Raw genomic sequence first — 113787 nt, forward strand, 5'->3', positions numbered from 1 at the left:
TCACGAGTACGCTCACCCACACCGGCGAACACGGAATAACCGCTGTGCTCGATGGCGATGTTACGGATCAGTTCCATCATGTTTACGGTTTTGCCTACACCGGCACCACCGAACAGACCGACTTTACCACCCTTGGCGAACGGGCAAACCAGGTCGATAACCTTGATGCCGGTTTCCAGCAGGTCGTTGCCGCCCGCTTGTTCAGCGAAGGTTGGCGCAGGACGGTGAATGCCCCAGCGCTCTTCGGTGTCGATCGGGCCAGCTTCGTCGATCGGGTTACCGAGGACGTCCATGATCCGGCCCAGGGTCGCTTTACCGACTGGTACGGAGATGGCTGCGCCAGAGTCGGTGACTTCCAGACCGCGCTTCAAGCCTTCGGTGGAACCCATCGCAATGGTACGAACCACGCCGTCGCCCAGCTGTTGCTGAACTTCGAGGGTGGTTTCAGCCGCGCTCACTACTTTCAGCGCGTTGTAGATGCTCGGTACGCTGTCGCGTGGAAATTCCACGTCGATAACGGCGCCGATGATTTGAACGATACGTCCGCTACTCATAGCTGGATCCTCTGAATATTTGAACCGTTAAACCGCGGCAGCGCCGCCGACGATTTCCGAGATCTCTTGGGTGATCGCAGCCTGACGCGCCTTGTTGTAGACCAGCTGCAAATCGCTGATCAAATCACCGGCGTTGTCGGTAGCGTTCTTCATCGCGATCATCCGCGCAGCTTGTTCAGCCGCGTTGTTCTCGACCACCGCCTGGTAGACCTGCGACTCCACGTAACGGACCATCAAGCCGTCAAGCAGCTCTTTGGCGTCCGGTTCGTACAGATAATCCCAGTGGTGCTTGAGTTCCTGATCCGGGGTTGCCACCAGCGGAATCAACTGCTCCACGGTAGGCGATTGCGTCATGGTGTTAACGAATTTGTTGGACACCACGGACAGGCGGTCAATACGGCCGTCCAGGTAGGCATCCAGCATCACCTTGACGCTGCCGATCAGGTCATTGATCGACGGCTCTTCACCCAGGTGGCTGATAGCTGCTACGACGTTACCGCCGAAGTTGCGGAAGAAAGCCGCACCCTTGCTACCAACAACACACAGATCAATCTCGACGCCGTTTTCGCGGTTTACCGCCATGTCCTTGACCAAAGCCTTGAACAGGTTGGTGTTCAAGCCACCACACAGACCACGGTCACTGCTCACCACGACATAACCGACGCGCTTTACTTCACGGTCGAGCATGAATGGGTGGCGATATTCCGGGTTGGCGTTGGCCAGATGGCCAATAACCTGGCGGATGCGCTCCGCATAAGGACGGCTAGCAGCCATGCGCATTTGTGCCTTGCGCATTTTACTGACCGCCACTTTTTCCATGGCGCTGGTAATCTTTTGCGTGCTTTTGATGCTCGCAATCTTACTGCGAATCTCTTTTGCGCCTGCCATGTAACACCTATCAGGTTAGCAAGCGGGAGCCTTGCGGCTCCCGCTGCGGCTTACCAGGTTTGGGTGGCCTTGAACTTCTCGATACCGGCTTTCATGCCAGCGTCGATTTCGTCATTGAAGTCACCCTTCACGTTGATCTTCGCCATCAAATCGGCGTGATCGCGGTTGAAGAAAGCAATCAGCGCTTGTTCAAAGCTGCCGACCTTGGCGATTTCGACGTCAGTCAGGAACCCACGCTCAGCGGCATACAGCGACAGCGCCATGTCAGCGATCGACATTGGTGCGTATTGCTTCTGCTTCATCAGCTCGGTAACGCGCTGACCATGCTCAAGTTGCTTACGGGTCGCTTCGTCCAGGTCAGAAGCGAACTGGGCGAATGCCGCCAGTTCACGGTACTGAGCCAGAGCGGTACGGATACCACCGGAGAGCTTCTTGATGATCTTGGTCTGAGCGGCACCACCCACACGGGATACCGAAACACCGGCGTTCACAGCAGGACGGATCCCGGAGTTGAACATGGCCGATTCCAGGAAGATCTGACCGTCGGTGATGGAAATCACGTTGGTCGGAACGAACGCGGAAACGTCGCCAGCCTGGGTTTCGATGATCGGCAGTGCGGTCAGGGAACCGGTTTTGCCGGTCACTGCGCCGTTGGTGAACTTCTCTACGTACTCTTCCGAAACGCGGGATGCGCGCTCCAGCAGACGGGAGTGGAGATAGAACACGTCGCCTGGGTAAGCTTCACGGCCTGGTGGACGGCGCAGCAGCAGGGAGATCTGGCGATAAGCCACTGCTTGCTTGGACAGATCGTCATAAACGATCAGCGCGTCTTCACCGCGGTCGCGGAAGAATTCACCCATGGTGCAACCGGAGTACGGTGCCAGGAATTGCAGTGCTGCAGATTCCGAAGCGCTCGCTGCCACGACGATGGTGTTAGCCAGTGCGCCGTTTTCTTCCAGCTTGCGAACCACGTTGGCGATGGTCGATTGCTTCTGACCGATCGCGACGTAGACGCAGAAAATGCCGCTGTCTTTCTGGTTGATGATCGCGTCGATCGCCAGAGCGGTTTTACCGATCTGACGGTCACCGATGATCAGCTCACGCTGGCCACGGCCGACAGGAATCATGGCATCGACAGCCTTGTAGCCAGTCTGTACAGGCTGGTCTACCGACTTACGCCAGATCACGCCTGGAGCAACTTTCTCGACCGCATCGGTCTCGGTGTTGTTCAGCGGACCTTTGCCGTCAACTGGGTTACCCAGTGCGTCGACTACGCGACCCAGCAGTTCCTTACCAACCGGAACTTCGAGGATACGGCCGGTGCACTTGGCGCTCATGCCTTCAGCCAGAGACTGGTAGGAGCCCAATACAACGGCACCTACGGAGTCTTGCTCCAGGTTGAGAGCCATACCGAAGACGCCGCCCGGAAACTCGATCATCTCGCCGTACATGACATCGGCCAGACCGTGAATCCGCACGATACCGTCAGATACGCTGACGACAGTGCCTTCGTTACGGGCTTGGGAGGTCACATCGAGCTTGTCGATGCGGCCCTTGATAATTTCACTTATTTCGGAAGGATTGAGTTGCTGCATTGCTCTGCTGCCCCTTCAAACTCAAGATTTCAATGCTTCGGCAAGGCTCGCGAGTTTGCCGCGAACCGAGCCATCGATAACCAGGTCGCCGGCGCGGATGACAATGCCCCCAATAAGGGATTTGTCTTCCTCGACTTGCAGGCGCACTTCCCGGTTGAGTCGTGCACTGAGAACCTTGGCGAGTTTGTCTTGCTGTTCTTGGTTCAATGCAAAAGCACTGGTCACTTCAACGTCTACCGACTTCTCTTGTTCAGCCTTGTACAGGTCGAACAGAGCGGATATCTCCGGCAAAAGCGGGAGACGGTCGTTTTCGGCAACGACGTGAATGAAGTTCTGTGCCTTGGCATCAAACTTGTCGCCGCACACGTCAATAAACGTGGCGGCCTTGTTTGCGCTCGTCAGTCGCGGGGCCTTGAGCACGCGCTGCATAGTGCCGTCTTGCGACACTGCTGCAGCCAGGCCGAGCATGGCTGACCAAGAGGCCAGTTGCTGGTGGGCCTGGGCGTGCTCGAAGGCTGCCTTAGCGTAAGGTCGGGCCAACGTGGTCAATTCTGCCATGATCGCCCTCGCTTAAATTTCAGCAGCCAGTTTGTTTACCAGCTCCGCGTGCGCGTTTTGATCGATTGTGGAACCCAGGATCTTCTCGGCGCCAGAGACTGCCAGGCTACCCAATTGGGCACGCAGCGCGTCTTTGACACTGTTCAGTTCCTGCTCGATCTCGGCCTGAGCCTGAACCTTCACACGGTCAGCGTCGATACGGGCTTTTTCAACAGCCTCTTCAACGATCTGGTTACCGCGTTTCTTGGCTTGCTCAATGATTTCGGCTGCCTGAGCTTTTGCTTCGCGCAGTTGCTGACCCGCTTTATCTTGGGCCAGCTCCAGGTCGCGAGCTGCTCGGGCGGCAGCGTCCAGTCCATCCGCGATCTTCTTCTGACGTTCGTGCAAAGCCGCGATGACCGGAGGCCACACGAACTTCATGCAAAACAGTACAAAAATGAAGAACGCAACGGACTGGCCAATCAGGGTTGCATTAATGTTCACGCCAACACCTCGCTCGTTCGTTGCACATCACACCAATTACTCGAAGGTTCGAGTAATTAGCCAGCGAGTTGACCAACGAATGGGTTCGCGAAAGTGAAGAACAGAGCGATACCAACACCGATCATGGTTACGGCGTCGAGCAGACCGGCAACGATGAACATTTTAACTTGCAGCATTGGAACCATTTCTGGCTGACGCGCTGCGCCTTCCAGGAACTTGCCGCCCAACAGGCCGAAACCAATTGCGGTACCCAGTGCGCCCAGGCCGATCAACAGTGCAACAGCGATAGCGGTTAGACCAACTACAGTTTCCATCTTTCCTCCCGACTTTTACGTCGTATGGTTTAGGTTTTTTAGATTTTAAAGCGGTAAAACAAATCGTTTCATAGCCCTGTTCGGGCCCCCACCCGTTTGACCGGATGGGACATCAGACTAGTCGAGACTGGTCTTAATGGTTCTCTTCGTGTGCCATCGACAGGTAGACGATGGTCAGCATCATGAAGATAAACGCCTGCAGGGTGATGATCAGGATGTGGAACACAGCCCACGCCCACTGCAGAACTACGCCCAGGCCGCTAAGCCAGAGCAGACCGCTGCCGAACATCACAGCAATCAGAATGAAGACCAGTTCGCCGGCGTACATGTTGCCGAACAGACGCAGTGCCAACGAGATTGGCTTGGCGATCAGTGTCACGAACTCCAGCAGGAAGTTCACCGGAATCAGCAGGGCTTGAACGAAGATGTTCTTGCTGCCGAACGGGTGCAGGGTCAGTTCGCCGATAAAGCCGCCGATGCCCTTGACCTTGATGCTGTAGAAAATGATCAACGCGAACACCGACAGGGCCATGCCCAGGGTAGCGTTCGGGTCAGTGGTGGATACGGCACGGAATGGAATGTGCGCATCACCAGTGATCAGGATGGCCAGCTGAGGAATCCAGTCGACCGGAATCAGGTCGACGGCGTTCATCAGGAAGACCCAGACGAAGATGGTCAGTGCCAACGGTGCAATCACCGGGCTACGGCCATGGAAGCTGTCTTTCACGCTGCCATCGACGAATTCGACCAATACTTCAACGAAGTTCTGCAAAGCACCAGGCTGACCGGAAGTCGCCTTCTTCGCCGCCATGCGGAAAAGAAGAACGAAGATCAGACCCAACGCGACCGACCAGCCGAGAGTATCGACGTGGAAAGCCCAGAAGCCCATTTCTTTGGCTTCTGCTGCGGTGTGGGCAAAACCCCACCCGCCAGTTGGGTGCTGACCGAAGGTCAGGTTCTGCAAGTGGTGCTGGATATAGCCCGAAGCGGTTGTTTCTGCCATGGTTGCCTCAAACGCCCTAAGGTCTCGAAAGTCTTGTTCTCATCAGCAGGGGCGCGAACCAGCTGACCAGTTGGGTCAACACGAAGACGCCGAATACAGCTAGCGGCGCCAATGGCTTCACACCTGCGAACGTCAATGCAAAGAGCACTGCCGTCAAAATCAGTTTGCCCGCCTCACCGGCATAAAAAGACCGGACGATGGCTTGGGCTGCTCGGGCGCCGGAAAACCGAAATGCCCTGTGAGCGAAATAAACATTGGGCAGCAAAGCTATCAGGCCTCCGCAGAGTCCTGAGTACCCGGCAACGACTCCGTGCCATTGCCAGAGCGCCAAAGCGGCGATCAGCAAAACGACAAACTGAGCCATTAACACCGGAAAAACTGCCAGGCGATGGAACGGCAAGCGGTTTGGCGTGCGGCTTTCCATCACAATTACTCCCCAATGGTCGGCTGCCAGAATTCAATAACTTGGCATAATTTGTGCCGACAAAATGCGCGCAGAGTATAGGGGCGGTTCTGCCCCTATTCAACCGTTAGGTAGTGATTTCCGACTGCACGCTACATGAGGAAATGTTTCAACGAATGTGCGCGAGCACACCTTGAAGCTCATCGAGGGAGTTGTAACCAATAACCAACTGCCCTTTCCCCTTCTTTCCGTGGCGGATCTGCACCGCAGAGCCTAGGCGTTCAGCCAGGCGCTGCTCGAGTCGGGCGATATCAGGGTCCTGTTTAACCGGTTCAGCAGGCTCCTGTTTGCCACTCAACCACTGGCGAACCAGTGCCTCGGTTTGGCGCACCGTCAGCCCTCGTGCGACAACATGTCGCGCCCCTTCAACCTGTTGATTCTCCGGTAAACCGAGCAAAGCACGCGCATGACCCATTTCCAGGTCGCCGTGCGACAGCATGGTTTTGATAACTTCCGGCAACGCGATCAAGCGTAGCAGGTTGGCCACGGTCACGCGGGATTTGCCCACGGCTTCGGCGACTTGTTGCTGAGTCAGCTGGAATTCCTGCTGCAAACGCTGCAAGGCCACGGCTTCTTCGATGGGATTGAGGTCTTCGCGCTGGATGTTCTCGATCAGCGCCATGGCGATCGCGGTTTCATCCGGCACATCGCGAACCATCGCCGGGATGGTTTCCTGGCCAGCCTGCTGGCTGGCGCGCCAGCGGCGTTCACCGGCGATGATTTCAAAGCGACCGCTGCCAATCGGACGCACCACGATCGGCTGCATCACGCCCTGGGCCTTGATCGACTGCGCCAGTTCTTCCAGCGCCTGAGGATCCATGTCCCGTCGCGGCTGGTACTTGCCGCGCTGGATCAGGTCCAGGGGCAGGTGCTGCAGCTCACGCTGATCGGCCTGGACCGCTTGTTCTTCCAGCGAGCTGACAGTCGGACCACTCAGCAGTGCATCCAGTCCACGTCCGAGACCTCGTTTCTTGACGGCCATGGGGATTCCTTAAGTTGCCTGAGCGGCGGCGGTGCGTGAGTTTTTGCGTTGACGACGAACAAGCTCGCCGGCCAACGCCAGATAGGCGATAGCGCCACGCGATGCTTTGTCGTAGGCCAGCGCCGGCATGCCATAGCTAGGTGCTTCGGCCAGACGGATGTTGCGCGGGATGACGGTGTCGTACAGCTGCTCGCCGAAGTGCTCCTTGAGCTGCGCCGATACATCGTTCATCAGGCTCAGGCGCGGGTCGTACATGGTCCGCAACAGGCCTTCGACTTTCAGATTCGGGTTGAGCAATTCAGCGATACGCTTGATGTTATCCACAAGGTCGCTCAAACCTTCGAGCGCGAAGTACTCGCACTGCATGGGGATAATTACCCCGTCAGCTGCAACCAACGCGTTCAGCGTCAGCATCGACAACGACGGCGGGCAGTCGATCAAAATGTAATCGTAGTTTTCACGGATCGGCGCCAACGCACTGCGCAGGCGACTTTCCTTCATCTGCATTTCCAGCAGAACCACTTCGGCTGCAGTCAGGTCACGGTTGGCCGGCAACAGCTGGTATCCGCCGTGCTCGGAGTAGTGCATGGCCTCAGCCAGGTCACACTCGCCGATCAGCAGGTCGTAGACCGAGTTTTCCAGCCCGTGTTTATCCACACCGCTACCCATGGTGGCGTTGCCCTGTGGATCGAGATCGATCAACAGCACCCGGCGCTTGGTAGCGACCAGGGATGCTGCGAGGTTGATGCAGGTGGTGGTTTTACCCACACCACCTTTCTGGTTCGCTATCGCGAATACCTTAGCCATTCTTGCTTGTGTTCCCAATCATGCCGTGCGGCGCAGTATCAGCAGATGGCGTTGGCCTTGGCAACCAGGTACGGCCAGGGCGTGTTCGCTATCGAGGTGGAAGTCTGCCGGCAATGCTACCAGCTCATCAGCCGGATGAACGCCCTTCATTGCCAGCCAGCGTGTATCGGCATCGCCCAAGTGGCGAGTCCAGTTGCTGAAGTTTTCCATGCTGCTGAACGCCCGGGAGATGATCCCGTTGAATGGCTGGGCAGGCTGGAAAGCTTCTACACGACTGTGGATAACTTGCAGGTTATCCAGTTTGAGTTCGAGTTTGACCTGGGTCAGGAAGCGGGTTTTCTTGCCGTTGCTGTCCAAACAGGTCACTTGCGACTCTGGAAACAGGATGGCCAACGGAATACCCGGCATGCCGCCGCCGCTGCCAACGTCCAGCCAGCGACCATTCTCGACAAACGACATCACGCTCAAACTATCGAGCAGATGACGGGAGACCATTTCGTCCGGATCGCGCACGGCAGTCAGGTTGTAAGCCTTGTTCCATTTGATCAACAGGGCCAGGTACCCCAGCAGCTGCGCATGCTGGGCTTCTGTCAGCGTGACACCGAGCTGGCGAGCGCCTGTGGATAACTCTTCGGCATGTTGCGAGGTGACCAACGAACTCAAGCGCTTTGCTCCAACTGACGGCCCGCGCCGCGTTTTTTCAAATGAATCATCAACAGCGAAATCGCTGCCGGCGTGACACCCGGGATACGTGACGCCTGGCCCAAAGTCTCTGGACGGGTCGCGCCGAGCTTGCTCTGGATCTCTTTTGAGAGACCGGAAATGTTTGTGTAATCGATATCCACAGGCAGTTTTGTATCTTCGCTGGCCCGCAGGCGAGCGATTTCATCCTGCTGGCGATCGATGTAGCCGGCGTACTTGGTCTTGATTTCGACCTGCTCGGCGACTTGTGGATCTTCCGCGCCGCCACCGGTCACGGCGATCAGACCAGCGTAGTCGATTTCCGGACGGCTCAGCAGGTTGAGCAAATTGTATTCGTGAGTCAGCGGCGTACCGAACTTCTCGGAAATCGCATCGCCCTGCTCAGTGCCCGGGCGGACCCAGGTACTTTTCAGGCGCTGTTCTTCAAGGTCGATGCTTTCGCGTTTCTTGCAGAAGGCCGCCCAACGCGCGTCATCCACCAGACCCAGCTCGCGACCTTTTTCGGTCAGACGCAGGTCGGCGTTGTCTTCACGCAGGATCAGGCGGTACTCGGCACGGGACGTAAACATCCGGTACGGCTCTTGAGTACCGAGAGTAATCAGGTCGTCGACCAACACCCCGATGTACGCCTCGTCGCGACGCGGGCACCAGGCATCTTTGCCCTGCGCACGCAGAGCCGCGTTGGCGCCAGCCAGCAAACCCTGGGCGCCGGCCTCTTCGTAACCAGTGGTGCCGTTGATTTGCCCGGCGAAAAACAGACCGCCGATGACTTTGGTTTCGAGGCTGTACTTCAGGTCACGCGGGTCGAAGTAGTCGTACTCGATGGCATAGCCAGGACGAACAATGTGCGCGTTTTCCATGCCGCGGATCGATTGCACGATCTGCAGTTGCACGTCGAACGGCAAGGAGGTGGATATCCCGTTCGGGTACAGCTCGTGCGTAGTCAAACCTTCCGGCTCGATGAAGACCTGGTGGCTTTCCTTGTCGGCAAAGCGGTGGATCTTGTCTTCGATCGACGGGCAATACCGCGGGCCGATGCCTTCGATCAGCCCTGCATCGGAATACATCGGAGAACGATCGAGGTTGGCGGCAATGATTTCGTGGGTGCGAGCGTTGGTGTGGGTAATCCAGCAGCTCACCTGTTTCGGATGTTGCTCTTTGGAACCCATGAACGACATCACCGGGATCGGTGTATCGCCTGCTTGCTCGGTCATCACCGAGAAATCCACAGAACGACCGTCGATTCGCGGTGGCGTACCGGTTTTCAGGCGACCGACTCGCAGCGGCAATTCACGCAGACGATGAGCCAGGGCGATCGATGGCGGATCGCCGGCACGGCCACCGGAGTAATTCTGCAAGCCGATGTGGATAAGTCCACCGAGGAAGGTGCCAGTGGTCAACACCACGGAATCGGCGAAGAAACGCAGACCCATCTGGGTGACAACACCGCGCACTTGTTCCTGCTCGACGATCAGGTCATCAGCAGCTTGTTGAAATATCCACAGGTTCGGCTGGTTTTCCAAAGCTTCGCGGACAGCGGCCTTGTACAGAACCCGGTCTGCCTGAGCGCGAGTCGCTCGTACGGCCGGACCTTTGCGGCTGTTCAACACGCGAAATTGAATACCTCCTTTGTCGGTAGCCATGGCCATCGCGCCGCCGAGGGCATCGATTTCTTTCACCAGATGGCTTTTACCGATCCCACCGATGGCGGGGTTGCAACTCATGGCACCGAGGGTTTCCACGTTATGCGTCAACAACAGGGTTTTTGCACCCATACGTGCTGAGGCCAGTGCTGCCTCGGTACCGGCATGACCGCCGCCGATGACGATCACTTCAAAACGGGAAGGGAAATCCACCACGCACCTCGTGCCTGCTTCAGTTAGGTAATCAGGAATAGTTTGAGCTCAGGTTTCTGGACCTGGTCGACAAGTATAGGGACTTCGCCCTTCCTAAAGAACCCTTTGCACAAAATTTAACCAGCTGTGGAGAAGTCGGGGTTATAGAAATTAAAAAGAGAGAAATTTATTAAATCTTTGTTTTTATGTTTATTTCTACTGAGCCACATTTCTGTGGATAGATCGCTACAAGCCTTTATATTCAATATGTACAGCGATTCAAAACCCTGTGGTCATGTACCAAGGAGGCCCTTGGATAACCGGTTTAAGCCTGTGGATGAAAGGGATTGTTATCCACAGGGGCGGTTATCTTCAGTTTTCACGCCCTGTTATCAACTGCCCTTAGTGGCACTTACTCACAGGGCTTAATCCACAGATAAATGCTGATCGAGCAAATTCCGGACACGGAAAATCCGCTCAAGCAGAAAGAATCTGCTCGGCACTGGAGGAAATTTAAGGCAAGGGAGGGAACAGACAGGCGCGAACGGCCTGTCTGTGAATATCGGAAGGACTATTTACCGATGCAGAAGCTGGAAAAAATACGTCCCAGCAGATCATCCGAGCTGAATGCGCCGGTGATCTCACCCAAAGAGTGCTGAGCCTGGCGCAAATCTTCCGCCAGCAGCTCACCAGCACCCGCCAGAGTCAACTGCGCACGGCCATGCTCAAGGGATGCGCTGGCGTGTCGCAACGCATCAAGGTGACGCCTGCGTGCACTGAAGCTGCTTTCCGAAGTCTGCTCGTAACCCATGCAGGCCTTGAGATGTTCGCGTAGCAATTCCAGCCCCATACCGCCAGATTTGGCACTAAGGCTGATGGTGACGTGGCCATCGTCACTGACTTCCAGGGCAATCGCTTCTCCCGTCAGGTCAGCCTTATTACGGATCAGCGTAACTTTTGCCGGATCCGGGCGGATTTCAAGGAACTCCGGCCATAACGCAAACGGATCAAGTGCCTCAGGAGCGGTCGCATCGACCACCAGCAACACCCGATCTGCTTCGCCGATGGCTTTCAACGCCCGCTCGACGCCGATTTTTTCCACCTGGTCATCGGTATCCCGCAGACCGGCGGTGTCGACCACGTGCAACGGCATGCCATCGATGTGGATATGTTCGCGAAGAATATCCCGGGTGGTGCCGGCAATCTCGGTCACGATCGCGGCTTCTCGACCGGCCAAGGCATTCAGCAGGCTGGACTTGCCGGCATTGGGTCGGCCGGCAATGACCACGGTCATCCCGTCGCGAAGCAAGGCACCTTGCCCGGCTTCACGAAGCACTGTGGATAATTCATCGCGCACTTTGTCGAGCATGGCCAGTACGTGGCCGTCGGCCAGGAAGTCGATTTCTTCCTCCGGGAAATCGATCGCAGCCTCGACGTAGATGCGCAGGCCGATTAACTGCTCGGTGAGGTTATGCACACGCAGGGAGAATGCGCCTTGCAACGAACGCAGTGCATTTCGCGCAGCCTGTGCAGAACTGGCCTCGATCAAGTCGGCGATGGCTTCCGCCTGGGCTAGGTCGAGCTTGTCGTTGAGGAAGGCGCGTTCACTGAATTCTCCTGGCCGAGCCAGACGACAGCCCAGTTCCAGACAACGTTTGAGCAGCATATCGAGAACAATCGGCCCGCCGTGCCCCTGCAGTTCAAGCACATCTTCGCCGGTGAAGGAGTTCGGTCCCGGAAAATACAACGCGATGCCTTCGTCCAGCACCTCTTCGTTTTCGTTGAGAAACGGACCGTAGTGGGCAAATCGAGGTTTCAATTCCCGACCGCTGATCGCCCTGGCAGCAATGCTCGCCAACGGCCCGGAAATACGGACGATGCCCACACCGCCGCGACCTTGAGCGGTGGCGACAGCTGCGATGGTTTCCCGAGGAACGCTCATAAACCAGTACCCAGACAAAAGTGACAGATAGCAAAACGCCCCACTAGGGGGCGTTTTGAGTGGTTATCCACAGTGTAAATCAGGCAGCTGCTTTGGTAGCTGCTTCAACTTTACGAGTGATGTACCACTGTTGGGCGATGGACAGGCAGTTGTTCACAACCCAGTACAGCACCAGACCAGCCGGGAACCACAGGAAGAAGAAGGTGAAGATGATTGGCATCAGCTTCATGACCTTCGCCTGCATCGGATCCGGAGGAGTCGGGTTCAACTGCTGCTGGATAAACATGGTTGCACCCATGATGATCGGCAGAATGAAGAACGGATCCTTGATCGACAGGTCAGTAATCCACAGCATGAACGGCGCTTGGCGCATTTCAACGCTTTCCAGCAGAACCCAGTACAGCGACAGGAAAACCGGCATCTGCACGAGGATTGGCAAGCAACCACCCAGCGGATTGATCTTCTCTTTCTTGTACAGCTCCATCATGGCTTGCGACATTTTCTGCCGATCATCGCCATGTTGCTCTTTCAGCGCAGCCAGTTTCGGTGCCACTGCACGCATGCGCGCCATGGATTTGTAGCTGGCAGCCGACAGCGGGAAGAAAATCCCCTTGATCAGCATGGTCAGGAAGATGATCGACCAGCCCCAGTTACCGATCAGCGCGTGGATGTGTTGCAGCAGCCAGAAGATAGGCTGGGCAATGAACCACAGAATGCCGTAATCGACGGTCAATTCCAGACCTGGGGACAACTCTTTCAGCACAGCCTGGCTTTTTGGACCGGCGTACAGAACAGCGCTGACTTCGGCTTTTGCACCTGGTGCAACGGTCACTGCCGGAGCGGTGTAGCCGATGATGTAGTTGCCTTTGCTGTCTTTACGGGTCTGGACGAGATTGTTTTCGCCCTTCGCCGGAATCCACGCGGTCACGAAGTAGTGTTGCAACCAGGCAACCCAACCGCCGTTAACGGTTTCTTTCAGCTGAGCCTTGTCCATGTCCTTCATCGACACTTTCTTGTACGGCTCGTTACTTGTCCACAGGGCGGCGCCCAGGTAAGTCGCGGTGCCGGTGGCAGTGCTGGAAGAAGGATCGGAGCTGGCGTCACGCTTCAGCTGGGCGAACATCGCACCCGACCAAGGCTTGGCGCTTTCGTTGTCGATCAGGTAGGAAACGGTTACGTCATACAAGCCACGTTTTACGGTGAAACGCTTGATGTAGTTGACGCCGTCCTTGCTGAACTTGAGGTCCACGACCATTTGGTCCTGACCGTCAGCCAGTTGGTAGATCTTCTTCTCGGAGGAGTAAACCGGGCGACCGGCTGGACTTGCGTCCGGACCGTCGGTGCCGATCAGACCGCTCTGGGCCAGATAAGTCCGCTCGTTGCCGTTATCGAACAACTGGAATGGAATTTCCGGATGGTCCTGGCGACGTGGATACAGCGGCAACGTCAGTTGGGCAACATCACCACCTTGTGGATCGATAGCCAGGTTGAGCACATCCGTTTTGATCTGGATGAGGTCTTTGCTTACAGCCACTGGTGTTTCAGTGGGTGCAGTTGCACTGGTATCACTTGGTGCGCGTGGAATGTCGTCACTGACAGAAGCATTATTGCCAGTCGCCGTGTCCGGTAGGCCCGGTGCGGTAGTACTGGAAGCAACATTCTGAGTCGGCAGGGCAGCCTGGCCATAGTCCTGGTTCCATTTAAGAACCATAACGTAGGACACGATTGCCAGGGCGACGATCAGGATCGTGCGTTTGATATCCATGATTACTCGGCCATCGAAGAAGAACGGGAGGTAGGGATAGGCGGAACCGGGTCATAACCACCGGGATTCCACGGATGACAGCGACCTAAACGACGAAAGGTCAGCCAGCCACCGCGCAGAAGGCCATGATTTTCTATGGCTTCATACGCGTAGCAGGAACAACTGGGGTAGAAACGACAGTGACTGGCCATCAGAGGACTAATGGCATAACGATAAAACTGGATCGGAACGAGTGCCAGTTTACGCATCGGGACTGTCTACCCCTACAGTTTCGGTTTTGACTGCTGGTACCGGCTTGCTACGTGCCAGACGCTTCCAGAGCTTGCCGAAATGCTGAATCAATTCGGGGTTTTCTACGTCACCCAAACCTTTGCGCGCGACGATAACGATGTCCCAACCGACCAGTGAATCCTGGTTCAGGCGAAACGATTCGCGCATCAGACGTTTGAGGCGATTGCGCTCGACGGAGAGCTTTACGCTCTTTTTCCCGATAACCAACCCGAGACGGGGGTGATCAAGATCGTTGTTGCGCGCAAGGAGCAGGAGATTTTTCCCCGGAACCTTGCCGGTAGGGGAGTCAAAGACTGCCTTGAAATGCCGGGGAGTAAGCAGACGCTTTTCCCGACTGAAGTCCTGACTCACCTCCAGTGCCGGATTATCAAACTGCCAGACGCGCACGACCTTTGGCGCGACGACGCGACAGGACGGCACGACCGTTCTTGGTAGCCATGCGAGCACGGAAACCGTGGGTACGAGCGCGTTTGATAGTGCTTGGTTGGAAAGTACGTTTCATTGTCGTGTTACCTGGTTCGTCCACAACGGGCCGGAATGGCCCCCGTTTTAAGAGACCGGGGATTCTAGAGAAAGCAAGCCTCTAGGTCAATTTCCAACCAGCGTTTCCTTATAAATAGATCTCCAGGCCTTTTCTCGTCCGCACGCCTTCGCTAGATATAGAAATAAAGAAGGAAGTTATTTAAAGCTTTTCTGTAAAGCTTATAAAAGCTAGGGAGGCGATCTTCTGTGGATAACTACCTTTAGCCCTTCTATCCCGTGCTGTACAGAGAATGACAACTACGTTGGAAAACAGGGGGCAGCCTGTGCTGCGCTGTCGGATAAGCTGTGTGTGGAATGGCCAGTTATCCACAGGCGTGTTATCCACCGAGTTTCACCCCCACTTGTCCAGTGCCCTCATGGGCGGTTATCCACAGAGCTTATGCACATACCATTGGTCGCCTTTTTGGCGGTTAACGCGTTGATAATTCATGGCCTGTGCGCAACCTGCATGTGGATAAGTGGGCGTCTGGCCGCTACAATGGCCGCTTGTTTTTGCCTCACCGGCTTTCAACTTAGGGATATCCGTGTCAGTGGAACTTTGGCAGCAGTGCGTGGAGCTTTTGCGCGATGAGCTGCCTGCCCAACAATTCAACACTTGGATCCGTCCACTACAGGTCGAAGCCGAAGGCGACGAGTTGCGTGTCTACGCACCGAATCGTTTTGTTCTCGACTGGGTCAACGAAAAGTACCTGGGCCGCGTCCTTGAACTGCTGGATGAGCATGGCAATGGCATCGCGCCCGCGCTCTCCTTATTAATAGGCAGCAAACGCAGTTCGGCACCGCGTGCGGCACCAAATGCACCGTTGGCCGCCGCTGCTTCCCAGGCTCAGGCCGCTCAAGCGCCTGTCAGTGCTCCAGCGCCAGCCCCGGCGACCGCACCGACCAAGCGTGCGACGCAAAAAGTGGCGGAGGTCAGTGAAGAGCCGTCACGCGACAGCTTCGACCCGATGGCCGGCGCCAGCTCGCAACAGGCTCCTATTCGGTCCGAGCAGCGCACGGTGCAAGTCGAAGGCGCGCTCAAGCACACCAGTTACCTGAACCGCACGTTCACCTTCGAAAACTTTGTCGAGGGTAAGTCCAACCAGCTGGCCCGGGCTGCGGCCTGGCAGGTCGCGGATAACCCCAAGCACGGTTACAACCCGCTCTTCCTTTATGGCGGCGTCGGCTTGGGTAAGACTCACTTGATGCATGCTGTGGGTAACCATCTATTAAAGAAGAACCCGAATGCCAAGGTCGTGTACCTGCACTCGGAGCGATTCGTCGCCGACATGGTCAAGGCCCTGCAGCTGAACGCGATCAACGAGTTCAAACGCTTCTACCGTTCGGTGGATGCGCTGCTGATCGATGACATTCAGTTCTTCGCTCGCAAAGAGCGGTCCCAGGAAGAGTTTTTCCACACCTTCAACGCCCTGCTTGAAGGTGGTCAGCAGGTCATTCTTACCAGTGACCGCTACCCGAAAGAAATCGAAGGCCTTGAAGAGCGCCTTAAATCCCGCTTCGGCTGGGGCCTGACGGTTGCCGTCGAGCCGCCGGAGCTGGAAACCCGCGTCGCGATCCTGATGAAAAAGGCTGACCAGGCCAAAGTCGATCTGCCACACGATGCGGCGTTCTTTATTGCCCAGCGTATCCGCTCCAACGTCCGTGAGCTGGAAGGCGCGCTTAAACGCGTGATCGCACACTCGCACTTCATGGGCCGCGACATCACCATCGAGTTGATTCGCGAATCCCTGAAAGACCTGTTGGCGCTGCAAGACAAACTGGTCTCTGTGGATAACATTCAGCGCACGGTCGCCGAGTACTACAAGATCAAGATTTCCGATCTGCTGTCCAAGCGTCGTTCTCGCTCGGTCGCACGTCCGCGTCAGGTTGCAATGGCGTTGTCCAAAGAGTTGACTAACCACAGCCTGCCCGAAATCGGCGATGTGTTTGGTGGCCGCGACCATACGACCGTTTTGCACGCCTGCCGCAAGATCAACGAACTTAAGGAATCCGACGCGGACATCCGCGAGGACTACAAGAACCTGCTGCGTACACTGACTACTTGATGAACACCAGCGCAGCTTATTAAGGCAAGGGACTAGACCATGCATTTCACCATTCAACGCGAAGCCTTGTTGAAACCCCTGCAACTGGTCGCAGGCGTCGTCGAGCGCCGACAGACCTTGCCGGTGCTCTCCAACGTGCTGCTGGTTGTCGAAGGCCAGCAACTGTCGCTGACCGGTACCGACCTGGAAGTCGAGCTGGTCGGTCGTGTGCAACTCGAAGAGCCTGCGGACCCGGGTTCCATCACTGTGCCTGCGCGCAAGCTGATGGACATCTGCAAGAGCTTGCCGAACGATGCGCTGATCGACATTAAGGTCGATGAGCAGAAGCTCGTCGTGAAGGCCGGTCGTAGCCGCTTCACCCTGTCGACCCTGCCGGCCAACGATTTCCCTACGGTCGAAGAAGGCCCTGGTTCGCTGACTTGCAGCCTGGAGCAGAGCAAGCTGCGTCGTTTGATCGAACGCACCAGCTTCGCCATGGCCCAGCAGGACGTGCGTTATTACCTGAACGGCATGCTGCTGGAAGTGTCCGAAGGCATCATCCGCGCCGTGGCCACCGACGGTCACCGTCTGGCGATGTGCTCGATGAAGGCCGATATCGGTCAGCCGGATCGCCATCAGGTCATCGTGCCGCGCAAAGGTATCCTCGAACTCGCGCGCTTGCTGACCGAGCCGGACGGCATCGTCAGCATCGTGCTGGGTCAACACCACATCCGCGCGACCACCGGCGAGTTCACCTTCACTTCGAAACTGGTCGACGGTAAATTCCCTGATTACGAGCGCGTTCTGCCAAAAGGCGGCGACAAGCTGGTACTCGGTGATCGCCAAGCCCTGCGTGAAGCATTCAGCCGCACTGCGATCCTGTCCAACGAGAAGTACCGCGGTATCCGACTGCAATTGGCCAACGGCCAGCTGAAAATTCAGGCGAACAACCCGGAGCAGGAAGAAGCTGAAGAAGAAGTCGGCGTCGAGTACAACGGCGGCAATCTGGAAATTGGCTTCAACGTGAGCTATCTGCTCGACGTGCTGGGCGTGATGACCACCGAGCAGGTTCGCCTGATCCTGTCCGACTCGAACAGCAGTGCGCTGGTGCAAGAGTCCGACAACGATGACTCGGCCTACGTTGTCATGCCGATGCGTCTGTAATCATGCTCAGCAGAAGCTAGATGTCTTTAAGTCGCGTCTCGGTCACCGCGGTGCGTAATCTGCACCCGGTGACCTTCTCCCCCTCCCCCCGAATCAATATTCTTTACGGCGCCAACGGCAGCGGCAAAACCAGTGTTCTGGAAGCCATTCACCTGCTGGGGCTTGCCCGTTCGTTTCGTAGCACCCGATTGTTACCCGTCATTCAGTACGAGCAATTGGCATGCACCGTATTTGGGCAGGTTGAATTGGCCGAGGGTGGCCATAGCGCGTTGGGGATATCTCGAGACAGGCAGGGCGAGTTTCAGATTCGCATCGACGGCCAGAATGCTCGCAGTGCGGCGCAACTGGCGGAGATCCTGCCGCTTCAGTTGATTAACCCGGATAGCTTCCGCTTGCTGGAAGGCGCACCGAAGATTCGTCGGCAGTTTCTCGACTGGGGTGTGTTCCACGTGGAACCGCGATTCATGTCCACCTGGCAGCGCTTGCAGAAGGCCCTGCGCCAGAGAAACTCTTGGCTGCGGCATGGTACACTTGACGCCGTTTCGCAAGCGGTTTGGGACAGGGAACTGTGCCAGGCCAGCGCTGAAATAGATGAATACCGCCGCGCTTACATCAAAGCCTTGAAACCAGTCTTTGAACAGACCTTGAGCGAACTGGTTGAGCTCGAGGGTTTGACGCTCAGCTATTACCGCGGTTGGGACAAGGACCGGGAGTTGAGTGCTGTGCTCGCCGGGTCCCTTCAGCGGGATCAGCAAATGGGTCATACCCAAGCCGGACCACAACGTGCTGATTTGCGCCTTAGGTTGGGTGCACATAACGCCGCGGACATCTTGTCCCGTGGTCAGCAGAAGTTGGTGGTCTGTGCATTGCGGATTGCCCAAGGGCACCTGGTAAGCCAGGCCCGACGCGGCCAGTGTATTTATCTGGTGGATGACCTGCCGTCCGAACTGGACGAGCACCACCGTCGCGCGCTTTGCCGCTTGCTGGAAGACTTACGCTGCCAGGTGTTTATCACTTGTGTAGATCACGAATTATTGAGGGACGGCTGGCAGACGGAAACGCCAGTCGCTCTGTTCCACGTGGAACAGGGCCGTATCACCCAGACCCACGACCATCGGGAGTGAAGGCATTGAGCGAAGAAAATACGAATACCTACGACTCAACGAGCATTAAGGTGCTGAAAGGCCTGGATGCCGTCCGTAAACGTCCTGGTATGTACATTGGTGACACCGACGATGGCAGCGGTCTGCACCACATGGTCTTCGAGGTAGTCGACAACTCCATCGATGAAGCGCTCGCTGGCCATTGTGACGACATCAGCATCATTATCCACCCGGATGAATCCATCACCGTTCGCGACAACGGTCGTGGCATCCCGGTAGACGTGCACAAAGAAGAAGGCGTTTCGGCAGCCGAGGTCATCATGACCGTGCTGCACGCCGGCGGGAAGTTCGACGACAACTCCTACAAAGTATCCGGCGGTCTGCACGGTGTAGGTGTTTCGGTGGTCAACGCCCTGTCCGAAGAGCTGGTCCTGACCGTTCGCCGCAGCGGCAAGATCTGGGAACAGACGTACATTCACGGCGTTCCGAAAGAGCCGATGAAAATTGTTGGTGAGAGCGAAACCACCGGCACCCAGATCCACTTCAAACCGTCCGATCTGACCTTCAAGAATATCCACTTCAGCTGGGACATCCTGGCCAAGCGGATTCGTGAACTGTCCTTCCTCAACTCCGGTGTCGGTATCGTCCTCAAGGATGAGCGCAGCGGCAAGGAAGAGCTGTTCAAGTATGAAGGTGGCCTGCGTGCGTTCGTTGAATACCTGAACACCAACAAGACTCCGGTCAACCAGGTGTTCCACTTCAACATCCAGCGCGAAGACGGCATCGGCGTGGAAATCGCCCTGCAGTGGAACGACAGCTTCAACGAGAACCTGTTGTGCTTCACCAACAACATTCCACAGCGCGATGGCGGTACTCACTTGGTGGGTTTCCGCTCCGCACTGACGCGTAACTTGAACACCTACATCGAAGCGGAAGGTCTGGCGAAGAAGCACAAGGTCGCGACCACCGGTGACGATGCCCGTGAAGGCCTGACCGCAATCATTTCGGTGAAAGTCCCGGATCCGAAGTTCAGCTCCCAGACCAAAGACAAGCTGGTGTCTTCCGAAGTGAAGACCGCGGTCGAACAGGAAATGGGCAAGTACTTCTCCGACTTCCTGCTGGAAAACCCGAACGAGGCCAAACTGGTCGTCGGCAAGATGATCGACGCGGCTCGCGCTCGTGAAGCGGCGCGTAAAGCCCGCGAGATGACCCGTCGCAAAGGCGCGCTGGATATCGCCGGCCTGCCGGGCAAACTGGCTGACTGCCAGGAAAAAGACCCTGCCCTGTCAGAACTGTACCTCGTGGAAGGTGACTCTGCTGGCGGCTCCGCCAAGCAGGGTCGCAACCGCCGGACCCAGGCCATCCTGCCGTTGAAAGGCAAGATCCTGAACGTCGAGAAGGCGCGCTTCGACAAGATGATCTCTTCGCAAGAAGTGGGCACCTTGATCACCGCGCTGGGCTGCGGCATCGGCCGCGACGAGTACAACATCGCCAAGCTGCGTTACCACAACATCATCATCATGACCGATGCTGACGTCGACGGTTCGCACATCCGTACCCTGCTGCTGACCTTCTTCTTCCGTCAGTTGCCGGAACTGATCGAGCGCGGCTACATCTATATCGCTCAGCCGCCGCTGTACAAGGTCAAGAAAGGCAAGCAAGAGCAATACATCAAAGACGACGACGCCATGGAAGAGTACATGACGCAGTCGGCCCTGGAAGACGCGAGCCTGCACCTGAACGAGGATGCTCCGGGTATTTCCGGACCTGCCCTTGAGCGTCTGGTGAACGACTTCCGTCTGGTAATGAAGACTCTCAAGCGTCTGTCGCGACTGTACCCACAGGAACTGACCGAGCACTTCATCTATCTGCCGGCTGTCAGTCTGGAGCAGTTGTCTGATCACGCAGCGATGCAGAATTGGATGGCCCAGTACGAAGTCCGTCTGCGCACTGTCGAGAAGTCTGGCCTGGTCTACAAAGCCAGCCTGCGTGAAGACCGTGAACGTAACGTCTGGCTGCCAGAGGTCGAACTGATCTCCCACGGCTTGTCGAACTACGTCACCTTCAACCGCGACTTCTTCGGCAGCAACGATTACAAAACCGTTGTATCCCTGGGCGCTCAACTGAGCACCTTGCTGGACGACGGTGCGTACATCCAGCGTGGCGAGCGCAAAAAGCCGGTCACCGAGTTCAAGGAAGCCCTTGAATGGCTGATGGCTGAAAGCACCAAGCGTCACACCATCCAGCGATACAAAGGTCTGGGCGAAATGAACCCGGATCAGCTGTGGGAAACCACCATGGACCCAAGCCAGCGCCGGATGCTCAAAGTGACCATCGAAGACGCCATTGGCGCAGACCAGATCTTCAACACCCTGATGGGTGATGCGGTCGAACCTCGTCGTGACTTCATCGAAAGCAACGCCTTGGCGGTGTCTAACCTGGATTTCTAATCCAGCAGCTGACTGCTAATTGAAAAAGGCCAACGCTCAGCGTTGGCCTTTTTTTATACCTTCAAAGATGATCGCAGAGCCAAACACATCGCAAATCGCAGGCATAAAAAAACCGGCTATATCAGCCGGTTTTTTTGCGCCCGAAAAAAACTTATGCACCATTTCCGGAGTTTTATGAGTTTAAGAAATATATATATAAATCATAAAGATACGATCACAAAACGTTAATTTTCGGTAAAACGGTACACAGGTTATCCACAGAATCTCAGACAGCCACTTGATCGTTGGCCGAGGGGGCGGCTGGGGCGGCTGGCAGCGAACCCATTTCCCGCTGCATCTGCTCGTTCCAGCTCTGCACACGGTCATTCAGATCGGCAATGGCGCGCGGCCCACTGCCTACGGCGTACATCGGCTCGCCAATGATCACGGTGATGACGCCCTGCTTCTTCGCCCAACCGGTTTTCGGCCAGAACTTGCCGGCATTGTGCGCAATCGGCAGGACTGGAAGTGCGGCATTGACCGCCAATGCGGTGCCACCGCGTGAGAACTTGCCGATGGTGCCATAAGGAACGCGAGTCCCTTCGGGGAAGATCAGCACCCAGACGCCATCCTTCAGCAATTCATGTCCCTTCTTCGCCACATGCTTGAGCGCAGCTTTCGGATTGTCGCGGTCGATAGCGATCGGTCGCAACATGGCCATGGCCCAGCCGAAGAATGGCACGAACAGCAATGAGCGCTTGAGCACTTGGCTCAATGGCTCGAAGTAGGCAGAGAGAAAGAAGGTCTCCCAGGTGCTCTGGTGGTTCGACTGAATCACGCAGGGCTGGTCAGGCACGTTCTCGGCGCCCCTTACTTCGTAGCTGATGCCCAGAAAGACTTTGCTCAGCCACAAGGCGCAACGGCACCAGTACACATTGATGAAGCGATACCGCGCCTTGAACGGCAGAAACGGCGCGATTAAAAAGCTCAGGCTGCACCAAAGCAAGGAGCTGGTGCCCAGCAGCAGGTAAAAGAGGAAGGTTCTGATGGCCTGCAGTATCGACATGGCGACATTTACCGTTGCGGGCACTGCCCGCCTATTCAAGCGCACTCCCGATCAATCCTTGGTCAGGAACAATCGAAGCACTCTAATTGTGGATAAGTTCTGCGGCAATCGCCGCAAGATCGTCAAAAATCAAGGTGCCCACCGGCAGGGTCTTGCCCAGAGTCTTTTCGCCTTTCCCGGTCTTTACCAAAACTGGCTGAGAGTCGACGGCTTTGGCGGCTTCCAGGTCACCAAGGGTATCGCCGACGAACCATAGATGAGTCAGCGATTCGTTGTAATGAGCGGCGATGGTTTTCAACATCCCGGGTTTTGGCTTGCGGCAATCGCAGCCGTCGTCCGGCCCGTGCGGGCAGTAGACAATCAGCCCGACCTCGCCGCCCTGCTCCGCCACCAACGAACGCAAGCGCTCGTGCATAGCGTCCAGGGTTGCGATGTCGTAATAGCCGCGAGCGATGCCCGACTGGTTGGTAGCCACCGCCACCGTCCAGCCGGCCTTGCTCAACTGCGCGATGGCTTCGATCGAACCGGGGAGCGGAATCCACTCCTCCACCGACTTGATGTAAGCGTCGGAGTCGTAATTGATCACCCCGTCCCGATCGAGAATCAGCAGTTTCAACAGCAGTCCCTCAGCCCAGCATCGAAATGTCGGCAACGCCGAGGAACAGTCCACGCAGGCGCGCCAGCAATGCGTAACGGTTGGCGCGCACCTTGGCGTCTTCAGCGTTGACCATCACGGCCTCGAAGAATGCATCCACCGGCTCGCGCAAGGCAGCCAGACGGGCCAGCGATTCGCTGTACTGACGGGCAGCGGCCATCGGCTGTACAGCCTGGTCAGCCTGCTGGATCGCCGAGTACAGGGAGAACTCGTTGGCATTGTCGAAGTACTTGGCTTCCACGACCGAAGGAATGGAGCCTTCGACCTTGCTCAGCAAGTTCGAAACGCGTTTGTTCACTGCGGCCAGGGCTGCGGCTTCCGGCAATTTGCGGAACGCTTCCACGGCTTGTACGCGCTGATCGAAGTCCAGGGCAGAACCCGGTTTCAGGGCACGGACCGACAGGTAAGTCCCGACATCCACGCCTTCGTCTTCGTAACGGGCACGCAGACGGTCGAAGATGAACTCCAGCACCGAATCGTTCAGGCCGGCAGCCTTGACCTTGGTACCGAACGCATTCACGGCGAATGCCACGGCGTCGTTCAGGTCGAGGTCGAGTTTCTTGTCGATCAGGATGCGCAACACGCCGAGTGCTGCACGACGCAGGGCGTACGGGTCTTTGCTGCCGGTTGGCAGCATGCCGATGCCGAAGATACCGACCAGGGTATCGAGCTTGTCGGCGATGGCCACGGCCGCACCGGTCAGGGTGGTCGGCAGTTCAGCACCGGCACCGCGCGGCATGTACTGCTCGTTCAGGGCCAGTGCGACTTCTTCCGGCTCGCCGTCGTTGAGGGCGTAGTAGTAACCGGCGACGCCTTGCATCTCCGGGAACTCACCGACCATCTCGGTCGCCAGATCGCACTTGGACAGCAGGCCGGCACGGGAAGCCCAGGCTGCGTTGCCGCCAACGCGTTGCGCGATGAACGCGGCCAGTTTGGAAACGCGCTCGGCCTTGTCGTAGACGCTGCCGAGTTTTTCCTGGAACACCACGTTCTGCAGGCGCAGGTTGAAGTCTTCGAGTTTCTGCTTCTTGTCTTGCTTGAAGAAGAACTCGGCGTCGGTCAGGCGTGGACGAACCACTTTCTCGTTACCGGCGATGATCTGTTGCGGGTCTTTGCTTTCGATGTTGGCCACAGTGATGAAACGTGGCAGCAACTTGCCGTCGGCATCCAGCAGGCAGAAGTACTTCTGGTTGTCCTGCATGGTGGTGATCAGGGCTTCTTGTGGCACGTCGAGGAAACGTTCCTCGAACGAGCACACCAGCGGCACCGGCCATTCGACCAGCGCGGTCACTTCGTCGAGCAAGGCTGGAGGAACGATGGCAGTACCTTCCTGCATCGTCGCCAGCTCTTCGGTGCGTTTGCTGATCAGCTCGCGACGCTCGTTGGCATCGGCCAGTACGTAGGCGGCACGCAGGTCGCTCAGGTAATTGGCCGGCGAAGTGATACGCACGCTTTCCGGGTGATGGAAGCGGTGACCACGGGAATCACGACCGGACTTCTGGGCGAGGATCGTGCAATCGATGACCTGGTCACCGAGCAGCATTACCAGCCATTGGGTCGGACGAACGAATTCTTCCTTGCGAGCACCCCAGCGCATGCGCTTGGGGATCGGCAGGTCGTTCAGCGAATCTTCAACGATGGTCGGCAGCAGGCTCGCAGTCGGCTTGCCGGCGATGCTTTGGCTGTAACGCAGTTTCGGGCCGCTTTGATCGATTTCGCTCAGGTCGACGCCGCATTTCTTGGCGAAGCCCAGTGCTGCTTGAGTCGGGTTGCCTTCGGCATCGAACGCGGCCTGACGTGGCGGGCCGTCGAGGTTGATGCTGCGATCCGGCTGCTGAGTCGCCAGCGAGGTGATCAGCACAGCCAGACGACGTGGTGCGGCGTAGACGGTTTTGGTCTCGTAGTTCAGGCCCGCGGCTTGCAGGCCCTTGTCGATACCGGCCAGAAACGCGTCGGCCAGGGTGTTCAGGGCTTTGGGTGGCAGTTCTTCGGTGCCCAGTTCAACCAGAAAATCTTGAGCACTCATTGTGCAGCCTCCAGCTTGGCCAGTACTTCGTCACGCAGGTCCGGGGTCGCCATCGGGAAGCCCAGCTTGGCGCGAGCCAGCAGGTAGGCTTGCGCAACGGAACGCGCCAGGGTGCGCACACGCAGGATGTATTGCTGACGCGCGGTCACCGAGATCGCCCGGCGCGCATCCAGCAGGTTGAAGGTATGGGAGGCCTTCAACACCATTTCGTAGCTCGGCAATGGCAGCGGCTGGTCGAGTTCGATCAGGCGCTTGGCTTCGCTTTCGTAGAAGTCGAACAGTTCGAACAGCTTCTCGACGTTGGCGTGTTCGAAGTTGTAGGTCGACTGCTCGACTTCGTTCTGGTGGAACACGTCGCCGTAAGTCACTTTACCGAACGGACCGTCAGCCCAGACCAGGTCGTAGACCGAGTCCACGCCTTGCAGGTACATGGCCAGACGTTCCAGACCGTAAGTGATCTCGCCGGTCACCGGGTAGCACTCGATGCCGCCCGCTTGCTGGAAGTAAGTGAACTGCGTCACTTCCATGCCGTTGAGCCAGACTTCCCAGCCCAGACCCCAGGCGCCCAGTGTCGGCGATTCCCAGTTGTCTTCGACGAAGCGGATGTCGTGGACCAACGGGTCCAGGCCGACGTGCTTGAGGGAGCCCAGGTACAGTTCCTGGAAGTTGTCCGGGTTCGGCTTCAGGACTACCTGGAACTGGTAGTAGTGCTGCAGACGATTCGGGTTTTCGCCGTAGCGGCCGTCAGTCGGGCGACGACTGGGCTGCACATAAGCGGCGTTCCAGGTTTCCGGGCCAATGGCGCGCAGGAATGTAGCGGTGTGGAAAGTGCCGGCGCCTACTTCCATATCGTAGGGCTGAAGTACCACACAACCTTGCTCGGCCCAGTATTGCTGGAGGGCGAGGATCAAGTCTTGGAAGGTACGCACGGCTGGCGTAGGCTGGCTCACGAAATTCACCTGTTTCTTGGGCTGCGATTTAAAGAGCGGGAGTATACCCGATTCGGTCCTGCGCACGCCCCCTGGAGCCTTATGCCACGCTGCTTTTGGTGTTCCGAAGATCCGCTGTACATGGCTTATCACGATCAGGAGTGGGGCACGCCGCTACGCGATGCGCAGGGTTTGTTCGAGTTGCTTTTGCTCGAAGGGTTCCAGGCCGGCCTTTCCTGGATCACCGTGCTGCGAAAACGTGAGCGATATCGCGAGGTATTGTTCGGCTTCGACGTACAACGGGTGGCGCAGATGAGCGACGCGGAAATCGATGAATTGATGCTCGATCCGGGCATTATTCGCAATCGCCTCAAACTCAACGCCGCCCGACGCAACGCCCAGGCCTGGCTGGCGCTGGAGGACCCGGTAACGTTTCTCTGGTCCTTCGTCGGCGGCACGCCTGTGATCAATCATTTCAAGGATCGCACCGAAGTGCCGGCGGTCACGCCGACGGCGGTGGAGATGAGCAAAGGCTTGAAAAAGGCCGGCTTCACGTTCGTCGGTCCGACCATTTGCTACGCACTGATGCAGGCCTCGGGCATGGTCATGGACCACACGCAAGACTGCGACCGCTACGCTCAGCTCGCCAACGGCGGTTAGAATGGCCGCCTCGCGCACAGCACAAGATCAGGAGTGACCTGTGGATAAGTTTAAAGGCGCCTTGCTGGTAGGCGCTCTGCGGCTGTTTGCCCTGCTCCCGTGGCGGGCAGTGCAAGCCGTGGGCTCGGCCATTGGCTGGGTCATGTGGAAAACACCCAACCGTTCCCGCGATGTGGTGCGGATCAACCTCGCCAAGTGCTTCCCCGAAATGGACCCGGCTGAACGCGAGCGTCTGGTCGGCCAGAGCCTGAAAGACATCGGCAAGTCACTGACCGAAAGCGCCTGCGCCTGGATCTGGCCGGCCCAGCGTTCCATCGACCTGGTGCGTGAAGTCGAAGGGCTCGATGTGTTGAAGGACGCCCTCGCCTCCGGCAAGGGCGTGGTCGGCATCACCAGCCACCTGGGTAATTGGGAAGTGTTGAACCACTTCTATTGCAACCAGTGCAAACCGATCATTTTCTACCGACCGCCGAAACTGAAAGCGGTGGATGATCTGCTGCGCAAACAGCGGGTGCAATTGGGTAACCGCGTGGCCGCTTCCACCAAGGAAGGCATCCTCAGCGTCATCAAGGAAGTGCGCAAAGGTGGTGCAGTGGGTATTCCCGCTGACCCGGAACCAGCCGAATCCGCTGGGATATTCGTACCTTTTTTCGCCACCCAGGCGCTGACCAGCAAGTTCGTACCGAACATGCTCGCCGGCGGTAAAGCGGTCGGCGTGTTCTTGCATGCCCTGCGCCTGCCGGACGGTTCAGGTTACAAGGTGATCCTGGAAGCCGCGCCCGAAGCCATGTACAGCACCGATACCGAAACGTCGTGCGCAGCCATGAGCCAGGTGGTCGAGCGGTATGTGCGGGCCTATCCGAGCCAGTACATGTGGAGCATGAAGCGCTTCAAGAAGCGGCCACCCGGTGAAGAGCGTTGGTATTGAGTTGATTGGCATGATCTGTGGATAACCTTGCATTCAGGGTTATCCACAACCGTTCATACAAGGGCGCAAAAGATGTCCGAACACCGCAAATCGTTTCGCATCAAGATCACTCATGAAACCTTCGGCGAATGCCTGGGCCAAACCCGCAACCTTTCGACGACGGGCGTCTACGTCAAGCATTCGGGCTTGTCGTCGTTGCCTAAAGGCGCGGTGGTTTATGGGCAGGTACAAGACTTGCCCACAGGTGCGCCGCGAGTGCGCATGGAAGTGGTGCTTGTCGACGCCGATGGCATCGGCCTGCGTTACCTCTGATCAGTGCGCCTGACGCTCAAGCTTCTTCAGAAACACCGTCATCTCCTTCTCTGCCTGCTTGTCGCCATGCGCACGGGCGGCTTCCAGGCCCTGCTCCCACGCCTGACGCGCAGCTGGAAAGTCGGCCAGTGCCAGATGGGCCTTGCCTAACAACTTCCAGGCCGCCGAATATTTCGGATCGAACTCGACGCAACGCTGAAAATGCTCGGCGGCCTTGGCGTTTTCTCCAAGATCCAGATAACCCTTGCCCAGGCCGAAGCGCAGCAATGAGTTATCCACACCCTTGGCGAGCATTTTTTCCAGGGATTCGAGCATGGGGGGTTCCGTGTTGAGGTGTGTCAGGAGTTGATCTGTTTTAGTGAGGCCGCCTTCGCGAGCAGGCTCGCTCCCACAATTGATCTTCAGTGAACACGAATTTGGTGTGCGGCGAAAATCCCACTGTGGGAGCGAGCCTGCTCGCGAAGAGGCCCGCGCAGACGCCAAAAATGCTTGATCAGAAGAAGCTGAGCCCCACATGGAACAGCTTCTCCACATCCCGAATATGCTTCTTATCCACAAGGAACAAAATCACATGGTCGCCCGCCGCGATCACCGTGTTGTCATGCGCAATGATCACTTCCTCATCACGAATGATCGCGCCAATCGTCGTCCCCGGCGGCAAACCGATGTTCTGGATCGCCTTGCCAATCACCTTGCTCGACTTTTCATCACCATGGGCAATCGCCTCGATGGCCTCCGCCGCGCCGCGGCGCAATGAGTGCACGCTGACGATATCGCCGCGCCGCACGTGGGCCAGCAGCGTGCCGATGGTTGCCAGTTGCGGGCTGATGGCGATGTCGATATCGCCGCCCTGGATCAAGTCCACGTAAGCCGGATTGTTGATGATCGTCATCACCTTCTTCGCACCCAGGCGCTTGGCCAGCAGCGAGGACATGATGTTGGCTTCGTCATCGTTGGTCAGGGCCAGGAAGATGTCTGCGTCGGCAATGTTCTCTTCCATCAGCAAGTCGCGGTCGGAAGCACTGCCCTGCAACACCACGGTGCTGTCGAGGGTGTCCGAGAGATGGCGGCAGCGGGCCGGGTTCATCTCGATGATCTTCACTTGGTAGCGGCTTTCGATCGCCTCGGCCAGGCGTTCACCGATCTGCCCGCCACCGGCAATGACGATGCGCTTGTAGGTTTCATCCAGACGGCGCATTTCACTCATCACCGCGCGGATATTTGCCTTGGCGGCAATGAAAAACACTTCGTCATCCGCCTCGATCACCGTATCGCCCTGGGGCAGGATCGGCCGATCGCGGCGGAAAATCGCTGCAACCCGGGTTTCAACATTGGGCATGTGTTCCCGCAACTGGCGCAGTTGCTGGCCCACCAACGGTCCGCCGTAGTAGGCCTTCACCGCCACCAGTTGCGCTTTGCCTTCGGCGAAGTCGATCACCTGCAACGCGCCCGGATGCTGGATGAGGCGCTTGATGTAATTGGTGACAACCTGTTCCGGGCTGATCAGCACGTCCACCGGAATCGCTTCGTTATCGAACAGCTCGGAGCGCGTCAGGTACGCGGCTTCGCGGACCCGGGCAATCTTGGTCGGGGTATGGAACAGGGTGTGGGCGACCTGACAGGCCACCATGTTGGTTTCGTCGCTGTTGGTTACTGCCACCAGCATGTCGGCATCGTCCGCGCCGGCCTGACGCAGCACCGTCGGCAACGAGCCGCGGCCCTGCACGGTACGGATGTCCAGCCGATCGCCGAGGTCGCGCAGGCGTTCGCCGTCGGTGTCGACCACGGTAATGTCGTTAGCCTCGCTGGCCAGATGTTCTGCCAGCGAACCGCCGACCTGGCCTGCGCCGAGGATGATGATTTTCATCCAGTCACTCCCTTATAAACCGGTTAACCGCGCGCGGCGGCGATCTTGATCAGCTTGGCGTAGTAGAACCCGTCGTGGCCGCCTTCCTGGGCCAGCAACTGGCGACCGTGAGGTTGCTTGATACCGGCCGCCGTGGCGAGGTCCAGTTCACGCGCACCCGGCGTGCGAGCGAGGAAGGCTTCGATGACTTCAGTGTTCTCGGTCGGCAGCGTGGAGCAGGTGGCGTAAAGCAGAATCCCGCCGACTTCCAGAGTTATCCACAAGGCGTCCAGCAGCTCGCCCTGGAGCACCGCGAGTGCAGCGATGTCATCCGGTTGGCGAGTCAGCTTGATGTCGGGGTGACGTCGGATCACGCCAGTCGCCGAGCATGGCGCATCCAGCAAAATGCGCTGGAAGGGTTTGCCGTCCCACCAGGTCGCCGTGTCGCGGCCGTCGGCGGCGATCAGCTCGGCGCTCAGGCCCAGGCGTGCGAGGTTCTCGCGCACGCGCACCAGACGCTTGGCTTCCAGATCCACGGCCACGACGCCCGCCAGTTTTGGCTCGGCTTCGAGGATGTGGCAGGTCTTGCCGCCCGGTGCGCAGCAGGCATCCAGTACCCGTTGGCCCGGCGCGAGGTCGAGCAGGTCGGCGGCCAATTGCGCCGCTTCGTCCTGCACGCTGATCCAGCCTTCGGCGAAGCCTGGCAGGCTGCGCACGTCGGCGGCAGCTTCGAGAATGATGCCGTCCTGACTGTAGACGCACGGCATAGCGGCGATGCCGGCCTCAGTCAGCAGCCCAAGGTAAGCGTCGCGGGCGTGATGGCGGCGGTTGACCCGCAGAATCATCGGTGGATGCGCATTGTTCGCCGCGCAAATGGCTTCCCATTGCTCAGGCCAGAATGCCTTGAGGGATTTTTGCAGCCAGCGCGGGTGGGCGGTGCGCACCACCGGGTCGTGTTCCAGCTCGGCCAGCAACGCTTCGCTTTCACGCTGGGCGCGGCGCAACACGGCGTTGAGCAAGGCCTTGGCCCAAGGCTTTTTCAGCTTGTCGGCGCAACCGACGGTTTCGCCGATGGCGGCGTGGGCCGGGACGCGGGTGTAGAGCAGTTGATAGAGGCCGACCAGCAGCAGCGCCTCGACATCGGCGTCCGCTGCCTTGAACGGCTTCTGCAGCAGCTTGGCCGCCAGCGCCGACAAACGTGGTTGCCAGCGCGCCGTGCCGAAGGCCAGATCCTGGGTGAAGCCGCGATCACGGTCTTCAACCTTGTCCATTTGTGTCGGCAGCGAACTGTTGAGTGAGGCTTTTCCGTTAAGAACAGCGGCAAGTGCCTTGGCGGCGGCCAGACGTGGATTCATTGAGCGTCCGCCGCTTGACCGAGCACGGTGCCGACGGCGAATTTCTCACGACGGCTGTTGAACAAGTCGCTGAAGTTCAGCGCCTTGCCCCCGGGCAATTGCAGACGGGTCAGGCATAGGGCTTGCTCACCGCAGGCGACGAGCAAGCCGTCCTTGCTGGCGCTGAGGATTTGTCCCGGTGCGCCCTGCCCTTCAGCGAGGCTCGCGGCCAGCACTTTCAACGCTTCGCCGTTCAGCGTGCTGTGGGTGATCGGCCAAGGGTTGAACGCGCGGACCAGGCGTTCCAGCTCAACCGCCGGACGGCTCCAGTCGATGCGTGCTTCGTTTTTGTTCAATTTGTGAGCATACGTTGCAAGACTGTCATCCTGCACTTCGCCTTCCAGCGTTCCGGCGGCGAGGCCGGCAATCGCCTGGATCACGGCCGGTGGGCCCATTTCGGCGAGACGGTCGTGGAGGCTGCCGCCGGTGTCTTCGGCGGTGATCGGCGTGGTGACTTTCAGCAGCATCGGCCCGGTGTCGAGGCCCAGCTCCATGCGCATCACGGTCACGCCGCTTTCACTGTCGCCTGCTTCGACCGCACGCTGGATCGGCGCCGCCCCGCGCCAGCGTGGCAGCAATGAAGCGTGGCTGTTGATGCAACCCAGGCGCGGAATATCCAGCACCGCTTGCGGCAGGATCAAGCCGTAGGCGACCACCACCAGCAAGTCCGGCTTGAGTGCGGCCAGTTCAGCCTGGGCGTCTTCGTTGCGCAGCGTCGGCGGTTGCAACACCGGGATGTTGTGTTCCAGCGCGAGTTGCTTGACCGGGCTTGGCATCAGCTTTTGCCCACGGCCCGCCGGACGGTCCGGCTGGGTGTAAACCGCGACGACTTCGTAAGGGCTGGCGAGCAGGGCCTTGAGGTGTTCGGCGGCGAATTCCGGGGTGCCGGCAAAGACGATGCGCAGTGGCTCAGTCATGGGAGCAATCTCTGAAAAGAAAAAGGCTTGCCGCAGCAAGCCTTTGAAAGAAGGGCATCAAGCGTTCTGGCGATGGAGCTTTTCCAGTTTCTTCTTGATTCGGTCGCGTTTGAGGTTCGACAGGTAGTCGACGAACAATTTGCCGTTGAGGTGGTCGCATTCGTGCTGGATGCACACGGCGAGCAGGCCTTCGGCAATCAGTTCGTAAGGCTTGCCGTCGCGGTCCAGGGCCTTGACCTTGACATTCTGCGGGCGATCGACGTTTTCGTAGAAGCCCGGCACCGAGAGGCAGCCTTCCTGGTATTGCTCCATCTCGTCGGTCAGCGGTTCGAACTCGGGGTTGATGAACACCCGTGGTTCGCTGCGGTCTTCGGAGAGGTCCATCACGACGATACGTTTGTGCACGTTGACCTGGGTCGCGGCGAGGCCGATGCCTGGCGCTTCATACATTGTTTCAAACATGTCATCGACCAACTGACGCACTTCGTCGTCCACTACGGCCACAGGTTTGGCGATAGTGCGCAGGCGCGAGTCGGGAAATTCGAGGATGTCTAAAATGGCCATAAGCTTAATTGCTGCACGTGTGAGGTAAAGTCGGGTCGATGGCCTGGCAGGTCCGAAGATGCAGGCTACCGTTGTGAAGCGTAGCTCCTTTTCTTTTATCAAAGAGTCAGGAGCGAGCCACGAGGGCTCTGGCGTTTCACGCGAACGCACATAATAAAGGGATTCACCGCATGAGGAAATCACTACTCGCCTTGCTCCTTCTGGCCTCGGCTGGTTTGGCGCACGGGCAAGTGCAACTCAAGGAAGGTTTTCCACAGCAATACACCGTGGTGACGGGTGACACTCTCTGGGACATTTCCGGAAAATTCCTCCGGGAGCCGTGGAAGTGGCCGGAACTGTGGCAAGCCAATCCTCAGATCGAAAACCCTAATCTCATCTATCCCGGCGACTCGCTGTCGCTGGTCTATGTCAACGGCCAGCCCCGCCTGACCCTCAATCGCGGTGCTTCGCGCGGCACCATCAAGCTCTCGCCTCGGGTGCGCAGCTCGCCAGTGGCCGATGCGATCCCGAGCATTCCGCTGCAATCGATCAACAGCTTTTTGCTGAGCAACCGCATCGTCGACAAGGTCGAGGACTTCGACAAGGCGCCTTATATCGTCGCCGGCGATGCCGAACGCGTGCTCAGTGGCACCGGTGACCGCATTTTCGCCCGTGGCCATTTCGACCCGAACCAGCCGGTCTACGGCATCTTCCGCCAGGGCAAGGTCTACACCGATCCCGATAGCAAAGAGTTTTTGGGGATCAATGCTGATGACATCGGCGGTGGCGAGATTGTGGCCACCGAGGGCGACGTCGCCACCCTGGCACTGCAACGCACGACTCAAGAAGTGCGTCTCGGCGACCGTTTGTTCAGCGGTGAAGAACGATCCATCAACTCGACCTTCATGCCCAGTGCGCCAAAAACCGAGATCAATGGCTTGATCATCGATGTGCCGCGCGGGGTTACCCAGATTGGCGCGCTGGATGTGGTTACCCTGAACAAAGGTCAGCGTGATGGCCTGGCCGAAGGCAACGTGCTGGTGGTGATGAAAACCGGTGAAACCGTACGCGACCGGATCACTGGCCAGCCACTGAAAATCCCCGATGAGCGTGCCGGTTTGCTGATGGTGTTCCGCACTTACGACAAGCTCAGTTACGGGCTGGTACTCAACGCATCGCGCTCTCTGGCGGTGATGGATAAGGTGCGAAATCCGTAAGCAGGCTCCACAAGTTACCAACAGAGTTATCCACAGCTTATTCCCGTTTGAACGGGGCTCATAACGATCAAGGATGATCCATGTCGCTGTCTGCCGTCACACCGGTTTCCCCTGCGGAACTGGAAGCTCGTTTACGTCTGCACCGATTGCCAGAACTCGGCCCGGCGCGTTTCAAGAAATTGCTCGAAGCCTTCGGCTCGGCGTCCAAAGCCATCAGCGCGCCCGCCAGCGCCTGGCGTTCGCTGGGCTTGCCGCTGGCGTGCGCCGAGGCACGGCGCGTCAATGAAGTACGCGATGGCGCGGCCCACGCATTGGCCTGGCTAGAGCGCCCGGGCCAGCATTTATTGATGTGGGACCAGCCTGAGTACCCGGCGCTGTTGGCGGAAATCAGCGATGCGCCGCCGCTGTTATTTGTGGCAGGCGATCCCGACATTCTGGAAAAACCGCAATTGGCGATGGTCGGCAGTCGGCGCGCCTCGCGACCGGGCATGGACACTGCGGCGGCGTTTTCGCGCAGCCTGGCCGGCGCCGGTTTCGTCATCACCAGCGGTCTGGCGCTAGGCATCGATGCCGCCGCGCATCAAGCCGCGCTGGACGTGGGCGGGCGAACGGTCGGGGTCCTTGGCACGGGACTTGAAAAGTTTTATCCACAGCGCAATCGGCGGCTGGCGGACGCCATGATCGCCTCGGGCAGCGCAGTGCTTTCCGAGTTCCCGCTGGACGCCGGCCCCAGTGCCGGAAACTTCCCCCGGCGCAACCGGATCATCAGCGGTTTATCCCTCGGGGTGCTGGTGGTCGAAGCGAGTGTCGCCAGCGGTTCATTGATAACGGCGAGGCTGGCAGCGGAGCAAGGACGCGAGGTGTATGCGATTCCAGGGTCGATCCACCACCCTGGCGCCAAGGGTTGTCATCAGCTGATCCGTGACGGTGCGGTATTGGTGGAAACCACCGAGCATATCCTCGAAGCCTTGCGTGGCTGGCAACGGTTGCCGTTGTCCACAGAGACGCTGCAAGCACCCACTCATCCACTGCTCCTGTTGCTTCACGCCGCGCCCCACACCAGCGAAGCGTTGTCGGTCAGCAGTGGCTGGGCCTTGTCCAAAGTGCTGGCAGCGTTGACGGAGCTGGAAATGGACGGCCGGGCGGTGTGCGAAAGCGGGCGCTGGTTTGCGCGGGTGAGCTAGGTTTTATAAGGAAGATCGGTAAACTGCGCAGAGCCTTATTCCGGAGAGTTTTTCATGGTCAACAGTTGGCGCGTGCAACAAGCCGCACAAGCCGTTCGCGCAGGGGCAGTGATTGCCTATCCAACCGAAGCGGTCTGGGGCCTGGGTTGCGATCCGTGGGATGAAGAAGCGGTCTATCGTCTGTTGATGATCAAGGGCCGGTCTGTGGAAAAGGGCCTGATTCTGGTAGCCGACAATATTCGTCAGTTCGACTTCCTGTTCGAAGACTTCCCGGAACTGTGGATGGACCGCATGGCCAGCACTTGGCCGGGGCCGAATACCTGGCTGGTGCCGCATCAGAATCTGTTGCCGCAGTGGATTACCGGCGTGCATGAAACCGTAGCGCTGCGCGTCAGCGACCACCCGCTGGTGCGGGATCTGTGCGCGGTGGTCGGGCCGCTGGTGTCGACCTCGGCTAACCCCCAGGGTCGGCCAGCGGCGCGGACGCGAATTCGCGTCGAGCAGTATTTCCGCGGGCAAGTGGACTACGTGTTGGGCGGGAATCTGGGTGGGCGCAAGAATCCGAGCGTGATTCGCGATGTCGCGACCGGGAACGTCATTCGCCCGGATTAATCCCGCAGTAATACCTGTGGCGAGGGAGCTTGCTCCCGCTGGACTGCGCAGCAGTCCCGTTCTTTTAAAGATATGAGGGGCCGCTTCGCGGCCCAGCGGGAGCAAGCTCCCTCGCCACAGTTTGATGTTAAGGCAGCAGAACAGTCGAGCCAGTCGTACGCCGCGCCGACAACTCGGTCTGCGCCTTCGCCGCCTCAGCCAACGGATACTTCTGGCTGACGTCCACCTTAAGTTTGCCGCTGATGATCATCTCGAACAGCTCATCGGCCATGCGCTGCAGGTTTTCTGCGTTATTGGCGTAGGTCGCCAGCGTCGGCCGGGTCACGTACAACGAGCCCTTCGCCGCCAAAATCCCCAGGTTCACCCCGTCCACTGCGCCGGACGCATTGCCGAAGCTCACCACCAGGCCCCGTGGTGACACGCTATCGAGCGACGTTAGCCAGGTGTCCTTGCCGACGCCGTCGTACACCACCGGGACTTTTTTGCCGTCAGTCAATTCCAGCACCCGTTGTGCGACGTTTTCGTGGCTGTAATCGATAGTCGCCCATGCGCCGTTGGCTTTGGCCAGTGCGGCTTTCTCCGGCGAGCTGACCGTGCCGATCAACTTCACCCCCAAGGCCTTCGCCCATTGGCAGGCCAGGGATCCGACACCGCCCGCGGCGGCATGGAACAGGATGGTTTCGCCACCCTTGAGTTCATACGTCTGACGCAGCAGGTATTGCACGGTCAGGCCCTTGAGCATCACACCGGCGGCCTGTTCAAAACTGATGGCGTCCGGCAAGTGCACCAGGTTGGCCTCCGGCAAAACGTGAACCTCGCTGTAGGCGCCCAACGGGCCGCTGCCGTAAGCCACACGATCGCCGACCTTGAACCGGGTCACTTCGCTGCCCACCGCCTCGACCACACCCGCACCTTCCGAGCCCAGGCCCGATGGCAGGGCGGGCAGCGGATAGAGACCACTGCGGTAGTAAGTGTCGATGAAGTTCAGGCCGATCGCCTTGTTGGCCACGCGAACCTGCTGCGGGCCGGGCTCGGCGGGTTGATAGTCGACATACTCGAGCACTTCGGGGCCGCCATGGGCGCGGAACTGGATACGCTTTGCCATCAGAACTCTCCTTAGGTCATTTGCGAAGCTCCCTATCGGACTCCTAAGCTTGACCTTCGTCAACTGCGGCAGGCCCATCTGCGATGTTATGCTACGCGCCCATTTGCGCCGGCCCCTGCTCCGATGGAGCGCCGCGTAGTTTTGCCCGATTCAAGGTGATGACATGACGACCCGCACCGAGGCCGTAAAAGCCTACCTGCTCGACCTGCAAGACCGGATTTGCGCAGCCCTTGAAGCCGAAGACGGCGGCACTGCATTCGTCGAAGACGCCTGGACCCGGCCTGCCGGCGGTGGCGGTCGCACGCGTGTGATCGAAAACGGCGCGGTCATCGAAAAGGGTGGCGTCAACTTTTCCCACGTCTTTGGCAGCGGGCTCCCACCCTCCGCCAGCGCCCATCGCCCGGAACTGGCCGGCCGTGGTTTCGAAGCCCTGGGCGTGTCGCTGGTGATTCACCCGCACAACCCGCAGGTGCCGACTTCCCACGCCAACGTGCGCTTTTTCATTGCTGAAAAAGAAGGTGAAGAACCGGTCTGGTGGTTCGGCGGCGGTTTCGACCTGACCCCTTATTACGGTAACGAAGAAGACTGCGTGCACTGGCACCGCGTCGCCGAACAGGCCTGTGCGCCGTTCGGCCCGGACGTCTATCCGCGCTACAAGGCCTGGTGCGACAGCTATTTCCACATCAAGCATCGCCACGAGCCACGGGGCATCGGCGGTCTGTTTTTTGATGACTTGAACGAGTGGGACTTCGACACCAGCTTCGCCTTCATGCGCGCCATCGGTGACGCCTTCATCGAGGCCTACCTGCCGATCGTGCAGCGCCGCAAGAACGATGCGTTCACCGCCAAACAGCGTGAATTCCAGGAATTTCGCCGTGGCCGCTACGTCGAGTTCAACCTGGTCTACGACCGTGGCACGCTGTTCGGCCTGCAATCGGGTGGGCGCACCGAGTCGATCCTCATGTCCCTGCCCCCGCAAGTCCGCTGGGGCTACGACTGGAAAGCCGAGCCGGGCAGCGAAGAAGCTCGCCTGACCGACTATTTCCTGCAAGACCGCGATTGGTTGGCCAAGGCCTGAACGAGGAGTTCTGATGGACCGTTACGTCGTATTCGGTAACCCGATTGGTCACAGCAAGTCGCCGCTGATCCACCGCTTGTTTGCCGAGCAGACCGCTCAGCAACTGGACTACAGCACCTCGCTGGCGCCACTCGACGACTTTTCCGACTTCGCCAAGACGTTTTTCCTCGAAGGTTGCGGGGCGAATGTGACGGTGCCGTTCAAGGAAGAGGCTTATCGCCTGGCCAACAGTCTGACGGCACGGGCGCAGCGGGCAGGCGCGGTGAACACCCTGAGCAAACTCGCCGATGGCACGTTGTTGGGTGACAACACCGACGGCGCCGGACTGGTGCGGGACCTGACGGTCAACGCCGGTTTCAGTCTCAAGGGCAAACGCATCCTGCTGCTCGGCGCTGGCGGCGCGGTGCGCGGTGCGCTGGAGCCGTTGCTGGCCGAGCAACCCGCTTCGGTAATTATCGCCAACCGCACCGTCGAGAAAGCCGAGTTGCTGGCGGAATTGTTCGCGGACCTGGGGCCGGTGTCGGCCAGCGGTTTTGACTGGCTGCAAGAGTCGGTGGACCTGATCATCAACGCGACGTCGGCGAGTCTTTCAGGCGATGTACCGCCGATTGCCAGCAGCCTGATCGAACCGGGCAAGACGGTGTGCTACGACATGATGTACGGCAAGGAGCCGACCTCGTTCTGCCGCTGGGCCACTGAACACGGTGCGGCGGTGTCGATGGATGGATTGGGGATGCTCGCTGAGCAAGCGGCAGAAGCGTTTTTCCTGTGGCGCGGTGTGCGGCCGGATACAGCGCCAGTGCTGGCCGAACTACGCCGCCAACTGGCGCTGTAGTTCTTTGTGGCGAGGGAGCTTGCTCCCGCTCGGGTGCGAAGCGCTCGCAGATTTTCAGGGCTGCTTCGCAACCCGGCGGGAGCAAGCTCCCTCGCCAAAAGTTATGCGTTCGTCATCAGAGTGGTGTTTTAGTCCTCAAACCGGATCGGGCATTTCTCCGCCCCTTCAAGCTTCCTCAACTCCTCCACCACCTGCGGCCGCGCGCTGCGCAGCGTCAGGCTGCGATTCTGCTTGAGCAGCCGCCGCGCTTCCTGATGCAGCATTTCCACCCCTGAATAGTCGATGAAGTTGATCTGCTGCGCCTCGATCACCACGCGCGCGCCGTGCATCCGTTGCAGGCGCACTTGCAGGTAATGGCTGGCGCCGAAAAAGATCGACCCGCCGACCTGCAGAATATCTTCATCGCCTTCGCGCCAATGCTGGACTCGCGGTTGTGAAGTCCGCTTGAGGTAAAAGAACAGTGACGCCAGGACCCCGGCATAGATCGCGGTCTGCAATTCCAGCAGCAGCGTGGCCACGCAGGTCAGCGCCATGACCAGGAACTCGGCGCGGCTGACCCGCAACAGCGCGCGGATGCCGCGATGATCGACCAATCCCCAGGCGATCAACAGGATGCTGCCTGCCATGGCCGGGATCGGAATGTGCGAAATCAACGCCGCGCCGAAGATGGCGAACAGCGCCACCCACAGTGCTGAAAATACCCCGGCCAGCGGTGAGCAGGCACCCGCCTCGTAACTCAGGCCCGAGCGGGTGAAGGAACCGGCTGACAGCGAGCCGGAAAAAAACGCACCGACCATGTTCGAAAAACCCTGGGCGCGTACTTCCTGATTGGCGTCGAGCAATTGCTGGGAGCGTGCCGACAAGGAACGGGCAATCGACAGGCTCGTCACCAGCCCGAGCATCCCCACCGCCACGGCGCTGGGCAGCAGGCGCAGGATCAGATCCAGGTCCAGCGGCAGCGGACTGAAGGGCGGCAGCCGCCCGACAAACGCACTGACCAACTTCACATGGCCAAACATCGACGGCCAGAACCACACCAGCAGTCCGCTCAGCGCCAAGGTGATCAAAAGCGTCGGCCAGCGTGGCAGCAGTAATTTCAGGATCACGCCCACCCCGACGGTGGCCAGCCCCAGCACCAGCGAAGGTTTATCCACGTCGCCGAGGTGTTTGAACACCATCAAAAAGCTGTCCAGCGCCGTGGACTGATTGGGCAGGTCCAGCCCCAGCAGGTTCGGCAACTGGCCGATGGCAATCACCACCGCCGCGCCGAGGGTGAAGCCCAGCACCACCGAGTGAGAAACGAAATTCACCAGGGCGCCAAAGCGCAACAATCCGAGCAGCCACTGGAAAATGCCGGCGAGCAGTGTCAGAAGCAGGATCAGGGTGACGTAGTCTTCTGACGCGGGAACGGCCAGAGGACTGACGCTGGCATACAGGACGATGGATATCGCCGCTGTAGGACCACAGATCAAATGCCACGACGAACCCCAGAGGCAAGCGATCAGCACCGGAATGATCGCGGCGTACAGGCCGTATTCCGGCGGGAGACCGGCGATCAGGGCGTAGGCAATGGATTGCGGCAGCGCAAGAATGGCGCCGCTGAGGCCAACGATCAGGTCACGCCCGACGCTGGCGCGGGTTTGCCGGGGCAACCAGGAAAGGAAGGGAAAGAGTGAATGGCGGCTGGGGAAGGCCATGGGTCCTCTCGGGTGGAGTTTTGCGCAAGGGTATCAGTACGGGGTGAACATTGTGGCGAGGGAGCTTGCTCCCGCTCGGGAGCGAAGCGCCCGCAGATTTTTAGGGCTGCTTCGCAGCCCAGCGGGAGCAAGCTCCCTCGCCACAGGCAACCCTTACAACTTCGCTTTTACCGCCGGCAACGCATCTTTCCCATCCACGGTCTTCACGCCATCCAGCCATTTATCCAGCACGGCAGGATTGGCCTTGATCCACGCCTTGGCCGCCTCGGCATTGCTGATTTTCTTGTTCACCACCTCGGCCATGATGCTGTTCTCCATCTCCTGGGTGAAACTCAGGTTGGTGAGCAGCTTGCCGACGTTCGGACAGGCCTGTGCATAACCTTTGCGGGTCAGCGTATAAACGCTGCCGGTGTCGCCGAAATACTTCTCCCCGCCTTTCAGGTAATGCATTTTCAACTGCACGTTCATCGGGTGCGGCGTCCAGCCGAGGAAGGTCACGAACTTCTGTTTCTTCACCGCGCGGGACACTTCGGCCAGCATGGCCTGCTCGCTGGACTCGACCAGTTTCCACTGGCCCATGTCGAAGTCGTTCTTCTTGATGATCTCTTGCAGCGAGATGTTCGCCGGGGCGCCGGAACCGATGCCGTAGATCTTCTTGTCGAACTTGTCGGCGTATTTATTCAGGTCGGAAAAGTTATGCACACCCGCGTCCCACACGTAATCCGGGACGGCCAAGGTGAATTCGGTGCCGTCGAGGTTCTTCGCCAGTTGGGTGACATCACCCGTGGCGACGAATTTGTCGTAGAAGCCCTGCTGCGCCGGCATCCAGTTCCCCAGGAACACGTCGACCTGGCCATCTTTCAGCCCGCCAAAGGTGATCGGCACCGCGAGGGTGTCGACCTTGGCCTTGTAGCCCATGCCGTCCAGCAGAAACCCGGTGATGGCGTTGGTCGCAGCGATGTCGCTCCAGCCCGGATCAGCCATTTTCACCGTGTCGCAGCTCTGATCGGCAAAGGCCGATGCACTGCCCAGAGCCAGTAGCCCGACCGTCAGTACTGTGGATAACTTTTGCATGGACTTCCCCTTAACATTATTGGTTTTGGCAGGGTTGTGGATAACGTGCTTTACGTTCCAGATCGTCGAGGTCGATGTGGTTGCGCATGTATTGCTGACTGGCGTCTACCAGCGGCTGGTGATCCCAGCTCTTCAGCTTGCCGATGGTCAGCGCCTCGGCGACGAATCGCCGGCGACGCTGGCTCGCGAGCACCTGTTGGTGGATCGCCGGAATGTCCCATTTGGCCCGTGCTTCAGACAGAAACTCCTCGAACAGCGGCCGATGTTGCGGCGATTGGCTGAGTTCTTCCTGTTCGCGCGGGTCGTTGTGTACGTCGAAGAGTAGGCAAGGGTCATCTTCGCTGTAGATGAATTTGTAAGCGCCACGGCGGATCATCATCAAAGGGCTGATGGTGCCTTCGGCCATGTATTCGCCGAAGACTTCGTCGTGACCGCCCTGCCCTTGCAGGTGCGAGACCAGCGAACGACCGTCCAGTGGCAAGCCCGGCTCCAGCGAACCGCCGGCCAGCTCTACAAAGGTTGGCAGCAAATCAGCGGTGGAAACCGCAGCACTGACGCGCCCGGCGCCGAATTGTCCCGGTGCGCTGATCAACAGCGGTACGCGGGCGGCCATTTCGAACCAATGCATTTTGTACCAGAGGCCGCGCTCGCCGAGCATGTCGCCGTGGTCGCCGGAGAAGACGATGATGGTGTCATCGATCAGCCCGGTATCTTCGAGCGTTTGCAGGAGTTTGCCGACGTTGCTGTCGATATAGCTGCAAGCTCCGAAATAAGCACGACGCGCATCGCGAATCTTATCCACAGGCAGCGGCTTGTCCCACAGGTCATACACCTTGAGCAAACGCTGGGAATGCGGGTCAAGTTCGGTTTGCGTTGGGGTTTCCGGCAGCGGGATGTCGGCATCGTCGTACATGTCCCAAAAAGCCTTGGGAATGGTGTACGGATCATGTGGGTGCGTCATCGACACGGTCAGGCAAAACGGCTGGTCGCCATCCTCGCGAATGTGATCGAACAGGTATTGCTGGGCCTTGAACACCACCTCTTCGTCGAAATCCAGCTGATTGGTGCGCACGCACGGCCCGGCCTGCAGCACCGAAGACATGTTGTGGTACCAGGTCGGACGCACGTCCGGTTCATCCCAGTTCACCGACCAGCCGTAGTCGGCCGGGTAGATGTCGCTGGTCAGGCGCTCTTCATAGCCGTGGAGTTGATCCGGGCCACAGAAATGCATCTTGCCCGACAGCGCGGTGCGGTAGCCGAGACGCCGCAGGTAGTGGGCATAAGTTGGTACATCGGCGGGGAAATCGGCCGCGTTGTCGTAGGCGCCGATCTTGCTCGGCAATTGACCGCTAACCAGGGTGAAACGCGACGGCGCGCACAGTGGGCTGTTGCAATAAGCGGCGTCGAACACCACGCCTTCGGCGGCGAGGCGGCTGAGATTGGGCAATTTGATGGGCGAGGAACCGTAGAACGGCAACATTGGCGCGGCCATCTGATCGGCCATGATGAAAAGAATATTCTTGCGCTTCATGTGATCGCGGCATTCCATAGTGAATATTTATGCGAGAGTGCTGCGATCGAGCATGGAGTCCATGCACTTTGTGGTAAAGCCCATGCACGGCAATGACTAGGATAAGCACCGCTTATGTATGACGCCCTTGGAAGTTTGTCGCTGGACCTGCTGCGAGCGTTTGAAGCGGCGGCCCGCCATCGCAGTTTTACCGCCGCAGCGGTAGAGCTGGGCACTACGCAGCCCGCCGTCAGCCAGCAGATCAAACGCCTGGAAGAACAACTCACCGCGCGGTTGTTTGATCGCATTTACCGTGGCATTGAGTTGACTGAGGCCGGGACCATTCTTTTCGAGCAGGTTCAGCTCGGTTTGCAGAATATCGATGCCGGATTAAGCGCGATCAGCACACAGCATCAACATGAAGTCTTGCAGGTGGCCACGGATTTCGCTTTTGCCGCGTATTGGCTGATGCCCCGATTGCACCGCTTTCATAAAGCCAATCCCCACGTCGACGTCAGCCTGGTCACCAGCGAGCGCAATCACAACATGCTGCGCACTGATATCGATGTGGCGGTGTTGTTTGGGGATGGCCGCTTCAAGCAGGGCGAAAGCCATTGGCTGTTCAGCGAAGAAGTGTTTCCGGTCTGCAGCCCGCTGCTGTTGAAGGATCGTCCCCTGCCCTTGCCGGCCCAGTCATTGCTGGAATTTCCACTGCTGCACCTGCGCGGCGAAAACAGCAGCAACTGGTTTGACTGGAGCGGCGTCTTTCGCGAGTTAGGGATCACATCGGCCCCGGCCCCCGGGCAATTGCGCTTCGACAATTACACGTTGCTGATTCAAGCGGCGATTGGTGGTCAGGGTGTTGCAATCGGCTGGCGGCACCTTGTGGATAACTTGCTGGCGCAAGGTTTGTTGTGTCGACCGATAGCCGACACGGTGATTTCCAGGCTCGGCTATTACGTGGTTCTGCCCCAGCGAAAACGGCGTGGGGTATTGATCCAACAATTTGTGGACTGGTTGATGGCTGAGCAGGCCAGCAGCGCCCAATCGCTGAATGGTTTACCGCTGCCGTCTATCGCCGTGTAGGGTCGGTCGAAACGAAGTTCACATGCTCGCGAACGTGAAGATTCAGCCGCAGCTCATCGGCAATCCCTACGGCCACGCGGTTCAACCGTTCAAGCGGTTCGGCCAGGCCCGGTTCAAGGCTGCTGCTGACGTGGCTGAAATGTTCAATCGTCAGCCCCGGCACTCCGCGAGGCGCATTGACCAGGGTCCAGTGCAAGGCACTGCTTTGCAGGGCATCAAGGATTTCCTCGGCGGCATGCCGCTGAAGGGGGTCCAGCGCTTCAGCCTCTGTGTCGTCGAGTTCGGCAAAATCCCCCACCAGGAACAGCCGGGCAATACCGGCCGCCTGCATGCCCTCGATCAGCGCGTCCACGGCCAACACCTGTTCGACCGGGCCTGGAACGATGGTTTTTTCAACGGTCTCGCTATTGAATGGCAATCCGGGGGCATCCAGCAGGCAAATAACCACCGAACTGCCCGCCACGCTTTGCTTGACCCGCTCAGCCTCGAACAGATCGCCGGTCTTGGTGCGCAATCCTGGGCGCGGTGGGAGCGCCGTCAGGTCATCCAGAATCGCGATCACTTCATGTTGACGCCGTAGCATTTCAGCCATCAGCGCACTGCCCAGGCTACTCATGGCACCATAAAGCACCACTTTGACCACCGGGGTTTCGGCATTTTTCATGGCTGAGGTTCCTTGTTCACAACGTATATGGCGTGTGACCTGTGGGAATAGGTGAGGGTTCGACTGGGTTTCAGAGGGTTTCAGATGCAACAGATCAAGGGTTACCACGCCCATGTCTATTTCGACGCCACGAGCATTGATCAGGCGCGAGCGCTGTGTGAGCACGCCGCGCAGGTGTTCCCGCTGAAAATGGGCCGCGTGCATGAACGTCCCGTGGGTCCGCACCCGGACTGGAGTTGCCAATTGGCGTTCGGGCCGGAGCTGATCGGCGAAGTGCTGCCGTGGCTGGCGCTCAACCGCAAGGGTTTGGTGGTGTTTCTGCACCCGGACACCGGCGACGATCTGCTGGACCACACCGAGCACGCGATCTGGATGGGCGCAATCCGGCCACTGGACCTGTCTATTTTTTGATCAGAGGTTTTCTTCGGCTTCGCCGGGCAAATGTTCGTCCAAGTGCAGCCAGGGTAAATGGCTGCGGGTCCAGATGTGACGCTCGGCCGGGGCTTGCTCCGGGTGATCGAGGGTGGCGATGGTCACGTCGATACTCTCGGGGCTCAGATGTGTGATCAACGCCAGTTGCGCCCCACAGTTCGGACAGAAATAGCGCACGCAGGTGGTTGAAGATTCGTACTGCGCCGGCGTCCCTTTCAGCCATTTAAAGGCCGATACGGGAACCGTGATCCAGGTTGTCACGATCCCGCCGCTGACGCGCCGGCAGATCGAACAATGGCAGTGGGCGATGTCGTGCAAAGGTCCGCTGAATTGATAGCGCAGCTGTCCGCAGTGGCAGCCGCCGGTGTGAAATTCGCTCATGACCTTACCTCCTGATGCGTATTTCCTGACGCTTTCGCGAGCAGGCTCGCTCCCACATGGTTTTGTATACGACACAGATCCAGTGTGTGCGAGCCTGTTAGCGATGCCCGCAACTCGGTCGCCCTCTCTGCCCCAGTCCGACGACCGGTTGCACATCCGGTCAATGCTTTCATCAGCGAAAGCTGGGTGAAAGCTTCCCCGATTAGGATCGCCCCCACTGCCGGCAAAAGACCGGTCGGCCAATGCCAGTGTTTTATCGCTCGCACAGCCCATTTAACAACAACAATGGTGATTCTGATGTCCTCTGCTACCCGCCGCTTCGCTGCAACTCCGCCCGTACGCCTCGTGCTTCCCGTTCTGCGCTGACCCACCCGGTTCGCCCATTCCCTAGCCGCGCTACGCCTGGAGTATTCCCATGCTGACTTTCCTTGGCTTCGCCATGGTCATCACGTTCATGTTCCTGATCATGACCAAGCGCCTGTCCGCGCTGATCGCCCTGATCATCATTCCTATCGTCTTCGCCCTGTTCGGTGGTTTCGCGCCGAAGATCGGCCCGATGATGCTCGAAGGCATCACCAAGCTGGCGCCGACCGGCGTGATGCTGATGTTTGCCATTCTGTATTTCGCCCTGATGATCGACTCCGGCCTGTTCGACCCGGCCGTGCGCAAGATCCTCAAACTGGTCAAGGGCGACCCGCTGAAAGTGTCGGTCGGCACCGCCGTACTGGCGCTCGTCGTTTCCCTCGACGGTGACGGCGCAACCACTTATATGATCTGCGTGGCCGCCATGCTGCCGCTCTACAGTCGCATCGGCATGAGCCCGCGGATCATGGCCGGCCTGATCATCCTCGCCGGTGGCGTGATGAACATGACGCCATGGGGCGGCCCGACTGCCCGTGCGGCCAGTGCGCTGCATGTGGACCCGTCCGACATTTTCGTTCCGATGATTCCAGCGATGGCGTTCGGCGTGGTGGCAATCCTGGCGATTGCCTACTTCTACGGCAAACGCGAGCGTGCGCGTCTGGGTGAACTGCACCTGGTGGGCGATGAAATCGACCACAGTGAAATCAGCGTTTCGCAATTCCCGGATGCCCGTCGTCCGAAGTTGATCTGGTTCAACGGCGCCCTGACCCTGGGCCTGATGTGCACACTGATTGCCGGTCTGTTGCCGATGCCGGTGTTGTTCATGGTGGCGTTCAGTATTGCCATGATCGTCAACTATCCTTGCCTGCAACAGCAGAAGGATCGCGTCGCGGCTCACGCTGGCAGCGTACTTGCGGTGGTCGGTTTGATCTTCGCGGCGGGCATTTTCACCGGTATCCTGTCGGGCACCGGCATGGTCGATGCGATGTCGAAAAGCCTGCTGGCGGTGATTCCTGATTTCCTCGGCCCGTACCTGGCCGTGATTACCGCGCTGGTGAGCATGCCGTTCACGTTCTTTATGTCGAACGACGCATTTTATTACGGCGTGTTACCAGTACTTGCCGAAGCCGCCAGTCATTACGGTATAACCGCGGTTGAAATGGCACGTGCCTCGATCGTCGGTCAGCCCGTCCACCTGTTGAGCCCGCTGGTACCATCGACCTACTTGTTGGTGGCCCTGGCCGGTATCGATTTTGGTGACCATCAGCGCTTTACCCTGAAATGGGCAGTGCTGGTGTGCATGTGCATACTGGTAGCCGCATTGCTGATGGGGATTTTTCCGCTGTTCAGCACTCTATAAGCCCAAGACTCACCACAAAGGGTCCAGGCTTCGCTGTTTGAAGCCGGGCCTTTTGTGGTTTAACACTCGCTCAAAGGAATACACATGGAATGGCTGACCAACCCTGAAATCTGGGTTGCCTTCTTTACCCTGACCGCCCTGGAAATCGTCCTGGGTATCGATAACATCATCATGATTTCGATCCTGGTCAGCCGCATGCCCAAACACATGCAGCAGCGCACCCGGATCTTCGGCCTGGCGCTGGCCATGGTCACACGGATCCTGTTGCTGCTGTCGATCACTTGGGTCATGCGCCTTACCGCCGACTTGTTCGAAGTGTTCGGCCAAGGCATTTCCGGGCGAGACCTGATCCTGTTCTTCGGTGGCCTGTTCCTGCTGTGGAAGAGCTCGCAAGAGATGTACCACGCGCTGGAAGGTGAAGACGAAACGAACGAAGAGCCGAGTGGCAAGGGCGGCAACTTCCTCTACACCATCATCCAGATCGCGATCATCGACATCGTGTTCTCGCTGGACTCGGTGATTACCGCCGTCGGCATGGTCTCCCACGTACCGGTCATGGTCGCGGCGATCATCGTTGCGGTGCTGGTGATGATGCTGGCTGCCGGCACCATCAGTGAGTTCATCGACAAGCACCCGTCGCTGAAGATGCTGGCGCTGTCGTTCCTGCTGATCGTCGGTACGGTGCTGATTGCCGAATCCTTCGACGTTCACGTGCCAAAAGGCTACGTCTACTTCGCCATGGCGTTCTCGCTGGCGGTGGAAGCGATCAACATCAAGATGCGCACCGCGATTGCTAAAAAGCGCAAACAGCAGGATCCGGTGAAACTGCGCAAGGACATTCCGGGGCAATAACCCGAACCTGTGCACTGGCTGCTGCCAGTCAGTGCACAAAACCTGTGGGAGCGAGCCTGCTCGCGATAGCGGCCTGTCATTCAACATCAATGTTGAATGTGACGGCCTCATCGCGAGCAGGCTCGCTCCCACTTTTTTTGCTCTGTGATTAGCCTGGCGGATCGAGGTTATTCAACACTCGATTGCGAATACTTCACGATGGCGTGTTCAAAGGTTGACGCCCCGAGCTCTGGTGGTTAGCGTCCCTCGCTCGCTTCAAACGACATGACAAGGAATGCATATGTCAGGAAAACCGGCTGCACGCCTCACGGACCCGACCACCTGCCCCCTTCCCGGCCACGGCACCAACCCGATTGCCAGTGGTTCTCCCGATGTCTTTTTCAACGGTCTTGCGGCCGCTCGGGTCAGCGCACATGTACCTGCGGCCAGGCCCTGAACGGTGGATTCTCTTCAACCGTGTTCATCAACGGCCTGAATGCCATGACGCTCGATAGCACCACCAGCCATGGCGGTGTGGTGATTGGCGGCTCCGGCAACGTCATCATCGGCAACTCTCATTCCCCTGCGCCCTTCATCCCGCCCTTGCCGATCATTGGCCAGCCTTTGGTTGAATTCAAAGCCGTCAGCGCCGGCAATGGCGAGCCGATTGCCCAACAGGACTACGAAATCGAAACAGCCGAAGGCCGCATCGTCAAAGGCCAGACCAACGATGAGGGCATGACCCAAAGCGTCGCTACCCTACAGCCCGACCTCGCCGTAGTCCGCTGGACTGTCTGACGCCTCAAGGAAGAATGAAATGACTGGACAATGCATGGCCCCAGACGACCTGGACATGAAGAAACTCTGGGACAGCACCTGCGAACTCCCCGTTTGCAAACGCGAAACCACTAAGGGCGGCCCTAACCCGAAAACCCGCGTTGAAGTGCCATTACTGACCTGTAATTGCCTGTGGCGCAGGTTTCAAAAAGAAGCCGAAGAGTGGGTCGCACCGGGCGGCGTGTTGATTGCCGACCCGCAAGCCCGTAACCGCAAGATCAACGCGGCCTATGCACAATTGTGGCTGGCGGATAACCGGTTTCAGTGGGCGGGGTTGGCGGCGTTTGCTTCGAAGCAGGTGGGGTGTGGGTTGATCCATGCGACCAAGTTGCAAACGGCTATTGCGGCGCAGAAGGCGGCGCAGGAGAAATTGCGGACGGGGAAGTCGGAAACCCTTTTCGAAGGGTTTGGGTTCAAGCTCAGCAAGACTGATCCGGAAATCGAGAAAGAATTAGCGAACGCCAAAGCGGCCAATCCTCTTCCCACTGAGGATATTACCTTTGGCGACAACTCCCGCTCCGCTGTTCAGCAGCAGTTGGACTACGTGTATGAAATGCTGGCCCTCGGTAATACCTCGCTGTTTCTGGATGTTTATCCGTTGCATCGGTTTTTTATGGTGCGGGGCTTCAAAGAAATGGAAGCCTGTCTTTCCAAACGCAACCAACTAAAAAATGAAGTTCTGTGGCCCATCGCTGACAAAGTAGAGTTCGGTGCAGCGCGTGCAGAAGTGACCGATACTTTCAAAGCCATAGATGAAGGAAGAATTACCAAAAGCGTCGAATTCATGGCCGGTCATGAACAGCTGAACATTTTGCAACCTGCGATGTATGACGATTCCCACTTCGCTTACCTAATGCGCGGCACCCATGCTGGAGATGTCGTATCAGTAGTCACAGGGATGCTGTCCGGAGCCGCAGAAGAAATCCAGTTGACTCTGGCAAGTCAATGCAAAGCGGCAGACGGGCGAAAGGTTGCCTTCGGCAGTAATCCATTGGCCAATCTGGCAAACAAGGATCAACGAATGGAATTCGTACTTCGTGCTGCAACACAACTCGATGCCTTATTAAAAAACCCCACTTCAAAAGCCCAACTAAAGCAATCCATTACAGAAATATCTCAAGGTGGAGGGATCCGCTGATGAAACCACTCACCAGGCTATCTCTGATAAGCATGAGTGCAATTGTTATTGGGCTGTGTATTGCCTACTTCAATTGGAATACGGAAGTTTTGAGTGCGCACATAGGGAAGTCTTACAAGGATACCGTTGAGGACTCAACGTTTTCGGTGCCTGCGAATACCGCTTTTTATCCAAGCACGCCACCGCATCCTAGTTCTACATGGATATCAGAGCCAGTCATCATCCATTTTGATGATCCTGAGCATGGTTTTACGCTACCAGCAACCAAGTTTGGCGCCGTTGGTTTTGATGAAGGTAAAGTCTCGACCATGACAACTTCTCCAATGTTGGAGACCTTGCCTTTCAATCAGCTGATTCCCTTACTCACTCAGTTGCAGGGGAAGCTAAAAGACTCGGGCTGGGTACCGCGCAACCCACAAGATAACTCTTGGTTAGCCGTCGGCAGCGAAGTAGAAAAAAACGCTTTGCAAAGGCAGTTGTTCGATCAGGTAGTCATCGTGATGCTCCTTATACCTCACAAATACAGTCTTGCGCTAAACGTCAAATGCTACGCCCGCTGTGATGAGCGCGACCCGAAAACGGCGAAGTATCTGATTGATGTCAGTGTCGGTTCGGATTACTACAGCGAATGATGAGTCGCGCCAGAAGGCGGCGTCGGTGTTTGCAAAGAGCAGCATTTTTTACGCTGTTCATTTGTCTGACTTCTTTTCACCACCCAGTTGATTTTTTGAACATTCATATCGGGAAGTCATACAGAGAAGTCGCACAAGACTCGACATTCCCAAATATTTGATCGACGTAGGGCTAGGCGACGATTTCTTTAGCGATTGAACTACCAATGATCTTAGGGCAGCTGCGCAGCCCAGCGGGAGCAAGCTCCCTCGCCACAGGGGTTGTGTCGCGCACCTTTTCAACTGTCCGGCTGAGACCTTCGGGTCCCTTTTTACTCTCTGCATCAACCTGTTTTCATGACAGTTTTGTTTCAATCACTTCTTTAGCTATGCGATGCTGGCGCCCAGACCGTTAGCCAACTACAGCTTAAGTACAGAACGTAGAACGTCGCGCGGCACCGTCAACTTGCCCCTCTGGGGCGCTACCACCACAGGGGGCCTGCATGCTCACCCTGCTCAATTTGTTATCGGCCGTGGCCTTGTTGATCTGGGGCACGCACATCGTCCGAACCGGCATCTTGCGGGTCTACGGTTCCAATCTGCGCCATGTGATCGGCCAGAACATGTCCAAACGCTGGCTCGCGTTCATCTCGGGGATCGTCGTTACCGCGATGGTCCAGAGCAGCAACGCCACGGCCATGCTCGTCACATCCTTCGTCGGTCAGGGCCTGATGGCGCTGACGCCCGCCCTGGCAACGATGCTCGGCGCGGATGTCGGTACGGCGCTGATGGCGCGGGTGCTGACGTTTGATTTGTCGTGGCTGTCGCCGCTGCTGATTTTTCTCGGGGTGATTTTCTTCCTGTCCCGCAAGCAGACCCGTCTGGGACAGATGGGTCGCGTCAGCATCGGTCTTGGGCTGATCATCCTGGCGCTGCAACTGATCGTCGAATCCGCCGCGCCGATTACCCAGGCGCAGGGCGTGAAAGTGATTTTCGCCTCATTGACCGGCGATATCCTGCTGGACGCCCTGGTCGGCGCGTTGTTCGCGATGGTTTCCTACTCCAGCCTGGCCGCCGTGCTGCTGACCGCGACCCTGGCTGGCGCCGGCGTGATCAGTCTGCCGGTGGCGATCGGCCTGGTGATCGGTGCCAACATCGGCAGTGGCATCCTTGCGTTCCTCAGCACCAGCATGCAAAACGCCGCCGGGCGTCAGGTGGCGCTCGGCAGCCTGCTGTACAAACTGATCGGCCTGCTGCTGATCATTCCGGTGCTGGACCCGTTGGTGCACTGGATCGACAGCCTCGATTTCAGTCCTCAGGAAATGGTCATTGGCTTCCACCTGCTCTACAACACCGCGCGCTGCCTGATCCTGTTGCCCAGCGTCGGCCCGATGGCCAGGCTTTGCGCGTGGCTGCTGCCGGAGCGGCCGGAGCTCAACGGCACGGCGAAACCCCGCCACCTTGATCCGACCGCGCTGGTCACCCCCAGCCTGGCATTGGCCAACGCTGCGCGAGAAACCCTGCGCATGGGCGATCTGATCGACAACATGCTCGAAGCAATGCTCGACGTGCTGCGTGGTAAACAATCCGCCATCACCCAGGAAATGCGCAAACTGACGGATGATGTCGAAGCGCTCTACAGCGCCATCAAGCTTTACCTGGCGCAAATGCCCCGAGAAGATTTGAGCGACCAAGACAGCCGGCGTTGGGCGGAAATCATCGAACTGGCGATCAACCTCAAGCTGGCCAGCGATTTGATCGAACGCATGCTGCGCAAGGTGCAGCAGCAGAAAACCTCGCAGCGCCGGTCTTTTTCCGAGGTTGGTCTGGAAGAACTGGCCGGGTTGCACAGCCAGTTGATCTCCAACCTGCGTTTGGGTTTGTCGGTATTTCTCAGTGCCGACAAGGAAAGTGCCCGCCAGCTTCTGCGTGAGAAACGTCGCTTTCGCGCACAGGAACGCCGCCTGGCCCATGCTCACGTCAGCCGTCTGCAACGTAAGATTGTGCAGAGTATCGAGACCAGTTCATTGCACCTGGAGCTGATCGCCGACATGAAGCGCTTGAACTCGCTGTTCTGCAGCAGCGCTTATGTGGTGCTGGAAACATCGGACACCGGTGCACTGGCGGTCGACGATATGGCCGACATCACGCATTCGCCTTGAACGTCTGGCGGTGTGGTCAGTCAGTAACAGTGGTTCCGGTTCAAGATCATCGCGAGCAGGCTCGCTTCCACATTTGAATTGTGGTGTTCACAAAACCAATGTGGGAGCGAGCCTGCTCACGATGGCTGCCTGGAAAGCGACACGGATCTCCAATCAGCCGTATGGAAGCTTGCTATGCGTTGTCTGCTGTTCGCCTGTCTGTTGCTTGGCTCATTTCCTTCGTTTGCCCTGGATCGTTTCCAGGTCGAGGGCTATACGCTGCCCAACGGTTTGCAATTACTGCTCAAACCCGGCACCGAGCGCGGGCACGTGGCGATTCGCCTGGTGGTCGGCGTAGGTCTGGATGATTTCAGCTGCGCCGACAAGGAGCTGCCGCATCTGCTCGAACACTTGTTGTTCAGCGGCATCGATGCAACCGGCGAAGGCGGCCTGGAAGAGCGCATGCAGGCGTTGGGCGGTGAGTGGAACGCGTTCACCAGCAACGCTGACACGACGTTCGTCATTGAAGCCCCGGCGAAAAACCAGCGCAAGGTGCTCGACCTGCTGCTGGCGCTGCTGACGCAGACCCGAATCGACGACAACGCCATCAACGCCGCCAAACAAGTGGTCGAGCGTGAGGACGGCGGCCATTACTCGCACTTGCAGCGCTGGCTGGATCGTCAGGACCTGGGCCACACCGCGAGCAATCAGCTGGCAGTGGAGCTGGGCCTTAAATGCCCCGAGCGCCCGGAAGTCGATAACCTGACTCGCGAGCAACTGGAGACGGTACGCAAGGCCTGGTACGCGCCCAATAACATGACGCTGATCGTGGTTGGCGAGCTCGACAAGTTGTTGCCGGCGTATCTGGAACGCTCCTATGGTGAACTTGAAGCGGTCGAGCCTACCGATCACCTGCCCTTGCCGGAAATCCAGGCCAGTGCCGCCCACGAACGAACGCTGAGCGATGGTTTCGTCGGCGGCGGCGCCAAGTTGCATTGGCTGGTGCCGGAACCGGTGCTGCAGGATCAGCACGACGAAACCTTCGACCTGCTCAAGGACTATCTGGACTGGGCGCTCTACCGCCAATTGCGCCTGTCCCACGGTTTGTCCTACGGCCCCTCGGCCGAGCGCGAGGTGTTTGGCGGGGTGGGCTTCATGAGCCTGAACGCCGACCTTGAGCGCGATGACGTGCCTAAGGCCCAGCAGGTGCTGGAGGATTTGAAGGCCGATTTGCTCAAGGACGGTCTCGACGCAAACACCTTCAACCGCCTCAAACAGGCCGCCATCGCCCGCCAGGCTTGGGCCGTGCAAGGCAACAGCGCGCTGGCCGATTACTACTGGAGCGCGCTGGGCGACTACCAGGACGGGCGTTTCGCCGCCCCGGCCAGGGAACTGCAAGGCGTGACGCTGGAAGAAGCGAACAAGGCCATGCGCGAGTTGCTCATGCAACCGGGGTATGTGCGGATCGAGAAGCCGCTGATGAGTTATGACCAGTTGATGTGGGCGATGGCCGGGGTGTTTGGATTGCTTGTCCTCGGGGTATTGGCTTGGCGAGTCCATCGCCGCCGGTAACTGGCCGCCCTGGCAGCAGGGCTTTTGTGGCGAGGGAGCTTGCTCCCGCTCGGCTGCGCAGCAGTCGTAAAACCGGTGCTTGCGCTCTACCTGATGACACGCAGTGTGCGGGTTTGGGGGCGCTTCGCACCCCAGCGGGAGCAAGCGCCCTCGCCACAATGTTGTATAGGGAAAACGGACGTATCCCCCTCGCCACGCCCCCGCCCGGGCGGTACTCTGTCGAGGATTTTTCCCACGACTATTGCGAACCGCCGAATGCCTACTCTGACCCTGTACGTCCAGCGCATCCTGGAATTGATGAAGCGCTATCCAGGGGTCATTGCGCTCGGTGGTTTTATCTCGGGAGTCGGCAGCTTCATCCTGGTGGATCGGCAACAGGGCCTGGCGACCTGGATCACCATCATCATGGTGCTCAGCTGGATCTGGCTGATGCTGGAAAACAGCCTGACCAAGTTGTTCACCAAACTCTTCAAGCGCGAAATCCCCCAGCCTTTGCTGCGTTACGCCACGCAGATGATCCACCAGGAAAGCCTGTTCTTCGTCCTGCCGTTCTTTTTCATCACCACGACCTGGAACAGTGGCCAGTTTTTCTTCACCGGTTTGCTGAGCATGGCGGCGTTGATTTCCATCATCGACCCGCTCTACTACAAATGGCTGGCACCCCGGCGCTGGGCGTTCCTGGCGTTGCACACGCTGACGCTGTTTGCCGCGCTGCTCACCGCCCTGCCCGTCATCCTGCACCTGACCACTTCGCAAAGCTTCAAACTGGCGCTGGGCACCGCTGTTTTACTGTCGTTCCCGAGCCTGGCCTCGATCTTCCCGATCCGCACGGTGCGCAACGCGTTGGCGATCCTGAGTATCACGCTGGGCATCGGTGCCCTCGGCTGGGTGCTGCGTTCCTGGGTGCCGCCGGCCACTTTATGGATGACCGACGTGGCGATCAGCACGCAAATGCAGGACCGCACACCCGGCAAGAGTCTGGACGAAGTCAGCGCCGAGCAGATCCGTGGGGACGGGTTGTACGCCTACACCGCCATCAACGCCCCGCGCGGCCTCGATGAGCGGATTTATCACGTGTGGCAGTTCAACGGTAAAGAGGTCGACCGTATCCCGCTGGACATCCACGGCGGACGCAAGGAAGGCTACCGTGCCTGGACCCACAAGCAGAATTTCCCGGGCAATCCTGCCGGTAAATGGCAAGTGCGGGTGCTGACCGAGGATGGCCAGGTCATCGGCGTGCTGCGCTTCAAGATCACGGACAGCACACCGATCAAAGAAAAGTAATCCGGTTCGTGCTATTACGTAGCGCTGCGCTAATAGCCGAACAAGCACGGAGCTTATGACCAGCAGCACAATGGCCGGCAATGCCCAGCTAGATGTCTCTCACTCCCCTGCTCAACTGCGGGTCACGGGTGACTGGACGCTCGCCCACTACGCCGATCTCAAGCACCTGAGCGAAAAGCTCCGCGGCCAATACGACGACAGCACGCACATCGACCTCAATGGCCTCGGTGCGCTCGATACCGCCGGGGCGTCGTTGTTGGTGGAATTGCTCGGGTCCGAGCGTCTGGGGCGATCCGCCGAACACCCTGATTGCACCCTCTCTTCTGCAGACCGTGCCTTGTTGCAGACGGTTTATTGCTCGCTCAGCGACTTCTGCGTACCGGTCAAGGAACCGGAGATCAGTGTCGGCATTCAACTGCTGACCCGCATTGGCCGGGCAGTCGACACCGTCTGGCAGGACACCCTGCAACTGCTGGGCTTCGTCGGCCTGATCCTCGAAACCATTGCCCGCAATCTGTTTCGTCCCAAGCGCTGGCGCATCACGCCCATGGTCGCGCACATCGAACAGACTGGCCTCGACGCCGCGCCCATCGTCGCCCTGCTGACCTTTCTGGTCGGTGCGGTGGTGGCGTTTCTCGGGGCGACGGTGCTGGCCAGCTTCGGTGCGAGTATTTTTACCGTGGACCTGGTGGCGTTCTCCTTCCTGCGAGAGTTCGGTGTGTTGCTGACCGCGATTCTGATGGCCGGCCGCACCGCCAGTGCGTTCACCGCGCAAATCGGTTCGATGAAGGCTAACGAAGAAATCGACGCGATCCGCACACTGGGCCTCGACCCGATGGAATTGCTCGTGGTGCCACGGGTGCTGGCGCTGCTGGTGGCGTTGCCGATGCTGACCTTCCTGGCCATGCTCTCGGGGATCATCGGCGGTGGCGTGGTCTGCGCCGTGTCGCTGGGTATCTCGCCGGCGATGTTCTTGTCGCTGCTGCAAACCGATATCGGCGTTCAGCACTTTCTGGTGGGGATCGTCAAAGCGCCGATCTTCGCGTTCCTGATCGCTGCAATCGGTTGCCTCGAAGGCTTCAAGGTCAGTGGCAGCGCTGAGTCCGTGGGCGCGCACACCACGTCGAGTGTGGTGCAGTCGATTTTCGTGGTGATCGTGCTCGATGCCGTGGCCGCGCTGTTTTTCATGGAGATGGGCTGGTGAGTCGTTTACCCCGAGCGCCCTCCGAGGCGGTGATCGAAGTCCGTGGGCTGTGCAATCGCTTCGGCAACCAGAGCGTGCACGAAAACCTCGACCTCGATTTATACAAAGGTGAAATCCTTGCCGTGGTCGGCGGTTCCGGCAGCGGAAAATCGGTGCTGCTGCGCAGCATCGTCGGCTTGCGCCAGCCCAGCGAGGGTGTGGTGAAGGTCTTTGGCAAGAACCTGCCGACGCTGCCCGAACATGAACGCTCGATGGTCGAACGGCGTTTCGGCGTGCTGTTCCAGAAAGGCGCCCTGTTTTCTTCGCTGACCGTGACCGAGAACGTCGCCCTGCCCCTGATCGAACACGCCGGCCTGAGCCGTGAAGACGCCGAGCATCTGGCGGCGGTGAAACTGGCGTTGGCCGGGTTGCCGCTGTCGGCGGCGGACAAATACCCTGCCTCGCTGTCTGGCGGCATGATCAAGCGCGCGGCGCTGGCCCGGGCGTTGGCGCTGGACCCGGACATTCTGTTTCTCGACGAACCCACCGCCGGCCTCGACCCGATTGGCGCCGCAGCCTTTGATCAATTGATCCTGACGTTGCGCGATGCGTTGGGCCTGAGTGTGTTTCTGGTGACCCATGACCTCGACACGCTCTACACCATCACCGACCGGGTGGCGGTGCTGGCGCAGAAAAAGGTGCTGGTGGCGGACGCCATCGACAAGGTCTCGGAAACCGACGACCCGTGGATTCACGAATACTTCCATGGCCCTCGCGGCCGCGCGGCGCTGACCGCCGCTCAACAGTTGAAAGAGGTCTGACATGGAAACCCGAGCCCATCATGTATTGATCGGCCTGTTCACCGTGATTGTGGTGGCAGGTGCCCTGCTCTTCGGCCTGTGGCTGGCCAAGTCCAGTGTCGACACCGAGTTCAAGGATTACGAAGTCGTCTTCAACGAGGCGGTCAGTGGCTTGTCCAAGGGCAGCGCCGTGCAGTACAGCGGGATCAAGGTCGGTGATGTGGTGACGTTGCGCCTGGACCCGAAAGACCCGCGCCGGGTGCTGGCGCGGATTCGCCTGGGCGGCGATACGCCGATCAAGGAAGACACCCGGGCCATCCTGGCGCTGACCGGGATCACCGGCACATCGATCATTCAACTCAGTGGCGGTACGCCGCAAAGCCCGACCCTCAAAGGCAAGGACGGCCATCTCCCGGTGATTGTCGCTTCACCCTCGCCTATCGCTCGCTTGCTCAATGACAGCGGCGACCTGATGGCTGGTGTGAACACACTGATGCATAACGCCAACCTGATGTTTTCCACGGAGAACGTCGAGCGCATCAGCAAGACGCTGGAGCACCTGGAACAGACCACCGGGACCATCGCCGACCAGCGCGGTGATATTCGTCAGGCGATGCAGCAACTGGCGTCGGTCGGCAAGCAGGCTGGCGCCATGCTGGAACAGACGTCGACGCTGATGCGCAATGCCAACGGCTTGCTCAACGATCAGGGCAAGCAGATGTTCGGCAGCGCCGAGCAGGCGATGAAATCACTGGAACAAAGCAGCGCGACCATCAACAAGTTGCTCACGACCAACCAGGATTCCCTGAACAGCGGCTTGCAGGGCCTCAATGGCCTGGCGCCAGCGGTGCGCGAGCTGCGCGACACCCTGACGTCGTTGCGAGCCATCTCCCAGCGCCTGGAAGCCAACCCCAGCGGTTATTTGCTGGGCAATGACAAGAACAAGGAGTTCACACCATGAAGCTTGCGACCTTCGCCCTCCTCGCCAGCTTCACGTTGGTCAGCGCCTGCTCGATCCTGCCCAAGTCCGAGCCCTCCGATGTCTATCGCTTGCCGTCGGCCCAGAGCAGCGTTTCGGCCAGCCACGGCACGCCGCAAGGCTGGTCGCTGCGCCTGACCAAGCCGCAGGCCAGCGAAGCGTTGAACAGCCCGAAAATCGCCGTGATCCCGCAAGGTGATCTGATCAGCAGCTACACCGCCTCGCGCTGGAGTGATCCAGCGCCGGTGTTGCTGCGTAATCGGTTGCTGGATGGTTTCCAGCGGGACGGTCGAGTGCCGCTGCTGAGCACGGATGACAGCAACTTCCAGGCAGATCTGGAGTTGGGCGGGAGCCTGCAAGCATTTCAGACTGAGTACCAAGGCACCACTGCGAGCGTGGTCGTGCGGCTGGATGCCTTGCTGGTGCGCGGGTATGACCAGCGCATCCTCGCCAGCCGCCGCTTTGAAGTGCGTCAGCCATTGGGCGATGTGAAAGTGCCGGCGGTGGTGGCCGGATTTGGCCAGGCGAGTGATCAGTTGACGGCGCAGGTGGTGGCTTGGACGGTAGAGCAAGGCCAGAAAGTCGCCCTTAAAGCCAACACGGGACCCCTGTAGGCGTAAGCCTGCTCGCGATAGCGGTAAATCAGTCACCACTAATGTCGACTGTCACACCGCTATCGCGAGCAGGCTTGCTCCCACAGGGGATCGTTGGTTAACCGAAGAACCAGTAGCAAACGCCGATGGCGCCCAGTACGCCAGCAAACTCCGCCAGCAACGCACACCCCACCGCGTGCCGCGCCCGCTGGATGCCCACCGCGCCGAAGTACACCGCCAGCACATAGAATGTCGTTTCCGTACTGCCCTGGACCGTCGCCGCCACCAGCGCCGGGAAGCTGTCCACGCCAGAGGTCTTCATCGTTTCGATCAGCATCGCCCGCGCGGCGCTGCCGGAGAACGGTTTGACCATCGCCGTCGGCAGTGCGTCGACGAAGCGCGTGTCCCAACCGGCCCACTCCACCAGATGCCGAATCCCGTCCAGACCAAAATCCAATGCCCCGGACGCCCGCAGTACACCGACGGCGCAAAGCATCGCCACCAGATACGGCAGCAGGTTCTTGGCCACGTCGAAGCCCTCCTTGGCGCCTTCGACGAACGCTTCGTAGACCTTCACTTTGCGCAATGCGCCAACCACCAGAAACAGCATGATCAACCCGAACAGCGTCAGGTTGCCGAGGATCGATGACAGGCCGGCCAGAGCGGTCGCCGAGAGCGTCGCCAGCAGCGCCATGAAGCCACCGAGGGCCAAGGCACCGGGAATCAGATACGCGAGCACCACGGGGTCCCACAGTCGCAGACGTTGCATGAACGCCACCGACAGCAGGCCCACCAGTGTCGAGCAGCTGGTTGCCAGCAAAATCGGCAAGAACACCAGCGTCGGATCGGGCGCACCTTGCTGGGCGCGGTACATGAAGATCGTCACCGGCAGCAGGGTCAGGGAGGAGGCGTTGAGGACCAGGAACAGGATCTGCGCATTGCTGGCGATGGTGGCGCTGGGGTTGAGTTCTTGCAGCGCCTTCATGGCTTTGAGGCCGATTGGCGTGGCGGCGTTGTCCAGGCCCAGGCCGTTGGCGGCAAAGTTCAGCGTGATCAGGCCGATGGCCGGGTGACCGGCCGGCACTTCCGGCATCAGGCGCAAAAACAAGGGGCCCAGCGCCTTGGCCAGCCATTCGACGATCCCGGCCTTCTCGGCAATTCGCAGAAAGCCCAGCCAGAGGGTCAGGGTGCCGAACAGCAGGACCATGACTTCGACCGATAACTTGGCCATGGCGAAAATGCTTTCCACCATCGCCGCGAAGATCCCGGCGTTACCGCCGATCAGCCATTGCGCCAGTGCCGAAACGGCAGCCACGATGAAAAAGCCAAGCCACAGGCCATTGAGCACAGTTAAATCCCCCGAAGAATGCCGCGAATGATAGCGGGGTGTGCAGAAACGACAAACCCCGGATTTCTCCGGGGTTTGTTTGTTCGGCTTACACCGGACCTTTGTAGGAGTGAGCCTGCTCGCGATGGGGGCGGCACATCCAACATCTCTGTTGTTTGATGCACCGCTATCGCGAGCAGGCTCACTCCTGCAAGGTTTTGCGTTAGTTCTTGGAAACCTCGCCAACTGGCAGCTTTTCCTTGCTGCGCCAGTGCGGCAGCGAGTTCCAGTAGCGTTGGCCCTTGGCGTCGTCGTACATGCCTTCCCAGCGGGAGATGACCAGCACGGCCAAGGCATTGCCGATCACGTTCAAGGCAGTACGCGCCATGTCCATGATGCGGTCTACACCGGCGATGAAGGCCAGGCCTTCCAGCGGAATACCCACGCTGCCCAAGGTGGCCAGCAGCACTACGAAGGACACGCCCGGTACGCCGGCGATGCCTTTGGACGTCACCATCAGGGTCAGCACCAGCAGCAATTGCTGGCTGATCGACAGGTCGATGCCGTACAGCTGGGCAATGAAGATCGCCGCGATGCTCTGGTACAGGGTCGAGCCGTCGAGGTTGAACGAGTAACCGGTCGGCACCACGAAGCTGCAAATGGCTTTCGGCGCGCCGTAGGCTTCCATCTTCTCGATCACGCGCGGCAGCACGGTTTCGGAACTGGCGGTGGAGTAGGCCAGCACCAGCTCATCCTTGAAGATGCGCATCAGCTTGATCACCGAGAAGCCAAACATCCTGGCAATCAGGCCGAGAATGACAAAGGCGAAGAAAGCGATGGCGACGTAAACCAGGATCACCAGTTTGGCCAGCGGTATCAGAGAAGCGAAACCGAAGTTGGCCACGGTCACCGCGATCAGTGCGAACACGCCGATCGGGGCATAGTTCATGATCATGTGGGTGACTTTGAACATGCTCTCGGATACGCCCTGGAACATCTTCACCAGCGGCTCGCGCAGGTCCGATTGCAGGCTCGACAGACCGAGGCCGAACAATACGGAGAAGAAGATGATCGGCAGCATTTCGCCACGGGCCATGGCCGCGAAGATGTTCGACGGGATCAGGTTGAGGATAGTTTCGATGAACGCATGTTCATGCTGAACCTCGGCAGCTGTGGCCTGGTACTTGGAAATATCCACCGTACCCAGGGTGCTCATGTCGATGCCGGTGCCCGGATGGAACACGTTGGCCAGCACCAGACCGACCACGATGGCGATGGTGGTGACGATCTCGAAGTAAATGATGGTCTTGAGGCCGATACGCCCGAGTTTCTTCGCATCGCCTACGCCAGCGATGCCGACGATCAACGAGGAGATGACGATCGGGATCACGATCATCTTGATCAGACGGATAAAGATATCGCCTGCCGGTTGCAGGACGTTGCTGATCCACCAGGCTTTTTCGGCACTGAAATGGTTGAGCAGCGCACCGATTGCTATCCCCAGAACCAGACCGATGAGGATCTGCCAGGCGAGGCTGAGCTTTGCCTTCTTCATATCTTTACCCTTACTTGCGTTTGACTCAGGCGAATGCAAGAACTGGAACGCTCGTGGCGAAAAAGTCTGCGCATCTGCCCCCGTATAAGGTGCCCCGGAGCGCTTTGTTTCGGCTCTCTGGCAGGCGAAAAAAGGCGCAACTATTCCGATGCAAGGATGCGACGTCTAATGCCGTAAACGCCTACCCTATGCCGAATCGGCATGAGCTTTTTTAATTGAAACTCGCGTCCCAACCGGTTCGAATACGACATTTCGGCAGGCATAAGTGCCGTGAACCGGCCATTTCAGAGGAGGTTGGTTGTTTTTTAAACAGTTGAATTCATGACGAAATTTCGGAAAAAGCCTACGTTTGGCAGCGAAAACTCTTCTGCCGAAAGTCGAAGGTTTCTCGATATACGGTCGTGAAGAAACACCGCGAAACGGTTTTGTGGGGAATATGCAGCAGGGGGAATAGGGTGCAGTGCTCTAGATCAACGCTTTGCACGTTGAAGCTCTTCGCAAGTCCGTCCAGCCACTCTGGGCTGGCGAACTTGCGTCGCAGCTTTATTACCTGACCCGGCCCTTGCGCAGACACTCCATGTGCCCGTAGGTCACTCCGACCCTGAAACAGTCAGAACGTCCCGACCCCTTGGTCATGCGTCTACCTTCCTCGGGTAGCGCACTGGAAAGAAGCGATGCTGCTCCTTTCGTGTTTCAAACTCAGTACCAGTTCGGATCTTTCTTGAGCTGTTCCATCAACATGTCCTGCATGCCTTGGTTCGGTTTCCCGAGGAAGCGGTAGTCGGCATGTCGCGTTGGCGACTTGTCGGCCGGCAATCCTGCAGGTACTTCGACCAGCATGGCGTAGGCGTCCTGTTTGTCGAAGCTGAAAGCCACGATCAAGCGCTTGCTCAGGCACGTCGGTTGCGTTTCGCAAAGCGGCCCGACCAGGTACTTGTCGCCATCCTCTTCAACAGCATTCATTTGCTCGGCATCGCCAGACAGGTTCATCACCCATTCCGGCAGTCGTTCTTCCTTTTTAACGACTTTAGTCCACGTTTCACGGTACTGCGGGTCCGAATTCAATAATTCGCTGGCCCGCGTCTGGCCGTCATTGGCCGCCATCGCCATGGCACTACCGCCCAGAAGCAGGGCGGCTGCCAGTGTCTTTAACAAAACGCTCATGTTCAGCCTCGACCGCGACGGCCAAAGAAGAAGGAAGCAATAAACATCACCAGGAACACGACAAAGAGAATCTTGGCGATACCCGTGGCGGTGCCCGCGATACCACCGAAGCCCAGTACTGCAGCAATGATGGCAATGATCAAGAATGTGATTGCCCAGCTCAACATGGTGATTCTCCTTACGCTTCTATATTAGAGGTGCAGCTTGTGTTGCTTTTCCCGGCGCATTGAGCGCGCCAAGTCCGGTTGCTCAGAACACCCAACGTTCCTGACGGGGCATCTCATCCACAGGCTGCGCCTGGTCGACGTCCATCATTCGCATCGGTGCGAGGTCAGCCTGGCTGCTGCTGACGGCGCTGAAATGGGTCTGGGTAGCACGTTGAATCGACAGGTGCGGAGCCTCTGGTTGCTGGCTCTGTTCCCAAAGCAAAAACTGCTGACCTGCGATCAGCGTGATCAGCAGCGCCAGAATGCCAAACAGTCCTTGTTGGATATGCAAAGGCGAGATACGCAATTGGGCGACACGTTGGCGATTCATCCTGAAACTCCTCCCACTCTGGTGGTGATCTTGTTTAGTGGGCGTCGATTCAAAATGGCCCTGGTTATCTAGACTATTGCAGCCTGCATGCCAGCTTTTTCAAAGAAAAAAATCGTTTTAAATCAATATGTTAGATCTGACGTATAAATCATGACGGACGCATCCTGCACGATGGGCCGTGCAGGGTCGTGCGTATTGCACGATCGTTTCCCGGCAACTTTGATTATTTTTGAATTGAGAGGAGAGCGCGGATGTCAGAAAAGAACGCAGGTAATCGCCTCAACGGCGATTTTTGTGCAAAAAACCAGAGAAATCAGTCCATTAGCTAATGGATGAGTAGAGAGCTACCCTGCCATGGCCGGAATGGATCAGAATCAACCATGCAACTTGCCCGATTTTTCCGGGACTAACTCAAGATCATTCATTAAAGGAGCGCAGGAACATGGAATCAGCCACTGAGCATCAAGGCCGCATTCTGCTGGTGGATGACGAATCCGCCATTCTGCGAACCTTCCGCTATTGCCTTGAAGATGAAGGCTATAGCGTCGCCACCGCGAACAGTGCAGCGCAGGCCGATGCGTTGCTGCAACGTCAGGTGTTTGATCTGTGCTTCCTCGATCTGCGCCTGGGTGAAGACAATGGCCTGGATGTGCTGGCTCAGATGCGCATTCAGGCACCCTGGATGCGGGTGGTGATCGTCACCGCTCACTCGGCTGTCGACACCGCCGTGGATGCGATCCAGGCCGGTGCCGCCGACTACCTCGTCAAACCTTGCAGCCCCGACCAGTTGCGTCTGGCCACCGCCAAACAGCTGGAAGTTCGGCAACTCTCGGCACGGCTGGAAGCCCTTGAAGGCGAAGTGCGTAAACCCAAGGACGGACTGGATTCCCATAGCCCGGCCATGAAAGTGGTTCTCGAAACCGCACGGCAGGTCGCCAGCACTGACGCCAACATTCTGATTCTCGGCGAGTCCGGTACCGGTAAAGGTGAACTGTCCCAAGCCATCCACGGTTGGAGCAAACGCCAGAAGAAATCCTGCGTCACCATCAACTGCCCGTCGCTGACGGCGGAATTGATGGAAAGTGAACTCTTCGGCCACAGCCGAGGCGCCTTCACCGGTGCCAGCGAAAGCACCTTGGGTCGGGTCAATCAAGCGGACGGCGGCACCTTGTTTCTCGACGAGATCGGCGACTTTCCCCTGACGTTGCAACCCAAGTTGCTGCGTTTTATCCAGGATAAGGAATACGAGCGCGTGGGTGATCCCGTGACCCGCCGCGCCGATGTGCGCATCCTCGCCGCGACCAACCTGAACCTCGAGGATATGGTGCGCGACGGCCGTTTCCGTGAAGACCTGCTCTATCGCCTGAACGTCATCACCTTGCACTTGCCGCCACTGCGCGAGCGCCGGGAGGACATTCTGAACCTGGCCGACCGTTTCCTGGCGCGTTTCGTCAAGGAGTACGCGCGTCCGGCACGTGGCTTTAGCGACGAGGCTCGCGAAGCGTTGCTGGGTTACCGCTGGCCCGGCAACATCCGCGAACTGCGTAACGTGGTGGAGCGGGCGAGCATTATCTGCCCTCAGGAACGGGTTGAGATCAGCCACTTGGGCATGGCCGAGACCCCGACCAACAACGCCCCCCGAATCGGTGCGGCGTTGAGCCTGGATGAATTGGAGAAAGCCCACATCGGTGCCGTCCTCGCCACCGCCGATACCCTCGATCAGGCGGCCAAGACACTTGGCATCGATGCCTCGACCCTGTATCGCAAACGCAAGCAATACAACCTGTGAGCCGGCAATGAAACTGGCGATGAAGCTGCGTACTCGGCTGTTCCTGAGTATTTCGGCGCTGATTACCGTGGCGCTGCTCGGGCTCTTGCTCGGGCTGGTCAGCGTGATGCAGATGGCTGGCACCCAGGAAGTGCTGGTTCGCAACAACTTTGTCACGCTGGACCTGGGCTTGAAATTGCGTCAGGCCTTGGGCGATCAACTGATGATCATGATCGACGAAAATCCCGATCCCGCAGCGTTCCAGGCCTCCAGGCAGCACTACCTCGAGCTGCTTGACGAAGGCATTTCCCTTCAGCAATCCGGCAATGGCGGCTACGGTTTCACACAGGCGAAGGCTGACTACCTCGACTTTCTTCAGGCCTACGATCAAACACCAGCCTCGGCGCCCGTATTGACCGGCAACGAGGCGCTGTTGGAAAAATTCAATACCCTTCGCAGCGGTCTCGTCTCCGAACAAAAGCGTTCCCTGGATAACATCAATGACATCGAACGCCAGGCCCGGGAACGCGCGTTGCTGATTGCCGGGCTGCTCGGTTTGATAGGGCTGGCCGTGCTGATCATCGGGTTCGTGACCGCCCATGCAATCGCCCGGCGGTTTGGCGCTCCGATTGAAGCGTTGGTCCAGGCTGCCGACGACATCGGCCAGGGTAATTTCGAGGTGACACTGCCGGTTTCCTCCGCCGAGGAAATGAACCAGCTGACCAAGCGCTTCGGCATCATGGCAGAGGCGCTGCGTGAGCATCAGGCGATGAACATCGACGAGCTGCTCGCCGGTCAGCAGCGTTTGCAAGCGGTACTCGACAGCATCGACGATGGGTTGTTGATGATCGATCGCGAAGGGCATCTGGAACACCTCAACCCCGTGGCCCAGCGTCAGTTGGGGTGGGACACCGACCGACTCGGTCAAGGGCTGGGCACAGCGCTCGATCGTCCTGAACTGGATGAGCAGCTGCAATTGGTGCTGCGCGGCGGAACCCTGGAGCGGGCGCCGGAAGACCTGAGTATTGAGGTCGACGGTGAGTCGAGGTTACTGACGTACAGCCTGACGCCTGTCAGCCATACGCAGGGCCACATTCTTGGCGCCGTGATGGTGCTGCATGACGTCACAGAACAGCGTGCATTCGAACGGGTGCGCAGCGAGTTCGTCTTGCGCGCCTCCCATGAGTTGCGCACCCCGGTGACCGGGATGCACATGGCCTTCGGGCTGTTCCGCGAACGGGCGAAATTTCCTGAAGACTCTCGCGAAGCCGATTTACTGGACACCGTGAACGAAGAAATGCAGCGCTTGATGCAGCTGATCAACGACCTGCTGAATTTCTCGCGCTACCAAAACGGGTTGCAGAAACTCACGCTGGCGCCTTGTTCCATTGAAGAGTTACTGGAACAGGCTCAGGCACGCTTTGCCGGGGCTGCGGCGCAGAAGGGTATTGAGCTGCGGGTGGAAGTGCAGGGGCCGTTACCCCGATTGCAGGCCGACCAGGCGCAATTGGACCGGGTGCTCGATAACCTGATCGATAACGCATTGCGTCATACCGCCCAGGATGGACTGATACGTTTGCAGGCGCGGCGCCATGGCGAGCGAGTGATCATCAGCGTTGAAGACAACGGTGAAGGCATTGCCTACGGTCAGCAGGGGCGGATCTTCGAGCCCTTCGTCCAGGTCGGACGCAAGAAGGGCGGTGCCGGGCTTGGTTTGGCGTTGTGCAAGGAAATCGTGCAGTTGCATGGCGGGAGAATGGGCGTTTATTCGCGGCCGGGACAGGGCACGCAGTTCTACATGGCGCTGGCGGTGTAGACCCAGCAGTCTGCTCAGGCTTCATCATCCAGGCGTCGATTGCTCAATCGGCGCCCACGGGTAATCAGTTCGATGAACTGCACGGCGCTCAGTGCATGGGCGAACAGCCAGCCCTGACCATACTTGACGCCTTCGCTGCTCAGAAACGCCGCTTGGGCTTCGTGTTCTATGCCCTCGGCAATCACCCTGAGTTGCAGGGCCTGGGCCATATGAATGATGTGCGGTGCCACGCCGCTGCTGGCGGCATCATGGCCCAGCGCATCAATGAACGCCTTGTCGATTTTCAGGCAGTCCACCGGCAGGGTTTGCAGGTAGGCGAGGCTGCAATAGCCCGTGCCGAAATCATCGATCAGGACCTGATGCCCGACATCGCGCAAGGCTTGCAGGTTTTCCCTGGCCACCACTACATCGATCAAGCCCCGCTCAGTCACCTCAAAAGCAATCTGCTTTGCCGCGACCCGGTGCAAGGTCAGCAGGCGTGCCATCACCTGGCCGATACGCGGCACCATGACGTCGCAAGCTGCAAGGTTGACGGAGATGTACAACTGCGGATTGGCGCGTAGCAGTTGCCCCAGTTGTTCGAGAAGTCGCTGCAATACGAAGTCGGTCATCTGGCGGATCTGGCCGGTGTTTTCCGCCATCGGGATAAACAGGTCGGGGCTGGTCAGCGTGCCGTCCGGCCTTCGCCAGCGCAGCAAGGCTTCGGCCCCGACACAGTTGCGGCTGTCGAGATCGAAGATCGGCTGATACAACACCTGCAATTCGCCCCGTCGAATGGCGCCGTTCAGTTCAGCGTCCAGTGACTGACGCTGGCGCACCAGCAGAAACACCATGAAACCGACCAAGGCACTCAGCGCCAGACTGGCCGGCAGCAGCCACCACCACACGGCTGGCACATGCATGTTCGTGCGTGGGGTGATCAGCACCAATTGGTATTCGGGGTTGTTGGTGGGCATGCGGTAAATCAAGCGGGTTTGTGTCACCTGCAGCGCATCGCGGCTTTCCAGGGGCCAGAACTCCGTGGGCGGCCAGGCCTGTGCGGCACCGAGGACAGGAATCGCACGAGTGCCATGGGAGAGCACCACGAGCAGGCTACTGCCCGGGGATAGATCGACCATGTCGGTCAAATGGCCACGAGAGGTAGCGACCCGAAAGTTGCCGCGTCCCAGCATCAGCGCAGCACGGTTTTCATCGGGCTCGGTGGTGGTGTTCAGCCAGTAGCTGTAGGTGGGGCCCTTGATGTCCGGTGGTCGACTCAGCGACAGCCCTTCCTGGCGAGGGCGATTCGAGCAAATCCGCGAGGCGTCCATATAGGCAGCTTCATAAACGAATCGGTAATTGAAGCTGACCTGTTGCAAGGTTGCGATCATTTCATCATCGCAGCCACGCAGGGGTTGGGCTTCCAGATCGTCGAGGCTTTCGCGTAGCTGCCCGAATAGCTGTTCAAGCCGGGCGAGGAAACGCTCGCCCTGGGCATTCATTTCCTGGCTTTCCCGCTGCTCCACTTGATGCATCGCCAGAAACAGGCTGGCGGTCATCAATAGCGTTGCACTCAAGGCAGCAGCCAGCGTCGCCAAAAACCAAGGGCGATAGAACCAGCTACGGAGCGTCTCTCGAGCTACAGCCATTATGGATATCCGAAGAATTACCAATGAGTTATAGCTGCTGATTGAGAAAAAGCCCTTACCGTCGGGCGGCCGTCATTATTTTGTCTGATTCAAAACTTGTAGAAGCGCCGCCGTCTGAGCGTCAGGAGTGCCATCGAATCGAGCGGGGCGGAAATGCATTTGAAAGGCCGCCAGTACATGGCGCGTGGCGACATCAAGCTCGCCCGTTTGTGGCGTGGCATAACCCAGTCGGGCCAGTTGTCCCTGATACCAGCTGATGCTCGGCAGTTCTGCTGCGAACTGGGTTTGCTGGCGTGCGACGGCCTGCTCGTTTGGCCAGACGCCTATGCCTTCGCCGGCCAGGCGCTTCCAGGGGAACAGCGGGCCGGGATCGAGCTTGCGCAGCGGCGCGATGTCGCTGTGCCCGATGATGGAACGAGGGTTGATGTTGTAACGCTTGCTGATGTCTTTGAGCAGGAAGATCAGCGACTGAACCTGATCTTCACTGTAGGGATACCAAAGGCGGCCCGTCGGAGTGTCTTTGAAGCCAGGATTGACGATCTCGATGCCGATGGAGCTGGAGTTCAGCCAGGTCCGGCCTTGCCATTCGCTTTCGCCTGCGTGCCAGGACCGAAGATTTTCATCCATCAGCTTATAGATGGTGGCGCCTTTGTCGTCACCGATCAGGTAGTGACTGCTGACCTCGCCGTGGGTCAGCAATTGCAGGGAGCGCTCGAGGGAGGCGGAGGTGTAATGCACCACCACGAACTGAATACGACTGTCGTGATTGGCTGAAGGGTGGCTGGTGTCGATCCGCGGGCCGCTGGCACAACCGGCCAACAGGAGCAGCGACGTAAAGAAGGCAAGACATTTCATGGCAGGAGGCAGTACACGCAAGTCAGTAATGCAACAGTGTAACGTACTGACTTGCGCGCAGAGCGCAAAAGCGCTGTTTTAAATAAAATGGAACAATTGGCTGTCAACCAGCCTCGACGCGATTGCGACCAGCATTTTTCGCACGGTATAGCGCCTGATCGGCTCTTTTAAGCACCAAGTCGCTGTGTTCTCCGGGTTTGAATGCCGTAAAACCTACGGAAATGGTGATGGTCACCCGCTCGCCCTTGAAGTGAAAAGGGCAGGCTTCAATCGATGCGCGCAAAGTATCCAGCAGTTGTGCGCCATTTATCGGTGACGTGTCTGGCATCAGCAAGACAAACTCCTCACCCCCGAACCGCGCAATGAAATCCGTCCCGCGCAGGCGTTTGCGCAACACGCTGGCAATGATTTTCAGCACTTTGTCACCTGCCAGGTGACCGTAGTTATCATTGATGCGTTTGAAGTGGTCGAGGTCGAGCATCGCCAGCAACAGGATGTTGCCGTGTTGCTGCCATTCGCGGACTTCGTGTTCCAGCCGCTCACTCCAGGCCGCGCGATTGGGCAGGCCGGTGAGGGGATCGAGCAGCGCTTTCTGCCGTTGTTCTTCAAGGTGTTCGCGGTAGCCCAGCGCTTCCTGTTCCATGTGCGCCACGCGTTCGGCCAGGCTTTGCAACCGAGCCGCGACTTCCTGCTCACGTTCGTCGCGCTGTTTCTGGTGTTGATCCATGGTGCCGAGCAGGCCTTCGAGGTGGTTCTCCAGGACGTGCTTGAGGTCGTCCAGGTCCGCCGCTTCTTGCACGCTGCTCTGCAGGCCGTCGACTTGCTCGCGAATCTGCGTATCCATCTCGCGTGCTGCCGAGCGGTTGTCGGCATGGCCGTCGCTGGCAGCTTGCAAGTTGCTCTGGAACGATTCGAGACGTTCGTTGAGTTGCTGCAGGTACGCTTCGAATTCGTGCTGGCCGCTGTCGGTGATCGCCAGCATCAACGTCGCCAGATCATCGAGGATCGGGATCAGTTCGTACCAGTTCAACCCGTTTTGCAGACGATCACGCATCGCTTCGGCTTGTGGTCGATGGCGTTCGGGCAGCGTCAGGTCGTCGAGGAGGCCAAGGAGCGTGTCTTCGATATGCTTGGCGACTGAACTATAGGACGGCTCGGGTGAGTCGGGCAGGGCGTAGAGAACTTCCTCTGGCGCCAGGTGCTCCGCCTCGATGGTCACCGGGGTCAGTTCATCCGGGTTGACTGCCTGTGGCTCTTGCTCGGCTGGCGTTGGATCTATCGGTTGTTCGATGTTTGGCTGGGTCTGTGGCTCTACCGCTTGCGCAAATGCAGTCTCTGACTGAAGCACAGGCGGGACAAACACCACCAATTCCGGAGCAGGTTCCGTTGCCTGTACTTCCAGTGATTCAGGGATCGCAGCGGCAGGTTGGACGTCGATGACCGTTGGCTGTTCGACTGGCGGATGCTCCACCGCGGGTGCAAGATCAACCGTTGCCGGCGGGGTCTCGGCAATCGGTTCGACAGTTTGCAGGGGCGCCGCTTGCACCGCAGGAACGGTGGCCTGCGGGGTGGCCTCATCCGCTTCCCGGTTACCAAAAAGGCGCTGCAGAAAACCGGGGCGATCAGGTTCTGCCGGGGTATCCAGTTGACGTAAGGCTTTGCCTTGCAGGCCACTCAGTTCGCTGAGCAGCAACGGAATCTCACGGGCCTGACTGACTCGACCATCCAGTTGTTTGGCAAAGTTCTTCAGCGTCCGGCTGACTTCTCGAGGCAGTGGCAGTGTTTGCAGCTGAGTCACCAGTGCAGTCAATGCGGCGCTGGTCTGGTTGACCCGGGTTTCCCGGCGCTGCTCGGAGTCGAGTACGGCTTTTTCCAGGCGCGGAAGCAGGGCGGCCAGACCGGCGTCCATGTCATCGGTGCGCACGACTTCGCGCATTTCCTTCATGCACTGGTCAACGGCGCGATCGGTGCCTTCTGCGGCCAGGGTGCTGCGCACCAGCCCACGGCGCAGCAAGTCGAGCCGGGCATCCCATCGGCGTTCGAGCTTTTCCTGTTGTTCGATGCTTTTAAGGTATTTCTCTTTCCAGCGCTGTGTTTCGTCGCTCATTCATGGGATCCGCGAAGGGGCAGGACTCAACGCGGGGAATGCATCGGCCGTGAGCGAACCCGGCAGACGAATCTCTACCGCGACGGGCAGGTGATCTGAAATCGGTTGTGCCAGCACTTCGACCTTTTCAAGGGTCAGAGTGGGGCTGAGCAGAATATGGTCGAGGCAGCGCTGCGGGCGCCAGCTGGGGAAGGTCGCTTCCAGTTGCGGTGCTAGCAGACCGAGGTCACGCAACGGTGAGTTCTGCAGCAAATCACTGGCGTGGGTGTTCATGTCGCCCATCAGCACCTGGTGTTTGTAACCGCCGATCAACTCGCGGATGTAAGCCAGTTGCATGCTGCGAGCCCGGGCACCCAGCGCCAGGTGCATCATCACCACCACCAGCGCCTCCGGACCTTCGCCGAAACGCACCAGAATCGCCCCGCGGCCCTTGGGCCCCGGCAGCGGATGATCTTCGATTGCCCACGGGCGCAGGCGGCTGAGCACGCCATTGCTGTGCTGGCCGAGGCGACCGAGATTGCGATTGAGTTGTTGATACCAGTAGGGAAAGGCGCCGAGCTGCGCCAGGTGTTCAACCTGATTGACGTAGCCTGATCGCAGGCTGCCGCCATCGGCTTCCTGCAAGGCGACCAGATCGAAGTCGCCCAGCAGATTGCCGATCTTTTGCAGATTGTCGGCACGCCCGGTGTGCGGCAGCAGATGCTGCCAGCCTCGGGTCAGGTAGTGCCGATAGCGCTCGGTACTGATGCCGACCTGGATATTGAAACTGAGCAAGCGCAGACGGCTGTCTGCGGGCAATCCCGTCGATTCCAGGTGATGCTCGTTGACCCGCGGATCATGCAGGCCAACGACACGTTCAGTTCCCCAGCGGCGCATGGCGGGCCCCGCGCTTAGTTGGCAGCAGCCTTGTTAGCCGCTCGCTCTTTGGCTACCAGTTGGTCGGCCAGTTTCAGCGCTTGTTCGGCGCCGCCGGCAGAACCGATGTCAAAGCGATACTTGCCGTTGACGATCATGGTAGGCACGCCGGTGATTTCATATTTCTTGGCCAGTTCTTTGGCTTTGTTGATCTGGCCCTTGATGGCGAAGGAGTCGAAGGTGGCCAGGAACTTGTCCTTGTCTACGCCTTGAGTGGCCAGGAAGTCGGCCATGTCGTCTTTGTCGGTCAGTTTCTTGTGTTCTTTCTGGATTGCGTTGAATACCGCAGCGTGAACCTTGTTCTCTACGCCCATCGCTTCAAGGGTCAGGAACATCTGGCCGTGTGCGTCCCATGGGCCGCCGAACATGGCAGGGATACGGACGAAGTTCACGTCGGAAGGCAGTTTCTCGACCCACGGGTTGATCACCGGTTCAAAAGCGTAGCAATGCGGGCAGCCGTACCAGAACAGCTCCACGACTTCGATCTTGCCAGGCACGGCGACCGGAACCGGATTGGTCAGTTCGACATAAGGGGCGGCGGGTGCTTCGGCGGCTTGGGCAGTCATGCCGAACAGGCTGGCAGCGACGAGTGCGGCGCTGATGATCAGATTACGCATGCTTTACTCCTGGACAATTTGGGTCGCCTCGCGCGACCTGTTTTCAGACAGGTCCTGGCGGGCTTGAGTTCTGTAGTGTAACGGCAGCGGCCACAAAAAAGGGCGGCCTGAGCCACCCTTTTTATACTTGCTGCGACGGATTAATAGAGCGTTAACGTTGCAGGAGATGTACTTCCCGCGGCACGCCCTGTTCGCCGGTCTTAGTGCAGGCCTTGAATGTAGCTGGACACCGCAGCGATATCTTCGTCGCTGAGCTTTTTGGCAATGCTTTGCATTGGTTTGGTATCGCCATCGTTGGCACGACCGCCTTCTTCCTTGCGGAAGTCGGTCAATTGCTTGGCAACGTATTGAGCGTGCTGACCACCCAGATGCGGGAAGCCGGCAGCCGCGTTGCCCTTGCCATCCGGAGAGTGGCAGCCGGTGCAGGCTGGCAGGCCCTTGGCCAGGTCGCCACCGCGGAACAAGGCCTCACCGCGAGCCACGACTTTCGGGTCGGCGGCGCCAACGCTGCCTTTCTGGCTGGCGAAGTAAGCGGCGATATCAGCCAGGTCCTGATCGCTCAGGTTGGTCAGCAGGCCGGTCATTTCCAGAACGGTGCGTTTGCCGGACTTGATGTCGTGCAGCTGCTTGTTCAGATAACGCTCGCCCTGGCCTGCCAGTTTCGGAAAGTTAGGCGCCATGCTGTTGCCATCCGGGCCATGACAGGCGCCACATACTGCGGCTTTCGCCTGACCAGCAGTTGCATCACCTGCAGCATGGGCTACGCCGGAGATCCCCACGGTCAACAGCAGACTCACGATCAATTTGTTCATCAGCTAATCCAACTACGGCTAAGGGTTAAAGAGTTATGGACCGGGATCACTCGCTCATCCACTGGATGATTGCCTGGTAATCCTCGGCACTGCAGTCCATGCACAAACCACGCGGCGGCATCGCCTTGAAACCCTGGGTCACGTGTTGCACCAGCGTCCCCATACCTTTCGCCAACCTCGGCGTCCAAGCTTCCTGGTCGCCCTTTTTGGGCGCCATGGGTAGTTGGCCGGAATGACAGGCACCACAAACACGGTTGTACACAGCTTCCGGATCCTGTGTAGCCTGAGCGCTGTAAAGCGGCATCAAGACACCGGCAGCTAGCAGCCATTTCGTCATAAAACGACCTTTTCAGGGTTGAGAGCGTTCTGCGTTCTAATGCGCAATCAAGGTCAATCGCTCTCGTGAACTTCATCCTACGCTGGGACAAAGCGCACACAAAATCTGCGGCATTATATACTGGCGTCACTGAAACGGAAACGACACCGCTTGCCGCGTCCATTCCCGGCGCCGCCCACATCGGAAATCCCATGCAACTCAAGAACCCCATCCTCGGCCTGTGCCAACAGTCCACCTTCATGCTCAGCGCTGCCAAAGTCGATCAATGTCCCGACGACGAAGGCTTTGAAGTGGCCTTCGCCGGGCGTTCCAACGCCGGCAAATCCAGCGCGCTGAACACCCTGACGCACGCCAGCCTGGCGCGAACCTCGAAAACTCCGGGTCGCACGCAGCTCTTGAACTTCTTCAAGCTAGACGATGATCGTCGTCTGGTCGACCTTCCGGGTTACGGTTACGCGAAAGTGCCTATCCCGTTGAAGCTGCACTGGCAGCGTCACCTGGAAGCTTATCTGGGTGGTCGCGAGAGTCTGAAAGGCCTGATTCTGATGATGGACATCCGTCATCCAATGACCGATTTCGACCTGTTGATGCTTGACTGGGCCGTCGCCAGTGGCATGCCGATGCACATTTTGCTGACTAAAGCTGACAAGCTGACCTATGGCGCGGCGAAAAACGTGCTGCTCAAGGTTCAGGCAGACATCCGCAAAGGATGGGGCGATGCGATTAGCATCCAGCTGTTCTCGGCGCCAAAGCGCATGGGTCTGGAAGACGCCTACACTGTATTGGCAGGCTGGATGGAGCTGGCGGACAAAGGCTCCGAGGTTGCGGAGCAATAAATCGCAGGCAAAAAAAACCCCGGACTTCTTATGGGGAGGGGGAAGTTCCGGGGTTCAAGTTCCGGACCGCTAGGGCGGGGTCCAGATATCTGCCAACACTTAACACAACATAGGAGCATCGAAGGGCTTCACCAGCCATTCAGTAACTCTGAGTGGCAGTTCACAGGTTTAGTTCCGGAGCTTCAGAAACCATTTGTAATAAGTGTGATTTCTTTCCGAAATAAGGGCTCTTGACCCATCTGCCGCGGCACTATGCCGCAGCAGAAAACGCTCTTTCAGACGGCTCAGTGAGCCTCATCCCAGTTATTGCCTACGCCAACCTCGACCAGAAGCGGTACATCCAGCTTCACGGCGTCGCTCATGTGCACGCGAATTTCATCGCGGACCTGGTCGACCAGATCTTCACGCACCTCAAGCACCAATTCATCGTGCACCTGCAGGATGACTTTGGCGTCGAGGCCCGAGGAGGTCAGCCAGTTATCCACCGCCACCATGGCTTTTTTGATGATGTCCGCCGCCGTGCCCTGCATCGGGGCGTTGATCGCCGTGCGTTCGGCGCCTTTGCGCAGGGCCGGGTTTTTCGCGTTGATTTCCGGCAGGTACAGGCGTCGGCCGAAGATCGTTTCGACAAAACCTTGCTCGGCCGCCTGGGTGCGGGTGCGTTCCATGTACGCCAGAACACCCGGATAGCGGGCGAAATAACGGTCGATGTATGCCTGGGATTGCTTGCGATCAACGCCGATCTGCTTGGCCAGGCCAAACGCGCTCATGCCGTAGATCAAACCGAAGTTGATCGCCTTGGCGCTGCGACGTTGATCGGTGGTGACGTCGGCCAGTTCCACGCCGAACACTTCGGCGGCGGTGGCCTTGTGCACGTCCAGGTCATTGCGGAAGGCGTGCAGCAAACCTTCGTCCTTGGCCAGGTGCGCCATGATCCGCAGCTCGATTTGCGAATAGTCCGCCGCCAGCAGCTTGTAGCCCTTTGGCGCGACGAACGCCTGACGAATCCGCCGCCCTTCGGCCGTGCGGATTGGAATGTTCTGCAAGTTCGGATCGCTGGACGACAAGCGCCCGGTCGCCGCGACAGCTTGATGATAGGACGTGTGAATCCGCCCGGTGCGCGGGTTGATCTGTTCCGGCAGGCGATCGGTGTAAGTGCTTTTCAGCTTGCTCATCGAGCGGTACTGCATCAGCACTTTGGGTAACGGGTAATCCTGCTCGGCCAGTTCCGCCAGGACGGCTTCGGCGGTGGACGCCTGGCCCTTGGCGGTTTTGCTGAGGATCGGCAACCCGAGCTTTTCGTACAGGATCACGCCCAATTGCTTCGGCGAGCCCAAGTTGAATTCTTCACCGGCGATGGCGAATGCCTCACGCTCCAGCGCGACCATTTTGTCGCCGAGCTCGACGCTTTGGATGCCCAGCAGGTTGGCATCAACCAACGCGCCCTGGCGTTCGATTCGCGCCAGTACCGGCACCAACGGCATTTCGATTTCGCTCAGAACTTTGCTCAGGCTCGGAATGGCATTGAGCTTTTCCTGCAAGGTCTGGTGCAGGCGCAGCGTCACGTCGGCGTCTTCGGCGGCGTAAGGCCCGGCCAGTTCCAGCGAGATCTGGTCAAACGTCAGTTGCTTGGCACCCTTGCCGGCGATGTCCTGAAAACTCGTAGTGGTGTGGTTCAGGTACTTGAGCGCCAGGCTGTCCATGTCGTGGCGGGTCGCGGTGGAATCCAGCACGTAAGATTCGAGCATGGTGTCGAACGCGATGCCTTGCACGGTGATACCGCAATTCTGGTCGCCACCGATGGCGCAGTTGGCGAGGATGTTCATGTCGAACTTGGCGTGCTGGCCGACCTTGAGTTTGTTCGGATCTTCCAGAATAGGTTTCAGTGCGCGCAGCACGGTGTCGCGATCAAGCTGATCCGGCACACCCATGTAGGAATGGGTCAGCGGGATGTAGGCTGCTTCGTTGGCCTGTACAGCAAACGACAGGCCGACAAGCTGCGCCTGCTGCGCATCGATGCCGGTGGTTTCGGTATCAAAGGCGATCAATTTGGCGTCGTTGAGCTTCTTCAGCCACAGGTCGAAATCGGCCTGGGTCAGGATCGTGGTGTATTTGAGCTCGGTCTCGACAGCGGCTTCTTCAGCCACCGGCACGGTAACTTCCTGGCCGGAACGCTTGGCATCACGCTGGTTTTCTTCAAACCAGCTCTTGAATTCCAGCAGGGTGTAGAGCTCAGCGAGCTTGTCGTGATCCGGCCCGCCCATTTGCAGGTCGTCGAGCCCGATGTCCAGCGGCACGTCGATCTTGATGGTTGCCAATTGATAGGAGAGGAATGCCATCTCCTTATGCTCTTCGAGCTTGGCCGGCAGGGTCTTGGCGCCGCGAATCGGCAGGGTCGGAACGATGTCGAGCTGTGCGTACAGCTCGGTCAGACCGCCGTTCACGCCCACCAACAGGCCGGAAGCGGTTTTAGGACCAATGCCTGGAACGCCCGGAATGTTGTCGGAAGAATCGCCCATCAGTGCCAGATAATCGATGATCTGCTCGGGAGCGACGCCGAATTTCTCCTTCACGCCCTCCACGTCCAGCGCGCTACCGGTCATGGTGTTGACCAAGGTAATGTGGCCGTCGACCAGTTGCGCCATGTCCTTGTCGCCGGTGGAGATCACCACTGGTCGGTCAGCTGCTGCGCTGCTGCGGGCCAAAGTGCCGATCACGTCATCGGCCTCGACGCCTTCGACGCACAATAACGGGAAGCCCAGCGCGATCACGCTCTGATGCAGTGGCTCAATCTGTACGCGCATGTCGTCGGGCATGCTCGGACGGTTAGCTTTGTACTCGGCGAACATTTCGTCACGGAATGTCCCGCCCTTGGCGTCGAACACCACGGCGAACGGACTGTCCGGGTACTGCTTGCGCAGACTCTTGAGCATGTTCAACACGCCTTTGACCGCTCCGGTCGGCAAACCCTTGGAAGTGGTCAGCGGCGGCAGGGCGTGAAAGGCGCGATATAGGTAAGAAGAACCGTCCACCAGGACGAGGGGGCTTGGCTCATGAGCAGGATCAACCTTTTCGGCGGGTCCGGCGCTAGAATAGCGGGACCGTTGACGACAAAGGGACAAGGTTATCATGCGCACACTAAATCGCCTGTTGCTGGCTGGCTTGTTTGCAACCGTTCCCCTGGCCGTCATGGCGGCGGATGATGCGCCCACACCGGAGCCGGAAGTCACGATCCGCACGGAAGGGGACAAAACGATTCAGGAGTACCGCCAAAACGGTTTCCTGTACGCGATCAAGGTCACGCCGAAGGGCGCACCGCCGTATTTCCTGGTGCGTGCGGATGGGACAGATGCAAACTTCATCCGCTCGGATCAGCCGGATATGCTGATTCCGTCGTGGAAGATTTTTGAATGGAAGTAGTTTCTTAATTTCAATCGGCGCTGGCTCATGCAGCGGCGCCCGTACTGGCAGTTTAAACATGTCTGTGTTCACCCCGCTGGCTCGGCCCGAGCTGGAAACCTTTCTCGCCCCATACGGGCTCGGCCGCCTGCTTGATTTCCAGGGAATTGCCGCCGGTAGTGAAAACACCAATTTCTTCATCAGCCTGGAGCAGGGCGAGTTTGTCCTGACCCTGGTCGAGCGTGGTCCGGTTCAGGAGATGCCGTTCTTCATCGAACTGCTCGATGTGCTGCACGAGGCCGACTTGCCGGTGCCTTACGCACTGCGCACCACCGACGGCGTGGCCTTGCGCGAACTGGCCGGCAAGCCTGCGCTGTTGCAACCACGCCTGGCCGGCAAGCACATCAAGGAAGCCAACGCGCAGCATTGCGCCCAAGTCGGCGAGTTGCTGGGCCATCTGCATCTGGCGACCCAGGTCAACATGATCAAGCGCAAAACCGATCGTGGCCTGGACTGGATGCTGGAGGAGGGCACGCAGTTGCTCTCCCACCTGAATGCCGAGCAGAGTGATTTGTTGCAGCGGGCGCTGGACGAAATCACTCAGCAGAAGACGAAAATCCTGGCGTTGCCACGGGCCAACATCCACGCGGATCTGTTCCGCGACAACGCGATGTTCGAAGGCACGCACCTGACCGGGTTGATCGACTTCTACAACGCGTGCTCGGGGCCGATGCTCTACGACGTTGCAATTGCCTTGAATGACTGGTGTTCGGATGACTACGGGCTGATCGACGGGCCGCGGGCGCGGGCGTTGCTCGGGGCCTATGCTGCGTTGCGTCCGTTCACTGCCGCAGAGGCTGAACTGTGGCCGACCATGTTGCGCGTGGCGTGTGTGCGGTTCTGGTTGTCACGGTTGATTGCCGCGGAGTCGTTTGCCGGTCAGGACGTGTTGATTCACGATCCGATGGAGTTTCAGCAGCGGTTGGCGCAGCGCCAGAAGGTCAGTACGCCGCTACCGTTCGCCCTTTAACAGCTTCGCGGGCAAGCCTCGCTCCTACAGGTTTGTGTCGTGCACATTATCTGTGAACGGCACAAATTCCGTATGAGCGAGGCTTGCCCGCGGATGGGGCGTCGCAGATCCCGCCGTTACAACGACTCCAGACACCCCGCCAAATCATTCCCCAACTTCTCCAGCACCTGCTCATACCCCTGCGCAGTCGCCGGCGTGTACCCGCCCAACGCATCCAGCTCCGCCAATTTCACCGGCAGGCCTGCCACCAGGGTTTCCGCCAGGCGCGGACGCAACGGCGGTTCACTGAACACACAGGTCTTGCCGACTTCCTGCAACCGCGTGCGCATCGCTGCGACGTGCTGGGCGCCCGGCTGGACTTCGGCGGCGACGCTGAATACGCCTGCGTGCTTGAGGCCGTAGGCGTCTTCAAAGTAGTCGAAGGCCTCGTGGAATACGAAGTACGGTTTGCCTGCGATGCCGGCCAGACGCGCTTTCAAGCGAAGATCCATTGCATCCAGACGCTCATCGAACGCCTTGAGGTTGCTCTGATAACGCGTGGCGTTGGCCGGATCGGTTGCACTCAAGTCAGCAGCCATTTTTGTGGCGATCACGCGAGCGTTTACCGGAGACAACCACAAATGCGCGTCCAGGCTGCCGGGGCGATGATCGTGGTCATGCTCGTCGGCTTCTTCCGCGTGCGAATGGTTGTCTTCGCCGAAGTGGCGAAGTTTCAGTCCCGGCAGATCCTGCACAGCGATGCTCGGCAGCGTTCGACCGTTCAGCACGCGAGGCAGGAACCCTTCCATGTCCGGACCGATCCAGTAAACCAGATCCACCGATTGCACCTTCCGTACGTCGGAAGGACGCAAGGCATAGTTATGCGGTGAAGCGCCCGGTGGTAGCAGCACTTCCGGGATTGCCACGCCGTCCTGCACCGCAGCGGCAATCAGCTGTAGCGGCTTGATGCTGGTGAGGACTTTGACGTCGGCTTGAGCTGAGCCAATGAACAGAAAACTTGCGGCAAATGTGACAAAGATAGAAAAAAGTCGGGACACGATGACCACTCGAAGAGGCGAGAACGGGTAACATAATAACGTCTCTCACAAAACTCGTCGCCGCTCATGCCTAAAACACCGATTGCCAGCCGTCCCCACGACCACTCTCATTGCGTACATAGCGCACTGACTGAGGCCGATGCCTTGTGCGCACGTCAAGGCCTGCGCCTGACCGCCTTGCGTCGGCGGGTGCTGGAGCTGGTGTGGCAAAGTCACAAGCCGTTGGGTGCCTACGACATTCTCGCGGTACTCAGTGAGCAGGATGGCCGCCGCGCTGCGCCGCCTACCGTGTACCGTGCGCTGGATTTCCTGTTGGAAAACGGCCTTGTCCACCGCATCTCCTCGCTCAACGCCTTCGTCGGCTGCAATCACCCGGAGCATGCCCACCAGGGTCAATTCCTGATCTGCCGCGAATGTCACGCCGCCATTGAGCTCGAACAGAAATCCATCAGCGACGCGATCATCAGCAGCGCCAAGGATGTCGGTTTCGTCGTCGAAGGCCAGACCGTTGAAGTGGTCGGTCTCTGCTCGGGTTGCCAGGGGGCTTGATGAGCAATGCGCTGATTCGCCTCGAGCAGGTTGTCGTCACCTTTGCCGGGCAAAACGTGCTGGATAACATCGAGCTGAGCGTCGAGCCGGGGCAGATCGTCACCCTGATCGGCCCGAATGGCGCGGGCAAGACCACGCTGGTGCGCGCGGTACTCGGTCTGTTGAAGCCGGACAGCGGCAGCGTCTGGCGCAAGTCGAAACTGCGGGTCGGTTACATGCCGCAAAAACTTCACGTCGATCCGACGCTGCCGTTGTCGGTACTGCGCTTTTTGCGTCTGGTGCCTGGCGTGGACCGTGCCAGGGCCTTGGCGGCACTCAAGGAAGTCGGCGCCGAGCAGGTGATCGACAGCCCGGTGCAAAGTGTTTCCGGTGGCGAAATGCAGCGTGTGCTGCTGGCTCGAGCCCTGCTGCGTGAGCCGGAACTGCTGGTGCTCGACGAACCGGTGCAAGGCGTCGATGTGGCCGGCCAAGCCGAGCTCTACAGCCTGATCACGCGGCTGCGCGACCGTCACGGCTGCGGGGTATTGATGGTCTCCCACGATTTGCACCTGGTCATGAGCACCACCGACCAGGTGGTCTGTCTGAATCGTCATGTCTGCTGCTCCGGGCACCCGGAACAAGTCAGCGGCGATCCGGCTTTCGTCGAGCTGTTCGGCAAGAACGCACAAAGCCTGGCGATTTATCACCACCACCACGACCACGCCCATGACCTGCATGGTTCGGTGGTCAACGCGGCCCCGACGGCCCAACCCCATGTCCATGGAGATAGCTGCAAGCATGGCTGATTTTCTGCTCTACGCCCTGCTTGCAGGTCTGGCTTTGGCGCTGGTCGCAGGACCGCTGGGTTCGTTCGTGGTCTGGCGGCGCATGGCCTATTTCGGCGACACCTTGTCCCACGCGGCCTTGCTCGGCGTGGCATTGGGCTTTCTGCTGGATGTCAGCCCTACCGTTGCCGTCACCGTCGGTTGCTTGCTGTTGGCGGTGCTGCTGGTGACGTTGCAACAGCGTCAGCCGCTGGCGTCCGACACGCTTTTGGGAATTCTCGCACCAAGCACGCTCTCTCTGGGCCTGGTCGTACTAAGCTTCATGCACGAAGTGCGGATCGACCTGATGGCGTATCTGTTCGGTGACTTGCTGGCGATCAGCCCGACCGACTTGGCCTGGATACTCGGTGGCAGCGCCGGCGTTCTCGCGTTGCTGGTGACGTTGTGGCGGCCATTGTTGGCGATCACGGTGCATGAAGAACTGGCCCGGGTGGAAGGTTTGCCCGTGCCGGCGCTGCGCCTGGCCTTGATGTTGCTGATCGCGGTGGTGATCGCTGTGGCGATGAAAATCGTCGGTGTGTTGCTGATTACTTCGCTGTTGATCATCCCGGCGGCTGCGGCACAACGTCACGCTCGCTCGCCGGAACAGATGGCGCTGGGCGCGAGCCTGCTGGGCATGCTCGCAGTCTGTGGCGGGCTGGCGTTGTCGTGGTTCAAAGACACCCCGGCGGGCCCGTCGATTGTTGTGACGGCCGCCGCACTGTTTCTGCTGAGTTTTGTCCTGCCCCGTCGAGGGGTGTAGACTTGCTCGTTTTTTGCGCAAATAGAGAGTCGCAGGAATGAAGCTGTCAGCCTCCCGTTATCTGCTCCTTGTCGCATTTTCGCTGCTACTGGGCGCTTGCCAGAGCACGCCATCGGCCACCACTGCGGCGACCGATGCCCGGGCCACGGCCATCGCGCAGCTGGAACAAAACCTGGCCAGCAGCGAGCTGGCCACCGCCGAAGACCAGTTGGCGACCTTGCAGGCCCAGTCGCCAGACGATCCGTCCCTTGTGCACTATCAGCGGCAATTGGCCGAAGCCTATCTGCGTCGCAGCCAAATCGTGCTGCAAAAGGGCGATGTAAATGCGGCCGCTACGGCGCTGGCCCGGGCCCGGGCATTAATGCCAAAGGCTCCGGCGCTGACGGGTGGGGTCAACAACGCCATCGTCAATGCCCGTAAAGCTGAACTGGACAGGGCTGAAGCGGCGCTCATGGCAGCCGAGGCCAAGCCACAGGCCAGAGTCATTGACCCTACGGCTGAGAGCACCACAATTGCCTTGAACCTCACTGATATGAGCAAACTTCGCCGTCAATTGGATGCGATTGCCGCCGATGTGGTGAATTACCAGTGCGATGTCAGCATTCAGGCGCCGCGTACCCAGGATTACCCATGGTTGGCGACGTTGCTGACTAAACGGGTGAAGAAGCTGGATTCGGAGTTCGATCTGAATCTGCAGAAGCAGATTCTGCGCAACGTTCCGGCGCAGATCGTCTTGAGTCCGCGTAAACCCTGAAAGCGTCGCGAGCAGACTCGCTCTCACAGTGAATCGGGGTTGATTACACTTTCTATGATCAAACCCAAACCCTGTGGGAGCGAGCCTGCTTGCGAAGGCGCCCTCCCTAACGATACAAAACCTTAAGCCGGAATCGCCTTGGCCTTCGGCTCCCGATCCCAAACCCGATGCTGCCCGATGGCGGCAAAGAACGGTTTGATCAACTTGGCATCCGCACCTACGACCAGCCCCGCATCCACCTCAAGCTTCAACACGTCCAGCAACTGCTTCGCCTCGCCATGCAGCGCAATCGCTTTCAAGTGTTTGTAAGCTTCCAACAGGTAATGCAGCGCTACGCCATCGCCACTCAACGCCTTGATCGACGCCGCGCCACCGGGTACGAACACCGCATCGAATGCCACCGAAGGCAAGCCTTCCATTGAAGCGTCCACCGGCAGTGTCTTGCCATCGGCGGTGGTCACTGGCGCGGAAGTCGGGCCGAGCAGCTTGGCGTGCGCACCTTCTGCCTTCAGCGCCTTCTTCATCGCATCAATCGCAGCACCATCGACACCGTTGGCCGCCAGAATCGCCACTTTCCGCGTTTTGATATCCCCCGGCAGCAGGTTGGCCTGGCTCAAGGCCGGTGAGCGATCGAGTGAAGTTTTACGCACTTCGACGGTGCCAGCCTTCGGCGCCGGCAAACCAAGGTTCTGCGCCACGCGTTTGGCCAGTTCCAGATCGATATTGGCCAGGATCTCGTTCACCTGACGTGCACGGATGAATTCACGCTCAACCTTGCCCAGCTCAAAGCTGTAAGCCGAGATGATGTGTTCCTGCTCGTGCTTGCTCATGCTGTGGAAAAACAGGCGCGCTTGGGAGAAGTGATCGCCGAACGACTCGCTGCGCTGGCGAATCTTGTTGGCGTCGATGCGCTCTGGATAGGTCTCGAATCCACCGTCCTGCGCGGCAGGCGGCGTTTCTTTCGGCCAACCGCCATCGATGGAATTCGGCTCGTAGGAGGCGCGCCCCTTGTCGATGGTGGTGCGATGCAGCGCATCCCGCTGGCCGTTATGGAAGGGTGCTACGGGACGGTTGATCGGGATCTCGTGAAAATTCGGCCCACCGAGTCGGCTGATCTGCGTATCGGTGTAGGAAAACAGCCGCCCTTGCAGCAGCGGATCATTGGAGAAGTCGATGCCCGGCACGATATGGCCCGGGCAGAACGCAACCTGCTCGGTTTCGGCGAAGAAATTATCCGGGTTGCGGTTGAGCACCATCTTGCCCAGCGGGGTAATGGGCACCAGTTCTTCCGGGATCAGTTTGGTCGGGTCGAGGATGTCGAAGTCGAAGTTATGTTCGTTTTCTTCTTCGATGACCTGCACGCCCAACTCCCACTCCGGGTAGTCGCCCATCTCGATCGACTCCCACAGATCGCGGCGGTGGTAATCGGTGTCTTTACCGGCGAGCTTCTGCGCTTCATCCCACACCAGTGAGCAAGTACCGGCGGTAGGGCGCCAGTGGAATTTGACGAAGCGTGATTTTCCTTCGGCATTGATCAAGCGGAACGTGTGTACGCCAAAGCCCTGCATGCTGCGCAGGCTTTTCGGGATCGCCCGGTCGGACATGGCCCAGATCACCATGTGCGCCGACTCTGGCACCAGCGAGACGAAATCCCAGAAGGTGTCGTGAGCCGAGCCGCCGGTAGGGATCTCGTTGTGTGGCTCCGGTTTCACCGCGTGCACGAAGTCAGGGAACTTGATCGCATCCTGAATGAAAAACACCGGCATGTTATTGCCCACCAGGTCGAAGTTGCCCTCGTCGGTGAAGAATTTCACGGCGAAACCTCGCACGTCCCGCACGGTATCGCCTGACCCACGCGGACCCTGCACCGTGGAAAAGCGCACGAAGACCGGGGTTTTCTTGCCGGGATCTTGTAGGAAACCGGCTTTGGTCAGTACGGAATGGTTTTCATAGGTCTGGAAAAAACCATGAGCGCCAGTGCCCCGAGCATGGACGATGCGCTCTGGAATGCGCTCATGGTCAAAATGCGTGATTTTTTCACGCATGATGAAGTCTTCCAGCAACGACGGCCCGCGCGCGCCGACCTTCAACGTGTTCTGGTTGTCCGAAACCTTCACGCCCTGATTGGTGCGCAGGGCTTGTTCGGTGGCGTCGGAGCGAAACTTTTCCAGGCTCTCGAGCTTGGCATTGGTGTTGCCGCGGTCCAGGGTATCGGTCCCGGCCAGTGCGCTTTTAGGTGCGGCAGGCTTTTTAGTACTCATCAGTCGTAAACTCCTCGTTGCGATCCCGTAGCCAGGACTTATATGCATTCCCCAGGCACGGCACCGGGGGCGTTTTCGAGTTGCCTTATTAGTGACTGGCGCGCTTTTTAGCCGTTCCTTTTTTCTAACCTTCGATCGCGTTATTGCCAAATGGAAGGTTGAATGCGGAATAAATGCTAATAACCTCTATACGGACAGGCTAAAATGCGCGCCCGGCTAACCGCTGACCCTTTTCCAACGCGCCCCACAAGGTTCGCTACGTGATCGAGTTTCAAAACGTCCACAAAACCTACCGCGTCGCCGGTAAGGATATTCCCGCCCTGCACCCGACCAGTCTGACGATTGAGAACGGTCAGGTCTTCGGCCTGATCGGTCACTCCGGCGCGGGAAAAAGTACCCTGCTGCGTCTGATCAATCGCCTGGAAGAATCCAGCGGCGGCAAGATCTTCGTCGACGGTGAAGAAGTCACCGCGCTCGACGCCAACAGCCTGCGCCGCTTCCGCCAGCAGGTCGGGATGATTTTCCAGCACTTCAACCTGCTGGCGTCCAAGACCGTGGCCGACAACGTCGCGCTGCCGCTGACCCTGGCCGGTGAACTGTCGCGCAGCGAGATTGACCAGCGTGTCGCCGAGTTGCTGGCGCGGGTCGGTTTGTCTGACCACGCCAAAAAGTACCCGGCGCAGCTGTCCGGCGGCCAGAAGCAGCGCGTCGGCATTGCCCGCGCCCTGGCGACCAAGCCAAAAATCCTGCTGTGCGACGAAGCCACCAGCGCCCTGGACCCGCAGACCACGGCGTCGGTCCTGCAATTGCTGGCTGAGATCAATCGCGAGCTGAAACTGACCATCGTCCTGATTACCCACGAGATGGACGTGATCCGCCGGGTCTGCGACCAGGTCGCCGTAATGGACGCGGGTGTGATCGTCGAGCAAGGTTCGGTGGCCCAGGTGTTCCTGCATCCGAAACACCCGACCACCAAACGTTTCGTGCAAGAAGACGAGCAGATCGATGAAAGCGAACAGCGTGACGACTTCTCCCATGTGCCGGGCCGCATCGTGCGTCTGACCTTCCAGGGCGAAGCGACCTACGCACCACTGTTGGGGACCGTCGCTCGGGAAACGGGCGTGGACTACAGCATCCTGGCCGGTCGTATCGACCGCATCAAAGACGTCCCTTACGGGCAATTGACCCTGGCTGTTACCGGTGGCGACATGGAGGCGGCGTTCGCCCACTTCACCGCAGCTGACGTCCACATGGAGGTCCTGCGCTGATGGAAGTCCTGACAAGTTTCTTCGTCAACATCGACTGGTTCGAAATCTGGCTGGCTACCGGCGATACCCTGCTGATGCTCTTCGGTTCGTTGTTGTTCACCGTGTTGCTCGGCCTCCCGCTGGGCGTGTTGTTGTTCCTGTGCAGTCCGCGTCAGTTGCTGGAATCCAGAACGCTATACGCCGTGCTGTCGCTGGTGGTGAACATCCTGCGTTCGCTGCCGTTCATCATTTTGCTGATCGTGATGATCCCGTTCACCGTGCTGATCACCGGCACCTCGCTCGGCGTCGCCGGTGCGATCCCGCCGCTGGTAGTGGGTGCCACGCCGTTCTTCGGGCGACTGGTGGAAACCGCCCTGCGTGAAGTGGATCGCGGCATCATCGAAGCCACCCAGGCCATGGGTGCGACGACCCGGCAGATCATCATCAACGCCCTACTGCCAGAAGCCCGCCCGGGCATTTACGCGGCGATTACGGTGACGGCTATTACACTGGTGTCCTACACGGCGATGGCCGGTGTGGTCGGTGCCGGTGGGTTGGGCGACCTGGCGATCCGTTTTGGTTATCAGCGTTTCCAGACCGATGTGATGATCGTCACCGTGGTGCTGTTGCTGGTGCTGGTGCAGGTTCTGCAAATGGTTGGTGACAAACTGGTCGTCCATTTCTCCAGAAAATAAACAGTTCTCGTAAACAAGACATGAGCCGGCCATTCGCTGGCAGGCGCCAAATCCAGGCGCCGCAAGCGGGTACCCACAAGGAGTTAGCTGAATGAAAAAACTACTCGTCGCGTTCGCAGCCGTTGCAGCGTTTTCCGCTCACGCTGACACTCTGACCGTTGCAGCCACCCCGGTGCCGCACGCGGAAATCCTCGAATTCGTCAAACCGGCCCTGGCCAAAGACGGCGTGGACCTGAAGGTCAAAGTGTTCACTGACTACATCCAGCCAAACGTGCAGGTTGCCGAAAAACGCCTGGACGCCAACTTCTTCCAGCACCAGCCGTACCTCGATGAGTTCAACAAGGCCAAGGGCACCGACCTGGTCGCCGTTGCTGGCGTACACCTGGAACCGCTGGGCGCTTACTCCAGCAAGTACAAGGCCCTGACCGAACTGCCAGGCGGCGCCAACGTGGTGATCCCGAACGACGCCACCAACGGCGGTCGCGCGCTGTTGCTGCTGGCCAAGGCCGGCCTGATCAAGTTGAAGGATTCGAACAACATCCTGTCGACGGTCAAGGACATCACCGAGAACACCAAGGACCTGAAATTCCGTGAGCTGGAAGCCGCGACCATCCCGCGCGTGCTGACCCAGGTCGACCTGGCGCTGATCAACACCAACTACGCGCTGGAAGCCAAGCTCGATCCGTCCAAGGATGCACTGGTCATCGAAGGCAACGACTCGCCTTACGTGAACATCCTCGTAGCCCGCCCGGACGACAAGGACAGCGAAGACATGAAGAAACTGATTGCTGCCCTGCACAGCCCGGAAGTGAAGGCCTTTATCCTCGAGAAGTACAAAGGCGCGGTATTGCCGGCGTTCTGATCTGAGTCGTTAACAAAAAATGGGGCGCATCGAATGCGCCCCATTTTTTTATGCCTGAAACACCGTCCCCTGTAGGAGCCAGGCTTGCCGGCGACGGCGATCTCACGGGCGCTTTCGCCGGCAAGCCTGGCTCTTACAGGGGGCGTGGTGTTTATTTGCGGTTGAGCATCACCGGCAACTGCGCCACCAACTTGGCGTTATTCAGCGGTGCACGAATGAACCCACGCTGTGTCCCGTCCGGCCCGATCACCGCGAGGTTGCCGCTGTGATCAACCGTGTAATTCGGCTTGCTGGTGTCTGCCGGAATGAACGGAATGCTCACCGCATTGGCCAGTTTCTGAATGTCTTCAATCGACGAAGGCGTCAGGCCTGTGAACTGCGGATCGAAGTAGCCCAGGTACTGCTTGAGCTGCTTGGGCGTGTCGCGGTTCGGGTCGACGCTGACCAGGATGATCTGCAACTTAGCCACAGCCTCTGGCGGCAGTTCACTTTTGATCTGGCGCAGCTGGGCGAGGGTGGTCGGGCAGATGTCCGGGCAGAAGGTGTAGCCGAAGAACAGCAGTGACCATTTGTCTTTCAGCTCGTTGACCATCACCGGCTTGCCGTCCTGATCGGTCATCGTCACGTTTGGCAGGTTGCGGCTTTGCGGCAGCAAAATGATCCCGGCATCGATCAATGCCGTCGGATCGCCCTGGCCTTTTCCGGACAGCACTTTGTTGATGGTCAGGCCCAGAACCAGCGCGATCAGGGCGACGAGGATAAAGACGGTTTTCTGAGTTCGAGTCATAGGTTCAACAGTAAGTAGTGGTCTACGAGCAGCGCGATAAACAGCAGGAACAAGTAGTAGATAGAGTACTTGAAGGTGTTGATCGCCGCGTGCGGCCGAGTGCCACGGTACAGCACCACGGCCCATTGCAGAAACCTTGCGCCCAGTCCCAGGGCGCAAATCAGGTAAAGCATGCCGCTCATGTGGATCACGTAGGGCATCAGGCTGACCGCCAGCAGCGCGAAGGTATAAAGCAGGATGTGGACCTTGGTGTAATGCTCGCCATGGGTCACCGGCAACATCGGGATGTTGGCCTTGGCATATTCCTCTTTGCGGTGAATGGCCAGGGCCCAGAAGTGAGGCGGGGTCCAGGCGAAAATGATCAACACCAGCAACAAGGGTTCGGCGCTGACATGACCGGTGGCAGCGGTCCAGCCGAGCAACGGCGGGGCAGCGCCGGCCAGGCCACCGATAACGATGTTCTGCGGCGTCGCGCGCTTCAGGAAACCGGTATAGATCACCGCATAACCGAGCAGGGACGCGAGGGTCAGCCAGGCCGTCAGCGCATTGGTGAAGGCCAGCAGCACGGCTTGCCCAATCACCGCCAATACCAGGGCAAATGTCAGCGCCGCCGCAGGTGAAACCCGCCCTTCAGCCAAGGGACGTTTGTGGGTACGCGCCATCACTGCATCGATACGCCGGTCCACCACATGATTCACCGCCGCCGCACCCCCGGCACACAACGCGATCCCCAGGTTGCCGAACACCAGCACCGTCCACGGCACCCCGGCGCGGGTCGCGAGGAACATGCCGACCAGCGAGGTGATGAGCATCAGCACCACCACTTTAGGCTTGGTCAGCTCCAGGTAGTCACGCCAGATCGCCTGACTGTGACGTTCGCCGATCAGAGTCGCCATGGCATCTCTCCTTTTATTGTTATGGGCCCGGCTGAGTGTTTACGCGGGCTGAACCGCCAGCGTGCAAGGTTTTGCTGTTTGACCCGAACCAGGCTGGTTCGCGCGTGATAATTGACCAGCACCATCGTGAGCAACAGCGCTGCGCCCCCCGCGTTATGCGCGACCGCAACAGGCAGCGGCAGGTGGAACAAGACGTTGCTGATACCGAGGGTGATTTGGGCCGCAAGGGCGATCAGCACCATTGCGGCCAAGCGCGTCATGCCAACCACTTTCAGTTGCCAGGCCAGCCCCAGCAGCACGAGCGTCACCAGCAACGCGCCGATGCGGTGAGTCAGATGGATCGCTGTGCGGGCATCACTGTCCAGTTGCCCGCCCAGGTAATTGGGGCCGATGTGTTGGGTCAGGTGAAAACCGTTGGCGAAATCAGCCGGTGGCAGCCATTGCCCATGGCAGGTCGGGAAGTCGATGCAAGCCACGGCTGCATAGTTGGAACTGACCCAGCCCCCGAGGGCGATTTGCAGGATTACCAGCAGCAACCCGGCCGTCGCCCAGTGCTGCAAACGCCGTGGCACGGTCAGCGCCGGCAGTACGCCGGACAGGCGCAAGGTCAGCAAAAACAGCAGGCTCAAGGTCGCAAAACCGCCGAGCAAATGCCCGGTCACCACCTGCGGCCAGAGCTTGAGCGTCACCGTCCACATGCCGAACGCCGCTTGGGCGATGACAACCACCAGCAGAAACAGCGGCAGCTTCACCGGTTGCCCCGGATGACGACGATGCACCCAGGCGCGACCGGCCAGCACTGAAATCAACAACCCGAGGGTGCCGGCGAAATAGCGGTGGACCATCTCGTTCCAGCCTTTGTGGGCTTCGACGGGTGCATCGGGAAAATGCAATTCGGCATGGGCCAGTTGGGCTTCGCTTTTCGGCACGCTGATAAAGCCGTAGCAACCCGGCCAGTCCGGGCAGCCGAGGCCGGCGTGGGTCAGGCGGGTGTAGGCGCCGAGCAACACCACAATCAGTGCCAGCAAGGTGGCAAACAGCGCGAGGCGAAATCCAGGTTTGGCCATGACGATGCCCTTATCCGATGTTCGACAGTTTCAGCAAATGACGCAGGTCGTTGAGCAGGTCCTTACCCTTCACCGTCGGGTCGTAGCGCAGCACCAGATTGCCGTGCGGGTCGATGATCCACAGTTGCGGTGCGGTTTTGCCTCCCGCTGTTTTGGTGAAAGTGGTCAGGTCCATTGGGTAGCGTTGCAGTTGCGGGTATTCGCGGGTCAGCTTGGCGTCGTAATCGGCCGCCAACGGTTGGGCCGCGGCCAGGGCGTGACTGGCACGCCCGGCATCGCGACCGAGGCCGATCTGGATCTGCCGCGCCAGATAAACCAGCTGCTGGCAGTCCACCGAACACTCCTTGGGCGCCGTGACCAGCAATTGCCAACGGTCCTCCTGCGCTTGCACGCCAAGGTCGGCGCGGGTCTGGCCGTTGCCGATCAGCTCGCCGTGATAACTGCGGCCTTCCGGCACCCAGAACTGCAACTTGTACATGCCCGTGGCGAGGATCATCGGACCGATCACCCCCAGCAGGATCAGCAATAACTGCAACCGGCCCTTGCGCCGACTCGCCGGCGTTTTCGCCTCAGACATGCTGGGTGGATTCATGGCCGCTCCCATGGTGTTTCTCCTTTGCGTTGTGCCAGCCGAGATAGAGATAAAGGCCGAACAGGGCGATCGACATGGCGAACCACTGCACGGCATAAGCGATATGTTTTTCCGGCCCCATGGCCACTACCGGCCAATCGGCCTGGTAGGACGCGGGGCCGGCTTCTGCGCGTAATTCGTAGGCAAAACCGTCACGGTCGAGCGCCGTCCACAGCTTGGCGGGTTCGACGGCAGTGATCAGTTGTGGCCAGGTGGTGGTGCTCGGGTCGGCGTGCAATTGGAAGGTGGCGCCGGGGGAGACGTAGACCCAGGCATCCAGGCTCAGGGCCTGAGTCGGTGTCGTGAACTGCGGCGGGGTACGCCGATCCGGCCACGGCAGCCAGCCGCGATTGACCAGCAACCAGAGCCCGGTCGCCTGGTCCTGAAACGGTTGCAGCAGTTCGACGCCGACCTTGCCGTCGCGCTGGCGGTTATCCAGCAGCAGGCTGTGTGCGGCATCGAACTGGCCGTGAATTTGAACCCGGCGAAAGGCTGGATCCTCGGTGTGTAGCAGCTCGGTGCTGGCCATCGGTTCAGCCGTGCGGCGCTCGGCGTAGCTGTGCAGCAGCGCGCTTTTCTCCGCGCCCCGGCTCAATTGCCAGAACCCCAGTGACACCAGCATGGGCAATAGAAGTGCGACCACCAGGGTCGGCACGATGCCCGGCCGGAAGCGCTTCATGGCGTCGCCAGAAAGTCGCTGGTTGCGATAGCTATACTCAAGTGCATCGCCTTTCCCCCGGAGTCCCACCATGCTCAAAGCAGCCATCGTCCTGATGCTGATTGCCACGGTTGTCAGCCTGTTCAGCGGCCTGTTTTTTCTGGTCAAGGACGACAGCAGCTCGAACCGCCTCGTCATTGCCTTGAGTGTTCGTGTTGCCCTGGCCGCTATCACCGTCGGCTTGATTGCCTGGGGTTTTTTCAGCGGCCAGTTGGTTTCTAGTGCGCCTTGGTAAAGCCTCAGAGCACGTAGACGAAAACGAACAGCCCGATCCACACCACGTCCACGAAGTGCCAATACCAACTCGCCGCTTCAAACGCGAACTGGTGCTCGTTATCGAAGTGCCCACGCATGATCCGCATCAGCATCACAAACAGAATGATGGTGCCGATGGTCACGTGGGCGCCGTGGAACCCGGTGAGCATGAAGAACGTCGCGCCGTAGATGCCGGAACCCAGGGTCAGGCCCAGTTCGCGATAGGCGTGGATATATTCTTCGGCCTGAAAACCGAGGAACGCACAGCCGAGCAAGACAGTGATCGCCAGCCAGATTTTCAGCGCACCGCGATGGCCCTTTTTCAAAGCGTGGTGGGCGATGGTCACGGTGACGCTGGAGCTCACGAGCAATACGGTATTGAGCAGCGGCAGGCCCCAGGGGCTGATAACGTCCTTGGGTGCCGGGAAGAGTTTCGGATCCGGGTTGTTCAACAGCGGCCAAACGAACTCGAAGTTCGGCCACAGCATGTGCGCCAGGCCTTTCGCGCCTTCACCGCCGAGCGCCGGACCGGACACATGCCGCACATAAAACAGTGCACCGAAGAAGGCGATGAAGAACATCACCTCCGAAAAGATGAACCAGCTCATGCCCCAGCGGAACGAGCGGTCCATCTGGGCGCTGTACAACCCGCTGCGACTTTCCTTGATTACCGTGCCGAACCAGCCGAACAGCATGTAAGCCAAGAGCAGGCCGCCGACGAAAAAGATCAGCGGGCCGTGGGATTCCGGCCGCGCAGCCTTCAGGTCGTTGAACCAGGTGGCCAGGCCGAACACGGTGACGAACATGCCGACGGTGGCGATGATCGGCCATTTGCTCTGGGCCGGTACGTAATAGTGTTCATGAGTTGCCATTTATTGTTCTCCTTATCGGGCACGCTCAGCCGCCAGTGTTTACAGCTACCGGTGGATGTCGGGCGGTGATATCGAACAGCGTGTAGGACAGCGTCAGGTGCTTCACTTCCTTGGGCATGTCGCGGTCAACGATGAAACGTACCGGCATCTCGATCCGTTGACCGGGCTGCAGCACTTGCTGGGTAAAGCAGAAACATTCGGTCTTGTGGAAGTACGCTGCCGCGTTGCTGGGTGCGATGCTCGGCACTGCCTGGGCGCTCATCGGTTTGTCGGTCGGGTTGTGCGCGATAAAAATCATCTCGTTCACCGCCCCTGGGTTGGCCGTCAGTTCGTCACTTTTGGGATAGAAATCCCAGGACATGTCGGCGGAATTGGTCGACAGAAACTGCACGCGCACCTGCCGCGAAGTGTCGACCGTCTGCTCGCCCTCGTACTGCCCGGCGGTCTTGCCATTGATGCCGAACGCCTTGCACATCACGTCATAGATCGGCACCAGGGCAAACCCGAAGATAAACATCGCCACTACCACCAACAGCAGACGCGTGACCAGCTTCTTCATCGAAATCGAGTCAGCCATGGTTTCCAACCTCTTCGCCGAACCCTGTGGGAGCGAGCCTGCTCGCGAAGCAAACACCGCGGTTTAACAGGCAGACCGCGTCATCGTTCTTCGCGAGCAGGCTCGCTCCCACATAGGTTTGTGTGTTCATTTCACTTCCGGCGGCGTAGTGAAGGTGTGATACGGCGCTGGTGACGGGATGCTCCACTCCAGGCCTTCCGCGCCATCCCACGGTTTGGCGGGTGCTGGCGGGCCGCCGCGGATGGTCTTGATTACGATGAACAGGAAGAAGATCTGCGTGGCGCCGAACATGAACGCACCAATCGACGACACCATGTTGAAGTCGGCGAATTGCAGGTTGTAGTCCGGAATCCGCCGCGGCATGCCCGCCAGGCCCACGAAGTGCATCGGGAAGAACGCCATGTTCATGCCGATGAACGAGAGCCAGAAATGCAGCTTGCCGAGGGTTTCGTCGTACATGTGGCCGGTCCATTTCGGCAACCAATAGTAGGCCGACGCGAAGATCCCGAAGATCGCCCCCGGCACCAATACATAGTGGAAATGCGCGACCACGAAGTAGGTGTCCTGGTACTGGAAGTCCGCCGGGGCAATGGCAAGCATCAGCCCGGAGAAGCCGCCGATGGAGAACAGGATCACGAACGCCACCGCGAACAGCATCGGTGTCTCGAAGGTCAGCGAGCCTTGCCACATGGTGCTGGCCCAGTTGAACACTTTCACTCCGGTTGGCACCGCGATCAGCAGTGTGGCGTACATGAAGAACAACTCGCCCACCAGCGGAATGCCGACCACGAACATGTGGTGCGCCCAGACGATGAACGACAGGAACGCGATGCTCGCCGTGGCGTAGACCATCGAGGTGTAGCCAAACAGCGGCTTGCGCGAGAAGGTCGGGATGATCGAGCTGACGGCACCGAAGGCCGGCAGGATCATGATGTACACCTCGGGGTGACCGAAGAACCAGAACACATGCTGGAACAACACCGGATCACCGCCACCGGCGGCACTGAAGAAGCTGGTGCCGAAGTGGATGTCCATCAGCATCATCGTCACGCACCCGGCCAGCACCGGCATCACCGCAATCAGCAGGAAAGCGGTGATCAGCCACGTCCAGACGAACAGCGGCATCTTCATCAACGTCATGCCTGGGGCGCGCAGGTTGAGGATGGTGGCAATCACGTTGATCGCACCCATGATCGAACTGATCCCCATCAAGTGGATGGCGAAGATGAAGAACGTCACGCTTTCCGGTGCATAGGTCGTCGACAGCGGGGCGTAGAACGTCCAGCCGAAGTTCGGTCCGCCACCGGGGGTGAACAGGGTCGACACCAGCAGGATGAACGCCGCCGGCAACAGCCAGAAGCTGAAGTTGTTCATCCGTGGCAGGGCCATGTCGGGCGCGCCGATCATCAACGGGATCATCCAGTTGGCGAGGCCGACGAACGCCGGCATCACCGCGCCGAACACCATGACCAGACCATGCATGGTCGTCATCTGGTTGAAGAATTCCGGCTGGACGATTTGCAGTCCCGGCTGGAACAGCTCGGCGCGAATCACCATCGCGAACGAGCCACCCAACAGGAACATGGAAAACGCAAACCACAGGTACAGCGTGCCGATGTCCTTGTGGTTGGTGGTCAGCACCCAACGCATCAGGCCTTTGGCGGGACCGTGGGCGTGATCGGCATGACCATGGTCATCGATGACGGCGCTCATGGCGTGTCTCCTGCAAACAGATGGGCTGGGCAGGCCGGGGCGCGCTGCCCCGACCGGTTCCTTGGTTGCGCAATAGAGCGGGTCATTTGCTTTCCGCCTGTTTCAGCTCCAGCACTTCTTTAGGAGTGACCATGTCGCCTTTGTTGTTGCCCCAGGCGTTACGTTCGTAGGTCACCACCGCCGCGATATCGACTTCCGAGAGCTGCTTGCCGAACGCCGCCATCGCGGTACCCGGCTTGCCGTGGTAGACAATGCTCAGGTGACCTTCCTTCGGTCCGGTGGCGATTTTCGAGCCTTTGAGCGCCGGGAACATCGGCGGCAAGCCCTGACCTTCGGCCTGGTGACAGGCGACGCAGGCGGTGTGATAGACCTTGTCGCCGCGCTCCTTGAGCTCGTCGAGGGTCCATTCCTTGCTGGTCAGTTCTTTAAGCTGCAGGGATTCGGCCTTGCGTTCGGCCAGCCATTTTTCGTAATCGGCCTTTTCCTTGACCTCGACCACGATCGGCATGAAGCCATGGTCCTTGCCGCACAGTTCGGCGCACTGGCCACGGTAGATGCCGGGCTTGTCGACGCGGGTCCAGGCTTCGTTGACGAACCCGGGAATCGCATCGCGCTTGACCGCAAAGGCCGGCACCCACCAGGAGTGGATAACGTCGGCGGACGTCACGAGGAAGCGCACCTTGGCACCAATCGGCAGCACTAATGGCTTGTCGACCTCAAGCAAGTAATGCTCGCCCTTGGTTTCCTTGTTGTGGATCTGGTCGGCAGGGGTCGTCAGGTTGCTGAAGAATTCGACGTCCTGGCCCAGGTATTTGTAGTGCCACTTCCACTGATAGCCGGTGACCTGGATATCGATATCCGGCTCACTGGCGTCGTACATCTTGATCAGGGTTGCCGTCGCAGGAACCGCCATGGCCACCAGAATCAGGAAGGGCACGATGGTCCAGAGGATTTCGACGGTGGTGCTTTCATGAAATTTTGCGGCCACCTGCCCGGTAGAGCGGCGGTGGACCATCATCGACCAGAACATGGCGCCGAAGACGATGATGCCGATCACTACACAGATCCAGAAAATGGTCATGTGCAGGTCAAATACTGCGTGACTGATTTCAGTCGCTCCCGGCGCCATATTCACAGTCCAGGCGGCTTGCGCCTGGCTGAAAATCGACCACAACAGGAGGCCCATCCAGACGTGTGGATGTCGCATCATTGCGGGTTCCCCTTATCGTTCTTGTTATCCCGCCGGCTTTCACCTGCGGCAAGGGAGCGGCTTTTTCAGACTACGAACTTGAATCGCCGAGCCTTGCTGCGTGTGCAGTCGGGCGTCATCAGCTAACTCCATTCCCACCCGAGTATAGACAGCGACTGCTACCTCGCAACGTGATGGCGTAAATGATCTGAAACAGCTGGGACTTGCGTTCAAGGTCACGAATGGAGAAGGATGCAGACGAGTGGTGGCAAATCGATATAACGGAGGCGTCTCAAGGATGAAACAATTATGACAAATGCGTCTTAGCATTTTTCATAAGCCAGCTAAGTTATGTCTTCCCTATTTCATTGCCTTTGTTTCCTGGAGTTTTCATGAACACCGCCGCATTGCGCGAGCAGATCCAAAAAGCCCAACAACACGAGGCCGAGACCGGCCTGCTGACTCGTCAGCTTGAAACTCAATTGCCACACCTTCACTCCGCCATCCAATTGCCGGATGCCGACGCCAACGGCGTGATGACGCGTTTTGTGGCCGCGTATATAGAGCAAGTGCCAGACCTGCTGGACGCAGCCAATGAAGTCGCCAGGGAAGCGGGTATCGAATCACAGATCAAGCCGGTGCTGACAATCGCCGAGCAGTTCTTCCTCCAGCCACCGGCAATCATGGCCGGTCATGTCGGCCTGGACAGCCTGCTGGATGAAGCCTATCTGGCGCATCGGTTGGTGGAAGAGGTCAATGACCTGTACATCAAGCATTTTGGCCAGCCACTGATCCCCTTGGACATGACGGTCGCCAACCTGATTGCTCACCAACTGATCGGCGAGGATTTTGCCAACCAACTGGATGAGGCGGTGCATCACGCTGTGGATGAGATGCTCAATGAAGACAGTTTCGCGCTGGAGTCCGTGGAGGCCTACCGCGAAAAACTCAACAGCCCGGACACCGGCGCCGCCTGGAAGCGCTGGCCGTGCCTGTCGCGCCAGCTGGGCGTAGGGCTGGAGCTGGATCAGCCGGCGGCTTGATTCTTTAGAATCAGCACCGTCCCCTGTGGGAACGAGCCTGCTCGCGATTGCGATATGTCATTCAACATTTATGTCGATTGATACACCGCCTTCGCGAGCAGGCTCGCTCCCACATTGGTTACTTCTACGCCGTAGAGCCCACTCCGGAGGTGGTTCGTAAACGCCCCTCCAATCGACGCTTCAACCCCCGCGCTTCAATAATCAGCTTCGACCCCTTGGCCGCATTGGCCCGACCCCATTCCTCAAGCAACTCCAGACACGAGTGATCGATGTAGCTCAGGTTATTGAGCGGCACATGCACCGTCGCGCCTGGGGGAATGGTCCCCAGCACCTGGGTCAGCGCCGGCACCTTGAGAAAGGTTGCGGCCCCCGTCAGTCGTAACTCCATCTCACCGTCGGCCGGCAGGTCGATCAGGCTGATTTTCAACCGCGAGGCCTTCCAGGCCAGTTTGGCCAGGGTCAACCCGAAGCCGATGAGCACGCCGGTCAACAGATCGGTGAAGATGATTGCCAGCGCCGTCGCCGCGTAGGTGAACATCGGCATCCGGCCATAACGGCCCAGACCGCGAAAGGCCTTGAGGTCGACCAGTTTGAAACCGGTGTAAACCAGCACACCCGCCAGGCTCGCCACCGGAATGCTTTGCAGCACGCTGGACAGCAACAACACGAAAGCCAGCAACCACAGACCGTGGAAGATCGCCGACATTCGCGTGGTGGCGCCAGCCTGGACGTTGGCCGAGCTACGCACGATCACGCCGGTCATGGGCAGCGCGCCAAGCAGGCCGCAGAGCATGTTGCCGACGCCCTGTGCCGACAACTCCCGATCGAAATCGGAGCGCTGGCCGCTGTGCATGCGATCCACCGCCGCTGCGGAGAGCAGGGTCTCGGCGCTGGCGATGAAGGCCACGGCGAAAGCGGCGATCAATAACGTCGGGTCGGCCAGATTGAGCAAGTCGGCGGGCTTCAGCCAGTCGATGGCTTCTGCCAGGTTGGCCGGGACTTCCACGCGTTTGACCTGCAAGGCGAGCATCAGACTCGCGACTGTCGCCAGGCCTACGCCAAGCAGCGCGCCGGGTATGAAGCGAAGGGAGTGCGGACGGAATTTTTCCCACAGCCACATCACCGCAATCGTCGACAGCCCAAGCAACCCAGCCTGCCAGCCAAGGGAAGGCAAGGCCTGGATCACGGCCGCCGGAAAGGCTGCGAGGTTATCCAGCCCCGAAGGCTTGGGCACGGCGTCCAGCATCACATGCACTTGCGACAACACGATCAGCACGCCGATCCCGGCGAGCATGCCGTACACCACCGCTGGCGCCGTGACCCGAAACCAGCAGCCCAGCTTGAAGCGCCCGGCCATCAGTTGCAGAAAACCCGCCAACAGCAGGATGGGACCGAGCATGGCAACACCATGCTGGCGCACCAGTTCAAAGACCAGCACCGCCAGACCCGCCGCCGGGCCGCTGACTTGCAGAGGCGAACCTGCAAGCCAACCGACGACCAGTCCACCGATGATCCCGGTGATCAAACCCTTGGCCGGCGGCAGGCCCGAGGCGATGGCGATGCCCATGCACAAGGGCAGGGCGACCAGAAACACAACCACGGACGCCAGCAGCTCCCGTGGCAGAACAGCTTTGAGTTGAGCAGCACGCATGGTGACTCTCCCGAAGTTTTCTTCAGGCGTGGCAAAGCCAGGCTGCTTGATCAGCAACCCCGGCTAAACCACACCTGGGAGGATTTAGAAGCGCGCTTTGGGCGTCGCCACGGGGATCGGATGGCTGCCATCAAGCGGCAGGAAACACCCTTTGTCCGCGTCGTAAGCTCTGATTTCGCTGGTTTCGATGTTGTAGATCCAGCCATGGATAAACAGCTGACCGTTAGCCATGCGCGAGGCGACCGAAGGGTGCGTGCGCAAATGCTGAAGCTGGGCGATCACGTTTTCTTCGGTGAGGACATGCATGCTTTCGCTTTCGTCAGCGCAATGGCAGTTTTCCTGGACCATCGATTTCGCCACTTCGGCATGACGCAGCCAGGCTTTGACCGTGGGCATTTTTTCCAGGCTTTGCGGGTTGAGTACGGCGCGCATCGCGCCACAGTCGGAGTGCCCGCAAATGATGATGTGCTGTACGCCGAGGGCCAGGACCGCGTATTCGATGGCCGTGGAAACACCGCCGTTCATCTGCCCATAGGGCGGCACAACGTTGCCGACGTTACGGGTCACGAACAAGTCGCCGGGGGCGCTTTGGGTGATCAGTTCAGGAACGATGCGCGAATCGGCGCAGGCGATAAACATCGCTCGAGGGCTCTGAGCCGTGGCGAGTTTTTTGAAGAGTTCTTCCTGCTGGGGAAAAACTTCGTGATGAAAATGCAAAAAGCCGTCAACGATATGCTTCAGCGCTGCATCGGCGGTTTCCGCCACGGGTTGGGCTGAAGCCGACGCAGCCAACGGCTGTTTATCCTTGTCACTCATGATTCATCCTCTTTGGCGGAGTCAGGGAATTTTCCCGTTTTGTCCGGTGTGAAGCCAGTGGCTGTTTAAAAAACATCCAGGCCGAAGATCTCGACCCGTCAGTCACTCGATGAACAAGGTATCTGTCGAAACTTAACTCAAACTGAATCAAGCGCTCTAGAACGTGTGTTCCAGGTCACAAAAAACGTGACCAGCCTAATGGCCAAGTGCTTTTCCTCCTACTCAACCATAGGCCAATTGTCCTCAAATCAACGACATCTGGCGACCTGGCGGACAGAAGGCGTCGCAGTCCAGGTTAAAACCTTCGCGATGATTGAGCCCCAACCGTTTGATCGATTTGGCAAAGCGTTGCGCCAACAGATCGGCAAACGGCCCCTCACCGCGCATTCGGGCTCCGAACCGACTGTCGTAGAGCTCCCCACCACGGCTCTGGCGGATCAGGCTCAACACATGAGCGGCACGCTGCGGATAGTGGGCGGCCAGCCATTCTTCGAACAGCGGCGCCACTTCCAGCGGCAGCCGCAACATCATATAGGCGGCGCTCTGGGCACCGGCAGCATGGGCGTCGGTGAGCAGGCTTTCGAGTTCGCTGTCGTTGATCATCGGAATCATCGGCGAACACAGCACGCCCACCGGTATCCCGGCTTCGCGCATGACCCGGATGGCGCGTAGCCGGGCCTTGGGCGCAGCCGCGCGCGGTTCGAGGATGCGTTTGAGTTCATCGTCGAGGGTGGTGAGGCTGATCATCACCGCCACCAGCCGTTGCTCGGCGAGTTCGGCCAGCAGGTCCAGGTCCCGAAGAATCAGCGAGCCCTTTGTAATGATGGTCACCGGATGTCGGTAACGCAGTAGCACTTCAAGGGTCTTGCGGGTGATTTTGTGTTCGCGCTCGATCGGCTGGTAGGGATCGGTGTTGGAGCCCAGATTGATCGGCGCGCATTGATAGCCGCGCTTGGACAGCTGTTCTTCCAGCACATCGGCGGCGTTGGTCTTGGCGATCAGTTTGGTTTCGAAATCGAGCCCGGGTGACATGTCCCAATAGGCATGGCTGGGGCGCGCGTAGCAGTAGATGCAACCGTGCTCGCAGCCACGATAGGGATTGATCGAGCGATCAAAAGGCAGGTCCGGGGAAGTGTTGCGGGTGATGATGGTTTTCGCCGTTTCGATGCGCACTTCCGTGCCCTGGGTGATCGGCGCTTCCTGATACCAGCCGTCATCCTCGGCCACCGAGCGATTCGGCGCGAAGCGATTATGCGGGTTGGTTGCGGTGCCGCGACCGCGAGGTGGCAGAGGAGTGGCCATCGACATGATCCTTAAGCTGTATATTCATACAGTAAAGGACCGCAGCCGAATAGGCCAGTGCCGTTCGGCGCCTGAACATTTTTCAATTGACTAGTTGTCTCTTGTTAGTGAGTTTCTTGTAATTATGAGAAACAGATAGAAAGTGGCTTAGTTAAAAGCAGTCGGTATTATTGCGCTTCGCACGAAGTTGTCGTGTTATCACTATTAAAAGGATTTGGTTTGATGTCGAATTACAATCAGCGTGGTGTTTTTCTTCAACTGTTGACCCCGTCCACTTCTAGTCCGAAAGAAGTTCGGGTGTCCATGCAGTTTGCTTTGAAAGAAGAAGGTTACGACCCGGAAAACCGTAGCGCCACATACTCCCTGCTGGATTCGACCTCCCGCGAGGCTGTGTCGAATGATGGCGGCGTGACCTTCACCATGGGAAACACACCTGATGTGGACGGTGATGGTGATTTCGACGCGCAGGACAAGGCTGTTCTGATTGCGCTGGCGAAAGCGTATTCGAAAATCATCAATCCTTGATTACTATCGATTATCTGCAACTTATAAGTTGAGGTGTGGGTGTACGTTAACCAGGGTTGAATAAAGCGATACGGAAATCTGTATCGCTTTTTTGTTGCTCGTTACTTACCCTGACTAAGCCAGGTGCGAACGGTTCAATTCACGATTCTTTGACAGCTGACTCACAGGACTTTGACTGCCCACTGTCGAAACTATGCGGCATCTAACCACCTTTCCCCACACGGTCGTCCGAGCATGTCACGATTGCGCCTTTTACCTGCGACATTCCTGTTGTCGCTGGCCACCCTTTTTAATCTGACACTGGCCTGTGCAGAGGAAACCGCCCCACCCCGCCCGGCGGAATGGGCCCAGCCGGTCGAGGTGCAATACAACCTCTACCAAATGACCCCGACGCTTTACCGCAGCGCCTTGCCCGACAGCGGTGCCGTACCGTTGTTGAAGAAACTCAATGTCGCGACCGTCATCAATTTTTTGCCCGAGTCGGATTCAATCTGGTTGTCCACGCCGGGCATTGCCCAGGTGCAGTTGCCCTACCGCACCAATCACGTGGATGACGCGGACGTACTCAAGGCCCTTCGTGCCATCCAGACCGCCGAATCCCACGGCCCGGTGCTCATGCATTGCAAACACGGTTCGGACCGCACCGGCCTGATGGCGGCGATGTATCGGGTGGTGGTGCAAGGCTGGAGCAAGGAAGACGCCCTGAACGAGATGACCCAAGGCGGCTTTGGTGACAGCACCCATTTCAAGGACGGTGTGCGTTACATGATGCAGGCCGATGCCGACAAGCTTCGGACCGCACTCGCCAACGGCGATTGCAGCACCAGTCCGTTTGCGGCCTGTTCCATGAAGAGTTGGTTCCAGTCCGCCCACGTCGAATAAGCATCAGTTCAGCGGGCAGCGGTTGCTGGACGGCGTTGCGAAAAAGCTGTCGGCGATCGGTTGTCCGAGGAATTCTTCCAGGGCGACCAATAGTGATCGCGAATCCCCCGGCGAAAAAAAGGCTTCGCGAAAGGCCTTGCCGGTTTGCGGGTTGAATACCCACTCGCGTTGAAACCGTTTGAACACCTCGGTCGCCAGTACACCCGACCATTTGTAGGCGTAAACCGACGCTGCGTACCCGGTCACCAGGTAATCGAAGCTGTTGGCGAACCGACAGTAAGGCGGCAGTTGCAGGTGAGGGATCTCGCGCTGTACGTCGTCGAAGATCTGCTCAACGCTTCGGCCATCGCCTTGGCTGCGGTGCAATTCGAAGTCAAACAACGCGGACATTAACAGCTCTGCGGTTTGCCGGCTGGTCTGGGTCTGGATGGCTGCCAATGCGGCGTCGACTCGCGCTTCGGCCAGGCGCTCACCGGTCTGGTGGTGAGCGGCCAGCCACAGCAGAAACTCCCCTGACAGGCACCAAAGCTCGAACAATTGCCCGGTGAACTCTGCCGAATCGCGTCCCAGCTGGGTGATACCGGACAGGCGATGGTGAGGCGAGCGGGTCAGAACGTGCTGCAGGCAATGGCCGAACTCATGGAACAAAACCCGCAGGTCCTTATGAGCGAGAAGGCAAGGATGCTCGGCAATCCCGGGCGTGAAGTTGCCATGAAGCACGGCGATCGGCAGCGTCAATCGACCTTCGGCGTTCACCCGTCGATTACGTGGCGTGGCGGTCCAGGCAAAGTCCGGCGCTTCGTCCCGATGAAAAGGGTCGAGGTAAATGTACCCGACGACCTGGCCATGCTCGCTGATTTCAAACAGACGCACGTTGTCATGCCAGCGACTGCACTCTTTCTGTTCGACGATCCGGATGCCAAACATGCGCTCGCTAAACAGGCAGAGCCGCTGCAAAGTCCCGTCCAGTGGAAAGTACGTTCGCAGGTTTTTCAGCGCCCCGCCGAGACGTTGCTGGCGCAATTGTTCGGCGAGAAACTCGTGGTCCCAAGGGGCAAGTTCAGTCATGCCGCGCTCAAGCGCAATCGTCTTGAGTTCTTGTGCGTCCTTCTCGAGTTCCGGTGTTGCCTGCACGATTTGCCGCCGCAGGAAACCGGTGACTTGCTCGGTGGACTCGGCCATTTCCGTTACGAGGCTGAGTTGCGCAAAGTTCTCATACCCCAGCAACCTGGCTTTCTGATGACGCATGGACAACAGCAGCTCCAGCACCGGACCATTATCGAATTGCCGGTCGTGGGGGCCTTGATCGGAAGCCCGGGTGGAGTAAGCGACAAAGTATTCTTCGCGCAGGGATCGGTCTTCGGCATAGGCCATGACACGAGTGTAGGTGTCCTGGTCCAGACGCATCAGCCAGCCGTCGTGCCCTGCCTGTTGCGCGTTGACTGCCAGACGCTCCAGTGTCGCCGCAGACAAACCGCGCAACTGCGAGACGTCATCGATGCGCTTGCTCCAGGCTGCGCTGGCGCCTTCCAGGTTGGTCAGGAACAGGCTTTGCAGCACCCCGATGTCGCGATTCAGCCGGGCCAGCGTCTGCTGTTGTTCGATGGGCAAGTCGATGCCGGACAAGCGAAACCGGCGCAGAATTTTGTTCAAAACCGCTTTGCGCGGTTCATCGTAATTCGCCGCAGCGGGACTTTGCGCCAGCCGCTGATAAGCCCGGAACAGTGCGTGATTACCCATCTTTTCAGATTTGTACTGCGCAGCGGCATCGCGGCAAGTCCCGCTGGCTGCGTCCCAGGCCTTACCCTCATGTTTCACCATTGAAAGGGTTTCGATGACGCCCATGGCCTCATCCAGACGCGCATCGGTTTCATCAACGGCCAATACCAGATCATCCCAGTTCGGGGTCGTGGATTGGCTCGCGATAATCCCGGCAATGGCCTTGCGGTTGTCGGCAACAAGGGTGTCGATGGCATGCACCAGGTGCTCGGCGCGAATGTCCGGCCAGGGCGGAAGGTCCCAGTGTTGTAGTAGCGGATTGTTATCAGGCATGGCGTCTTCCTTGAGTAGGGCTGAAGGATTCAGCCTAAGGAAGAAGCGCGGGGAAGGGGGTAAATAGATACCACCTTCCACCCGGTCAAAGGGTGGAAGGTGATGTTGACTCAATGGTGCTCGTCAGGCTTCTTCTTCAGCTTCGGGTTCGGGAAGAACTGCACCGCCTGAACCTTGGCGTCCGGCACCTTGAGCGCCGAAGTGTTGACCCGCGTGCCCAATTCCTTGGGCACCGACAGACCTTGTTCATTGAGCGTATCCGAATAACCGCAGGCCACGCATTCGCGATGCGGGACCTCGTCTTCGTTCCACATCATCAATTTGTCCGGCTCGCTACAGGCCGGGCAGACCGCCCCGGCGATAAAGCGTTTCTTCGTGATCACAGGCCCCTCGCTCATGCTGCCGCGTCCTCACTCAGGCCGCTATGGCGCAAGAGTGCGTCAATCGATGGCGCACGGCCACGGAAGTCGACGAACAGCACCATGGGTTCCTGCGAACCGCCACGCGCCAGAATCGCTTCGCGGAACGCACGACCTGTTTCGGCATTGAGCACGCCGTCTTCTTCGAACTTCGAGAAGGCGTCGGCCGACAGCACTTCAGCCCACTTGTAGCTGTAGTAACCCGCTGCGTAACCGCCGGCGAAGATGTGGGCGAAGCTGTTCGGGAAGCGGTTGTAGGCCGGTGGACGCATGACCGAGACCTCGTCACGCACACCTTCGAGTACTTGCAGCACGCTGCGACCGTCGCCGTGGGTGGCGTGCAGTTCGAAGTCGAACAGCGAGAACTCGAGTTGGCGCACCATCATCAGGCCGGACTGGAAGTTCTTCGCCGCGAGCATTTTCTCCAGAAGATCCTGAGGCAGCGGCTCGCCGGTTTCGTAGTGACCGGAGATCAGCGCCAGGCCTTCCGGCTCCCAGCACCAGTTTTCCATGAACTGACTTGGCAGCTCCACCGCATCCCAGGCCACGCCGTTGATGCCGGACACGCCGGCGTGTTCTACGCGGGTCAGCAGGTGATGCAGGCCGTGACCGAATTCGTGGAACAGGGTGGTCACTTCATCGTGGGTCAGCAGGGCCGGTTTGCCGCTGTCGGCTGGGGTGAAGTTGCACACCAGATTGGCCACCGGGCTTTGCAGCACGCCGCTGATGGTGCGGCGACGGTCACGGGCGCCGTCCATCCAGGCACCGCCGCGTTTGTTGGCGCGGGCATAGAGGTCGAAGAAGAAGCGGCCGACGTGCTGGCCGTTTTCCTTGATTTCGAACAGGCGAACATCCGGGTGCCAGGCGTCGAAGCCTTTCAGTTCGGCGATCTCGATGCCGTACAGGCGCTGGACGATAGCGAACAGGCCGCCCAGCACTTTGTCGATCGGGAAGTAGGCGCGCAGTGCTTCCTGGGCAACGCTGTAACGTTGTTCGCGAAGCTTTTCGCCGTAGAAACCGCTGTCCCAGCTTTGCAGGTCCGGGCTGCCTTGTTCGGCGGCGTAGGCCTTGAGCTGTTCCAGGTCCTGGGCGGCGAACGGTTTGCTGCGTTTGGCCAGATCGCGCAGGAAGCTGAGGACCTGATCGCTGGATTCAGCCATTTTGGTGGCCAGGCTCAGTTCCGAGAAGCTGGCGAAGCCGAGCAGCTTGGCCAGTTCCTGACGCAGGTCGAGGATTTCTTCCATGACCGGGCCGTTATCGTTCTGACCGGCGTTCGGGCCTTGGTCCGACGCACGGGTGCAATAGGCGGCGTAGACTTCTTCGCGCAAGGCACGGTCCTGGGCGTAGGTCATCACCGCGTAATAGCTCGGGAATTCCAGGGTGATGAGGAAGCCATCCAGATCTTTGGCCTGGGCTGCGGCGGCCATTTGCGCCTTGGCCGAATCGGTGAGGCCGGCGAGGGCGGCTTCATCGGTCACGTGCTTGGTCCAGGCTTGAGTCGCGTCGAGCAGCTGGTTGGAGAAGCGGCTGCCCAGCTCCGACAATTTGCTTTGCACTTCGGCGTAGCGCTTCTGCTCGGCGTCCGGCAGATCGATACCCGACAGACGGAAGTCTCGCAGGGCGTGTTCCAGGATGGTTTTCTGCGCCACGTCGAAACCGGCGGCTTCCGGGCTGTTGGCCAAGGCTTCGAAGGCCTCGAACAGTTCACGGTTCTGGCCCAGCTCGGTGGAGTAGGCGCTCAAGGCCGGCAGGCAGGACTCGTAGGCTTCGCGCAATTCGGCGCTGTTGCACACGGCATTGAGGTGGCTGACCGGGCTCCAGGCGGCGCCCAGACGATCATTGAGTTCGTCCATCGCCAGCACCAGGCCGGCCCAGGTCGGTTGTTTGCCCTGGCTGTTGAGGATCTCGATAATGGCGGCACGGTTGTCAGCCAGGATCTGTTCAATGGCCGGTTGTACGTGTTCGGCCCGGATCGCCGAGAAGGGCGGCAGGTCGTAGGACTGCAAAAGAGGGTTGTTCACGCTCACGGTTGGCACCTTGGCTGGAAGAAACATGGGGCCATCTTAATTACAATCGACGCTCACCGCAGCTATCAGCAAAAGAGAGAGAGCCTATCGTGACCCTTCGCAAGTATCAGAACCACACGCCGCTACTGGGTAAAGGCGCTTTTGTCGACGGCTCGGCGGTGGTGATCGGCGACGTTGAAATCGGCGAAGACAGCTCTGTCTGGCCGCTGACGGTGATCCGTGGCGACATGCACCGCATCCGTATCGGTGCGCGCACCAGCGTTCAGGATGGCTGCGTGCTGCACATCACGCATGCCGGGCCGTTCAATCCCGATGGCTTTCCCTGCTTGATCGGAGACGACGTGACCATTGCCCATAAGGTCATGCTGCATGGCTGCAGTGTCGGCAACCGGATTCTGATCGGCATGGGTAGCATCGTCATGGATGGTGCGGTGATCGAGGACGATGTGATTGTCGGCGCCGGCAGTCTGGTGCCGCCGGGCAAGCGTCTGGAAAGCGGCTTCCTGTATGTGGGCAGCCCGGTGAAACAAATCCGCCCGCTGACGGACAAGGAAAATGCCTTTTTCACCTACAGCGCGGCGAACTACGTGAAGCTCAAGAATTTGCATCTGGCTGAAGGCTACGACCAGCTCTGACCCTGCGCCCTTATTCAGGATTCAACATGCATTACCAAACCGTTTTGTTTGATCTCGATGGGACCCTGACCGATCCGCGCGAGGGCATCACCCGTTCGATCCAGTTCGCCCTGAGCAAACTGGGGATCGATGAACCCGACCTGACCAAGCTCGAACACTTCATCGGCCCGCCGTTGTTGCAGGCGTTCATGCAGTTCTACGACTTCGACGAGCCCAAGGCCTGGGAAGCGGTGAATTTCTACCGCGAACGCTTCAAGGTCACAGGCCTGTACGAGAACCGTGTGTTCGACGGCGTCACACCGCTGCTGGAAACCCTCGGCGGGCAAGGGCGACAGTTGTTCATCGCAACCTCAAAGCCGTGGGTGTTCGCCCGGGAAATCGCCCGGCACTTTGACTTCGCCAGGCACTTCAAGGTGATTTACGGTAGCGAACTGGACGGGACACGCACCAACAAAGTCGAGTTGATTGCCCACCTGATGGCCGAAGAAGGCCTGGACCCGGCCAACACTCTGATGATCGGCGACCGCAAACACGACCTGATCGGCGCGCGCAGCAATGGGCTGGATGCGGTGGCGGTCGGTTATGGGTTTGGCAGCCGGGAAGAATTGAGCGCAGAAGCACCGGCCTATCACTTTGAGACGCTGGAAGAGATGCATCAGGCGTTTTTGCGGCGTTGATCAGTACGCCTTCGCGGGCAAGCCTCGCTCCTACAAAAGCAACATAGATCCCGTAGGAGCGAGGCTTGCCCGCGAAGAGGCCCGCCCAGCCACATCCTGTGCAACAGTTACCACCCAAGTCCCTTCTAATCGTCCTAGGCTCAAAGTCTGAGGTCACGATCAAGGAGGATCATTAATGACAGAGCTAAAACATGCTCATCGATTGCGCACCGGCCGATATTCGGAGCCCGGACAGATTTACCTCCTGACAGCCGTCGTTTTGAACCGGCAACCGTTATTCCATGACTTCAAGAGTGGGCGACTGGTAGTCGATGCCCTGAAAACTGCTGAGCAGGAAGGGTTTGCGACGTCACTGGCCTGGGTCGTCATGCCCGATCATTTCCATTGGCTGATCGAGTTATAGAATATTCAGTTACCCAGTTTGATGGCTCGAACCAAATCACGCATCGCAGTAACGCTTAATCGCTCGGCAGGACGCCAAGGTCCGGTTTGGCAACATGGTTATCACGATCGCGCCATTCGTAAGGAAGAAGATCTACAGGCAGTTGCTCGCTACATCGTCGCCAATCCGTTGCGAGCTGGCTTGGTCGAGAGGGTAGGGGATTATCCGCTATGGGACGCGATCTGGTTGTGAGGTTGAAAACGCCTTCGCGGGCAAGCCTCGCTCCTACAAAAGCAACATAGATCCCGTAGGAGCGAGGCTTGCCCGCGAAGAGGCCCGCCCAGCCACCAGATTTTATGACCCCGTCAATGCCTTCAGCGCTACCTTGCGCTCAACCACTGGCAACGCACCAAGCTGCTCGACGGCGGCATAAAACTTCAGCCAGTCCCCACCCTCCTGCCTGAACAGCGCCGCAAACGCCGGCACCCATTGGTCATATAATCCAAATGGCAACAACCGGGCGTTGTTCATTGGCGCTTTGATCCACGCGTCATAGCGTTTATTCCCGGCCCATTGGCTGTCGCGCAGCTGTCGATAGTCATGGCGCAGACGTTCGAATTCCGCCGCTTTGCGTTGGCGCATCTGGTCGGCGGGCAGTGGCAGGGCGTAGAGATTTTCAAGCCGCGTGCGCGTATCCAGAACCAATTGAATAAATTGGTCTCGATGCTGCGCCTGCGCGCCATTGTCCGCTGCCAGACCGCGTGATGCCCGCCATTGCCGGGTGCCTTCCTGCTCGACGAAGGTGGCGAAGGACTCGTTGAACTCGGTGTCGTCCTTCACATAAAAGCGCTGGTGCGCGAGCTCGTGGAAGATCAGCGTTGCCAGCCGCTCGTCGCCCCAACCCATCATTGAGCTGAGAATCGGATCGTTGAACCAGCCGAGCGTCGAATAGGCCTCGACGCCGCCAATGGACACGTCCATACCTTTCAGGCGTTGCAAGGCCGCTTCGCCGCGGGCAGCACTCTGGCTGTAGTAACCGCGATAGGCGACGCAACCGGCGATAGGGAAGCAATGGTTTTGTGCTGTCAGGGAAAATTCCGGCGTGGCAAAGACGTTCCAGACCACGAACGGCCGGCCAATGTCGGCGTACAGACGGTAGCTCTGGTTATCCGGCAGATGCAGCTGTTGGCTGGCGAATGTCCGGGCCTTTTGCGACTGGGTCAGGTGCGCACGCAGCATCGGATCGCGAGACGGATCGGCAAGCACCTGGGCCACCGGCTCCCTGGCCCGCAGCAATTGCAGCTGACCGCTGGCCAACTGGCTGTAATAGCTGACGCTGGCGCAGCCGCTGAGGAATAAAAGCAACATACCCGGAAACAAAATCCGCAAAACGCGATCAAGTAACCCAAGGCTTGGAAGCGGCCTGATCAAAATAAAATCATCCCTGGAGAGTCTGCCCGCAAGACTATCCCGCCCGACTGGAGCTCCGCTATGCGCAAATTGATGCTGACGGGAGGCTTGTTGATGCTGACCGGCTGTGCTGGTTTCGGTTTACCTCACCATGATCCGTCGCAAGCATGGATCGAACTGGACTCACAGCAAGAAGACACCGCCCTGCAAGCGCTGGAAGTCGATGACAAAGCCTCTACCGACAAGCGATATTTCGAGGTGCATCCGGGCCGTCATGAGCTGACGGTGCGCTACCAGTTTGCGGTCCAGCCCACCAACATCGGCCCCGACGCCGAGCCGCTGTGGCGTGACTGCCAGTTAAACGTGAAATTCAACGACTTCAATGCCGGTGAGCGATATCAGCTGCAAGCGGGGAATATCGGCTTCCGGCCGTGGGCAAAGCTCTATGACCAGCAACGAAAAGTGATTGGCCAAGGCACGCCGGCTGGCTGCCAAAGCAGCTGATCGGCGCTATGCTGAATGACCATCCTTTGGGACATTCATCATGCGCAGATTGATGCTGTTGCTCGCGGCAGGCGTGGTTGCCGGCTGCCAGAGTCCGTTACCGGCGGTAAATCCGCAGATGGCCTGGATCGACTTCTCGACGCCATTCCCCAACGACAGGTTGCTGATGGCAGAGCGACTGGACAAACAGCGATTGCGTGACGGGCGTTTTTTCCAGGTGACGCCCGGCAGCCATGAGCTGGTCGTCAGGTTCGACTTTGAGGTGCCCGGTGGTGGGGGCATGAACATGATGAACACCCCCACGGAACGGCTGTGCTACCTGACCGTCAACTACGATCATTTCGAAGCCGGCCAGCGTTATGTGCTGGAAGGCCGTTCGATCGCCTTCACCCCAAGCGCCCGATTGTTCAATGCAAAGCGGGAGATCGTCGCTGAAGATCGGCAGACCTATTGCGTCCCGTGAGGTGAATCAGCGGTCGTTTTTCTGGTAGATGATTTTCTTTGTGCCGTTTTCACAGCTGCCGACGACCATGTTCTGATCGTGGACTTCGTCATTGGTGACGATTTCCAGGGTGTAGGACGAGACGTTATTGGCCTGGATCTTGGCCTCGATCTCGGCCTTGAGTTCTTCACAGGATTTCGGTGCCGCCAGGGCCGAAGTGGCCAGCGTGCAACCGATAATCGCCAAGGCAAAACGTTTCATGGTTGAAGCTCCCTTGAGGCCGCGCGCAGTTTTTGCGCTTGAGCGGCTGTCATTTATTCGACCACAGTTTTGCAAAGCGAGTTCTGACACCGCTCACAAAGCGCAGCTTTATCGTTGGAATTGTGTTGTTTACAAGTTCGCCTTCGCGAGCGGGTCGGGTCGCGAAGGCGTCAGTACATTCAGCGCCTGATCATCAGCTGACCAACGTCGCATCCAGGCTGATTTTCGCATTCAGCACTTTGGACACCGGGCAGCCTTCTTTGGCCTTGTTGCTCAGCTCCTCGAACTGCGCCTGAGTCGCCCCGGGGATTTTCGCCTTGAGGATCAATTTCACCGCAGTGATCGCAAAACCACCGTCGACTTGATCCAGGGTCACTTCAGCATTGGTATCGATGCTGTCAGCCTTGAGCCCGGCATCACCCAGGATCATCGAAAACGCCATCGAGAAACATCCCGCATGCGCCGCGCCGATCAGCTCTTCCGGATTGGTGCCTTTGCCGCCTTCGAAACGAGCCTTGAAGCCGTAGGGCGCTTCTCTGAGTACACCGGTTTCAGTAGAGATCGAGCCGATGCCGGTTTTCAGATCGCCTTCCCAATGAGCCGATGCTTTCTTCGTAATAGCCATGTCTGCCTCCTCAAGATCCGGTGCGAGCGTCGCACCTTCGTGGTTTTCGGTTGCTAGGGTTCTGAGGGTAGACGGTTGTGCAAAGTTCACCTCATCTCATAAAGTCCTACTGCTTTCGTAGGATTTTTTGGCCTGGCTATTGAATCTCGGGTATATGCCCTCATTGCATGAAGCACGCTTATAGATTCGGCAGGTTTTCGTTCGCAAGAAAAACCTGCGCCCACCATTGGAGAAGCAGGCTTATGAAACGACTGTCCGATATCAAGTTTTCGACCCTTGATCTGGTGCCCGTGCGCGAGAACGGCAGCGCGGCCCAGTCGCTGCGTAATTCCCTGGACCTGGCGCAGCATGTCGAAAAATTAGGCTATACCCGCTTCTGGGTCGCCGAACACCACAACATGGACGGCATCGCCAGTTCCGCGACCTCGGTATTGCTCGGCTACCTGGCCGGTGGCACGTCGACCATT

General features: G+C 58.8%; 111 protein-coding genes and 2 pseudogenes (2 of these 113 cut by a window edge). 48 read left to right on the forward strand and 65 right to left on the reverse strand.

The features are described from left to right. The 17 genes from atpD to rpmH form a co-directional block, all read right to left on the reverse strand. Positions 1–554: the start of a F0F1 ATP synthase subunit beta gene (gene atpD / locus HP062_RS20845; RefSeq protein WP_008155715.1), read on the reverse strand. The gene continues 826 nt to the left of window position 1, outside the view; 554 of the gene's 1380 nt are visible here — the first part of the coding sequence; the start codon lies at positions 552–554; its stop codon lies off the left edge, out of view. Positions 555–581: 27 nt separating this feature from the next. Continuing rightward, a complete protein-coding gene (gene atpG / locus HP062_RS20850; protein WP_010465463.1) occupies positions 582–1442 on the reverse strand; it encodes a F0F1 ATP synthase subunit gamma in 861 nt (286 codons plus the stop codon). 50 nt (positions 1443–1492) lie between these two features. Beyond that, positions 1493–3037, reverse strand: a complete 1545-nt coding sequence (gene atpA / locus HP062_RS20855) for a F0F1 ATP synthase subunit alpha (protein ID WP_010465465.1) — start codon at positions 3035–3037, stop codon at positions 1493–1495. Positions 3038–3058: 21 nt separating this feature from the next. Further along, positions 3059–3595 carry a F0F1 ATP synthase subunit delta gene (locus HP062_RS20860; RefSeq protein WP_010465467.1) on the reverse strand — a complete coding sequence of 179 codons (537 nt, stop codon included), beginning with the start codon at positions 3593–3595 and terminating at the stop codon, positions 3059–3061. 12 nt (positions 3596–3607) lie between these two features. Further along, a complete protein-coding gene (locus HP062_RS20865) occupies positions 3608–4078 on the reverse strand; it encodes a F0F1 ATP synthase subunit B (protein WP_007948090.1) in 471 nt (156 codons plus the stop codon). A 56-nt stretch (positions 4079–4134) separates the two neighbouring features. Next, positions 4135–4392, reverse strand: a complete 258-nt coding sequence (gene atpE, locus HP062_RS20870; protein ID WP_002555987.1) for a F0F1 ATP synthase subunit C — start codon at positions 4390–4392, stop codon at positions 4135–4137. A gap of 133 nt (positions 4393–4525) precedes the next feature. After that, complete coding sequence (atpB, locus tag HP062_RS20875) at positions 4526–5395, reverse strand: F0F1 ATP synthase subunit A (RefSeq protein ID WP_010465471.1); 870 nt, start codon at positions 5393–5395, stop codon at positions 4526–4528. A gap of 16 nt (positions 5396–5411) precedes the next feature. Beyond that, on the reverse strand, positions 5412–5819 hold the full coding sequence (locus tag HP062_RS20880) for a F0F1 ATP synthase subunit I (protein WP_010465473.1): 408 nt from the start codon (positions 5817–5819) through the stop codon (positions 5412–5414). A 148-nt stretch (positions 5820–5967) separates the two neighbouring features. Then, entirely contained in the window at positions 5968–6840 is an 873-nt protein-coding gene (locus HP062_RS20885; RefSeq protein WP_077748853.1) for a ParB/RepB/Spo0J family partition protein, read from the reverse strand. A 9-nt stretch (positions 6841–6849) separates the two neighbouring features. Further along, positions 6850–7647: a ParA family protein gene (locus HP062_RS20890; protein ID WP_010465477.1), complete on the reverse strand. Its 798-nt coding sequence runs from the start codon at positions 7645–7647 to the stop codon at positions 6850–6852. Positions 7648–7665: 18 nt separating this feature from the next. Further along, positions 7666–8310 (reverse strand): 16S rRNA (guanine(527)-N(7))-methyltransferase RsmG, encoded by a 645-nt coding sequence (gene rsmG, locus HP062_RS20895; RefSeq protein ID WP_102594524.1) that lies wholly within the window; start codon positions 8308–8310, stop codon positions 7666–7668. Further along, entirely contained in the window at positions 8307–10205 is a 1899-nt protein-coding gene (gene mnmG / locus HP062_RS20900) for a tRNA uridine-5-carboxymethylaminomethyl(34) synthesis enzyme MnmG (RefSeq protein WP_077748851.1), read from the reverse strand. The genes rsmG and mnmG overlap by 4 nt, the downstream gene beginning before the upstream one ends. 550 nt (positions 10206–10755) lie before the next feature. Next, positions 10756–12126 (reverse strand): tRNA uridine-5-carboxymethylaminomethyl(34) synthesis GTPase MnmE, encoded by a 1371-nt coding sequence (mnmE, locus tag HP062_RS20905; protein ID WP_010465483.1) that lies wholly within the window; start codon positions 12124–12126, stop codon positions 10756–10758. Between the two features lie 79 nt (positions 12127–12205). Beyond that, positions 12206–13891, reverse strand: a complete 1686-nt coding sequence (gene yidC, locus HP062_RS20910) for a membrane protein insertase YidC (protein WP_042932461.1) — start codon at positions 13889–13891, stop codon at positions 12206–12208. A gap of 2 nt (positions 13892–13893) precedes the next feature. Beyond that, positions 13894–14139 (reverse strand): membrane protein insertion efficiency factor YidD, encoded by a 246-nt coding sequence (gene yidD / locus HP062_RS20915; RefSeq protein ID WP_010465488.1) that lies wholly within the window; start codon positions 14137–14139, stop codon positions 13894–13896. Beyond that, entirely contained in the window at positions 14132–14533 is a 402-nt protein-coding gene (rnpA, locus tag HP062_RS20920) for a ribonuclease P protein component (RefSeq protein ID WP_010465490.1), read from the reverse strand. The genes yidD and rnpA overlap by 8 nt, the downstream gene beginning before the upstream one ends. A 16-nt stretch (positions 14534–14549) precedes the next feature. Beyond that, positions 14550–14684, reverse strand: coding sequence for a 50S ribosomal protein L34 (rpmH, locus tag HP062_RS20925; protein WP_003213577.1), 135 nt, complete (start codon positions 14682–14684; stop codon positions 14550–14552). Positions 14685–15249: 565 nt separating this feature from the next. On the opposite strand from rpmH, the gene dnaA reads away from it, so the two are divergent. The 4 genes from dnaA to gyrB are packed head-to-tail and all read left to right on the forward strand — an operon-like array spanning position 15250 to position 21466. Further along, positions 15250–16770 (forward strand): chromosomal replication initiator protein DnaA, encoded by a 1521-nt coding sequence (dnaA, locus tag HP062_RS20930; RefSeq protein WP_077748849.1) that lies wholly within the window; start codon positions 15250–15252, stop codon positions 16768–16770. Positions 16771–16809: 39 nt separating this feature from the next. Next, positions 16810–17913 (forward strand): DNA polymerase III subunit beta, encoded by a 1104-nt coding sequence (gene dnaN / locus HP062_RS20935; protein ID WP_008155702.1) that lies wholly within the window; start codon positions 16810–16812, stop codon positions 17911–17913. 20 nt (positions 17914–17933) lie between these two features. Further along, on the forward strand, positions 17934–19037 hold the full coding sequence (recF, locus tag HP062_RS20940; RefSeq protein ID WP_010465495.1) for a DNA replication/repair protein RecF: 1104 nt from the start codon (positions 17934–17936) through the stop codon (positions 19035–19037). A 5-nt stretch (positions 19038–19042) separates the two neighbouring features. Continuing rightward, positions 19043–21466 carry a DNA topoisomerase (ATP-hydrolyzing) subunit B gene (gene gyrB / locus HP062_RS20945; RefSeq protein ID WP_010465497.1) on the forward strand — a complete coding sequence of 808 codons (2424 nt, stop codon included), beginning with the start codon at positions 19043–19045 and terminating at the stop codon, positions 21464–21466. Positions 21467–21731: 265 nt separating this feature from the next. On the opposite strand, the gene HP062_RS20950 is transcribed toward gyrB, so the two are convergent. The 4 genes from HP062_RS20950 to glyQ form a co-directional block, all read right to left on the reverse strand. After that, positions 21732–22511 carry a 1-acyl-sn-glycerol-3-phosphate acyltransferase gene (locus tag HP062_RS20950; protein WP_010465499.1) on the reverse strand — a complete coding sequence of 260 codons (780 nt, stop codon included), beginning with the start codon at positions 22509–22511 and terminating at the stop codon, positions 21732–21734. An 82-nt stretch (positions 22512–22593) separates the two neighbouring features. Beyond that, positions 22594–23133, reverse strand: a complete 540-nt coding sequence (gene gmhB, locus HP062_RS20955) for a D-glycero-beta-D-manno-heptose 1,7-bisphosphate 7-phosphatase (RefSeq protein WP_172792600.1) — start codon at positions 23131–23133, stop codon at positions 22594–22596. Between the two features lie 4 nt (positions 23134–23137). Continuing rightward, the gene (gene glyS, locus HP062_RS20960) at positions 23138–25192 is read right to left on the reverse strand and encodes a glycine--tRNA ligase subunit beta (RefSeq protein WP_172791969.1); all 2055 of its coding nucleotides are present in this window, start codon (positions 25190–25192) and stop codon (positions 23138–23140) included. Continuing rightward, positions 25189–26142 carry a glycine--tRNA ligase subunit alpha gene (gene glyQ, locus HP062_RS20965; protein ID WP_003213601.1) on the reverse strand — a complete coding sequence of 318 codons (954 nt, stop codon included), beginning with the start codon at positions 26140–26142 and terminating at the stop codon, positions 25189–25191. The genes glyS and glyQ overlap by 4 nt, the downstream gene beginning before the upstream one ends. Positions 26143–26223: 81 nt before the next feature. On the opposite strand from glyQ, the gene tag reads away from it, so the two are divergent. The 3 genes from tag (at position 26224) to HP062_RS20980 (ending at position 28021) form a co-directional block, all read left to right on the forward strand. Next, positions 26224–26781, forward strand: coding sequence for a DNA-3-methyladenine glycosylase I (gene tag, locus HP062_RS20970; RefSeq protein ID WP_010465505.1), 558 nt, complete (start codon positions 26224–26226; stop codon positions 26779–26781). Between the two features lie 40 nt (positions 26782–26821). Then, complete coding sequence (locus HP062_RS20975) at positions 26822–27709, forward strand: lysophospholipid acyltransferase (RefSeq protein WP_010465508.1); 888 nt, start codon at positions 26822–26824, stop codon at positions 27707–27709. Positions 27710–27781: 72 nt separating this feature from the next. Beyond that, complete coding sequence (locus HP062_RS20980; protein WP_172791970.1) at positions 27782–28021, forward strand: PilZ domain-containing protein; 240 nt, start codon at positions 27782–27784, stop codon at positions 28019–28021. Here the strand turns inward: HP062_RS20980 and HP062_RS20985 are convergent, their stop codons facing one another. The 5 genes from HP062_RS20985 to def form a co-directional block, all read right to left on the reverse strand. Next, complete coding sequence (locus tag HP062_RS20985) at positions 28022–28336, reverse strand: tetratricopeptide repeat protein (protein WP_010465512.1); 315 nt, start codon at positions 28334–28336, stop codon at positions 28022–28024. Positions 28337–28514: 178 nt separating this feature from the next. Further along, complete coding sequence (gene trkA, locus HP062_RS20990) at positions 28515–29888, reverse strand: Trk system potassium transporter TrkA (protein WP_010465514.1); 1374 nt, start codon at positions 29886–29888, stop codon at positions 28515–28517. A 23-nt stretch (positions 29889–29911) separates the two neighbouring features. Further along, the gene (rsmB, locus tag HP062_RS20995) at positions 29912–31222 is read right to left on the reverse strand and encodes a 16S rRNA (cytosine(967)-C(5))-methyltransferase RsmB (protein WP_172791971.1); all 1311 of its coding nucleotides are present in this window, start codon (positions 31220–31222) and stop codon (positions 29912–29914) included. Further along, a complete protein-coding gene (fmt, locus tag HP062_RS21000; protein ID WP_172791972.1) occupies positions 31219–32178 on the reverse strand; it encodes a methionyl-tRNA formyltransferase in 960 nt (319 codons plus the stop codon). The genes rsmB and fmt overlap by 4 nt, the downstream gene beginning before the upstream one ends. Before the next feature lie 57 nt (positions 32179–32235). Beyond that, on the reverse strand, positions 32236–32742 hold the full coding sequence (def, locus tag HP062_RS21005) for a peptide deformylase (protein ID WP_172791973.1): 507 nt from the start codon (positions 32740–32742) through the stop codon (positions 32236–32238). Between the two features lie 170 nt (positions 32743–32912). Between def and HP062_RS21010 the strand changes: the two genes are divergently transcribed. The 3 genes from HP062_RS21010 to HP062_RS21020 all read left to right on the forward strand — a co-directional run bounded on the left by HP062_RS21010 (position 32913) and on the right by HP062_RS21020 (position 35734). Continuing rightward, positions 32913–33938: a LysM peptidoglycan-binding domain-containing protein gene (locus HP062_RS21010; RefSeq protein ID WP_010465521.1), complete on the forward strand. Its 1026-nt coding sequence runs from the start codon at positions 32913–32915 to the stop codon at positions 33936–33938. 80 nt (positions 33939–34018) lie between these two features. Next, positions 34019–35122, forward strand: a complete 1104-nt coding sequence (dprA, locus tag HP062_RS21015; protein ID WP_102594516.1) for a DNA-processing protein DprA — start codon at positions 34019–34021, stop codon at positions 35120–35122. 54 nt (positions 35123–35176) lie between these two features. Beyond that, positions 35177–35734 (forward strand): L-threonylcarbamoyladenylate synthase, encoded by a 558-nt coding sequence (locus HP062_RS21020; protein WP_010465525.1) that lies wholly within the window; start codon positions 35177–35179, stop codon positions 35732–35734. Between the two features lie 127 nt (positions 35735–35861). Here the strand turns inward: HP062_RS21020 and HP062_RS21025 are convergent, their stop codons facing one another. Beyond that, positions 35862–36839: an NADPH:quinone reductase gene (locus HP062_RS21025; RefSeq protein WP_010465527.1), complete on the reverse strand. Its 978-nt coding sequence runs from the start codon at positions 36837–36839 to the stop codon at positions 35862–35864. Positions 36840–37002: 163 nt separating this feature from the next. On the opposite strand from HP062_RS21025, the gene hemF reads away from it, so the two are divergent. Further along, entirely contained in the window at positions 37003–37917 is a 915-nt protein-coding gene (gene hemF, locus HP062_RS21030) for an oxygen-dependent coproporphyrinogen oxidase (RefSeq protein ID WP_010465529.1), read from the forward strand. A 13-nt stretch (positions 37918–37930) separates the two neighbouring features. Further along, positions 37931–38752 (forward strand): shikimate dehydrogenase, encoded by an 822-nt coding sequence (aroE, locus tag HP062_RS21035; protein WP_172791974.1) that lies wholly within the window; start codon positions 37931–37933, stop codon positions 38750–38752. Between the two features lie 128 nt (positions 38753–38880). Here the strand turns inward: aroE and HP062_RS21040 are convergent, their stop codons facing one another. The 3 genes from HP062_RS21040 to betC form a co-directional block, all read right to left on the reverse strand. Further along, entirely contained in the window at positions 38881–40449 is a 1569-nt protein-coding gene (locus HP062_RS21040) for a SulP family inorganic anion transporter (protein WP_010465533.1), read from the reverse strand. A 153-nt stretch (positions 40450–40602) separates the two neighbouring features. After that, positions 40603–41523 (reverse strand): choline ABC transporter substrate-binding protein, encoded by a 921-nt coding sequence (choX, locus tag HP062_RS21045; protein WP_010465535.1) that lies wholly within the window; start codon positions 41521–41523, stop codon positions 40603–40605. Positions 41524–41539: 16 nt separating this feature from the next. After that, the gene (betC, locus tag HP062_RS21050) at positions 41540–43054 is read right to left on the reverse strand and encodes a choline-sulfatase (RefSeq protein WP_172791975.1); all 1515 of its coding nucleotides are present in this window, start codon (positions 43052–43054) and stop codon (positions 41540–41542) included. Positions 43055–43168: 114 nt separating this feature from the next. Between betC and HP062_RS21055 the strand changes: the two genes are divergently transcribed. Further along, entirely contained in the window at positions 43169–44119 is a 951-nt protein-coding gene (locus tag HP062_RS21055) for a LysR family transcriptional regulator (RefSeq protein ID WP_077748841.1), read from the forward strand. On the opposite strand, the gene HP062_RS21060 is transcribed toward HP062_RS21055, so the two are convergent. Continuing rightward, on the reverse strand, positions 44106–44783 hold the full coding sequence (locus tag HP062_RS21060; protein ID WP_010465542.1) for an NAD(P)-dependent oxidoreductase: 678 nt from the start codon (positions 44781–44783) through the stop codon (positions 44106–44108). The two genes, HP062_RS21055 and HP062_RS21060, sit on opposite strands and share 14 nt — an antisense overlap. A gap of 84 nt (positions 44784–44867) precedes the next feature. On the opposite strand from HP062_RS21060, the gene HP062_RS21065 reads away from it, so the two are divergent. Then, positions 44868–45194 (forward strand): DOPA 4,5-dioxygenase family protein, encoded by a 327-nt coding sequence (locus tag HP062_RS21065; RefSeq protein ID WP_010465544.1) that lies wholly within the window; start codon positions 44868–44870, stop codon positions 45192–45194. Here HP062_RS21065 and HP062_RS21070 read toward each other — a convergent pair whose 3' ends face one another. After that, positions 45195–45596, reverse strand: coding sequence for a GFA family protein (locus HP062_RS21070; RefSeq protein ID WP_077748840.1), 402 nt, complete (start codon positions 45594–45596; stop codon positions 45195–45197). 415 nt (positions 45597–46011) lie between these two features. On the opposite strand from HP062_RS21070, the gene HP062_RS21075 reads away from it, so the two are divergent. The 12 genes and pseudogenes from HP062_RS21075 (at position 46012) to HP062_RS21130 (ending at position 59309) form a co-directional block, all read left to right on the forward strand. Continuing rightward, complete coding sequence (locus HP062_RS21075) at positions 46012–47319, forward strand: CitMHS family transporter (protein WP_017341736.1); 1308 nt, start codon at positions 46012–46014, stop codon at positions 47317–47319. An 84-nt stretch (positions 47320–47403) separates the two neighbouring features. Next, positions 47404–48171: a TerC family protein gene (locus HP062_RS21080; RefSeq protein ID WP_077748839.1), complete on the forward strand. Its 768-nt coding sequence runs from the start codon at positions 47404–47406 to the stop codon at positions 48169–48171. Between the two features lie 280 nt (positions 48172–48451). Beyond that, positions 48452–48948, forward strand: a pseudogene (locus HP062_RS31535) (PAAR domain-containing protein). A 19-nt stretch (positions 48949–48967) separates the two neighbouring features. After that, on the forward strand, positions 48968–50125 hold the full coding sequence (locus HP062_RS21090; RefSeq protein ID WP_172791976.1) for a DUF2515 family protein: 1158 nt from the start codon (positions 48968–48970) through the stop codon (positions 50123–50125). After that, positions 50125–50757, forward strand: a complete 633-nt coding sequence (locus tag HP062_RS21095; protein WP_083375355.1) for a hypothetical protein — start codon at positions 50125–50127, stop codon at positions 50755–50757. Before HP062_RS21090 ends, HP062_RS21095 begins: the two co-directional genes overlap by 1 nt. A 482-nt stretch (positions 50758–51239) precedes the next feature. Continuing rightward, positions 51240–52898 (forward strand): Na/Pi cotransporter family protein, encoded by a 1659-nt coding sequence (locus HP062_RS21100; RefSeq protein ID WP_010465559.1) that lies wholly within the window; start codon positions 51240–51242, stop codon positions 52896–52898. A 174-nt stretch (positions 52899–53072) separates the two neighbouring features. Next, positions 53073–54449, forward strand: coding sequence for a pitrilysin family protein (locus tag HP062_RS21105; RefSeq protein ID WP_154913680.1), 1377 nt, complete (start codon positions 53073–53075; stop codon positions 54447–54449). 255 nt (positions 54450–54704) lie between these two features. Further along, positions 54705–55733: a DUF5924 family protein gene (locus tag HP062_RS21110; protein ID WP_010465563.1), complete on the forward strand. Its 1029-nt coding sequence runs from the start codon at positions 54705–54707 to the stop codon at positions 55731–55733. Positions 55734–55788: 55 nt separating this feature from the next. Beyond that, positions 55789–56937, forward strand: a complete 1149-nt coding sequence (locus tag HP062_RS21115) for an ABC transporter permease (protein WP_010465565.1) — start codon at positions 55789–55791, stop codon at positions 56935–56937. Beyond that, entirely contained in the window at positions 56934–57737 is an 804-nt protein-coding gene (locus HP062_RS21120) for an ABC transporter ATP-binding protein (protein ID WP_172791977.1), read from the forward strand. Before HP062_RS21115 ends, HP062_RS21120 begins: the two co-directional genes overlap by 4 nt. Position 57738: 1 nt before the next feature. Continuing rightward, on the forward strand, positions 57739–58677 hold the full coding sequence (locus HP062_RS21125) for an MlaD family protein (protein ID WP_010465569.1): 939 nt from the start codon (positions 57739–57741) through the stop codon (positions 58675–58677). Further along, positions 58674–59309, forward strand: a complete 636-nt coding sequence (locus HP062_RS21130; RefSeq protein ID WP_172791978.1) for an ABC-type transport auxiliary lipoprotein family protein — start codon at positions 58674–58676, stop codon at positions 59307–59309. Before HP062_RS21125 ends, HP062_RS21130 begins: the two co-directional genes overlap by 4 nt. A 97-nt stretch (positions 59310–59406) precedes the next feature. Here the strand turns inward: HP062_RS21130 and HP062_RS21135 are convergent, their stop codons facing one another. The 5 genes from HP062_RS21135 to HP062_RS21155 form a co-directional block, all read right to left on the reverse strand. Then, positions 59407–60636, reverse strand: a complete 1230-nt coding sequence (locus tag HP062_RS21135) for a nucleoside recognition domain-containing protein (RefSeq protein ID WP_010465573.1) — start codon at positions 60634–60636, stop codon at positions 59407–59409. Positions 60637–60838: 202 nt separating this feature from the next. Continuing rightward, on the reverse strand, positions 60839–62170 hold the full coding sequence (gltP, locus tag HP062_RS21140) for a glutamate/aspartate:proton symporter GltP (protein WP_010465575.1): 1332 nt from the start codon (positions 62168–62170) through the stop codon (positions 60839–60841). Between the two features lie 699 nt (positions 62171–62869). Next, positions 62870–63334, reverse strand: coding sequence for an inhibitor of vertebrate lysozyme family protein (locus HP062_RS21145; protein WP_102594694.1), 465 nt, complete (start codon positions 63332–63334; stop codon positions 62870–62872). Between the two features lie 2 nt (positions 63335–63336). After that, positions 63337–63501, reverse strand: coding sequence for a DUF1328 domain-containing protein (locus HP062_RS21150; RefSeq protein ID WP_003177151.1), 165 nt, complete (start codon positions 63499–63501; stop codon positions 63337–63339). Between the two features lie 82 nt (positions 63502–63583). Next, positions 63584–63871 (reverse strand): hypothetical protein, encoded by a 288-nt coding sequence (locus HP062_RS21155; protein WP_010465600.1) that lies wholly within the window; start codon positions 63869–63871, stop codon positions 63584–63586. Between the two features lie 442 nt (positions 63872–64313). Here HP062_RS21155 and algB point away from each other — a divergent pair, with 442 nt between their 5' ends. Then, positions 64314–65660 (forward strand): sigma-54-dependent response regulator transcription factor AlgB, encoded by a 1347-nt coding sequence (gene algB / locus HP062_RS21160; protein ID WP_010465602.1) that lies wholly within the window; start codon positions 64314–64316, stop codon positions 65658–65660. A gap of 7 nt (positions 65661–65667) precedes the next feature. Beyond that, positions 65668–67455: an ATP-binding protein gene (locus HP062_RS21165; protein ID WP_172791979.1), complete on the forward strand. Its 1788-nt coding sequence runs from the start codon at positions 65668–65670 to the stop codon at positions 67453–67455. Between the two features lie 14 nt (positions 67456–67469). Here the strand turns inward: HP062_RS21165 and HP062_RS21170 are convergent, their stop codons facing one another. From HP062_RS21170 to HP062_RS21200, 7 genes are all read right to left on the reverse strand, one after another. Continuing rightward, the gene (locus tag HP062_RS21170) at positions 67470–69083 is read right to left on the reverse strand and encodes an EAL domain-containing protein (protein ID WP_042932459.1); all 1614 of its coding nucleotides are present in this window, start codon (positions 69081–69083) and stop codon (positions 67470–67472) included. Positions 69084–69158: 75 nt separating this feature from the next. Further along, positions 69159–69938 carry an N-acetylmuramoyl-L-alanine amidase gene (locus HP062_RS21175; protein ID WP_010465609.1) on the reverse strand — a complete coding sequence of 260 codons (780 nt, stop codon included), beginning with the start codon at positions 69936–69938 and terminating at the stop codon, positions 69159–69161. Between the two features lie 103 nt (positions 69939–70041). Then, positions 70042–72045 carry a GGDEF domain-containing protein gene (locus HP062_RS21180; protein WP_010465611.1) on the reverse strand — a complete coding sequence of 668 codons (2004 nt, stop codon included), beginning with the start codon at positions 72043–72045 and terminating at the stop codon, positions 70042–70044. Then, the gene (locus HP062_RS21185) at positions 72046–72921 is read right to left on the reverse strand and encodes an endonuclease/exonuclease/phosphatase family protein (protein ID WP_010465613.1); all 876 of its coding nucleotides are present in this window, start codon (positions 72919–72921) and stop codon (positions 72046–72048) included. It abuts the gene before it with no gap. A gap of 14 nt (positions 72922–72935) precedes the next feature. Next, a complete protein-coding gene (locus HP062_RS21190) occupies positions 72936–73577 on the reverse strand; it encodes a thiol:disulfide interchange protein DsbA/DsbL (RefSeq protein ID WP_145306404.1) in 642 nt (213 codons plus the stop codon). Positions 73578–73777: 200 nt separating this feature from the next. Next, complete coding sequence (locus HP062_RS21195; RefSeq protein ID WP_010465618.1) at positions 73778–74389, reverse strand: cytochrome c4; 612 nt, start codon at positions 74387–74389, stop codon at positions 73778–73780. Positions 74390–74435: 46 nt separating this feature from the next. Then, positions 74436–74726: a cytochrome c5 family protein gene (locus tag HP062_RS21200; RefSeq protein WP_010465620.1), complete on the reverse strand. Its 291-nt coding sequence runs from the start codon at positions 74724–74726 to the stop codon at positions 74436–74438. Positions 74727–74917: 191 nt separating this feature from the next. On the opposite strand from HP062_RS21200, the gene yihA reads away from it, so the two are divergent. Continuing rightward, positions 74918–75562 (forward strand): ribosome biogenesis GTP-binding protein YihA/YsxC, encoded by a 645-nt coding sequence (gene yihA / locus HP062_RS21205; protein WP_010465622.1) that lies wholly within the window; start codon positions 74918–74920, stop codon positions 75560–75562. A 284-nt stretch (positions 75563–75846) separates the two neighbouring features. Here the strand turns inward: yihA and polA are convergent, their stop codons facing one another. Beyond that, entirely contained in the window at positions 75847–78597 is a 2751-nt protein-coding gene (polA, locus tag HP062_RS21210; protein WP_172792601.1) for a DNA polymerase I, read from the reverse strand. A 94-nt stretch (positions 78598–78691) separates the two neighbouring features. Between polA and HP062_RS21215 the strand changes: the two genes are divergently transcribed. After that, positions 78692–78982 carry a DUF2782 domain-containing protein gene (locus tag HP062_RS21215; RefSeq protein ID WP_076029142.1) on the forward strand — a complete coding sequence of 97 codons (291 nt, stop codon included), beginning with the start codon at positions 78692–78694 and terminating at the stop codon, positions 78980–78982. Positions 78983–79040: 58 nt separating this feature from the next. After that, complete coding sequence (locus HP062_RS21220) at positions 79041–79991, forward strand: homoserine kinase (protein ID WP_172791980.1); 951 nt, start codon at positions 79041–79043, stop codon at positions 79989–79991. Between the two features lie 116 nt (positions 79992–80107). Here HP062_RS21220 and HP062_RS21225 read toward each other — a convergent pair whose 3' ends face one another. After that, complete coding sequence (locus HP062_RS21225; protein ID WP_169858121.1) at positions 80108–81028, reverse strand: zinc ABC transporter substrate-binding protein; 921 nt, start codon at positions 81026–81028, stop codon at positions 80108–80110. 66 nt (positions 81029–81094) lie between these two features. On the opposite strand from HP062_RS21225, the gene zur reads away from it, so the two are divergent. From zur to HP062_RS21245, 4 genes are read left to right on the forward strand one after another with little or no spacing between them, the layout of a single operon-like run. Then, positions 81095–81577 carry a zinc uptake transcriptional repressor Zur gene (gene zur, locus HP062_RS21230; RefSeq protein WP_010465632.1) on the forward strand — a complete coding sequence of 161 codons (483 nt, stop codon included), beginning with the start codon at positions 81095–81097 and terminating at the stop codon, positions 81575–81577. Next, the gene (gene znuC / locus HP062_RS21235) at positions 81577–82362 is read left to right on the forward strand and encodes a zinc ABC transporter ATP-binding protein ZnuC (RefSeq protein WP_172791981.1); all 786 of its coding nucleotides are present in this window, start codon (positions 81577–81579) and stop codon (positions 82360–82362) included. Before zur ends, znuC begins: the two co-directional genes overlap by 1 nt. After that, on the forward strand, positions 82355–83143 hold the full coding sequence (gene znuB, locus HP062_RS21240) for a zinc ABC transporter permease subunit ZnuB (RefSeq protein WP_010465635.1): 789 nt from the start codon (positions 82355–82357) through the stop codon (positions 83141–83143). Before znuC ends, znuB begins: the two co-directional genes overlap by 8 nt. A gap of 37 nt (positions 83144–83180) precedes the next feature. Further along, positions 83181–83897, forward strand: a complete 717-nt coding sequence (locus HP062_RS21245) for a PA5502 family lipoprotein (RefSeq protein WP_010465637.1) — start codon at positions 83181–83183, stop codon at positions 83895–83897. A 122-nt stretch (positions 83898–84019) separates the two neighbouring features. On the opposite strand, the gene katE is transcribed toward HP062_RS21245, so the two are convergent. Then, positions 84020–86158, reverse strand: a complete 2139-nt coding sequence (gene katE, locus HP062_RS21250; RefSeq protein WP_010465639.1) for a catalase HPII — start codon at positions 86156–86158, stop codon at positions 84020–84022. 260 nt (positions 86159–86418) lie between these two features. On the opposite strand from katE, the gene HP062_RS21255 reads away from it, so the two are divergent. The 3 genes from HP062_RS21255 (at position 86419) to HP062_RS21265 (ending at position 88962) form a co-directional block, all read left to right on the forward strand. Then, positions 86419–87426: a methionine ABC transporter ATP-binding protein gene (locus HP062_RS21255; RefSeq protein ID WP_010465641.1), complete on the forward strand. Its 1008-nt coding sequence runs from the start codon at positions 86419–86421 to the stop codon at positions 87424–87426. Next, the gene (locus HP062_RS21260) at positions 87426–88100 is read left to right on the forward strand and encodes a methionine ABC transporter permease (RefSeq protein WP_010465643.1); all 675 of its coding nucleotides are present in this window, start codon (positions 87426–87428) and stop codon (positions 88098–88100) included. Before HP062_RS21255 ends, HP062_RS21260 begins: the two co-directional genes overlap by 1 nt. Positions 88101–88191: 91 nt before the next feature. Next, positions 88192–88962 carry a MetQ/NlpA family ABC transporter substrate-binding protein gene (locus HP062_RS21265; RefSeq protein WP_010465644.1) on the forward strand — a complete coding sequence of 257 codons (771 nt, stop codon included), beginning with the start codon at positions 88192–88194 and terminating at the stop codon, positions 88960–88962. Between the two features lie 151 nt (positions 88963–89113). Here the strand turns inward: HP062_RS21265 and HP062_RS21270 are convergent, their stop codons facing one another. The 5 genes from HP062_RS21270 to HP062_RS21290 are packed head-to-tail and all read right to left on the reverse strand — an operon-like array spanning position 89114 to position 93022. Beyond that, positions 89114–89749 (reverse strand): SCO family protein, encoded by a 636-nt coding sequence (locus HP062_RS21270; RefSeq protein ID WP_010465646.1) that lies wholly within the window; start codon positions 89747–89749, stop codon positions 89114–89116. Beyond that, positions 89746–90645 carry a heme o synthase gene (cyoE, locus tag HP062_RS21275; protein WP_010465648.1) on the reverse strand — a complete coding sequence of 300 codons (900 nt, stop codon included), beginning with the start codon at positions 90643–90645 and terminating at the stop codon, positions 89746–89748. Before cyoE ends, HP062_RS21270 begins: the two co-directional genes overlap by 4 nt. Continuing rightward, positions 90633–91712: a heme A synthase gene (locus tag HP062_RS21280; protein ID WP_077748827.1), complete on the reverse strand. Its 1080-nt coding sequence runs from the start codon at positions 91710–91712 to the stop codon at positions 90633–90635. The genes cyoE and HP062_RS21280 overlap by 13 nt, the downstream gene beginning before the upstream one ends. A gap of 10 nt (positions 91713–91722) precedes the next feature. Next, positions 91723–92316 (reverse strand): hypothetical protein, encoded by a 594-nt coding sequence (locus HP062_RS21285; protein WP_042932974.1) that lies wholly within the window; start codon positions 92314–92316, stop codon positions 91723–91725. After that, the gene (locus HP062_RS21290; RefSeq protein ID WP_010465655.1) at positions 92282–93022 is read right to left on the reverse strand and encodes an SURF1 family protein; all 741 of its coding nucleotides are present in this window, start codon (positions 93020–93022) and stop codon (positions 92282–92284) included. Before HP062_RS21290 ends, HP062_RS21285 begins: the two co-directional genes overlap by 35 nt. 70 nt (positions 93023–93092) lie before the next feature. On the opposite strand from HP062_RS21290, the gene HP062_RS21295 reads away from it, so the two are divergent. Continuing rightward, complete coding sequence (locus tag HP062_RS21295; protein ID WP_010465658.1) at positions 93093–93296, forward strand: twin transmembrane helix small protein; 204 nt, start codon at positions 93093–93095, stop codon at positions 93294–93296. Positions 93297–93300: 4 nt separating this feature from the next. Here HP062_RS21295 and HP062_RS21300 read toward each other — a convergent pair whose 3' ends face one another. From HP062_RS21300 to coxB, 4 genes are all read right to left on the reverse strand, one after another. Beyond that, positions 93301–94188, reverse strand: coding sequence for a cytochrome c oxidase subunit 3 (locus tag HP062_RS21300; protein ID WP_010465659.1), 888 nt, complete (start codon positions 94186–94188; stop codon positions 93301–93303). A 25-nt stretch (positions 94189–94213) separates the two neighbouring features. Then, positions 94214–94765, reverse strand: coding sequence for a cytochrome c oxidase assembly protein (locus HP062_RS21305; RefSeq protein WP_010465661.1), 552 nt, complete (start codon positions 94763–94765; stop codon positions 94214–94216). A gap of 126 nt (positions 94766–94891) precedes the next feature. Continuing rightward, positions 94892–96478, reverse strand: a complete 1587-nt coding sequence (ctaD, locus tag HP062_RS21310) for a cytochrome c oxidase subunit I (RefSeq protein ID WP_010465663.1) — start codon at positions 96476–96478, stop codon at positions 94892–94894. A gap of 82 nt (positions 96479–96560) precedes the next feature. Further along, positions 96561–97688 carry a cytochrome c oxidase subunit II gene (gene coxB / locus HP062_RS21315; protein WP_010465665.1) on the reverse strand — a complete coding sequence of 376 codons (1128 nt, stop codon included), beginning with the start codon at positions 97686–97688 and terminating at the stop codon, positions 96561–96563. Positions 97689–98059: 371 nt separating this feature from the next. Between coxB and HP062_RS21320 the strand changes: the two genes are divergently transcribed. After that, entirely contained in the window at positions 98060–98710 is a 651-nt protein-coding gene (locus HP062_RS21320; RefSeq protein ID WP_010465667.1) for a hypothetical protein, read from the forward strand. 124 nt (positions 98711–98834) lie between these two features. On the opposite strand, the gene HP062_RS21325 is transcribed toward HP062_RS21320, so the two are convergent. The 3 genes from HP062_RS21325 to HP062_RS21335 all read right to left on the reverse strand — a co-directional run bounded on the left by HP062_RS21325 (position 98835) and on the right by HP062_RS21335 (position 102479). Further along, complete coding sequence (locus HP062_RS21325) at positions 98835–100361, reverse strand: SulP family inorganic anion transporter (protein WP_010465670.1); 1527 nt, start codon at positions 100359–100361, stop codon at positions 98835–98837. 84 nt (positions 100362–100445) lie between these two features. After that, entirely contained in the window at positions 100446–101177 is a 732-nt protein-coding gene (locus HP062_RS21330) for a carbonic anhydrase (RefSeq protein ID WP_083375338.1), read from the reverse strand. A gap of 243 nt (positions 101178–101420) precedes the next feature. Further along, complete coding sequence (locus HP062_RS21335; protein ID WP_172791982.1) at positions 101421–102479, reverse strand: PA0069 family radical SAM protein; 1059 nt, start codon at positions 102477–102479, stop codon at positions 101421–101423. Positions 102480–102701: 222 nt separating this feature from the next. Between HP062_RS21335 and HP062_RS21340 the strand changes: the two genes are divergently transcribed. Together HP062_RS21340 and HP062_RS21345 are read left to right on the forward strand one after the other, a co-directional pair. Beyond that, positions 102702–103004, forward strand: coding sequence for a hypothetical protein (locus HP062_RS21340; RefSeq protein ID WP_145306390.1), 303 nt, complete (start codon positions 102702–102704; stop codon positions 103002–103004). Positions 103005–103238: 234 nt separating this feature from the next. Further along, on the forward strand, positions 103239–103886 hold the full coding sequence (locus HP062_RS21345; RefSeq protein WP_172791983.1) for a dual specificity protein phosphatase family protein: 648 nt from the start codon (positions 103239–103241) through the stop codon (positions 103884–103886). Positions 103887–103889: 3 nt separating this feature from the next. On the opposite strand, the gene HP062_RS21350 is transcribed toward HP062_RS21345, so the two are convergent. From HP062_RS21350 to prlC, 3 genes are all read right to left on the reverse strand, one after another. Continuing rightward, entirely contained in the window at positions 103890–105938 is a 2049-nt protein-coding gene (locus HP062_RS21350) for a M3 family metallopeptidase (protein ID WP_172791984.1), read from the reverse strand. Positions 105939–106048: 110 nt separating this feature from the next. After that, positions 106049–106336, reverse strand: coding sequence for a YheV family putative zinc ribbon protein (locus HP062_RS21355; protein ID WP_010465685.1), 288 nt, complete (start codon positions 106334–106336; stop codon positions 106049–106051). Next, positions 106333–108411, reverse strand: coding sequence for an oligopeptidase A (gene prlC / locus HP062_RS21360; RefSeq protein ID WP_172791985.1), 2079 nt, complete (start codon positions 108409–108411; stop codon positions 106333–106335). Before prlC ends, HP062_RS21355 begins: the two co-directional genes overlap by 4 nt. A 62-nt stretch (positions 108412–108473) precedes the next feature. Here prlC and HP062_RS21365 point away from each other — a divergent pair, with 62 nt between their 5' ends. The 3 genes and pseudogenes from HP062_RS21365 (at position 108474) to HP062_RS21375 (ending at position 110330) form a co-directional block, all read left to right on the forward strand. Further along, on the forward strand, positions 108474–109019 hold the full coding sequence (locus HP062_RS21365) for a gamma carbonic anhydrase family protein (RefSeq protein ID WP_010465689.1): 546 nt from the start codon (positions 108474–108476) through the stop codon (positions 109017–109019). Between the two features lie 26 nt (positions 109020–109045). Next, a complete protein-coding gene (locus HP062_RS21370; RefSeq protein WP_145306384.1) occupies positions 109046–109696 on the forward strand; it encodes an HAD family hydrolase in 651 nt (216 codons plus the stop codon). Positions 109697–109871: 175 nt separating this feature from the next. Next, positions 109872–110330, forward strand: a pseudogene (locus HP062_RS21375) (transposase). 102 nt (positions 110331–110432) lie between these two features. Here the strand turns inward: HP062_RS21375 and HP062_RS21380 are convergent. Next, entirely contained in the window at positions 110433–111509 is a 1077-nt protein-coding gene (locus HP062_RS21380; RefSeq protein WP_172791986.1) for an aminopeptidase, read from the reverse strand. 60 nt (positions 111510–111569) lie between these two features. Here HP062_RS21380 and HP062_RS21385 point away from each other — a divergent pair, with 60 nt between their 5' ends. Both HP062_RS21385 and HP062_RS21390 read left to right on the forward strand, forming a co-directional pair. After that, positions 111570–111992: a hypothetical protein gene (locus HP062_RS21385; RefSeq protein ID WP_077748817.1), complete on the forward strand. Its 423-nt coding sequence runs from the start codon at positions 111570–111572 to the stop codon at positions 111990–111992. 40 nt (positions 111993–112032) lie between these two features. Then, the gene (locus HP062_RS21390) at positions 112033–112455 is read left to right on the forward strand and encodes a hypothetical protein (RefSeq protein ID WP_145306378.1); all 423 of its coding nucleotides are present in this window, start codon (positions 112033–112035) and stop codon (positions 112453–112455) included. A gap of 6 nt (positions 112456–112461) precedes the next feature. On the opposite strand, the gene HP062_RS21395 is transcribed toward HP062_RS21390, so the two are convergent. Beyond that, positions 112462–112695: a DUF1161 domain-containing protein gene (locus tag HP062_RS21395; RefSeq protein WP_010465702.1), complete on the reverse strand. Its 234-nt coding sequence runs from the start codon at positions 112693–112695 to the stop codon at positions 112462–112464. A gap of 193 nt (positions 112696–112888) precedes the next feature. Further along, positions 112889–113320: an OsmC family protein gene (locus HP062_RS21400; RefSeq protein WP_008152515.1), complete on the reverse strand. Its 432-nt coding sequence runs from the start codon at positions 113318–113320 to the stop codon at positions 112889–112891. Positions 113321–113562: 242 nt separating this feature from the next. Between HP062_RS21400 and HP062_RS21405 the strand changes: the two genes are divergently transcribed. After that, positions 113563–113787: the start of an LLM class flavin-dependent oxidoreductase gene (locus HP062_RS21405; protein WP_010465706.1), read on the forward strand. It continues 777 nt past the right edge of the window; 225 of the gene's 1002 nt are visible here — the first part of the coding sequence; it begins with the start codon at positions 113563–113565; its stop codon lies off the right edge, out of view.

This window comes from Pseudomonas sp. B14-6 (assembly GCF_013260315.1).
Taxonomy (GTDB): Bacteria; Pseudomonadota; Gammaproteobacteria; order Pseudomonadales; family Pseudomonadaceae; genus Aquipseudomonas; species Aquipseudomonas mandelii.

Coding starts and splice junctions, on each gene's coding strand:
- atpG (WP_010465463.1), bottom strand. CDS start 1,442: ATGGCAGGCGCAAAAGAGATTCGCAGTAAGATTGCGAGCATCAAAAGC.
- atpA (WP_010465465.1), bottom strand. CDS start 3,037: ATGCAGCAACTCAATCCTTCCGAAATAAGTGAAATTATCAAGGGCCGC.
- HP062_RS20860 (WP_010465467.1), bottom strand. CDS start 3,595: ATGGCAGAATTGACCACGTTGGCCCGACCTTACGCTAAGGCAGCCTTC.
- atpE (WP_002555987.1), bottom strand. CDS start 4,392: ATGGAAACTGTAGTTGGTCTAACCGCTATCGCTGTTGCACTGTTGATC.
- atpB (WP_010465471.1), bottom strand. CDS start 5,395: ATGGCAGAAACAACCGCTTCGGGCTATATCCAGCACCACTTGCAGAAC.
- HP062_RS20880 (WP_010465473.1), bottom strand. CDS start 5,819: ATGGAAAGCCGCACGCCAAACCGCTTGCCGTTCCATCGCCTGGCAGTT.
- HP062_RS20885 (WP_077748853.1), bottom strand. CDS start 6,840: ATGGCCGTCAAGAAACGAGGTCTCGGACGTGGACTGGATGCACTGCTG.
- HP062_RS20890 (WP_010465477.1), bottom strand. CDS start 7,647: ATGGCTAAGGTATTCGCGATAGCGAACCAGAAAGGTGGTGTGGGTAAA.
- mnmE (WP_010465483.1), bottom strand. CDS start 12,126: ATGAGCGTTCCTCGGGAAACCATCGCAGCTGTCGCCACCGCTCAAGGT.
- yidC (WP_042932461.1), bottom strand. CDS start 13,891: ATGGATATCAAACGCACGATCCTGATCGTCGCCCTGGCAATCGTGTCC.
- yidD (WP_010465488.1), bottom strand. CDS start 14,139: ATGCGTAAACTGGCACTCGTTCCGATCCAGTTTTATCGTTATGCCATT.
- rpmH (WP_003213577.1), bottom strand. CDS start 14,684: ATGAAACGTACTTTCCAACCAAGCACTATCAAACGCGCTCGTACCCAC.
- dnaN (WP_008155702.1), top strand. CDS start 16,810: ATGCATTTCACCATTCAACGCGAAGCCTTGTTGAAACCCCTGCAACTG.
- recF (WP_010465495.1), top strand. CDS start 17,934: ATGTCTTTAAGTCGCGTCTCGGTCACCGCGGTGCGTAATCTGCACCCG.
- HP062_RS20950 (WP_010465499.1), bottom strand. CDS start 22,511: ATGTCGATACTGCAGGCCATCAGAACCTTCCTCTTTTACCTGCTGCTG.
- glyS (WP_172791969.1), bottom strand. CDS start 25,192: ATGAGTGCTCAAGATTTTCTGGTTGAACTGGGCACCGAAGAACTGCCA.
- tag (WP_010465505.1), top strand. CDS start 26,224: ATGCCACGCTGCTTTTGGTGTTCCGAAGATCCGCTGTACATGGCTTAT.
- HP062_RS20980 (WP_172791970.1), top strand. CDS start 27,782: ATGTCCGAACACCGCAAATCGTTTCGCATCAAGATCACTCATGAAACC.
- HP062_RS20985 (WP_010465512.1), bottom strand. CDS start 28,336: ATGCTCGAATCCCTGGAAAAAATGCTCGCCAAGGGTGTGGATAACTCA.
- trkA (WP_010465514.1), bottom strand. CDS start 29,888: ATGAAAATCATCATCCTCGGCGCAGGCCAGGTCGGCGGTTCGCTGGCA.
- rsmB (WP_172791971.1), bottom strand. CDS start 31,222: ATGAATCCACGTCTGGCCGCCGCCAAGGCACTTGCCGCTGTTCTTAAC.
- fmt (WP_172791972.1), bottom strand. CDS start 32,178: ATGACTGAGCCACTGCGCATCGTCTTTGCCGGCACCCCGGAATTCGCC.
- def (WP_172791973.1), bottom strand. CDS start 32,742: ATGGCCATTTTAGACATCCTCGAATTTCCCGACTCGCGCCTGCGCACT.
- HP062_RS21010 (WP_010465521.1), top strand. CDS start 32,913: ATGAGGAAATCACTACTCGCCTTGCTCCTTCTGGCCTCGGCTGGTTTG.
- dprA (WP_102594516.1), top strand. CDS start 34,019: ATGTCGCTGTCTGCCGTCACACCGGTTTCCCCTGCGGAACTGGAAGCT.
- HP062_RS21020 (WP_010465525.1), top strand. CDS start 35,177: ATGGTCAACAGTTGGCGCGTGCAACAAGCCGCACAAGCCGTTCGCGCA.
- HP062_RS21025 (WP_010465527.1), bottom strand. CDS start 36,839: ATGGCAAAGCGTATCCAGTTCCGCGCCCATGGCGGCCCCGAAGTGCTC.
- hemF (WP_010465529.1), top strand. CDS start 37,003: ATGACGACCCGCACCGAGGCCGTAAAAGCCTACCTGCTCGACCTGCAA.
- aroE (WP_172791974.1), top strand. CDS start 37,931: ATGGACCGTTACGTCGTATTCGGTAACCCGATTGGTCACAGCAAGTCG.
- HP062_RS21040 (WP_010465533.1), bottom strand. CDS start 40,449: ATGGCCTTCCCCAGCCGCCATTCACTCTTTCCCTTCCTTTCCTGGTTG.
- choX (WP_010465535.1), bottom strand. CDS start 41,523: ATGCAAAAGTTATCCACAGTACTGACGGTCGGGCTACTGGCTCTGGGC.
- betC (WP_172791975.1), bottom strand. CDS start 43,054: ATGAAGCGCAAGAATATTCTTTTCATCATGGCCGATCAGATGGCCGCG.
- HP062_RS21055 (WP_077748841.1), top strand. CDS start 43,169: ATGTATGACGCCCTTGGAAGTTTGTCGCTGGACCTGCTGCGAGCGTTT.
- HP062_RS21060 (WP_010465542.1), bottom strand. CDS start 44,783: ATGAAAAATGCCGAAACCCCGGTGGTCAAAGTGGTGCTTTATGGTGCC.
- HP062_RS21065 (WP_010465544.1), top strand. CDS start 44,868: ATGCAACAGATCAAGGGTTACCACGCCCATGTCTATTTCGACGCCACG.
- HP062_RS21070 (WP_077748840.1), bottom strand. CDS start 45,596: ATGAGCGAATTTCACACCGGCGGCTGCCACTGCGGACAGCTGCGCTAT.
- HP062_RS21075 (WP_017341736.1), top strand. CDS start 46,012: ATGCTGACTTTCCTTGGCTTCGCCATGGTCATCACGTTCATGTTCCTG.
- HP062_RS21080 (WP_077748839.1), top strand. CDS start 47,404: ATGGAATGGCTGACCAACCCTGAAATCTGGGTTGCCTTCTTTACCCTG.
- HP062_RS21090 (WP_172791976.1), top strand. CDS start 48,968: ATGACTGGACAATGCATGGCCCCAGACGACCTGGACATGAAGAAACTC.
- HP062_RS21095 (WP_083375355.1), top strand. CDS start 50,125: ATGAAACCACTCACCAGGCTATCTCTGATAAGCATGAGTGCAATTGTT.
- HP062_RS21100 (WP_010465559.1), top strand. CDS start 51,240: ATGCTCACCCTGCTCAATTTGTTATCGGCCGTGGCCTTGTTGATCTGG.
- HP062_RS21105 (WP_154913680.1), top strand. CDS start 53,073: ATGCGTTGTCTGCTGTTCGCCTGTCTGTTGCTTGGCTCATTTCCTTCG.
- HP062_RS21110 (WP_010465563.1), top strand. CDS start 54,705: ATGCCTACTCTGACCCTGTACGTCCAGCGCATCCTGGAATTGATGAAG.
- HP062_RS21115 (WP_010465565.1), top strand. CDS start 55,789: ATGACCAGCAGCACAATGGCCGGCAATGCCCAGCTAGATGTCTCTCAC.
- HP062_RS21125 (WP_010465569.1), top strand. CDS start 57,739: ATGGAAACCCGAGCCCATCATGTATTGATCGGCCTGTTCACCGTGATT.
- HP062_RS21130 (WP_172791978.1), top strand. CDS start 58,674: ATGAAGCTTGCGACCTTCGCCCTCCTCGCCAGCTTCACGTTGGTCAGC.
- gltP (WP_010465575.1), bottom strand. CDS start 62,170: ATGAAGAAGGCAAAGCTCAGCCTCGCCTGGCAGATCCTCATCGGTCTG.
- HP062_RS21145 (WP_102594694.1), bottom strand. CDS start 63,334: ATGAGCGTTTTGTTAAAGACACTGGCAGCCGCCCTGCTTCTGGGCGGT.
- HP062_RS21150 (WP_003177151.1), bottom strand. CDS start 63,501: ATGTTGAGCTGGGCAATCACATTCTTGATCATTGCCATCATTGCTGCA.
- HP062_RS21155 (WP_010465600.1), bottom strand. CDS start 63,871: ATGAATCGCCAACGTGTCGCCCAATTGCGTATCTCGCCTTTGCATATC.
- algB (WP_010465602.1), top strand. CDS start 64,314: ATGGAATCAGCCACTGAGCATCAAGGCCGCATTCTGCTGGTGGATGAC.
- HP062_RS21165 (WP_172791979.1), top strand. CDS start 65,668: ATGAAACTGGCGATGAAGCTGCGTACTCGGCTGTTCCTGAGTATTTCG.
- HP062_RS21170 (WP_042932459.1), bottom strand. CDS start 69,083: ATGGCTGTAGCTCGAGAGACGCTCCGTAGCTGGTTCTATCGCCCTTGG.
- HP062_RS21175 (WP_010465609.1), bottom strand. CDS start 69,938: ATGAAATGTCTTGCCTTCTTTACGTCGCTGCTCCTGTTGGCCGGTTGT.
- HP062_RS21180 (WP_010465611.1), bottom strand. CDS start 72,045: ATGAGCGACGAAACACAGCGCTGGAAAGAGAAATACCTTAAAAGCATC.
- HP062_RS21185 (WP_010465613.1), bottom strand. CDS start 72,921: ATGCGCCGCTGGGGAACTGAACGTGTCGTTGGCCTGCATGATCCGCGG.
- HP062_RS21190 (WP_145306404.1), bottom strand. CDS start 73,577: ATGCGTAATCTGATCATCAGCGCCGCACTCGTCGCTGCCAGCCTGTTC.
- HP062_RS21195 (WP_010465618.1), bottom strand. CDS start 74,389: ATGAACAAATTGATCGTGAGTCTGCTGTTGACCGTGGGGATCTCCGGC.
- HP062_RS21200 (WP_010465620.1), bottom strand. CDS start 74,726: ATGACGAAATGGCTGCTAGCTGCCGGTGTCTTGATGCCGCTTTACAGC.
- yihA (WP_010465622.1), top strand. CDS start 74,918: ATGCAACTCAAGAACCCCATCCTCGGCCTGTGCCAACAGTCCACCTTC.
- HP062_RS21215 (WP_076029142.1), top strand. CDS start 78,692: ATGCGCACACTAAATCGCCTGTTGCTGGCTGGCTTGTTTGCAACCGTT.
- HP062_RS21220 (WP_172791980.1), top strand. CDS start 79,041: ATGTCTGTGTTCACCCCGCTGGCTCGGCCCGAGCTGGAAACCTTTCTC.
- zur (WP_010465632.1), top strand. CDS start 81,095: ATGCCTAAAACACCGATTGCCAGCCGTCCCCACGACCACTCTCATTGC.
- znuC (WP_172791981.1), top strand. CDS start 81,577: ATGAGCAATGCGCTGATTCGCCTCGAGCAGGTTGTCGTCACCTTTGCC.
- znuB (WP_010465635.1), top strand. CDS start 82,355: ATGGCTGATTTTCTGCTCTACGCCCTGCTTGCAGGTCTGGCTTTGGCG.
- HP062_RS21245 (WP_010465637.1), top strand. CDS start 83,181: ATGAAGCTGTCAGCCTCCCGTTATCTGCTCCTTGTCGCATTTTCGCTG.
- katE (WP_010465639.1), bottom strand. CDS start 86,158: ATGAGTACTAAAAAGCCTGCCGCACCTAAAAGCGCACTGGCCGGGACC.
- HP062_RS21260 (WP_010465643.1), top strand. CDS start 87,426: ATGGAAGTCCTGACAAGTTTCTTCGTCAACATCGACTGGTTCGAAATC.
- HP062_RS21265 (WP_010465644.1), top strand. CDS start 88,192: ATGAAAAAACTACTCGTCGCGTTCGCAGCCGTTGCAGCGTTTTCCGCT.
- HP062_RS21270 (WP_010465646.1), bottom strand. CDS start 89,749: ATGACTCGAACTCAGAAAACCGTCTTTATCCTCGTCGCCCTGATCGCG.
- cyoE (WP_010465648.1), bottom strand. CDS start 90,645: ATGGCGACTCTGATCGGCGAACGTCACAGTCAGGCGATCTGGCGTGAC.
- HP062_RS21280 (WP_077748827.1), bottom strand. CDS start 91,712: ATGGCCAAACCTGGATTTCGCCTCGCGCTGTTTGCCACCTTGCTGGCA.
- HP062_RS21285 (WP_042932974.1), bottom strand. CDS start 92,316: ATGGGAGCGGCCATGAATCCACCCAGCATGTCTGAGGCGAAAACGCCG.
- HP062_RS21290 (WP_010465655.1), bottom strand. CDS start 93,022: ATGAAGCGCTTCCGGCCGGGCATCGTGCCGACCCTGGTGGTCGCACTT.
- HP062_RS21295 (WP_010465658.1), top strand. CDS start 93,093: ATGCTCAAAGCAGCCATCGTCCTGATGCTGATTGCCACGGTTGTCAGC.
- HP062_RS21300 (WP_010465659.1), bottom strand. CDS start 94,188: ATGGCAACTCATGAACACTATTACGTACCGGCCCAGAGCAAATGGCCG.
- HP062_RS21305 (WP_010465661.1), bottom strand. CDS start 94,765: ATGGCTGACTCGATTTCGATGAAGAAGCTGGTCACGCGTCTGCTGTTG.
- ctaD (WP_010465663.1), bottom strand. CDS start 96,478: ATGAGCGCCGTCATCGATGACCATGGTCATGCCGATCACGCCCACGGT.
- coxB (WP_010465665.1), bottom strand. CDS start 97,688: ATGATGCGACATCCACACGTCTGGATGGGCCTCCTGTTGTGGTCGATT.
- HP062_RS21320 (WP_010465667.1), top strand. CDS start 98,060: ATGAACACCGCCGCATTGCGCGAGCAGATCCAAAAAGCCCAACAACAC.
- HP062_RS21325 (WP_010465670.1), bottom strand. CDS start 100,361: ATGCGTGCTGCTCAACTCAAAGCTGTTCTGCCACGGGAGCTGCTGGCG.
- HP062_RS21330 (WP_083375338.1), bottom strand. CDS start 101,177: ATGAGTGACAAGGATAAACAGCCGTTGGCTGCGTCGGCTTCAGCCCAA.
- HP062_RS21335 (WP_172791982.1), bottom strand. CDS start 102,479: ATGGCCACTCCTCTGCCACCTCGCGGTCGCGGCACCGCAACCAACCCG.
- HP062_RS21340 (WP_145306390.1), top strand. CDS start 102,702: ATGTCGAATTACAATCAGCGTGGTGTTTTTCTTCAACTGTTGACCCCG.
- HP062_RS21345 (WP_172791983.1), top strand. CDS start 103,239: ATGTCACGATTGCGCCTTTTACCTGCGACATTCCTGTTGTCGCTGGCC.
- HP062_RS21350 (WP_172791984.1), bottom strand. CDS start 105,938: ATGCCTGATAACAATCCGCTACTACAACACTGGGACCTTCCGCCCTGG.
- HP062_RS21355 (WP_010465685.1), bottom strand. CDS start 106,336: ATGAGCGAGGGGCCTGTGATCACGAAGAAACGCTTTATCGCCGGGGCG.
- prlC (WP_172791985.1), bottom strand. CDS start 108,411: ATGTTTCTTCCAGCCAAGGTGCCAACCGTGAGCGTGAACAACCCTCTT.
- HP062_RS21370 (WP_145306384.1), top strand. CDS start 109,046: ATGCATTACCAAACCGTTTTGTTTGATCTCGATGGGACCCTGACCGAT.
- HP062_RS21385 (WP_077748817.1), top strand. CDS start 111,570: ATGCGCAAATTGATGCTGACGGGAGGCTTGTTGATGCTGACCGGCTGT.
- HP062_RS21390 (WP_145306378.1), top strand. CDS start 112,033: ATGCGCAGATTGATGCTGTTGCTCGCGGCAGGCGTGGTTGCCGGCTGC.
- HP062_RS21395 (WP_010465702.1), bottom strand. CDS start 112,695: ATGAAACGTTTTGCCTTGGCGATTATCGGTTGCACGCTGGCCACTTCG.
- HP062_RS21400 (WP_008152515.1), bottom strand. CDS start 113,320: ATGGCTATTACGAAGAAAGCATCGGCTCATTGGGAAGGCGATCTGAAA.